Source organism: Methylophilus sp. DMC18 (assembly GCF_056314005.1).
In genome coordinates this window covers 1-88,517 of record NZ_JBQUZE010000007.1, presented here as the reverse complement: position 1 = coordinate 88,517, position 88,517 = coordinate 1, and the positions used below count along the sequence as shown (strand labels likewise).

The window sequence follows — 88,517 nt, the reverse complement described above, 5'->3', positions numbered from 1 at the left end:
ATAGACTGCCATGAAAACTTAAGCGCTGCACTGCAGCGTGAAATATAATTGACACCGCTCAAGCGGTTGTTGCTCTGTTGCTTCTCCCTCTTTTACATACATCTTAAAAAATACTCCGGCGTATGTCATTGACCCGTTCGGGCTACTACAGGCCGTAGACGTCAAACAAAACCCGCCCGACCCTGCCATTGCGCCATCTGTTACTTTGAATTTAAAAGGAATTTTGGTATAATCAAAATGATAGATGGGCGTTACGCCCATTTTTTGTTTTTGGACGTAACGTTTTGAATTAAGGGTGCGTATGCAAAATTTGCATTCGGTAGTTGAAAAGACAGTCACGCAGTTAGGATACGAGCTGGTTGATTTTGAAGCAGCCAATCGTGGCAAATTATTGCGCGTGTTCATCGACAAGCTGACACCCAAAGACAATAAGGACAGCGTTACGATTGATGATTGTGTTCTGGTGAGCAACCAGCTTGGCAACGTGCTGACGGTAGAACTGGATATCGATTATGACCGCCTGGAAGTCTCTTCTGCCGGTCTGGATCGTGTGTTGCGCAAGGAACGTGATTTTATGCGTTTTACTGGTGAGCGTGCACAAATCAAATTGCGAGTGGGAATTCCGGATGATGGCCCTAAAACAACGCCAACCACATTGCCCAGAAAGACTTTTTTGGGACAGTTGCAAGGCGTTGAAGAGGGGAAAGTGTTGATTGAGTGCGATGGCTGGGTTTATAGATTGTCGCTGGATAATATAGATAAGGCTCGATTGAGCCCGGTTTTTGATTAATTTGTTTTAGCTAATCCGTACGGTGAGTTGGAGATTACGATGAGTCGTGAATTATTGTTGTTGGTTGATGCCCTGGCCCATGAAAAAAACGTGGATAAAGAGGTAATCTTTACTGCCCTGGAACTGGCATTGGCTTCGGCGACGAAAAAGAACCATGAAGAAGGCGCAGATATTCGTGTCGAAATTGACCGTGAAACCGGAGATTACAAAACCTTTAGACGCTGGCAATATGTAGAATATGACCTGCTGGAAAGCTCGGCTTACCAGTTTGATGAAGAAGACGAACGTGCTGCTGGCAGACAAATTGGCGACTATTACGAAGAGCCATTAGAGTCGATCTCGTTTGGCCGCATTGGCGCACAGGCAGCAAAACAGGTGATTTTGCAGAAGGTGCGCGAAGCTGAGCGTGAGCAAATGATCCAGGACTTTTTGGCGCGTGGCGAAAGCCTGGTCACTGGCGTGATCAAGCGGATGGAAAAAGGCAATGCGATTATTGAAGTGGGCCGTATTGAGTGCCTGCTACCACGTGAAGCCATGATTCAAAAAGAAAACCTGCGCGTGGGTGACCGTGTGCGTGCTTATCTGTCACGCGTGGACCGTGGTGGCCGTGGGCCGCAACTGATCCTGTCGCGTGTCGCTCCCGAGTTCCTCAAGCGTTTGTTTGAGCTGGAAGTGCCTGAAATCGAAGAAGGCCTGCTGGAGATTCGTTCTGCGGCGCGTGATCCTGGCTTGCGTTCCAAAATTGCGGTTAAAACCAATGACCAGCGCCTGGATCCTGTGGGGACTTGCGTGGGCATGCGTGGCTCCCGTGTACAAGCGGTGACTTCTGAGCTCGGTGGCGAGCGCGTGGATATCGTATTGTGGAGCATGGATCCGGCACAGTTTGTCATTAATGCCTTGGCGCCAGCTGAAGTGACGTCGATTGTGGTCGATGAAGATGCACACAGCATGGATGTGGTGGTGAACGAAGAGCAATTGGCGGTAGCGATTGGGCGCAACGGTCAAAACGTGCGTCTGGCGTCGGAACTGACTGGCTGGAACCTGAATATCCTGACCGAAGAAGCGGCTGCGCAGAAGAGTCAGGACGAGTATGCCAAAATCAGCCAATTGTTTATCGAGAAGCTGGATGTGGACGAAGAAGTGGCGGATATCCTGGTGCAGGAAGGCTTTAGCACACTGGAAGAGATTGCCTACGTGCCTTTGGCAGAGATGGCTGAAATCGAGGCCTTTGATGAAGACACGATCAATGAGTTACGTTCACGCGCACGTGCTGCCTTGTTAACCGAGGCGATTGCCAAAGAAGAAAAAGTTGAAGAAGACACCAACGACCTGATGACGCTGGACGGTATGGATGCAGACACTGCCCATAAACTGGCAGCCAGCGAGATTCATACCAGCGAAGATCTGGCCGAACTGGCAGTCGATGAGCTGGTTGAGTTGACCGGAATAGATGAAGAGCGTGCGAAGTCATTGATTATGACGGCGCGAGCACCCTGGTTTAAGTAACCAGGCGTTTTAAATAACCTATGCGTTTAAAACATCATGCATACCTCTTAATTAAAAAATAAAGTAATTGAACTGGAGCAGTACATGGCACTTTCAACCGTCGCACAATTTGCCGCCGAGCTGGGTCTTCCAACGACTCTTCTTATCGAGCAACTGAAAAGCGCAGGCGTTCATAAAACGTCTGTGGATGATTTCCTGGAAGAGGGTGACAAGGCTGCCTTGCTGGATTACTTGCGTAAAGAGCATGGGGCAGGTAACGCGCCTAAAAACAAGATTACGCTGACCCGTAAGCAGAACACCGAAATCAAAAAGCTGGATAGCTCAGGTAAAGCCCGTACGATTCAGGTGGAAGTGCGTAAAAAACGCGTGCTGGAGCGCCCTGAGCTGGGTTATGAGCCGCCTGTGGATGCCGCTGCTTATGATGAAGCCGAGCCAGTACCAGCAGAAGTTCTGGAGAGCTTGCCCGTAGAGGTTGAGCCGGTCGTGGTGGAAGAACCTGTGATCGAAGAGATCGTTGAGGTCGTGGCTGAACCTGAGCCAGAGCCAGAGCCTGAGCCAGTAGTTGAGGCACCAGCACTTACACCAGTCGTAGAAGCCCCAGCCCCTGTGAAAAAAGGCGTGGTTCTGTCGGCGCAGGAGATTGCCTTACGTGAACAAGAAGCTTCGCGTGCGGCCAAGCTGGCTGCCTTGCAGGCAGAAGATATCAAGCGCAAGCAAGCGTTGACACAACGTCGCGCAGAAGAAGAAGCCAAGCGCCAGGCAGAGGCCGAGGCTGCGAAGAATAAACCCGCAGCCACCAAGTTGTCTGAAGGGACGCTACACAAGCCCGCTGCCAAAGCAACAGACAAGCCAGAAAATAAAGATAAAAAAGCCAAGACCGACAACCGCGACTGGAATGAAAACGAGAACAAAAAACGCGGCATTAAAACCCGTGGTGATGCACCTGCTGGCGGCGCTCAAGGCTGGCGCACCCCTAAGGGCAAGCATCACAAATCCAATAAAGATGATCAGCACGCCTTTAATGCACCAACCGAACCTATCATCAAAGAGGTGATGGTGCCGGAGACCATTTCGGTTGCGGATTTGGCGCACAAAATGTCTGTCAAAGCGGCGGAAGTGATCAAGGCCTTAATGAAAATGGGCATGATGGTGACCATCAACCAGGTGCTGGATCAGGACACTGCGATTATTCTGGTCGAAGAAATGGGTCACAAAGCGCAAGCCGCGGCTGCGAATGATCCTGAAAGCTTCCTGGAGGAAACCGAAGGCGTTGAAGCGATTCTGGAATCACGTCCACCGGTGGTCACGGTCATGGGTCACGTTGACCATGGTAAAACCTCCTTGCTGGACTATATCCGCCGCAGTCGCGTGGCTTCAGGTGAAGCAGGCGGCATTACTCAGCATATCGGTGCTTACCACGTGGAAACGCCACGCGGCATGGTGACCTTCCTGGATACCCCTGGCCACGAGGCTTTTACCGCTATGCGTGCCCGTGGTGCGAAGGCGACCGATATCGTGATTCTGGTGGTATCGGCTGATGATGGCGTGATGCCACAAACGATTGAAGCGATACACCATGCCAAGGCAGGTAATGTGCCTATCGTGGTGGCGATTAACAAGATTGATAAACCGGAAGCCCAGCCAGAGCGCGTGAAAAGCGAGCTGATCTCACATGAGGTGGTGCCAGAAGAGTACGGTGGCGATACCATGTTCCGTGAAGTGTCTGCCAAAACCGGTAAAGGCATTGATGAGTTGTTGGAAGCCGTGTTGCTGCAAGCGGAAGTGCTTGAGTTGAAAGCCCCGCTCAATACGCCAGCCAAAGGCCTGGTCATTGAAGGTCGTCTGGACAAAGGACGTGGTCCGGTGTCTACCGTTCTGGTGCAGTCAGGTATCCTGCGCCGCGGCGATATGCTGCTGGCAGGTACGGCTTATGGCCGTGTGCGTGCCATGCTTGACGAGAATGGCAACGACATTAAAGAAGCCGGCCCGTCTATTCCGGTAGAAGTTCTGGGCTTGTCTGATGTGCCAAGTGCTGGTGAAGAAACCATCGTCTTGAACGACGAGCGCAAGGCGCGTGAAATTGCCTTGTTCCGTCAGGGCAAGTTCCGCGATGTGAAACTGGCCAAGCAGCAGGCGGCCAAACTTGAAAACATGTTTGAGCAGATGGCTGAAGGCGAAGTACAAACCCTGAACCTGATTATCAAATCAGATGTACAGGGCTCTTACGAAGCCTTGACCACCAGCCTGCAAAAACTGTCTACCAGCGAAGTACGTGTGAATATTATTCACACCGGCGTGGGTGCCATCAGTGAGTCTGATGTGAACCTGGCCGCCGCTTCAAGTGCGGTACTGATCGGCTTTAACGTCCGGGCAGATGCCGGCGCACGTAAGCTGGTTGAGAATCTGGATGTCGACCTGCGTTACTACAACATCATTTACGAAGCTGTGGACGAGATCAAAGCGGCGTTGGGTGGCATGCTTGCACCAGAGCAGAAAGAGCAAATGATTGGTACGGTAGAAATCCGCGAGGTATACCGGATCTCCAAAGTGGGTGCAGTGGCCGGTTGTTATGTACAGGATGGCGTGGTTAAACGTAACTCCAAAGTCCGTTTGCTGCGTAACAATGTCATTATCCATACGGGTGAGCTCGACTCCCTCAAGCGCTTCAAAGATGACGTTAAAGAAGTTAAAAATAACTTTGAGTGCGGCTTGTCTCTCAAGAACTACAATGAGATTGAAGTCGGCGATATTCTTGAAGTTTATGAAGTCGTTGAAGTGGCCAGAACACTCTAATGGCTAAAGCATTTTCAAGAAATGACCGCATCTCTGAGCAAATGCGCCGTGAACTGGCGGATTTGCTCATGTTTGAGATCAAGGACCCGCGTGTGCAGATGGTCACCTTGACCGGGGTTGAGGTGGCGGGTGATATGGCACATGCCAAGGTCTTTTACACCGCGCAGAAGAATAGCAAAGGCCTGCAAGCCGGCCTGGAGAAAGCCGCCGGCTTTTTGCGTACGCAGCTGGGCAAGCGCATGATGATCCGTACTGTCCCGCAGTTGCATTTTGTCTATGATGAATCCATAGATCGTGGGATGCACATGGACAAGCTGATCAGCGACGCTTTGTCTGATACCCCTCCGCAAGAATAATTTTCACCTCCTTTCGCGCTATGCAAACCAAACGCATTAAACGTGCCGTCAGTGGCGTGTTGTTGCTGGACAAGCCCTATGGCTTTTCATCCAATCAGGCCCTGCAAAAGGTCAAATGGTTATATCAGGCCCAAAAAGCCGGACATACCGGGACCTTGGATCCTCTTGCAACTGGCGTGTTGCCGATCTGCTTGGGCGAAGCTACCAAATTTGCACAACACCTGACGGATGAAAACAAAACTTATGTGGCGACTGTCAAGTTTGGTGTGACCACCACCACCGGAGATAAAGAGGGTGACGTCGTCAGTGAGGTGGCTTGCCAGCTGTCGCGTGCAGAGATTGAGCGCGTGTTGCCGCAGTTTTTGGGGTCAATTACACAAGTGCCTCCCATGTATTCTGCGCTCAAGGTAAACGGTAAGCCTTTGTATGAATACGCGCGTAATGGTGTCGAGCTAGAACGTGCACCGCGTCAGGTAACCATTCATGCATTGCGTGTCTTGGCCTGTGCTGAGAATAGTGCAGAAATCGAAGTCTGTTGTAGCAAAGGCACTTATATCCGTACCTTAGGCGAGGATATTGGTAAAGCACTCAATGTGGGTGCGCACCTCACAGCTTTACGCCGTACGGCAACCGCCACTTATCAAATCGCCGAGACCGTGACGATAGAAGCTCTGGAGCAGATGTCTATTGAGCAGCGCGATGCGTTGCTGCTGCCTGTCGATAGTGCCATTCAAATCCTGCCTAAAGTCGAGCTGCATGAGGATGCCGCCTATTATTTCAAACAAGGCAATCCAGTCTGGCTGGCTGGCGTTATCCCAGCGGGCGATTTGCGTATTTACAGTGCTTCCGGTTTATTTCTTGGGGTCGGCCAGCAGCAGCGCGATGGCCGTATTGCCCCCAAACGCGTCGTTAATCTCTAGTTTTTCACTTGCTCGTCTCGCTAAAACGCATGGCTTTTGCATAAAAATGCAATAGAGTTGCATTCTGTGTGTAGGAATTTATGTTAGTATATTCAACATGTTAAAGCGCTTTTATGTGTATTTTCTATTGGCAGTGTTGTTTGCGATCACGCAGACAGGCCTTGTCACACATGAAATTACCCATCTCAAAGAGCTGACGCAACACTCGCAATCTGACAAACATCAAAGCAAAGACCAATGCAGGCTCTGTGTCGCCTACGCGCATCTCGTCGGGGTGATGACGCAGGCCCAGCAATGGAGCTTGCCAGAGCTTAGCTATCTTGCTGTCATCAGCGCCCTGGCGATTGCCATACAGCGCCCAACGCTCGCGGCCTATGCCGCACGCGCCCCTCCTGCCATTGTTTAACCCTTGACGATACATTCTCCAGGTCGCGCTTGCGGCTGGAGTGAGCTATTTATGCAGTGCGCACAGCACTGCCTGACCTTGTCTGGAAAAAACAATGAAAATGTTACAAAAGAGGATGTCTGCACGTGGGCAGCAAAAATCATTATGGCTGGCATTGATGGCGGCGTTGAGCTCGCCCATGCTGGTCTCGGCAGAAGACGCGAAAACCCTTGATATTGATAATGTGCCTGTCACGGGGAATCCCCTGGGCGTGGCATCGGATGATATGGTGGTGCCGGTCTCGGTATTGGGCGGACGTGAGCTCAGTTTGCGTCGTCAGGGGACTCTGGGCGAAACCCTGAATGGCATTCCGGGCGTGACGGCCACGCAGTTTGGTCCAAATGCTTCGCGTCCGATTATCCGTGGCCTGGACGGCGAGCGTGTGCGTATCATGCAAAACGGTGTCGGCATTCTGGATGCCTCGTCACTGAGTTTTGACCATGCAGTGGGCGTGGATCCATTGATTATTGAGCAAATTGATGTGGTGCGAGGCCCGGCAGCGTTGCTGTATGGCGGCAGTGCCATGGGCGGTGTCGTCAACGCCATTGACCACCGTATCCCTAAAGAATCCCTTAATGGCTATACCGGCCGCGCTGAAACCAGGTTTGGCGGGCCAGACAATACGCGCAATGGCGCTGCGGTGGTCGATGTGGGCAATGGCCTGTTTGCATTGCATGCCGATATCTACAGCCGTGAAACCAGCAATCTTGAGATTCCTGGCTATGCGCTTTCCAAGCGCAAGAGTTTGGCCGATGGTACTGCGCGCGATAGTCGCGGCAAGGACAAGCTCAATAATAGTTCTGCCCTGGCCAATGGCGGCGCATTGGGTGCTTCCTGGACCTTTGATACAGGCTATCTGGGGATTTCCTATGCGGACTCCAACAACCACTATGGCACCGTGGCGGAAGAGAATGTCAGAATCAATATGGAAAACAAACGTACGGAGTTGGCAGGTGAAGTGAGAGAACTCAAGGGACCTGTGCAAAAAATCAAGGTGAGAATGGCTTACACCGATTACCAGCACGTAGAAGTTGAGAGTGGGGTGGTTGGAACCACTTTTAAAAACCGTGGTTTACAGGGTAGCCTCGAAGCCACCCATGTCCCACTGGCGGGCTTGAATGGGGTGGTCGGCTATCAGTTCCAGAACACGCGTTTTCAGGCCTTAGGCGAAGAGGCATTTGTGCCTAGTGTTACCACCGTGGACCAAGGGGCTTATGTCTACGAAGAGTATGCAATCGATAAACACAAAGTCACCTTTGGCGGGCGGTTTGGCGATACCTCGATAGACTCCCATGTCGATGATAAATTCACCCAGGCGTTTAGCAAACACTTTAACCCCAATAGCTTTGCGCTGGGGGGGCTGTACACTATTGATGAATCCTGGAGTGTAACGACCAACTTGTCGCATAACGAGCGTGCACCTAGCTATTTTGAACTGTATGCGAATGGACCACATATTGCGACTGGGCAGGTGGAGGTCGGTAATACTAACCTCAGCAAAGAGCGCTCCAACGGTATTGATGCGCAGCTGAAATGGAAGTCAGGTGGTCACAGTGTGACGCTAGGCGCGTATGCCACCAAATTTAAAAACTTTATCGGCTTGTTTAATACAGGCATTGAGGTGCCGGTGGATGGCGAGCTGTTGCCTGAAGCACAGTTTAGAGCGGTTCCGGCCTTGTTCAAGGGCTTGGAGTTAGAAGGCAAGTTTGCCTTGAACGACGAGTGGACATTAAAAATGCGCGGTGACTACGTGCATGCCAAAGACACGCGTAATAATCAATACTTGCCAAGGATCTCGCCCTTGCGTTTGGGCGGTGGGTTAGATTATCGCCTGGGTAACTGGAATGCTCGCCTCGATGTGCTGCATGCCTTTCAGCAGAATAACGTGGCCGAGAACGAGCTCAAAACCGATGCCTATACCAATGTCAGTGCATTGGTTGCATACAAGTTGCCGGTGAAGTATAACGTGGAGTTGTTTGCCAAGGCGAATAACCTGCTCAATGAAGAGATCCGTGAGCACGCTTCTTTTCTGAAGGATATTGCCCCGTCAGGCGCGAGGGCGGTATTGGTGGGCGCCCGCGCTGACTTTTAAGCGGTGGAACTAACTGCGCCTCTGGACGCCGCATTACGCGGCGCAGGTGCGCAACAGAGCAAAGCAACAGGCTGACTTAGTCAGCCTGTTGTCATTTAATTGAATAAAATCAAGCCCCAGACTACCGTCAAGTTGATCAATGCCAACAACACGGCAGCACTGCCAATATCTTTGGCTCGCTTGGCCAGTGCATGCCGTTCAATCGACACGCGGTCTACCACCGCTTCAACCGCCGAATTCAGCAGCTCCACAATCATGACCAGCAACACACTGCCCACCATCAGGATGCGGTGCAGGGCTTCAGACTCCAGGTAAAATGCCAGAGGAATTAGCACCAGCGAGAGCCAGACCTCCTGACGGAAAGCATCTTCATGCTTGTAAGCGGCTTTGAAGCCATCCATGGAGTAGCCAAAGGCATTAATCAAGCGCCGGAGGCCGGTTTTGCCTTTGAATGGACTTTCCTGGTGACCTGAAGGGGTGTTGTTTTGCATGGCTTATCTCTAAAATTGCGAACATCAGATTTTAACATGCGCTATGATAGCGCTTTTAGCAGTGTAGTGAGGATCGAACATGGCAAGATTGGTGCAATGTGTGAAACTGGGCAAAGAGCTCGAAGGCATGGATTTTCCGCCTTATCCGGGAGAACTGGGTAAAAAGATTTATATGCATGTGTCTAAAGAAGCTTGGGCAGGCTGGTTAAAACAGCAGACCATGCTGGTCAATGAAAACCGCTTGAGCCTTGCGGACCCGAGTGCACGTAAATATCTATCCGAGCAAACCGAAAAGTACTTTTTTGGCGAAGGCGCAGATGTTGCCACTGGCTATGTGCCTCCTTCTGCCTAGTGAAAATGGTTAATGCGATGAGGCTTTAACCGTATCCCGGCCAACAAAAATAAAAAGCACTCCGAGGAGTGCTTTTTATTTGCGGTCTATTACGACTGTGTCTCGCGCTGAATATCTTCCAGGCTGGTATGACGGATATCTTTGCCTTTAACCATATAGACCACGTACTCAGAGATGTTCTTCGCATGGTCGCCAATGCGCTCGATGGCTTTTGCCACAAACAGTACTTCAAGTGACATCGAGATCGTACGTGGATCTTCGAGCATGAATGTGATCAACTGACGCATGGCGGCGCGGAATTGTTCATCCACCTGCTCATCCTGTCTGGCGACTTCCACGGTCTGGCTGACATCCAGGCGTGCAAATGAATCCAGCGATGTACGCAGCATTTCACGCACAATGCCAACCATGGTTTTGATCTCGTTGAACCGTGGTTTGTACATCCGGTCTTGCTCGTAGATGCGCTGGGCAGTCCGTGCAATTTTAGTGGCTTCATCACCAATCCGCTCCAGATCCGTGATGGTTTTCACCATCATCATGATCATGCGCAAATCACGTGCTGCAGGTTGTCTGCGGGCAATAATATGGCTGCAGTCTTCATCCACCTGCACCTCTAAAGCGTTGACACGCGCATCGCGCTCCATGACGTCTTTGGCTAGATTGACATCCGCGTTGGTCAGCGACTCCAGTGCATTGACGATTTGCTGCTCAACGACCCCGCCCATTTCCAGAACCTTGGCCCGGACGGACTCCAGTTCAACATCATATTGCTTAGAGGTGTGTTCAAATTGCATGACAAATTTTTCCTAATTATTGTGCCGGTGCAGATTACCAGCCCAATATGACAACTGTATGATAATTTTCAGTGTGCAGAAGTTGCAATTACTTGGTCAGGGTTTTAACGCCGTTTGGCGTGGCCAGCAGCAACACATTGGCCGGGCGTGCTGCGAACAAGCCGTTAGTCACCACCCCTACGATCTGGTTGATCTTGGCTTCCATTGCAATCGGGTCGCTAATGCTCAAGCCATGCACATCAAGGATCAAGTTGCCGTTGTCAGTCGTGAAGTCACGCAATTGGGGTTGACCACCCAGTTTTACCAGTTCACGTGCCACATGGCTGCGAGCCATTGGTAATACTTCTACTGGCAGGGGAAACTTGCCCAAGACGGGTACAAATTTGCTTTCGTCGCAGATACAGATGAAAGATTTGGCCACAGCTGCCACGATCTTTTCACGGGTCAATGCACCGCCGCCGCCTTTGAGCATATGCATGTGCTCGGTGATTTCATCGGCGCCATCCACATAAATATCCATGCTGTCGACGCTGTTCAAGTCAAAGACCTCGATACCGTGGTTACGCAGGCGTTGCGCGGTGGCTTCGGAGCTGGCGACTGCGCCGGTGATTTTATGTTTGACTTTGGCCAGTTCGTCGATAAAAAAGTTAGCGGTTGAGCCGGTGCCCACACCAATAATGCCATCCTTGACATAATTGACTGCTGCTTTTGCCACTTCGAGTTTCAATGCGTCTTGTTGTGCTTTATCCATCGCCATGTGCTTCAATCCTTGATTAATTCTTTATAATACAAACAATTCTCTATCATACACTGCAACCTTGCGGTTTTAAAATCTCCACGTATTTCATGACCATCAATTACCGCGAAAAAATCGAACACTCCCACGTCTATGCCGTTGCCAGACATACGCCGCTCGATGAATTGCCCAACTTGTCCTCGCGACTGAATAACCGGGTATTGCTCAAGCGCGAAGATATGCAGCCGGTATTTTCATTCAAGCTGCGCGGTGCCTATAACAAAATGGCCAACCTCTCGGCAGAGGCTTTGCAGCGTGGCGTGATTTGCGCCAGTGCCGGTAACCATGCGCAAGGCGTGGCCTTGAGTGCGCAAAAAATGGGCTGCCGTGCCGTCATTGTGATGCCGACCACCACGCCAGCGATCAAGGTCAATGCGGTGCGCTCACGCGGTGCCGAAGTAGTGTTGTTTGGCGACAGTTATTCCGATGCCTACTTGCACGCGCTCGATCTAGAGCAACGAGAAGGGTTGACCTTTGTGCATCCTTACGATGATCCGGATGTCATTGCCGGACAGGGCACGATTGCGCTGGAGTTGGTGCAGGATCATGCGGCGCCGATTGAAGCCGTGTTTTGTTGTGTTGGCGGCGGTGGCTTGCTGGCAGGCATGGCGGCCTATCTGAAAGCGGTCCGCCCCGAAATCAAAGTCATCGGCGTCGAAGCACAAGATGCCGAAGCCATGACCGAATCGCTGAAGCTCGGCCAACGTGTCATGTTGGAACAAGTGGGCCTGTTTGCAGATGGGGCTGCGGTCAAGCAAGTGGGCGAGCATACCTTTGCGCTCGTGCAGCAATATGTCGATGAAATGATCGTGGTTGATAACGATGCGATTTGCGCCGCTATCAAAGACGTGTTTGAGGATACGCGCAGCATTCTTGAGCCGGCCGGGGCGCTGGCCGTGGCTGGCTTGAAGGCCTACAGTCAGCGTGAACAGTGTCAAGGTAAAACCCTGGTCGCAGTGGCTTCAGGTGCCAACATGAACTTTGACCGCTTGCGCTTTATTGCCGAGCGCGCAGAGTTGGGGGAGCGCCGGGAGGCGGTCTTTGCCGTCACCATCCCTGAGACTCCCGGCGCGTTTAAGCGTTTTTGCCGCCTGTTAGGGCAGCGCAATATTACCGAATTCAATTACCGTTTTGCTGACACCGAGCAAGCGCATATTTTTGTCGGGTTGGCGGTGCATCACACAACCGAGGCCGATGTTATCGCGAGCAAATTGGCGGCGGCTGGCTTGCCCACCATTAATTTGAGCGACAACGAGATGGCCAAGTTACATTTGCGCCATCTGGTGGGCGGGCATGCGCCACAAGTCCAAAACGAGGTGGTTTACCGTTTCGAGTTTCCTGAAAAACCCGGCGCCTTAATGAACTTTCTCGAATCCATGGGTCACAACTGGAACATCAGTTTGTTTCACTACCGTAATCATGGGGCAGATTTTGGCCGGGTATTGGTGGGCATGCAGGTACCGCCCGAGGATCAGCTAGCCTTTACCCAGTTTTTACAGCAATTGGGTTACCCGTACTGGGATGAGAGCCATAATCCGGCGTATCGTTTATTTTTAGGCTGATAGCAGCCATGATGGTGGTTGTTTGCAGCCAGTGCCGTGGGTGATATCAGCTGAATGCGAGCCACGGCGCTGATTGGATGGCTGAGAACGATTCTTGCAGGGAATGCCTGCACTTTAGAGCGATGAGACTTAAATAATAATCAGGAGATAAATGCAAATGTTGAATTCATCATTGGCGCGTCGTGCGCGCACCAGCGTGTGGTTGCTGGCCTTGCTCGCTGGCGTTACCGCTTGTAACAAGCAAGAAGAGTCCGCACCAACCCCGGAAACGCCAGCGGCCACGAGCGCTGTTAGCGAAAGTTCTTCTGGTAAGGCGTTGGCTTATGTGTCCACCCAGGATGCCGGCGTCGACGTGATTGACTTGGCGACCATGCAAGTGACCAGCATGCTGGATGTGAAAGCCAAGGGCCCGCGTGGCCTGGCGCTGACAGACGATGGCAAGCAACTGGTGGTGGCGACGCGTGAAAATGGCAGTGTGTCCGTGATTGATACCGCCACAGGCGAAGTCGTCAAGCAGATTGAGGTCGGCAAAAACCCTGAGTTTGTGCGGGTGAGTGGTAATTATGCTTTTGTTTCGTCCGAGCCTAGCTCTAAAGCTGGTCCGCCACCCAAGCCGGGCAGCAAGCCAGAAGAAGACGATGACGACGATGAAGAAAAAGTCCCAGCCAAGATTGCGATTGTTGATCTGACCAAAGGTGAAAAAGTCCGCGAAATTACTGGCGGGCCAGAAACCGAAGGTCTGGAGTTTTCGGCCGATGGCAAACAGCTGGTGATTACGAACGAAGCTGACAATACCGTCACTGTACACAACATCGAAACTGGCGATCTGGTCAAAACCATTTCCACCCATCAATATGGAGATCGTCCGCGCGGCATCAAAGTCTCTCCGGATGGCAGTACCTATCTGGCCACGCTGGAGTTTGGTAACAAGTTTATGGTTATGGACAAAGACTTTAATGTGGTACGCACGGTAGACACGGCTGAAACCCCATACGGCATAGCCTACGACAGTAAGGGTGAGCGGATTTTTGTGGCCACCAACAAGGCAAAACTGTTGCAGGTGTTTGATGCCAAGACCTTTGAAAAAATCAAGGAAGTGCCGACCGGTAACCGTTGCTGGCATTTTAGTTTTACCCCGGACAACAAGCAGGTGCTGTTGGCTTGCGGCAAGTCTGATGCGGTATTCGTCATTGATGCAGATAAGCTTGAAGTCACGAACCAGATTGAAGTGAAAAACATGCCATGGGGCGTGGTGACCTTCCCTAAAGCCATGGGTAGTCTGGAAAACGCCAAATAACGTTATTTCCAATCGCGTTTCAATTGGTTGAACAAGCCCGCCTCATCGGCGGGCTTTTTTATTTAAATTTTTTTGAGCGCGCCCTAAAGTTTTGCGTGAAGCTGCCGAAATCATCTTTAGATAACAATGATTGCGTCTGGAGTGTGCAGATTGTCGGAAGCCATGCCGGCAAACTGCAAGTCAGGTTGAGTCCCTGAGTCGCCAGTGCGGCAATCGTTGTTTCGGCATGCAGACCACGTTAACCCACGGGTTAACGTCGTTCCTCACAGGGCTTCTTCGGAAGCCCTTTTTTTGCGCTGAAGCGGATGAATGGATGGTGGGTGCGGTTAGTGGCTGAGTGTCAGTCCGCGGGAGAGCGGTTTACTGGCTGCGCTTGCGTAGCCAGAAGGTAAAAACGCCTTCTGCCTCTTGCATCTCGATCAGGGTGTGACCGGTTTGGCGGCAAAAGGCATCAAAATCTTTCTTTGAGCCAGGATCCGTGGCCGTGATTTTGAGTACTTGGCTTGCTTGCAGCTCGTTCAGGGCCTTTTTGCAACGCAAAATGGGCAGGGGGCAGTTCAGGTGGCGGGCATCTACTTCTTTGTCGTATTGCATAAACAATCCTGAGTCTCTGAATTAAGCGGGCTCGATGGGCAAGCCGTGTTGAGCCCAAGCCAGAATGCCGCCCGCCAAATGCGAGACATCATGGCAGCCTTGCGCCAAGGCAAACTCACCTGCAGATATGGAGCGTACACCGCTACGGCAGTAAAACACGATTTTTTTGTCCTGCGGCAGTTGATCAAACATCGTCGCCAGATGTCCTAATGGCAAATGCATGGCACCAGGCAAGATACCGGAAACAAGCTCGTGATCATTGCGGATATCAATCAGCAACAATGAGGGATCATTGAGTAATGGCTGTAATTCATCCGGTGTTAAGTGTTTTAATGACATCAACAAACCCAGAAAAAGAAATGTGCCGAAAGGCAGGAGGAGTGGTGGCCAGAGGCAGAATCGAACTGCCGACACGAGGATTTTCAATCCTCTGCTCTACCGACTGAGCTATCTGGCCAACAGCAATTTGGGTGTGTCCCGAATCGCAAGACGCGCATTATAGCAAAGAACGCTAAGAATGCACACAAAAGTTAAAAAAAATCCTGATATGCTTGCGAGGCGGTATTTGAGGCCGCTGTTTTAAAAGGAATGGTTGATGTCTATTGTCGAGACACCGCCTGAAATGCAGGCGCCAGCGAAGCCTTCTGCACAGGCATTTTGGGCCTACTGGTTGCGCCTGGGCTGTATTAGTGTTGGTGGGCCTGCGGCACAAATTGCCTTGATGCACCAGGCGCTGGTGGTAGAAAAGCGCTGGATTTCAGAGGCCAGATTTTTGCATGCCTTGAACTATTGCATGTTATTGCCCGGCCCCGAGGCGCAGCAAATGGCGGTCTATATGGGCTGGCTATTGCATGGTGCCTGGGGTGGCATTGTGGCTGGCAGTTTGTTTGTGTTGCCTGCGTTTGGCTTGCTGGTCTCGCTGGCGTGGGGGTATATGCAGTGGGGCAGTCAGCCCGCCGTCGCGGCTTTGTTGTATGGGGTTAAGCCGCTGGTAGTCGCGCTGGTCTGCTGTGCCGCCTGGCGCCTGGCTAAAAAAGTGCTGATCGCCCGCTGGTTGTGGGGCGTGTTTTTGCTGGCCTTGGTCATGCAAACGGTCCATCTGCCATTCCCGGTGATTATTCTGCTGGCCGCGGTGTTGGGCGTTGCTGTGCAACAATATTGGCCGCAGTGGGTCGAAACGTCAGTTGGCCATGCAGCGGCAAGGGCCATGCAGACGGCGCCAAGTGTGATTGATGACAACACGGCGCTGGCCGGGCTGGCTGATTTGTGGCGGTGGACAGCGACAGTGCTGATCTGGGGGGCGCTATGTGGTTTAGGTGTCGCTGCGGCCTTAGTGCTTTATTATGGGCCGTCACATCTGTTCACCCGCATGGCAGCTTTTTTTAGCCAGGCTGCGTTTCTCACTTTTGGCGGCGCCTATGCCGTTTTGCCCTATGTGTTTGATGCCAGTGTGCAGCATTACCACTGGTTGACGACGGAGCAGATGCTGGATGGCCTGGCCTTGGGCGAAAGTACGCCGGGCCCGCTGATTATGGTGGTCACCTATATTGGCTTTGTTGCGGCCTGGCAGGCCGGGCTGGCCTTGCCTGATTGGCAGGCGGGGTTGATCGGGGCGACGATTGTGACCTGGTTTACGTTTGTGCCCAGTTTTGTCATGGTGTTTTTGGGGGCGCCCTGGATAGAGCGTACCCGCCAGCAATGGCGTTGGACTGCGCCGCTGCATGCCATCAGTGCGGCAGTGATCGCGGGCATGGTGGCGCTGGCCCTCACGTTGAGCCGGCATGTGGTCTGGCCCGATGCGCCAGATGTCGCCGCTGCCAGCATGGTAGTGCTGTCGCTGTGGTTGCTGGTCGGCAAGCGGATTTCAATTCTTTGGTTGTTGCCAGCGTGTATGGCAATTGGTTGGTTATTAAAGGCAGGATAAACAGATGTCAGATTCGATCATGATTTTGGGTGAGGTGCTGGGGGATGTGTTTCCCGAGCAAACGGTCATCGGCGGCGCACCTTATAATGTTGCCCGCCACTGTCACGCATTTGGCTTGCCCGTGCACTTTCTCACTGCCATCGGCCAGGATGCCCTGGGCGAACGTATTGTGACCGAAATGCAAGCGACTGGCCTGCCTACCGAAGGGGTGCAGCACTCTGAGCGTTTGCCGACCGGGCAAGTCAAGGTGCATCTGGGCCCCGATGGTCATCGCTTCGAGATTCTGGATCAGCAGGCCTATGATGACCTGCAATGGCCGCCTGTCGAGGCGCTCACCTTGAAACATCCCCCGAGGCTGGTGTATTTCGGGTCACTGGCTTTGCGCCATGCGCCCATGCAGGCGCTTGCCACGCAGTGGTTGGCGCTGTGCCAGCCCGCCACGGTGCTGTGCGACATCAACCTGCGTGCGCCATGGTATGACGTGGAGAGCGTACGCATGGCCTTGCAGGCCGCTGATATTCTCAAAATCAATCATGAAGAGTTGCCAGAAGTCTGTAAATTGCTTGGACTGCCGGGTGCGGCAGATGTGAATGAGCTGGCCCGGCGCTTGTTGATGGTGTGTGGCTTGACTGAAATGTTTGTCACCTGTGGTGAAGAGGGCAGTTTCTGGCTGGACCGGTTTGGTCAGGGCTTTCGCGTGCCGCCGGTGCGCTTGAGCACGGCATTTGTCGATAGTGTAGGTGCTGGCGATGCTTATACCTCGGTGGTGATTCGCGGCTTGCTGGCGGGCTGGTCACGCCCCATCATCCTGACCCGCGCGGCCAGTTTCGCCGCCTCCATTTGCGGCATTCGCGGGGCGGTACCAGCGGCTGCCGATTTTTATGATGACTTTTTATAGAGCCTTCAAAGAGCTGCGATATTTAAATTAATTCATAAAAACAGAAACTTAATGTGATAAAAACCTATGCAAGGCTGGCGCTTGCCGCTATAATGCGCGTTTCGTGTAAATTGAATGTCGGTGCGGTAGGCAAATGGGTTGTCTGGCTGCGACGATATTGACGCTAACTCAAGGAAAATAAAGATGGCGATTACCGCAGAACAATCCGCAAAAATCATTAAAGATTTTCAACGCAGTGCTAACGATACAGCGAGCCCAGAAGTACAAGTGGCTTTGTTGACATACCGTATCAGCTACCTGACCGAGCACTTCAAATCCAACAAAAAAGACAACCACTCCCGTCGTGGTCTGTTGGCGTTGGTCAGCCAGCGTCGTCGTTTGCTCGACTACCTCAAAGGTAAAGACGTTAGCCGCTATCAAACGCTGATCGAGCGCTTGAACCTGCGTAAATAATTTGGCTAAAAGTGACGTTTAATCCAGTTCACTTTTAACGAAATAAAAGCCGATGGCATGGTGACTGCCTCGGCTTTTTTGCTTTAAAAATCCTGAGATTGCTGATATTCGGGATTTTCATATCACCAACTGGGGTGGCTTCTGTGAGTGCGTTTTGTGCAGGGTTTGTACAAAAAGCGTGCTGATGGAAGTCACCGCAAATCGGGAAACCTGGCGTCAGTTGTCGCGCACAATGCTATGCATATGCGTGGAGTGCCGGCACTGTCAGTCTGGTTTTCATTGTTGAGATTGGCTATTAGGTAGTGAATAGCCATGGTAGATAAAGGAAAAACAATGTTTGAAATTACGAGAAAAAGCCTCCAGCTTGGTGCGCATACCCTGACCATTGAAACCGGGGAAGTCGCACGTCAGGCAGATGGCGCCGTCATGGTGAGCTATGGCGATACAGTAGTCCTGGTGGCTGCAACTGCAAAAACCGAAGTCAAAGAAGGTCAGGATTTCTTTCCATTGACTGTGGATTATCAGGAAAAAACCTATGCGGCTGGCCGCATTCCAGGCGGCTACTTCAAACGTGAAGGCCGTCCTAGCGAAAAAGAAACCCTGACGGCACGTTTGATCGACCGTCCTATGCGTCCACTGTTCCCGGATGCGTTTTATAACGAAGTGCAGATTGTGGCGACCGTGTTGTCCCTGGATCCGGAAATTGATGCTGACATCCCGGCCATGATTGGTGCGTCTGCTGCGGTAGCGCTGGCAGGTATCCCTTTCTACGGCCCAATGGGTGCGGTCAAAGTGGGTTATATCAACGGCGAATACGTCTTGAACCCAACGGCGACACAACTGAAAGAGTCCGCGCTGGACTTGGTCGTGGCTGCGACTGAAACCGCTGTGATGATGGTGGAATCCGAAGCCAAAGAATTGCCAGAAGACGTGATGCTGGGTGCGGTTGTGTTCGGTCACGAGCAAATGCAACCTGTGATCAAAATGATCAACGAACTGGCTGCTGAAGCCGGTAAAGATGCCTGGGACTGGACACCGCCAGAGCCAGACACTGCGCTGATTGCAAAAATTGAAGCGATTGCGGCTGAAGACATCAACGCTGCCTTCAAAATCAAATCCAAAGGCGAGCGCTCTGCCAAGCTGGACGAAATCAAGTCCCGCGTCATGAGTACCTTGATCACTGAAGAAACTTCTACTTTAGAAGCCAACAAGATTAAAGACGAGTTCTTTAAACTCGAAGCGAAAACCGTGCGTAGCCAGATTTTGAACGGCGAACCACGGATTGATGGCCGTGACACACGTACCGTGCGTCCAATCACCATCCGTTCCGGCGTATTGCCACGCACCCACGGTTCTGCGCTGTTTACCCGTGGTGAAACACAGGCTTTGGTCGTGACCACCTTGGGTACAGGCAAAGATGAGCAAATCATTGACGCACTGGCTGGCGAATACTACGAAAACTTCATGCTGCACTACAACATGCCTCCGTTCGCCACTGGCGAAACGGGTCGTGTCGGTTCACCAAAACGCCGCGAAATCGGCCACGGTAACCTGGCTAAGCGCGCATTAAAAGCCGTATTGCCTAAGAAAGAAGACTTCGACTACACCCTGCGTGTGGTGTCCGAGATCACTGAGTCTAACGGTTCCAGCTCCATGGCGTCTGTCTGTGGTGGCTGCCTCTCCATGCTGGACGCCGGTGTGCCATTGACTGCCCACGTGGCTGGTGTGGCCATGGGCCTCATCAAGGAAGGCAACCGCGTTGCGGTGCTGACCGACATTCTGGGTGACGAAGATCACCTGGGTGACATGGACTTTAAAGTGGCCGGTACCGACAAAGGTGTAACCGCCCTGCAAATGGACATCAAGATCACTGGTATTACGGCACAGATCATGCAAGTGGCCCTGGCACAAGCCAAAGAAGGCCGCGCGCATATTCTGGGCCTGATGAAACAAGCCGTGTCTGGCGTAAACACCGAAATGTCACAGTTTGCCCCACGTATCATCACCATGAAGATCAATCCGGACAAAATCCGTGACGTGATCGGTAAAGGTGGCGCCGTGATTCAGGCACTGACCAAAGAAACCAACACCAGCATCGACATCGAAGATGACGGTACCGTGAAGATCGCGTGCACCAATGCGGACGAAGGCGCTGAAGCCCAACGCCGTATCGCGCAGATCACTGCCGAGGTAGAAGTCGGCCAGATCTACGAAGGCCCAGTGGTCAAGATTCTGGACTTCGGTGCAGTGGTGACCTTGATGCCAGGTAAAGATGGTCTGGTACACATTTCACAAATTGCTCACGAGCGCGTGAAAGCGGTGAGCGACTACCTCAAAGAGGGTGACATTGTTAAAGTGAAAGTGGTTGAGTTGGACGACAAAGGCAAAGTGCGTTTGAGCATGAAAGCCCTGATCGATCCACCAGCAAGAGAAGAAGCGCCAGCAGCTGAATAAGTTGCCTGCTCTGATCTAAAAAAGCCCGCGCCAGCGGGCTTTTTTATTGGCGTCAGCGCACCGCGTCTTGCGTTAATTTACTTATAGGTTGTCACTCTGTTTTCGCGCATAATGCCGCCGTATGAAAAATAACAAAAAGATCATACGGCTAAGTCTCGGCCTGGTTGCGGCACTGTTATCCCGGTTGACTGTCGCCAGTGAGGCGCTCACGCTCGATGACGTGCCCGTGCGTGCGCATTATGACAACGCGGTCGGTTCGTCCGATGCCGCCAGCGAGGGGCGGGTGAATGCCAGCCTGATTCAAAACCGGCCCATTTCACGGGTGGGGGAGGTGTTAGAGTTTGTCCCCGGCATGATCGTCACCCAGCATAGCGGCAGTGGCAAGGCCAACCAGTACTTTTTGCGTGGCTTTAACCTCGATCACGGCACCGACTTTGCCACCTATGTGGACGAGATGCCGGTCAATATGCGCACCCATGCACACGGCCAAGGCTACACGGATTTGAATTTCCTGATCCCCGAGCTGGTCAGTCATATCCACTATAAAAAAGGCACTTATTCAGCAGAGGAGGGCGATTTTTCCTCCGCTGGTGCCGCCAGATTGCATCTGCTTAACGAATTGCCACAAGGCATCGCCAGCCTGACCGTGGGCAGTTACGATTACCAGCGCATGCTGCTGGCAAACTCAGCAGCCGTGGCAGACGGTCATTTACTCTATGCCCTGGATGTGAACCATTATGATGGGCCGTGGCAGGTGGCCGAAGGCGTGAGGAAATATAACGGCCTGTTGCGCTACAGCGAAGGCGATGCACACGATAGCACCACCTTTACTGCCATGGCGTACCACAACCGCTGGAACAGTACCGACCAGATTCCCCTGCGCGCTGTCCGTTCCGGGCAAATTGGCCGCTTTGATGCCATAGATCCTACCGATGGCGGCGATTCATCACGTTACAGCCTGTCATTTAACAAACAGCATCGTGATCAGCATGGCGGCTGGCAAATGAGCGCCTATGCCGTGCGTTCCGAGTTAGACCTCTACAGCAACTTCACTTACTTTCTCAATGATCCGGTCAATGGCGACCAGTTTAACCAAAGCGAAAAGCGCACCATGCTAGGCGTGAATCTTAGTAAATCGTGGCTGGGCGAGTTGGCGGGTTTGCCGATGGAAAACAAACTGGGCATACAAACCCGCTATGACAAACTCTCCCCGGTCGCGCTGTATAACACGGTGAACACACAACGCATTTCACTGATCCGTTCCGACAAGGTTGAGGAAAGCAGCGCAGGTCTGTATGCGGAGAATACCGTCTGGTGGCATGAAAAACTGCGTACCGTGGCTGGCGTGCGCTATGACCGCTACCAGTTTGATGTCAAAAGCAGCATCAATGGCAACTCTGGCAACAAAGGAGATGGCATTACCTCACCCAAGCTCTCTGTCATCTTCGGCCCATGGGCCAACACTGAGCTTTTTTACAATATCGGCAAAGGCTTTCACAGTAACGACGCCCGCGGCACCACGCAAACCGTGTTGCCTGGTGGTGGCATAGCCACGCCAGTGACGCCGCTGGTAAGTACCAGGGGCAGTGAAGTTGGCATCCGTAGCGAGTGGGTTCCCGGCCTGCAAAGTTCATTGGCCGTGTGGCAGCTGGATATTGATTCCGAGCTCCTGTTTGTGGGTGACGCCGGTGAAACCGAACCCAGCCGTGCCAGCCGTCGCTACGGCGTGGAATGGAACAACCATTACTTAGTGAACGACTGGTTGTTGCTGGACATGGATCTCGCGCTCTCAAGAGCTAGATTCACAGATAGAGATCCTGCCGGCCAATATATCCCCGGTGCCATCAATAAAGTCGCCTCAATTGGCGCCACCGTGACGCAATGGGGCAACTGGTTTGGCAGCGTGCAACTACGTTATTTTGGGCCAAGGCCACTTGTTGAAGATAACTCAGTACGCTCCAACTCGACCTTCCTCACCTATGCGCGTGTCGGCTACCGCTATAATCCCAAAACGACCCTGACACTGGATATTTTTAACCTGTTTAGCCGCAAAGCCAGTGATATCGACTACTACTACGAATCACAACTCAAAGGCGAGGCTGCACCGGTCAACGATATTCATTTTCACCCGGTGGAACCCAGGTCAGCAAGGCTAACCGTCACCTATAACTTTTAGTCAAACTGCCTCCAAATAAACCTCGCATAGTTGGCCAGCCCCCAAAAGCCGGGCGAGGTTTATTTTTACCTACCCCAGCTGCAACGCTCACAAAAGGTTTTTCGGTATATTAAAATGGCTAACGCCCAGTGCGATGGGCGACTGTTCAATTTATATCCAGAGACACTTTATGCGACGCATTACAATTTCGGTGGAAGATGACCTGGCCGATGCCTTTGACCAACTGGTCGCCGTGCGGGCCTACGTCAACCGCTCAGAAGCCTTTCGTGACCTCGTGCGTAAAGCACTCGATGAAGCGGTAATTGAAGATGCCGATCACGCGGAAGCTGAATGCGTCGCCTCGCTCAGTTATGTTTATGATCATCACGAACGCCAACTCGCCAGCCGGGTAAATCAACTACAACACGACCACCATGATGTGATTATCACTGCTCAACATGTGCATTTGGATCATGACAACTGCATGGAGACGGTGATCCTGAAAGGCAGGATTGCTGAGGTAGAGGCTTGTGTGAATGCGATCTCGTCACAGACAGGCGTGACGCATGCGAAAGTGCATATTATTCCTAGATAGTTGAGGTCGCTCACTTATTCAATCTGGCTTGCCCTTTCGAAGCGAACTAATCAAGCTGGGAAAGTAGGTGTTAGGACTAATTGGAGGGGTAAAATCATTGCTCAATATTCTATATCTTGGATACATAAAAGATGATCACTAATGCTTTATCAATATTGGGTAATTTAAAGCAGAAGTCATATCAATACAAAACACGATTTCAGCAAAAGCTGAGTACATTCACATCACACTTTGAGCATAAGGCACAAACTGTTACAGCAACTCTCAAGCAGAATTTAGAAGAAAAAAGATATCATTTTCATGAGTCTTTCAAACTTAGGCGTGCCTTAGGCTGGCGTAGCATCTACATCATGCGAAATTGGTTTCTAGTCAACCAACAAAGATATCAAACTAAGATCGTTTTGGTGGTACTAATAACGTCAGTGGTTGTAAGCTTTGCACTTGTTCCATTACTCCAAAAGCAACTAGGGCCATATATATCGGATTCAGACCGAGTCTCAGCAGTGAGAGATTTGTGTCTTAATCTTGGTAGTGCTTTGATTGGTGCGACTGCCATTGCATTTTCTCTCATCATGTTTGCAATGCAAGTGAATGTTGAACGGATGCCGCATGGCCTCTTCAGAAAGTTCAGCACAGATAGAAGACTTATTCTCACGTTTGTGGCGACATTCTCCTTGGCATCGCTGACTATAAGTTTGTCTTTAATTCCAGATGAATCTTGGGTTGCATTGGCCGCCGTCATCTCAGCATGGAGTTTGATTCTTATCTTATTGTTATTTGGAGTTGCATATCGCAGAGCACTTGATTTAATTAGTCCAACTAAGCAAATCGAATTGCTAGTTACTGATACGCAAAATAACTTCAATACTCTGGACAAAGCCTTCAGCCGTATCTCACCAATGTTTAACAAAGAGGCCGATAAAAATAATGCAAAAAATGAGCCCCCTAGCAAACATGATTTGAATCGCGTTATGTATTTTAGAACTCATACAAACTGGACAGTTTTAGCTGAACGAGCAATTTTATATTGCATAACCTTTTCTAGGCGGTATGCAGAACAAGGTGATCAGGAGGTTTCTAGAGTAGCGTTGTATGGGATAGTCGAAATCCACAAGGCATATATTAAAACCAAAGGAAAGACCTTTTATTCCAATAATTATTTATTTGATAACCCACTTGCCTCTGATAGCTTTTTAACGAATACCCTTGAGCATTTGCGGCAGAACGTTCAAATTGGAATCTCAAGAAGAGATGAACAGTTCATTGAGGAAAACCTCCACTGTCTGACTCAACTTACGCATTTATATCTGTTGATAGATTATGCAGAAGAACAGGCAACTCGATCCCATGCACATTTGGTAGCAGGTTATCTGGCAAGCTCAGTAGAAACGATTGTGCCACACGACATGGCAGACGTATTAATTGAAAGTATGACCTTGCTTGGAAGGGCTGCCCAGCTAATTCTCGATTACGACAAGCCAGAGCATATTGCGAATCTCTCGGAGAAAATAGCTGTTGTGGCATGCACAGGAAGTGTAAATAAGAAATACCAGCCAGTAACGCCCGTAGCAGTAAAACAGCTTGCACTGATCACCTACAGTTTACTTAGGTGCAAGAGTTCTAATATAAGGTTCGCTGTAAAAGAGGTTCGTGACGATATTAGATTAATTGCTGAATTGTATCTAAACACAAATGAAACACCTTTGGCGAAAATACATAGTAATAGCCTTGCCCCTTACTATTCGCCTACTTCGCAAGATTCATTATCTATATGGTTGTCAAACTTAACGAATGCAATTTTAGAAAAAGATGCCGATGACAAAGATGCCCAGCATGTTATTCGGAACATCGCTGAATGGTCTGATGGCATTTATGAAACTGAAAAAGAAATACTCTTAAAAGCAGTTGCTCAAAGGTCTCAATTCACATTTGATATTGTTTATTGGATAGTTCACGTAACAGAAATTCTTTTTGCAGTATCAGGATCTAGGGCTTGCAAGCCACATCTTACTGAAAAACTTAGAAGGTCAGCCATATGGCTTATCAGTGTCTTATCTTGGATTCCGGACGATAAAGTAACTATTGAATTTATGGAGCATTTCCAAATTGCCAATCATTTGTTTGAAGCATCGGTAGATGCACATAAACGAGATTGCTATGAAGAAGCGCTGGATATAAGAAAATTACTTATCGGATGGATGAAAAAAACAGGCAAGTATCAGACCGGATGGGGGTCTTTGGAAAAAGCTATTTGTGGGTTGGCTTGTTTGAATTTGATTGTTGGTTTAATTGATGATGTATTAATTAAGGAAGTCGATAGTTACGTTTCTTCTAAAGACGCACCAAGCCTTGAAATTCGATCAAGAACGGCATCGGATTTACGTGAAGAAGCTGAGAAGTACCGAGGAAATCATGGGCATGATGCCATCGATATTGCTATGGCTCACATGGATCAAAGTAGGTTAAAAGCTTTGCTACACAAACTCGCTGACCATTTGATACCCGAAGCTCTCAATCAAGGATCTTCAGAAACACCCGAATAAAACGGGCATTGGATAAAATAGAAATTCCTCTGGAAAGACACCGTTTACTGAAGTTATAAAAGGCTACAGGAACAAACGCAACATAATTTCTAAATCAAAGAAAGAATGAAAAGATGGCCGAAATTAAAGAGGGTTGGGTTAAAGCGGTTAATGAAAAATTACAGAAAGATCTCGAGTTGGTTGCCCAAGCTGCCTATGACAATGGTTGCGAACTATTAAATGATGCGCAGTTTCTTTATGAAGCGCATCGTTACTCCCGTGCAACAGCGTTATCAATACTAGCGGAAGAAGAGTTAAGTAAAGCCTTCACATTGAAATTGAGTGCAGCTAATAAACGATGGGACTCCAATCTATATTCTGCCTTGCGGAGTCATGCTAATAAACAAGGCTTGGCAGAAGCCTTGGTTGAATACATTATTTGGCTCAAGAAATCGATTGAATTAGTTGGTGGTTTGGCGTGGACATTCTCTGACGAAGAAAAATTCAAAGAGGTCGTCGCAAAAGCAAAAAAGCGTTTGCGCAAGCCGGTTAAAGATCACCTTAAACAAGATGCTTTATACGTTTCCCTTCATGAAAATGGAAAGCTTAAAAGTCGGCCAAAAGACATTACCAGAGCGGATGCCGAAAACAGCCTCCATTCCGCGGAGATATTTCAAATTATGGTTGCCTTATTGTTTGACGATGAAAGTGCATATGAAAGATTCCTCAGAATTTAAATCTAAGTCGGTGCTCTGATTTAATCTAGATAGCTCTTCTGTATGGAGATAATTTGTCATAGCGACTGGTTTTATGTATTTTTAAAGTAGCTTTGTCCCAAGTGGAACCTCATGTTCCGGCACGCATAAAGTGACTCTTCCTTCCGCATCATGAAAGCCCGTCACCAGGCATTCAGACATCAATGGCCCAATCTGTTTGGGCGGAAAATTAACGACGGCGACTACCAGTTTGCCGATCAGGTTTTCTGGTGTGTAGTGCGCAGTAATTTGGGCGCTGGATTTACGCATGCCGATCTCGGGGCCAAAGTCGATGTGTAGTTTGTAGGCTGGCTTGCGCGCTTCTGCAAATACTTCTGCCGAAATCACCCTGCCAACGCGTAACTCAACCTTGGTGAAGTCATTCCATTCGATTTGATTCATTAATAACCTCGTTTGCAAATGCTTATTCCCAGGTCAACACATAGTGCGCTGCCCGTTTAGATTCACCCGCTTTGGCCAGCACCCCTATGGAAACCAGCTCGGTAATGTCGCGTAAAGCGGTGTCAGTTGAACATTTGGTCAAAGTTGCCCATTTGCCAGTGGTGAGGTGGCCTTCAAAATTGTGCATGAGCTTATCAAGCATTTTGATTTGCCGCTCATTCAGCGCGCCGTTGAGAGTGCGTTGGCTGACTTGTGTCAAATATACGACACCTTTGAGGTCTTGATTGGCCTGTTGTATAGCACGAAGCAGGCAGCTTAAAAACCAGTGCAGCCAGTTTGTAATGTCCATGGTGCCTTTTTGTGCCATTTCCAGTTGCAAATAATAGTCTTCGCGCTCCAGTTGTATTTGCGTGGATAAACTATAAAAACGTTGCGTTGATTGGTCGGCTTTTGCCAAAGCCATATCGCCTATGGCACGGGCAATGCGGCCATTACCATCTTCAAATGGATGCAAACTGACAAACCACAGATGCGCCAGTCCTGCTTTGAGCAATGGATCTGTGTCTGGTGATTGGTTAAACCAGTCTAAAAACAACTGCATTTCGTCAGCGATGATTTTCGCGGGTGGCGCTTCATAATGTACGGTTTCGTGCCCTATACCGCCGGAGACCACCTGCATGGGGCCGTCTGCGTCGGTTCTATAGGCTGCGGTTGTAATTTTATGCATACCGCTATAACCGTTAGGAAAGAGTGCGGCATGCCAGCCAAACAGGCGTGCATGCGTCAGTGGTTGCACGTGATTTTGCGTGGCATCTAGTATCATTTCCACGACACCATCGACTTGTCTAGTCGATGGCAGCAGGCCACCAATATTCAGCCCTAGTTTTCTTGCAAGGGATGATCTCACCACTTCGTTGCTCAGATGTTCGCCTTCGATTTCGCTTGATTTAACCACGTCGTTGGTGAGCGTACGCAAACTGGTTTCTTCGGCGAGTGTAAATCCCAAGGTTTGGATGGCGCCCAGTAACTTGCCGCGCGCCAGGTTGGCCTCCGATAACAGCGGCATCAGGGTTGCAGACACAAATGTCCAGTGCGGCCAGTCTGCCGATTGCCAGAGATATTTTTGATGATCACCGCTAGTCATGCGGTGATCATGACATGGGGTGGAGCGAGCGTCAATCATTACCGCATATTTTGCGGTAATTAACGGCGCTAATTACCGCACGAGGGAATTTTTGCCAATCAATAAAATATGAGTGCGGTGATGTCTTACCGAATCAGTGCCGACACGGCCTTGAATTGTGCATGCGTGGCGCCTTGCATGGGCTCAAACAGCATGGATTCTGTATTTGTGATGATACAACCGGCATGACGCATTCTCTCGATGCCATTGTTGCGGTTGGCCTCATTGCGTGAGATGACGGCGTCTTCTACGATAAAGACTTGTTTGCCTGCGGCCAGTGCATCTAGGGCGGTTTGTTGCACGCAAATATGGGCCTCTAAGCCGAACAGCACGACTTGCGGGGCGACGCTAACGGAGGATTCCTGAAAGGCGGATTCGTGCCAGGCGGAGAAGGCGAGTTTTGCGGTGCGCGGGGTGTAGTCGGGCAAGAGGGTTTGCAGCGCGGGCAGGGTTGCGCCGAGTTTTTCCGGGTATTGTTCAGTCACCCAGAGCGGGATATTCAGGAGCTGGGCGCCTTGAATCAGGCGCTGGATGTTTTTGATGACGGCGGCCATGGGCTCAGGTTGCATCGCGTCACAGAGCCGGGTTTGTATATCAATCAGCATCCAAACGGCATCTGTGGTGGCAATGACTGGCTTCATGGGCTTATCTCTTGGCTAGTTGTTGGTCTATATCTTGCAGGTCGGCTTCGGAGACGATGCCGCTGGCGGTTTTGAGGCGAATGATATTCACCAGGTAGTTATAGCGGGCCTGCAATAAATCACGGTTGGCGCTGTAATATTGCTGCTGGGCGTTGAGTACATCTACGCTGGTGCGTATGCCGACTTCGTAACCGAGCTTGGTGGAGTCGAGCTGGCTTTGGCTGCTCTTGAGCGCTTGCTCAAGCGCTTTTACCTGCGCGATGCTGGTGTTCAGGTTGAGGTAGGCGCGTTGGGTTTCCAGAGTGGTCTGGCGCATGACGTTTTGCAAGTCATCTAGGGCTTTTTGCCGATTGTAAGCCGCCTGGCGCACGCGTGAATTCACGGCCCCACCTTGATAGAGCGGGACAGAGACTTCCACGCCTATACTGGCACTTTTCAGATCGGCACCAAACCCGTATTGGCCGCCATTGGCGTAGCTGTCCTGATAGTTGGCGACGGCATCTACGGTGGGGTAATGCCCGGCGCGCGCGATTTCGATATCTTTTTCATTCACCTGTACCGTTTCTTGCTGAATCTGGATATTCAGGTTGCTGGCATGGGCGACCTCTTGCCATTCTTGCATGGGCTTGAGGCTGGGGCTGATCTGGATATCTTCGCGCACACTGGCCAGGCGTTCTGGCAATTTGCCGGTGATCGCCTGCAGGCTGCGTTTGGCAATATCAATGTCATTGAGTGCGGCCAGCTCTTGCGCCACGATCAGGTCATAGCGCGCTTGCGCTTCATTGACGTCGGTAATGGTGGTGGTGCCCACCTCAAAATTGGCCTTTGCCTGTTGCAACTGGCGCTGAATGGCTTCTTTTTGCGCGGTGATCAGCACGTTGCGGTCTTGCGCCAGCAGCACCTCAAAATAGGCCTGCGTGGTGCGTAACATCAGGTTTTGTTGTGCCAGGTGATATTGCTTGTCAGCGATGCTCACCTGCACCTTGCTTTGGTCTATGCGCTCCAGCGCTTCTTTGCGGAAAAGCGGTTGTCTGGCTTGTAGCTGTGCCTGATAAGCTTCGTAGTTGTTGCGCCCGCCGGGGAAGGGCGCCTGGCTACCGACGATTTTTAAATCGGTGCGGTTGGCATTCGCGCCCGCCGTGAAATTCACTGAAGGACGGTAGCCAGCTTTGGCCTGTTCTATCACTTCTTGCGCAGCCTGATTGGCACTGCCCGCCGAGGCCAGCACCGGATCACTGGCGAGGGCTTCCTGATAAACGTCTACCAGGCTTTGCGCGGCAGCACTGGCGTCTGCCGACCACCACAGGCTGGCAATCAGCATCGCTACTTTCAAATAGGCAGGGCTAGACATAAGGCATTAAACAGACATGAGGTGTTAAAAAGTAAAGGCCAGGGCCTGGGGTGCGTTTTGCATTTCAGTCAGGCTGGTTTCAAACAGGACGTCTTGTTTGAAGCTGTGCTCGGCCAGACGTTGTACCAGCGTCGCCTGCATGACCGGGGCTTTGCCCAGCACGATGAGCATGCGGCCACCAATGCTCAACTGGTAGCGCACGCCTTCGGGCTCCACCGGGCTGGAGGCGGTAAACACGATGGCGTCATAAGGGGCTTTAGCTTCATAGCCATTGTGACCATCGGCCTCAATCAGCTGTACATTCTGGATGCCTTGTTTGGCCAGGTTTTTCGCGGTCAGCGCGCACAGCTCGGGGAAGATCTCCAGCGCAGTGACTTGTGCGCAGTGTTGCGCCATCAGTGCGGTCAGATGGCCGCTGCCAGCGCCGACCAGTAGCACTTTGTCTTTGGTTTGCAGTTGCAGCGCTTGCAAAAAACGCCCTTCGATTTTTGGGCTCAGCATGTGCTGACCCATGTCCAGCGGGATTTCAATATCGGCAAACGCCAGGCCACGGTAGGCGTCTGGCACAAATGCTTCACGCGGCGTGTTGCTCAGCGTGGCCAATACTTGCGGGTCCAGCACCTCCCAGGTGCGGATTTGTTGCTCAATCATGTTAAAACGTGCGGTTGCCTGGTCTGTCATTTTTGAATCCCACTATCCGGTTAAAGAGAAAAAACATTATAGGGCACTTCTATTCATTGAACTTTCGTTGCGATACTGCGTTGCGCATAAAAAATTGCGCCTTACCTATTTAATCTATGCGGCGTCGAAATTTTTTAATCGCGCCCTATCATTGATTGCGCCATGATTGCATGGTTCTGTCGGTCAAACGGGCCCAGAACGCGTATAGTGCCGGCACAAACAAAATGGTCAGCAAGGTGGCGGCGGCCAGCCCGCCCATAATCGCGACTGCCATCGGCCCGAAGAACACGCTGCGCGTCAGCGGAATCATGGCCAGAATGGCCGCAGCGGCCGTCAGTACAATCGGCCGGAAGCGGCGCACGGTTGATTGCACCACCGCTTGCTCCAGCGAGGCGCCCTCGGCAATGTCCTGATTGATCTGGTCGACCAGAATGACAGAGTTACGCATGATCATGCCGGAGAGCGCAATGCTGCCCAACATGGCGACAAAGCCAAACGGCATATTAAAAATCAGCAGGGCAAAGCTAATGCCTATCATGCCCAAGGGAGCGGTTAATACCACCAGAAAGACATTAGCCAAGCTGCGCAGTTGCAGCATCAGCAACGTGAATACGGCGGCCAAAAACAGCGGGACGCCTTTGACCACCGAGCTGGCGCCTTTGGCGGACTCTTCAATCGCGCCACCGGTTTCTACGGTGACGCCTGCCGGCAAGTGCTGCAAAATCGGGGCAATGGCTTGTTGCACCTGGCCGGAGACCACCGGTGCCTGCATCTTGCCGCGTAAATGCGCACGCACCGTGAGCGAAGGCACGCGGTTGCGGCGCCAGATCACGCCTTCTTCAAAGCCATATTCAATGGTGGCCACTTGCGCCAGCGGCACGCGTTCGCCATTCTGGCTCAATACTGTTAATTGGCCGATTTGCGACAGTTGCGCATGCTCATCGACCGGACTACGCATGACCAGGTCTATGCGCTCATTCGCCTCCCTGAACTCGCTGACCACCTGTTCGTAATACTGCGTGTTGAGTAACTGCGCGATGTCTGGCGAATGGATGCCGAGCAGGCGTGCCTTGTGCTGGTCCACTTCAATGTGGATCACTTTGCTCGGTTCTTCCCAGCCCAGTTGCACATTGATCAGGTGCGGGTTGGCGCGCATCGCGTCTGCAATCTGGTGCGCCACCTCACGGATCGCCTTCAGGTCTTTGCCGTCGACGCGGAACTGCACCGGAAAGCCGACGGGAGGCCCATTTTCCAGCCGCAATACCGAAGCGCGGAGTTGTGGAAAATCGTGTTGAAACAAGTTCAGCAGATCTGTGCGCAAGGCTTCACGCTGTGGCAGGTCTTTAGTCAAAATCACCAGTTGGGCAAAGGCGCGGTGTGGCAATTGCACGTCTAGCGGCAAGTAGTAGCGGGGGGCACCTGAGCCCAGGTAGGACACGACATTCTCCACCTTGCCATGTTTTGCTTGCCAATCGTTGAGCCAGCGCTCGAGTTTGGTCACGGCCGCTTCGGTGGACTGGTCGCTGGCATTTTCGGCCAGACGCAAATCAACTACAATTTCGAGGCGGGTCGAGTCGGGGAAAAACTGCTGCTGCACTTTGCCAAAACTCAGCATGGCCACCACAAACAAGGCAATGGTTGCCAGAATCACCAGGCCCTTATGCTGGACACACCAGCTGACCGTACCTTGCAGGCGCTGGTAAAACGGCGTGGCATACAGTGTCTCTTCATTGTGAGCGCTCGCTTCTTGATCATCGCTTTTAAAGCCTAATGTTTGCTTGAGCCGGCGCCAGAGTGAAGGTTGGGCATGTGCGGCGGCATCTGGCAGCAAGTGATAGCCTAAAAAGGGCACCACAATCACCGCGGCAATCCAGGACAGACTCAGTGCAATGGCCGAGACCTGGAAGATGGAGCGGGTATATTCGCCGGTTGAGGAGACCGCGGTGGCAATCGGCAGAAAGCCTGCCACTGTAACCAGGGTGCCGGTCAGCATGGGCATGGCGGTAGAGGTGAAGGCAAACGAGGCTGCTTGCATGCGCTCCCAGCCTTGTTCCATTTTGGCCGCCATCATTTCGACCGCAATAATCGCATCATCGACCAGCAAGCCTAGCGCTAAAATCAGTGCGCCCAGCGAAATTTTGTGCAGGCCAATCTGAAACCATTCCATGAGCAGAAATGTCCCCGCCAGCACAATCGGGATTGCGACGGCGACCACAATGCCGGTCCGCCAGCCCAGGGAGAGCAGGCTCACCGCCAGCACAATCAGCAAGGCTTCAATGAGGGAGCGGACAAAATCATGCACCGAGTGTTGCACGATCTCGGGCTGCGAGGTGACCAGATGCAATTGCACGCCGACCGGTAATTGTGTTTGCACGCTGCGTATGGTGCTTTGCATGGCCTTGCCCAAGGCAATGACGTCACCGCCGGCCTGCATGCTGACCCCGATCAGCAAGGTGGGCGTGCCATTGAAGTGAATGCGCTCTGCCGGCGGATTGGCATAGCCGCGTTTAATGGTGGCAATCTCGCCCAGCCTCAGGTTCTGATTCCCTGCCCGAATCGGAAACTGGCGTAAATTCTCTAGTGTTTGCAAGCGACCACTGACATCCAGGCGGATTCTTTCCGGGCCTGCATCAAAGGTCCCGGCACCAACGACACTGTTTTGCTGTTGCAGGATTTGCACCAGTTGTGCCGGCGTGATGCCCAGGGAAGTGAGTTTTTGATTGGAAATTTCGATGATGATTTTTTGTGGTTGCTCACCAAACAAATCAACTTTTTCCACATCGGGCAGTTTGAGCAGACGCGCTCTTACCCATTCGGCTTGTCTTTTCAGTTGTTGCGGGTTGAGGCCGTCGGCGGTGATGGCATACATGCTGCCATAGACGTCGCTGAACTCATCGTTAAAGGTCAGGCTTTGCAGGTCGCGTGGAAAGGTGTGGCGGATGTCGCCAATTTTTTTGCGTACCTGATACCAGAGCTCGGGGATTTTTTCGGAGAAGGTATTATCGCGAATGACAATAAACACCACCGACTCACCTGGGCGTGAATAGCTGCTGGTGTAATCGATGGAGGGGATTTCTTGCAGTTTTTCTTCAATTTTATCTGTGATCTGCTGCTCAACCTCTTGCGCAGAGGCGCCCGGCCAGCTGGCGCGCACCAGCATGACTTTAAAGGTAAAGGGCGGGTCTTCAGATTGCCCGAGGTGGGTATAGGCAAAGCTGCCGGCGAGCAAGGTCAGCAAAATGAAATACAGCACCAGGGCCTGGTTTTTGAGGGCCCAGGTCGAGAGGTTAAAACGCTGCGACAGCGAAGGGCTGTCGGCTTTATGCGCTGGGGTAGTGTGTTCGCTCATTAGCGCAATACCTCCGGGCCAGGAGTGACGGCTTGCACGCGCATGCCCTCTGTCAGGGTATGCACGCCGATGGTGGCAATGGTCTCGTTGGCTTGCAAGCCAGAGGTGATTTCTACGCCCGCTTCAGTGACGTTGCCGGTGGTCACCGCACGTCGATGCGCCTGCTGTTGCGCGTCGATCACCCAGACGCTGGGGTGGTCGGCAAATTGGGTGACCGCCGTGCTCGGGACCAAGATAGTTTGCCTGGCTGCACCTGATAAAAAGCGCACGTCTGCGGTCATGCCCAGTTTGACTTTGGCATCAGCATCCAGCAACTGGATGCGCAGATCGAAGGCGTGGGTCTGGCTATTGGCTGCCGGCGCAATTTCGCGAATACGGCCCTGATAGGCGTGGGGCAGGCCTTGCAGCGTTACGCTGGCCTGATCACCGGGGTGCAGGGTATCAATCACGGTTTCGGGGACGGCAATCTGGATTTCCAGCGTTTGCAAGTCGTAAATCCGGGCAATGGTTTGTCCGGCGGCCACCACCTGTCCCGGCTCGGCCTGTATCATGCCGATGGCACCGCTACGGTCTGCCAGCAGTTGGGTGTAGCCTGTTTGATGCTGGCTGACTGCGGCTTGCGATTTGGCCTGCTCTAGCCTGGCTGCACTGGTTTTCACTTGTGTCTCGTAGCTGTCCAGGGCCGATTTTGAAATAAATTGCTGGCGGTAAAGTTGCTGGCGTCTGGCCAGCTCAGTTTGCGCCAGCGCCAGGTTGGCCTGTGCGGTTTGCACTTCGGCGCTGGCCGATTGGGCATTCAAACGGGTATCGCTCGGATCCAGTTGCGCAATGAGTTGCCCTTTTTTAACCAGCTCACCGACATTGACAGCACGCGTAATGATTTTGCCACTAATTCTAAAGCCAATATTCGACTCATAGCGCGACTTCACTTCGCCGGTGTAACGGGCGGTGGTTGCGACTGCGCTGTCTGCGATGGTCATCACCCACACCGGGCGCGGCGCAGCTGGCGCCTCTGTCTCAGGTTGGCAGCCGCTCAATACGGTCATGAGGGCCAGGCTGTATAAATAAAGGCGAGCGTTATTCATGGGTAGGGGCTTTCAAAAAACCATTCGTCCACATCTGTACCATGGCCTGCATGCGCGATTCTAGAGGCCGCCAGTTGACCCAGGCGTCATGGCACATATTGATTTGTAAGGCGCAGAGACCATGCATGGCGGACCATACCGTCTGCGCAATCAGCACCGGGTCAGTCAGTGTCGGTCGGAAGATGCCCGCCTGCCAGGCGCTGGTCACCACTTCAATCAGCTGCGCGTAAGCATCCTGCTCCGGGTTGTGACGCTCGATGCTGGACAGTTCTGGGGCCAAAGGCGGATGAGGCGTCATGAACATCATGCGGTAATGATTGGGATACTTCAGTGCAAACTCGATGTAGTGTTGGCCAAATTGCAGAAATCGCTGCAAGGGGTCGCTGATTTCAAAGGTGCTTTTGAGTGCCTGCGCCAGTTTGAGGAAGTCGGCATCGACCACCGCCCGGATCAGGGCTTCTTTGTCACTGAAATACAGATAGAGGCTGGTGGCGGTATAGCCCACCCGTTGGGCGACCGCGCGCATGGTGACCGCTTCTATCCCCTGGTGAATAAACAGTTCGCGCGCAGCATCCATGATCAGCATCCTGATCGCTTGCTTCTCGACTTCTGTTTTAACCTTGGGGGGCATGGCTGACCACTGACATTAAATGTAACGTTGTTAAGTTAACATTGTAATTATTTGATGTCAATGGGTGCTGGTAATTCTGTGCTGAATGGTGCAGAGTAACAAATGTGATACACCGGTATTCGGTTTTGAGCTGCACCGCGGGTTAAGATTGCCGCAATGCACTGGCCGGTGTAATCATGGGGGCGGGCGACGCTTGCGCAATCCAAATAATGACAAGGAGCGATCAAGATGAATGTACGGCAACGGTGGATCAGTTTGTTGGGGCGTGTGTTGTTATCGTTGGTGTTTATTGTGAGTGGGGTGGGCAAGGTGCTGGATCCTGCGGGCACGCTGGCCTATATCGAAAGTGCGCATTTGCCGATGCCGCAGCTGGCTTATGCCGTAGCGCTGGTGGTTGAGCTTGGCTTGGGTTTTGCCTTGCTGCTGGGGTTTCGTGCACAGCTGGCTGCGGCTGGCATTGCGCTGTTTACCTTTGTCACTGCGCTGGTGTTTCACAGCAATATGGCCGACCCGCTGCAAGTCATTATGTTTCTTAAAAACATGACCATCGTCGGTGGTTTGCTGATTGTGATTGCCTTTGGTCCAGGCGGCTACAGTGTGGATGGCGGCAAGCGCATTATGTTGCCGCAGTGATCGCTGTCCCCGCAGGCGGTGCTTGCAGCCATTGACGCAAATGCTCAATCAAGGCCAGCGTGTTGGCTGAGACCTGTTTGTGATAAGGGTACATGGCGTAAATACCCCCCTGCGGCCGCCGGTAGTCGGCCAGCACTTCTACCAGGCGGCCTGCTTGCAGGTCGGCTGCCACATAAAACGCCGGCAGCCCGGTGATCCCGAGCCCGGCCAGGGCAGCATCACGCAAGACTTCGCCGTGGTTGGACTTGAGCCTGGGCTGGATGGGAATGCGGTGGATCTGGTCATGCTCGACAAACTGCCACTCGCTGGCGCGATGGGTAAGGCAAATATGCTTGGCCAGCGCATGCGGGGTCGATGGGATGCCATGCTGTGCAATATATGCTGGGCTGCAGCAATAGCACATCGCGGCGTCTTCCAGCTTGCGTGCCACCATGCCTTCCTCTGGCTGGTCAGTCACGCGTATCACCATATCATAGCCTTCGCTGACCATATCCACATGCCGGTTATCGGCATCCAGCCAGATTTCCAGTTGCGGGTGTTGCTGCATGAATGCGGTTAAAGCCGGCGCCAGGCGCAAGCTGGCGTAAGACAGTGGCACTGAAATTTTCAGCAGGCCGCGCAGATCGCCTGAGCGGTTACTGACCTCCAGCTCCGCTTCATGCAGTGCTTGCAGAATTGTTTGCGCCCGCTGAAAAAACACTTTGCCGGTTTCGGTGGCAGACAGTTTGCGGGTGGTGCGTTGCAGCAGTCGCATGCCCAATCTCGCTTCCAGCGCAATAATGCGCCGGCTCACCAGCTGTTTGGAAATCCCCAGCGATTGCGCCGCGGTGGTGAAATTGCCATGCTTCACCACTTCGACAAAGAAATGCAAATCTTCAAAAGAGGTCATCTATTGTCAACTTTAATGAGACAGTTTTACGCATTATAGGGTAATTATCATTTTTATGGCGCGGGCATACAATGCGTTTTGTCAGTGAGCCGGATGAACCCGACTTTTTTAATCAGATGCGTGCTGGCAGATTCCCCTGCACACGCTTTTAGGAGCCTATCCATGAATGCTTTGCAATCCGCCGCCAGTGTGACCGGCCGTATTTTGTTGTCACATATTTTTATCATCAGTGGCTTGAGCAAAGCTGCTAATCCCGCCGGAACCATCGGCTATATTCAAAGTGTCGGCGCGCCTATGCCTGAAGTGGCTTATGCGATTGCCTTGTTTGTCGAACTGGTACTGGGCATCGCCTTGCTGGTTGGCTATCAAACCCGTCTGGCCGCAGCGGGGATTGCCGTATTTACCGTGGCAACCGCGTTCATGTTTCACAACAATATGGCAGACCAAATCCAGCAGATCATGTTTTTGAAAAACCTGACCATCGTCGGTGGGTTGTTGATGGTTGTTGCGTTCGGGCCAGGGGCGTTGAGTGTTGATAATCGTCGCCGCTAGGTTGCGGTCAAGGCTGATATGAGCACTTTGTTTGTTTCGCATGGCGCGCCATCACTGGCGTTAGCGCCGGGCCTGACCGGGCAAATGCTGGCCGCGCTAGCTGCCAGTTTGCCCCGGCCTGAGGCGATCCTGGTGGTGTCTGCGCATTGGGATACGCGTGTGCCAACGGTGAGCCTGGCTAGCCAGCCAGAGACCATGCATGACTTTGCGGGCTTTCCCCCGGCCATGTACATGCAAACCTATCCGGCACCAGGCGCGCCTTGGTTGTCGGAGCAAGTGCTCGCTTTGCTGCAGGCGCATGATTTACCTGTACAAGTGCATCCTGACCGGGGGCTGGATCACGGCGCCTGGGTGCCTTTGATGCTCATGTATCCGCAAGCCGATATTCCGGTGACGCAGCTTTCAATCCAGAGCCGCAGCTCGCCTGCTGCCCAGTTTGCGCTGGGTCAGGCCTTGCAAGCGCTGCATGCGCAAAATATCCTGATCCTCGCCTCCGGCGCCATCACGCATAATTTGTCGGATTTTTTTAGCGCAGATCGCAATGCACTGCCGCTGGCTTATGTAGATGCATTTGCCGACTGGATGGCGGCACGCATCGCGCAACAGCAATGGGACTCGCTGTGCAATTACCGCAATGAATGTGCCTGGGCACGGCAAGCGCATGCCACCGAAGATCATTTGATGCCGCTGTTCGTCGCCGCAGGCAGTGTGTCGGGCACGGCACCTGGAAAGGTGTTTGGACCCGCGCAACGCTACACGCCCGAAACCACCTATGGCATTCTGGCCATGGATGCCTACTTGTGGACCGCTCAGGGTTGAGGATGGCCGATTAACGCAGGCCGTACTGGTTCAGTTTGTTCCACAGTGAGCGCTCGCTAATCTCTAACTGCTTGGCGGCTTTGGTTTTGTTGCCCTGGCAGGCTTCAAGTGCCTTGAGGATTAAGCGGCGTTCAATGGCTTCCGTGGCACGCGGAATCGAGAGGTCGTTTTCCACCGGAGTCGTGGGCATGTCAAGATTGGCGGTGGACGAAGCCGGGCCAAGGCCGGGCGATTGCGCAATGTCCGCCGGTAAGTGCTGGGGCTGTATGGTTTGGCTGCCTGCCAGAATCGCGGCGCGTTCAAGAATATTTTCCAGCTCACGGACATTGCCCGGCCAGCGATATTGATGCAAACACAGGCGTGCGCTTTCGCTGAGCTGGCCGTGGCGTTTAGCCAAAAAATACGCTGCCAGCAAGCCGACATCTTCCCCCCGCTCGCGCAATGGCGGCACTTGCAGTTGAATCACGTTGAGCCGGTAATACAAATCCTCGCGCAGTTTGCCTTCTTTGACGGCTTGCATGGGGTCGCGGTTGGTCGCCGCCACCACACGCACATCAAGCGCGATTTGGCGGTTGCCGCCCAGTTTTTCCACCACATTCTCCTGCAATACGCGCAGCAGTTTCGACTGCAGTTGAATCGGCATTTCGGTGATCTCATCGAGAAACAGCGTGCCGCCATTGGCCAGCTCAAACTTGCCAACGCGCTCTTTCACCGCCCCGGTAAATGCGCCTTTTTCATGACCAAATAATTCTGACTCAAGAATGTCTGCCGGGATCGCTGCGCAGTTCACCGCAACAAACAATTCGGTTTTTCTGGGCGAAGCATCATGCAGGGCTTTAGCGACCAGCTCTTTGCCGGTACCGGTTTCACCGACAATAAACACGGTGGCCCTTTCCGGCGCCACTTGCTGGATCATTTGTTTCAGCGACTGCATGGGCACGCTATCGCCGATGAGGCCGGTGACCGTGGGTTGTCTGCTCTCCTTGAAAAACGAGTTTTCCAGTTGAATCCGGTTGATTGCCAGTGCCTTCTGAATCGCGATTTCCAATGTTTCGAGCTCAAACGGACGCAAAATATAATCACTGGCGCCCAGCTTCATGGCTTCGACGGCGGTTTTGATTTCGCCCTGGGCGGTGACCATGATGAATGGCAGGCGCTCAAATTGCTTGCGCAAGGCCTCAAGCAACTGCAAACCGCTCATGCCCGGCATATGCAGGTCGCTCACGACCAGATCAATCTGCTGTTGCTGGACAAGCTCGAGCGCTTCGCGGCCGTTGCCTGCCGAAAGCGCTTTGTAGCCGGCTTGCCGCAAGCTGATTTCGAGCAGCCTGCGCATGTGGGGTTCATCGTCAACGGCTAAAATGGTGTGTTGTGGACTGGACATAATTAAGTGTTTGCGAGTGGCAAGGTCAGGTTAAACTGCGCCCCTTGCCAGGGGCTGGTTGAGTATTGGATTGTACCACCGTGGGTCTCCATGATTTGTTTGACCACCGCCAGGCCCAGCCCGACGCCGCCCGCGCGTTGCGTAAAAAAGGCTTCAAACAGATGGGTTTGTTGTGCAGGGGGCACCCCGGGACCGTCATCTGCGACCGAAATATGGGCATGTGTCGCATCTGACCATAAGCTGAGGGCGATGTGGCCCCCCTTGGGCAAAATCTGGATGGCGTTCATGAGCAGGTTGAGCAGGACCTGCGTCATCTGGTCCTGGTCCGCCTCCACCACCACGACCGCTGAGGCAGAGAGCGACAGGGTCAATTGTTTGGATTGTGCCTGCGCCTGCAGCAGGGCGATCACATGCTGCAAATGTGCTTGCAGGTCGAGCGGGATTTTACTGGGTGCGCGCGGACGGGCCGAGTCTATCAGCGTGCTGACCAGTTTGTTCAGGCGCTCGGTTTCAGAAATAATGAAGCCCAGCACTTCTCGGCCATCTTCTGAAAGATTCGGTTCGCGTAACAAGACATCTGCGGACGAACGCATGATACCCAAGGGGGTGCGGACTTCATGGCTCATGGCCGCTGCCATTTCACCGACCACCGCCAGCTTGGCCGCGCGTGTCAGTTGCTGCTCCGAGGCGGCGAGCTCTGCCACCATGTCGGTAAACGCCTGGTGCAAGGACTGCACCTCGACCGGCCCGCTGGACACCGGGGCAATGGCGTCGAGTTGGCGAAAGCGTTGTACATAACGGGTCAAGGCTTCCAGCGGTCGGCTGATGTTTTGCGCGATCGGGCGTACCAGCAGGATGGAGCAGACCAGCGTCACGCCCAGCACCACAATAAAAATCATGCCCAGCCTATGCACAGGCGCGACGGCTTCATCGTGATCTTTATTCAGATGTACCTGCCAGCCCTGTAACGGCAGACGGCTGATCAGCGGTGCCTGTGCATGCAGGCTATGCTGTTGATCGGACCAGTGGCTGGATTGAGCCAACAGGTTTAATTTTTGATCAAACAAGGCCAGCTCGGTGCTGTGTTGGGCTGCATGGTCGAGCAGATTTTCAATCACGCGCCAGTTAAAGGTGACGACCAGGGTGCCAAGCGGTTGCAGGGTATTCTGCGACAGGATGGGGGCCGAAATCATGAGCTGCTGATGATCCAGCCGGTAAAGCGTGATTACCTGATCATCATCCTGGAACCGAATCCACTCAGGCGGAATTGCCAGGGGCTGGCCAATATGTGCGGGCTCACTGGAAGCCGCGACATGCCCTTTGAGGTTAATGACATCCAGGCTGAGGTATTGCTCTGCGTAGCTTTTACGCGTCTCGGCCAAAAACATCGACAAGCGTTTATCAATGTCTTCTATCAGCAAGTCTTGCATGATGCCAAGCTGGCTCCAGCTGCGGACGTTCTGTACACGTTCGTTCAACACCCGGTCGACGTGCTCGGCAACCGCTTTACCGGTGGTTTGCAGGTCGTGCTTGATTTCTACGCGTAGCGCCTGCCTTGCCTGGTAAAAACTGATCAGGCTAACCATGAGTGCCGGCAACAGGCCCGCCAGCAAAAATACAATTAAAAGCATTTTGCGGATGGTGAGTGGCGTTTGCAAGCGCGGCAGATGTGAGAAAATACGCATCAAATGGTTTTAGCCGGGACGATCATCATGGGTCAGATATGTTAAACAGCTTTAGTCGGGTTGTGCTCAGTATTCGAGTCATGCTCAGTGTAATCAGCCTGAGTATGCTATGCAAGCCGGTGGCCGCCGAAGACCTGGATGCATTCTGGAATGCGTTTCATGTGGGGGGCTACACCAGTGCTGACATTCGCGTCCCTCGCACGCAATCCACCCAGTTTACGCTGAATCAAATCAGTATGATCACCACTTGGGACCAAGGGGGCCGCGTCAAGTTTTTTAGCGAGCTGGAGCTGGAAGACCCGCTTTCTTACGACCATCATCAGGGTGTCAATACCAAAAAAAGCTACGTTGACCTCGAGCGTTTTTATTTTGATTACAACCTAAATGACAAAGCCAATGTCAGGCTGGGACGTTTTCTAACCCCTGCCGGACGCTGGAACCAACTGCATGCGCCGCCGCTGGTATGGACCGCCAGCCGGCCCTTGGTCACGCGCCGCATGTTCCCTTATGGCATCAACGGTGCCATGTTGTTTGGCAGTTTGCCGGTCAAGCAAGTGGATCTTGAGTATCAGGTATATGCAGAAGCCCTCAAGGATCAGCATCAGGATGGCGACGAAATCATCTTTCGCGACGTCATGGGAGCCCGCGTCGCCTTCAACAATATTTTAGGCCTGACCGGCGCCAATGCTGGTTTAAATACTTTGGGCCTCAATGTGATGAGCTATCAGAAAAACTATGCGGGCTCACCCACGTATCATGTCTTTGGCCTGGATTTTTTGCTTGAACTCAACCGCTGGGAGTTTAGCGGTGAAGTGTATGAGCGCAGAACCACGGCGGGCGATGACGGTGGCAGCGGCGGCTACGTGCAGAGTGCCTATGCGCTAGGTCAGGAGTGGTTTTGGATCACCCGCCTGGAAACGCTGCATGAAGTGGAAAGCAAAAATGCAGACCGCTGGGTATTAGGCATGACCAAGCGCGTCAAACCCAACCAGTTGCTCAAGTTTGAGTTTATTGGGGGCAGCGGGGAGTACAGCGATGTGCCGCGCGGGTTTGTAACCTCTTTTGCGGTGATGTTTTAATGTTGTTACAGCAAAGACATCATCGCCTGCGTAGACTCGTCAGTCTGCTGAGCATGCTGATGCTCATGGCGGCAAGCGTACAGGCGGCAGACGACAACCGGCCTATTGCCGTGATTGTGCCTGCACAAGCGGGGCTGGCCCCCAGCATCCATGCCGATGAGCTGGGCCTGATTTTCTGGCGCAAGAAACTGTATGCCGAGCATGGGCAGGCGCTGCATCCTGTCAATCTGCACAGTGAGCACCCACTGCGGCTCAAGTTTTCACAATGGATATTGCATAGTACGCCGCGCTCACAAATCAACTATTGGAACGGGCTCTACTTCCACGGAGTGCAGCCGCCATACACGGTGCAATCCGAAGAAGCGATGATCCGTTACGTGGCTGAAACCGATGGCGCCGTCGGCTACATTGATGCCTGCCATGTGGATGAGCGTGTCAAACCCGTGTTGTGGCTGTCCTCCGGCAAAGTGAGCGCGGATGCGCCCACGATCAGGTGTGATACGAATTAGTTTGCCGGGATGGCAGCTTGCCCCGGTTGTGGGATCAGGTGCTTTCTTTGTTCCTCGATCAATTCACGGTTTTGTGCCAACCAGCTAAATTCGGCATGACACACTTCTGATTTCAGCTCGTAGGCGGTGAGCAGTGTGCAGAACACATCGTCGTGGCTGAGTGGATAGTTTTCATAAGGGGTCACTTGCGACAGCTGATAGTCAAAATGCTGCCCCAGCCACAAAATGGCCGGCACATGTGTTTGCTGCTGCGGCGCAATCATGTAGGGCGCCGCATGCAGGTAAATCCCGTGTTCGCCTAATGACTCACCATGGTCAGAGACATAGAGCATTGCTGTTTCACGCTGGTCGTCATATTTTTTCAGAAACTGAATCACTTCAGATAAGAAATAATCGGTGTATAAAATGGCATTGTCGTAAGAGTTGTCAATTTCTTCTTGTGTACATTCCGACAGGCGACCGGTTTTACACACGGGCGTAAACCGTTTGAATTCATCGGGATAGCGACGGTAATACTCCGGCCCGTGATTACCCATCTGATGCAGCACGATCAGAATATCCTTGTCTTTGTTTTTTGCGACAAAATTGTCCAGGCCGCTCAGCATGCCGATGTCACGGCACTCGTTGTCATTGCAGACCGGATTGTGTATCGGTGATTTGAAATCCTCATACGGTACGCGCAACGCCACCCCTTTTGAATCCGAGTTATTGTCACGCCAAAGTACGCTCACGCCATGCGCTTGCAGGACGTCCAGTGCATTTTCCATATGCAAGGCTTTCTCCTCGTCATATTGCTTGCGCGTCAGCAAAGAAAACATACACGGTACGGAAACCGCGGTGGACGTCCCGCAAGAGGTCACCTGCTTAAAGCTCAGTACGGTTTCCTTGCTCAGCCTGGGGTTGGTCAGCCTATGGTAGCCGTTCAATGAAAAGCGATCGAATCTGGCGGTTTCACCGACCACCATAATAATCAGTTCATGGTGACGCGGCTCCCCTACATTGACCGCATCTACCGCGGTTTTCTGCAAGCCGGTAATACTGCGGGTAAACACTTTTTTCGAGGCCCACTTCACCAGCGAGTAATGAAAGAAGGTGGGGTTGGCATACATGCGTACCATTTTGTGTTCGCGGATAAAGGTCGCGTAATCTGCGCTGCAGGGGATCACTACCAGGACCATGCCCAACATCAACAGGCCGATCTGTTTGAGGCGAATGCTAAGCGCATCCCGCACAAAAAAACGGGCAGGCACGGCTTTGATCAATACCAGTGCCGGTATCACACCCAGCAACAGCATTTTGATGAAAAAGCCCCACGATAAAAGCCCCATGACTTCACGTGCATCTGTTTTGACGGCGTTGTCCAGCATGACATGGTCAATAATCACGCCGAATTCATCCATATAAAACGCGGCCCAGGCGGCAGACAACACAATCACCGCCAACATCCAGCGGGCAGATTTGCCATGGCTCAACAGCATCAGCCACCAGGTAATACTAAAGGTGAAAAACAGGCTCAAGCTGATAATAAAGCCTGCATTTTCTGCATTCCAGGGGTAGAGATTCAGGATGTGGCTAAACAGCGCATGGTTGCTGGTCAGCATCAACCACAGGCTGACGGCCCAAATCAGACAGATTTGGGGGGTAAACAGTGCGTGCAAAGCACGCTTGAGATTTGCAAATAGTTTCATTCAATACGACTCTTGGTATAAGTAAGGACCAGCAATAGCCAACTGCACATCAGCCAAAGCGATGTCAGGGTATGCGATAAAAAGTGGGCACCTCTGACTTGTTGCGCCCAACCCAGCATTAAGCCGACGGCCAGGCCAGATAGCGCCACCAGCAGAGCTTTACGCGGGGCGTGCGGCAGCCACAACAAACAGAGCGCCGACAGCCAGACGCCACTGGTGGTATGTCCGGCTGGAAAGCAGTGTCCCTCTTCAATCCCGGCATGGCTGCTGAATGTAGGCGCCCACTGTAGCTCGCCGCCATAACGCACGACATCCCAGGGGCAAGCATGCGGCATTTGATGTTTGAGGCCAGAGACCAGCAGCGCATTGAGCAAGGCCAAAAAAAGAATCCAGCGTAATTTATAGCGCATGGAGGCTGTCAGCCGCTTGCCGACCCAGCGTTCAGGCACACTGCTGATCAACAACAGGGTGAGCCAGAGCAAGGTCAGCAGATGCTTGGCATATTCATGCATGATGGTTTCGTAAAAAAAAGCATGCTTTTGGCTAAAGGCCTGTTGAGCAAAGTCAAAGTGCTGATCGGCCAGATAGAGATCTATGCTTGTACCATTGGCCAGCCAGACAATCACCATGGCGGAGAGCAGCCACGCTTTCCACAGCATGGCCAAGGTCGGTTCAGGTAACCAGGGTTGCGTTATTGTTTGAGTATTCATCGCTCAGTGTGTATGCCTGTTTTTATCCATATTCGCACGATTAACAGGAGGTGCGTCTCTTGTTTTCAAAAACGTGGACATGAAATGCAAACCGTGTGCCACATTCCCGTACACGTCGTTAATACTAAGATAAACGACTGATTTGCATTGGGAAAACACTGTATCCTTGACAGGGCTGCGCCAGCTCATAGACGATCAGCCTCTGCAAAATATGCAGAAGCTGAATACACAGCCTTTAATAGTCTGCAAAATATGCAGGGGTTCGCGGGGTGGCTTTTGATTAAGATGATGATTTATAAGTATAAATTGATCTGGCATAAGGATTGCAAATGAAAGCCCAAGAGCATTCTTTGCGAGACGGTTGACATGTTACATTCAGAACCAAACACAGCATTTTATCACGCGGCCTCTGCCTATGAGCTGAGAGACTTTGCCCAGGCCAAGCGTTATCAGGTCAATGAAATTACCGGACACCTGGTCGAGCAGGGGGCCCCCTGCCGTCAGGAAGTGGAGGCCTTTATTGCTGCGGTGTTTAAACAGATTTATGGTGCAGAAGTCAGCCAGTTTATGCCGCAATTGGTGGCCTTGCGGGATGCCAGTGGTGTGCTGATGGCGGCCTTTGGTTTGCATCATGCCGCCCATGGCCGTCTGTTTCTCGAGCAGTATATTGATGAGCCGATTGAGCAGTTGATGTCGCGCCAGCTTGGCCGCGACATTGCACGTGATGAAATCACCTATTTTGGTAACCTGGCGGTGGCCAATCCGCGTAATGCCGGCGTGCTGATTGCGCATGTGATTCAACATAGCCTGAGTATGAATTTACCATGGGGCGTTGCGACCGCACATCACAGTTTGCAAAATGGCCTGATCAAGGGCGGGCGAGACTTATATCCATTAGCGGCGGCGAATCCTGATCGTCTGGACGCGCAAGAACGTGAAAAATGGGGCAGCTACTACAAACATATCCCGCAAATTGTGGCGATTCGCGGTGTGGCTGATCCTTTATAAGCCACGATCATGATACTGAACGAAATTCAAGCGCAGGCGGCTCAAGTTCCCGGGCAGATTGCCTTACAGGGCGCACAGACGCAACTGAGCTATGCTGCCCTTGCCAAAGAAATCACGCGCGTGTCTTCGGCGTTGATGACGTTGACACCGCAAGCCAGTGTCGCCTTGGCGCTTGATAATAGCCCGGCCTGGATCGTGCTGGATCTGGCGATACTGGCGGCGGGCTGGACCAATGTACCGGTGCCCGCCTTTTTCTCTGCGACGCAAAAGCAGCATGCCATTCTGGATGCGGGCGTCAGCCTGGTGTTGACTGATACGCCCGCAGTCTGGCTAGGCCTGTTCCCCGAGGCTGCGCTAGTTGCTGAATGGCAGGTGGCCGACAAGATGGTCACGCTGCTTCGCGTGCAGGCGCATGACAGGGCGGCGCCTGTGGCCAAAATTACTTATACCTCTGGCACGACCGGCGCGCCCAAAGGCGTTTGCCTGAGCGAAGACCACATGTGGCAAGTTGCCAGTTCGATTCGCACACAGGTCAAACCAGGCCACGATGACTGCCATTTTTGCGTGTTGCCACTGGCCACCTTGTTGGAAAATGTCGCCGGCGTTTATGCCAGCCTGATCTCTGGCACCGCCGTCGTGGTCTACAGCTGCGAGGCCGTTGGCTTTAGCGGTAGCCAGTTTGATATCTTCAAGCTCTACCGTGGCCTGCAAGCCAGCCAGGCCACCACGGCCATTTTGATTCCAGAGTTGTTGCGTGCGCTGGTGGCTTGCCTGCAAGCCGGTCAGTCGGCCCTGGCTCAGTTGCGCTTTGTCGCAGTGGGGGGCGCCAAGGTGGCGCCAGCGCTGCTGTTACAGGCACATGCACTGGGGTTGCCGGTATACGAAGGCTATGGCTTGTCCGAGTGTGCCTCGGTGGTCACACTGAATACCCCGCTGGCCAATCAGCACGGCAGTATTGGTCAGCCCTTGCCGCACGTGCAATTGCGCGTGGATAGCCACGGCGAGTTGTGGGTCAAAGGAGCCATTTACGCTGGGTATATGGCGGCAGATGGGACGATCACTGAACCAGCGCTTGATGTGGACGGTTACTTGCCGACCGGCGATTTGGCCTACCAGGATGCCGAAGGTCACTGGATCCTGTCTGGCCGCAAAAAAAATCTGTTTATTACTTCATTCGGGCGCAACGTGTCGCCAGAGTGGGTCGAAACGACATTGATTCAGCAGGCCGGATTGTTACAGGCTTGTGTGTTTGGAGAAGCGAGGCCGTATAACGTGGCGGTGGTGGTGCTTGCACCACAGGCAAGTCAGGCGCAAGTGGCGCAAGGCATTGCACGGGCGAATCAGGGCTTGCCTGATTATGCGCAAGTGGGCGATGTGATATATGCCAAGCAGCCCTTTACCCCACAAAACGGACAACTGACGGCCAATGGCCGTTTAAAACGCGATGTGATTGCTGCCGCGTATGCCGCAGAAATCAACGCCCTTTATGAAGGAATTTCCGCATGAGTTTTTATCAACAATTATTGAGCGCCACTGAGCAGGAACGCAACGCCTTAATGACTTTGCCCTTGATCCAACAAGGCGCACAGGGCAACATCACCCTGGAAACCTATCGTGCTTTCCTGACGCAAGCCTATCATCACGTCAAACACACCACGCCGTTACTGATGGCCTGCGGCGGCCGGTTGAGCGGCGAGTATGAATGGTTGCGGACCGCGATTGGTGAATATATCGAGGAAGAAATGGGGCATCAGGAATGGGTGCTGAATGATATTGAAGCCTGCGGTGGCGACAAAGAGTCTGTGCGTCACAGTGCAACCGAGCAAGATGCCGCTTGCCATGCAACCGAGGTGATGGTGGCTTATGCCTACGACATGATACACCGCGTGAATCCACTGGGCTTTTTTGGCATGGTGTTAGTGCTTGAAGGCACCAGCACGGCGGTGGCTACCCAGGCCGGCGAAAAAATCATGCAGGCCCTGCAGTTGCCTAAAAAAGCCTTCAGCTACCTGTTTTCGCATGGGTCGCTGGATATTAGCCATGTCACTTTCTACGAAAGTCTCATGAATCAAGTGACCAACGTAGAAGACCAGCAAGCGATCATTCATGCGGCCAAACGGTTTTACCGCTTGTATGGCGAGATCTTTAAACATGTCGCGGCACAAGCGGCGATCAATCACACGCTGCACCAGGCAGCTTAGGAGCCATCAGTCATGGAGTTGCGTAATTTACATGTGGTGTTGACCGGTGCAACCGGCGGCCTCGGTTCCGTGCTGGCGCTTGCGTTGAGTGCAAGAGGGGCCGTCGTCGGACTCGTTGGCCGAGATCCGGCCAAGCTGCATGCCTTGCAAAAAAGAATCACCAGCCAGGGCGGCAAGTCGCACATTATGGTTGCCGATCTGGCGCAGCCAAATATGGCCAGTCAACTGCTCACGCAGTCTTTGCGCGAGATGGGGCATGTCGATTTGCTGATGAACAATGCTGGCATCATCGAGTTCACCGAGTTTGCCAAGCAGGCCGAAGTGAACATTGACAACATGATTCATACCAATGTCACGGCGACCTTGGTATTAAGCCGTGAATTTGTCAGCTATTTTAGCCAGCGCGGCCGCGGGCATCTGGCATTTGTCGGCTCTATTTTTGGTTCGCTGGGGTTTCCGCATTTTGCCACCTACTGCGCCAGCAAATTTGCCATCCATGGCTTTAGCCAGGCCTTGCGACGCGAACTCATTGATAGCAACATCGGGGTCACCTATATCGCCCCACGCGCTATCGCCACGCCTATGAATGACGACCGCACCAATGCCATGTGGCAAGCGTCCGGCCAAGCCATTGATGAACCGCAATTTGTTGCGGATAAAATTATCCAGGCGCTGCTCAAAGACCAGCAAGAGCTGTATATCGGGCAACCGCAAAGCTTCTTTGCCTGGCTCAATGGTGTTGCGCCCAGGCTGGTGAATCTGGGCTTGAAGCAACAAGCGAGGCTGGCAAAGCGGTTTTTGTAGCCTGGCTTATTCCCATTCCAGTTGTGGGTAAACCACATTGACATTGCGCCGGTTGGCGATGTCGAACAATACCCAGTTGTCATGCTCAGAGGCGGCAGCGGTGTCCATGGTTTGTTCCATGCTGATGCCTTTTTTGATGCTGGTTCTGATATCGCTTAATAACAAGTTGAGATAGCGTAACTCGTTGCCAATGATGGTTTTCTGGTCGCTGCTCTCTAACCCATGGCCGGGGACAATGAGCGAGTATGGTTGCTGGTTGATTTGCTCCAGCACGGCGATCAAGCCTTTGAGGTCGCCTTCTACCACTGGCGTCCGTTGCGCAAACAGCAAATCGCCCGCAAACAGAGTGTTGGTTTGCGTGTCTAGAATAGTGAGGTCAGTATGGGTATGGGCCACCTTGCGCGCTTGTAGTTGCAGGATGCGTTGCCCCAGGTCCAGCGTCTGCTCAGCATGCACAAGGGTATCCGGGGGGATGGTGGGACTTGCCGCACCGTCAGCCCCCAGTAGGCGCGCATTCAGTTTTTCATATTGCTCCTTGCGCAGCAGCATGTTGGTGGCCAGTTTTTCGTGACCGACAAAGTGGGTAGTGCCATTTTGAAAAGCGGCGTTGCCATAGGTGTGGTCTGGATGGACATGGGTATTGATGACATATCGGATAGGCAAGGGGCTGATGCGGCGAATGGCGGCGAGTAATTGGTCACCGGTATGTTTGCTGCCGCCACTGTCAATCACGGCAATGGCCTCTTGGCCAATGATGACGCCGAGGTTGCAGATGTCGCCCTGATAGCCATCATCAATATCCAGATGCTTGCCATGGTGCACATAGATGCCGTCCGCCACCTGTTTAAATTCAAAGTCGTCGGCCCAGGCCTGGCTACACAGCGTTACAAATACGTATACAAGACGCACACCAAAGCGGTTGATTTTTGATAACATGACAGCTTACCCATGAATGATTCATGCATCATAAACAATTCATGCATGCAGTCATAGTGACCGCTGTCACAGGCTGGGCACATCCATCTACAAAGGAGATTCAATGAGTTCAACCCAGCGTTATACCAAGGTGGCGATTATTCTGCACTGGCTCATCGCACTGGTCATTATTGGCATGTTTGCCCTGGGCTGGTACATGGGCGAGTTGCCGAAAGACGGGCCAAAACAAACGGCCTTTGATCTGTTCGATCTGGGGATCGTCACCTGGCAGATGGACGAGCCGGCCACAGCCCGGACACTGTATTTTAATCTGCACAAGTCCATCGGCTTTACCTTGCTCTGGCTGGTGATTTTCCGTGTCTACTGGCGTGTGACACATACCCCGCCTGCCATGCTGGCCAGCTATTCAGCGCTGGAGCGTAAGTTGGCGACAGCCGTGCATCACATGCTGTATTTGCTGATGGTCTTGATCCCATTGAGCGGCGTACTCATGACGCTTTACAGCAAGTTCGGCTTGAAGTGGTTTGGGTTGGAGGTGTTCGGCGGGCTGGATAATGCCGATTTGCGTGATGTGTTTAAAGAGTCTCACGAATTGTTCGCCAACCTGATGCTGGCTGCATTTATCGTGCATGTGCTTGGGGCACTCAAACATCAATGGAAAGATAAAGACGAGACCATGTCGCGCATGTCTCTGAAGTAGAAAGAGGGTTGCCTGAAAAAAGCCTGCGATTGCAGGCTTTTTTATTTTCCTTTTTCGGCTGATGGTGCCCAAGTGCACTGCAAAAGAGCACTGCAAAAAGTGCACTTGGCCGGTTAAACGCATTTATAGCCCTGCAAAAAATGCACAGAGTAAATTGGTTTTGATTATAGGTGGTTGATTGTAAATGTGATTTTATTTGGCATACGCCTTGCTGGTGAGTGCTGGATGTCGGGAATTAACATGGCGCCTATCAGCGTGTGATGAATCCTGACTCGCCATTCAGTCGTTCATCAATCACAAGCGGATAGGCATGTCGCCAGTACAAATAAAACAAAACAGTCATTTGAGTCACTTCCTGTGGTTAGCGGTCACCCTGCTTTGGTTGGGCATAGCCGCCGTTTGTCGGCCACTTACTCTGCCGGATGAAGGCCGCTATGTCGGCATTGCCTGGGAGATGTTGACCTCTGGAAACTGGGCGATTCCTCATTTGGATGGCTTGCCATATTTTCATAAACCGCCTTTGTTTTACTGGATCACGGCGGCCAGTTTCAAGCTGTTTGGCCCTTCGCTGCTTGCTAGCAGGCTGGCCTCCTTGCTGGCTGCCTTATTGATGGCGATCGCGCTGTATTGGTTTACAGCCAGGCATCTGGACAAAAAAACTGCGGTACTGGCTTTTGTCGCCCTCGTGACGCAGCCATTCTTTTTTGCCAGTGCCCAGTTTGCCAATCTGGATATGTTGGTTGCCAGCATGATTGCCATGACGATCATGCTGGCAGCAGAATTTATCTGGAGTATTGAACAAGGCCAGCTGGAGCGAAAATATCTGTGTATGGCGATGGTGTTTGCTGCCGGAGGCGTTCTGGCCAAGGGCCTGATTGGCATGGTCTTGCCTGTGCTGGTCGTTGGTGGCTGGCTGCTGGTGAGTCGCCGTCTTGCGTCTCTCAAGTATTTCTTATGGTGGCCAGCGCTGGTATTGTTTTTTCTGATGGCCAGTCCCTGGTTTTTATGCATGGAATCGCAGTTTAAGGGTTTTCTGGAGTACTTTTTTATTCATCACCATGTGCAGCGCTTCACCGGCACGCACTTTAACAATCAGCAGCCGTTCTGGTTTTATCTGCCCGTGCTATTGGCGCTGACCTTACCCGCTTCTCTGTGGTTGACCCGCTTGCGCAAGCGAGAAGTCCAGCGCTGGAGTTCACGGCAGCAGGATGTGGCCTGGCTGATGGTATGTTGGCTGGCATTGATCCTACTATTTTTTTCGATCCCGGTTTCCAAACCACTGGGCTACATCATGCCAGTTTTGCCGGCAATGGCGGTCTTGACAGCCATGGGTATGCGGCAAGCCTGGCAGCACCGCTTCCCCAAGCGTTTGTGGGTCACATTTTTGGCGGCGGCCGTGACCTGTGTGATAGCCATGGGTATGGTGATTCAGCACGCGCAAAAAACAGCTTCTTTCCTGCTGGCAACCAAGGTCCAGCCCTTGGTTAGCAAACAGGATCAATTGATTCTGCTCAATAAATACCAGTTTGACTTGATGTTTTATCTGCGGTTATCGCATCCCGCCTGGATGGTGGCTGACTGGCGCACTGCTGAGTATGAGGTGTTGGACGACAGTTGGGAAAAAGAGCTGATAGAGGCCAAGCATTTTGACCCGCAAACAGCGGTAAACCAGTTGTTAACCGAAAGTGTGTTGACACAACACGTTTGCCAGCTAGGGCCGCGGCAGGCCGTTTGGGTGGCGGGCGACCCTGGTAACGCCAGCCATTTGCCTATGCTGGCCGGTATCGCGCCGATCGCCACTGTGCGAGATCACTATTTGTGGCGATTCAGTCCCGCGCAAGTCTCACGTTTTTGCCTCGCCCAAACAAGGCCTCGTGAGCTCATCACAGCACAGTCTGGCCGCAATAAGCTCGTGCGGTGACGGCGTTTACAGGTGATACTGTGGACTCAGCTTGCGCAGGGTTTCCAGCATGAAGGCCGCATGCTCCGGGGGTGTCCATTGCGTGATGCCATGGCCCAGGTTAAACACATGGCCGTGACCATGGCCGTAGCTGGCCAGAATCTGTGCGACTTCTTTTTCGATGGCGGCAGGAGAGCTCAACAGGATCGCCGGGTCCATATTGCCTTGCAACGCCACTTTGTCCCCCACGCGTGCCCGTGCCTGGCCGAGATCCACGCTCCAGTCTAATCCGAGGGCATCGGCACCGATGGCTGCCTGTGACTCCAGCCACAACCCGCCGCCTTTGGTAAACACGATGCTGGGCACTGGTTTGCCTTCTGCGGTTTTAGTGAGGCCAGCGACAATTTTCTGCATGTATTGCAGTGAAAACTCCTGATAGCCTTGATGCGATAAGGCACCCCCCCAAGAGTCAAAAATCATCACAGCCTGTGCACCGGCTGCAATCTGTGCATTGAGGTATTGCGTCACCGTTTGCGCCGTAATCTCCAGAATGCGGTGCAGTAATTCGGGTCTGGCATAGCCCATTTTTTTTGTATTCAAAAAGTCGGTGCCGCCTTTGCCTTCCACCATGTAGGTGGCCAGTGTCCATGGACTGCCTGAAAAACCGATCAAAGGAACACGGCCATTCAGTGCTTGACGGATGCTGCTGACAGCATCAAATACATATTGCAGTTTGGCCATATCAGGCACTTCCAGTTTGAGGATGTCTGCCTCTTCTTGTAAAGTCCGCTCAAACTTGGGGCCTTCCCCTTCTTCAAAATACAAGCCCAGTCCCATGGCATCAGGGACGGTCAATATGTCGCTGAACAGAATGGCCGCATCCAGTTGGGGATAGCGGTCCAGCGGTTGCAGGGTCACTTCGGTGGCAAAGGCCGGGCTCTGGCACAGTTGCATAAAGCTGCCAGCGGTTTTGCGGCTTTCGCGGTATTCAGGCAGGTAGCGGCCTGCCTGGCGCATCATCCACACCGGGGTATATTCAGTAGGCTGGCGCAACAGGGCGCGCAGAAAGGTGTCATTTTGAAGAGTGGTCATTTGCTATGGTTTCGGTTGCCTGTGCTGGTGTGGTCGTACGCACATCAGCTAAAAGCATGATTATAAAGGCCAAGCCGTTGTTTCACCTGAAAGAATGCGGTTTTTTTGCGATATGACAAATAAAAACGCCGATGAAAACCATCGGCGTTTTGCGGTTTCAAGGCAACCTGGACTAGCGTGGCAGAGTAGAGCTACCCATCAGGAACGCATCGACTTCGCGTGCGCACTGACGGCCTTCACGAATCGCCCAGACCACCAGGGACTGGCCGCGACGGATGTCACCGGCAGCAAAGACTTTGTCCTTACTGGTTTTATAACAGCCTTCGCCATCGGTCGTGGCTTTGGCATTGCCGCGGTTGTCTTTTTCCACGCCAAATGCTTCCAGCACTTTTTGTACCGGTGAGACAAAGCCCATGGCCAAAAACACCAGATCAGCAGGAATGGTGAACTCTGAACCTGGAATTTCAGACATTTTGCCGTCTTTCCATTCCACACGTGCACCTTTAAGGGCTTTAACCTTGCCGTTCTCGCCGATCAGCTCTTTGGTTGTGATCGACCAGTCACGGTTTGCGCCTTCTTCATGCGAGCTGGAGGTGCGCATTTTGAGTGGCCAGTTTGGCCACACCATAAATTTGTCTTCTTTTTCAGGCGGCTGAGGCATCAACTCGAACTGGGTGATGCTGGCTGCCCCATGGCGGTTGGAGGTGCCGACACAGTCAGAACCGGTATCGCCACCGCCGATGACCACCACATGTTTGCCGGTGGCTTTAATCTGGTTGGGCACGTTGTCACCGGCTACCATTTTGTTGTTAGGGGTCAGGAAGTCCATGGCGAAATGAACACCATCGAGTTCACGACCTGTCACGGGCAGATCACGTGGCTGTTCTGCGCCACCTGCCAGGATGACGGCATCAAAGTCACGCTCCAGATCTGCCGCGCTGACATTTTCACCGACATGCTGATTCACCTTGAAGGTCACGCCTTCGGCTTCCATCTGCGCCATCCGGCGGTCAATGTTTGCTTTATCCAGTTTGAAGTCAGGAATGCCATAGCGCAGCAAGCCGCCGATACGGTCATTTTTTTCAAACACGGTCACGGCATGGCCCGCGCGAGCAAGTTGTTGTGCTGCGGCCAGACCTGCGGGGCCAGACCCCACAATCGCCACTGTTTTGCCAGTTTTGTTCGGGTTGATTTGTGGTGTGACCCAACCGTTTTCCCAAGCTTTGTCGATGATGGCGTGCTCGATGGACTTAATCCCGACGGCGTCGTTATTAATGTTCAAGGTGCAGGCTGCCTCGCAAGGGGCGGGGCAGATACGGCCAGTAAAGTCCGGGAAGTTGTTGGTGGAATGCAACACGTCAATCGCGCTGCGCCAGTCCTGATGATAGACCAGGTCATTCCAGTCAGGAATGATGTTATTGATTGGACAGCCGGTGGTGCAAAATGGGATACCGCAATCCATGCAGCGTGCCCCTTGCTGTTTGGCCTGGTCGTCTGTCAAATGCAGGACGAACTCTTTGTAGTTCTTGACGCGATCCTGAACGGGCAGATTTTCTTCTGCCAGTCGGTCAAATTCCATAAAACCTGTGACTTTACCCATGTGAAATCATCTCTTCCCAGTTGCTCGTGACAGACACAACTTTAAACAGCCCCGCCAATCACGCGGGGCATTCAATTAACAAAAACGATTATGCGGCTTGCTTGGCGGAGGCTGCAGCCATTTCGGTCAGTGCGCGTTTGTATTCGTTCGGGAATACTTTAACAAATTTTGCACGCGCGGCTGACCAGTCGGCCAACAGTTCTTTTGCTCGAGGGCTGCCTGTCAACGCCAGGTGCTGCTCGATCAAGCCTTTAAGAATCACTTCGTCTGGCTGGCCTAGGTGTTGTACTTTGCCAACATCTGCTTCCGCCGCTTCGACTTTTTCCAGTGACACCATGCTCATATTGCAGCGTTTGGCAAACTGGCCGTCAATGTCGTAGACATAGGCAATGCCGCCACTCATCCCGGCAGCAAAGTTCTGGCCGGTCTGACCCAGTACCACCACGGTACCACCAGTCATGTATTCGCAACCATGGTTGCCTACGCCTTCAACCACGGCAGTTGCGCCTGAGTTACGCACGCAGAAGCGCTCACCCGCCACACCGCTCAAGAAGCTGCTGCCTGTGGTCGCACCGTACATCACGGTGTTACCAACGATGATGTTTTCATAGGACAAGCCACGGAATGTTGCCGGTGGTTTGATAATGATCTGACCACCACACAGGCCTTTACCCACGTAGTCGTTGCCTTCGCCTGTCAGCTCAAAGGTAATACCCTTGGACAGGAATGCTGCAAAGCTCTGACCGGAAGTGCCAGTGAATTTGACGTGAATGGTGCCATCAGGCAGTCCGGCGTTGCCATAACGGCTCGCCACTTCGTGTGACAGCATGGTACCTGCTGTACGGTTAGTGTTCACAATTGGCAACTCAAGCGTGACTTTTTCGCCTTTTTCCAACGCCGGTTTAGCCAATGCGATCAATTGGTTATCCAGTGCCTTGGCGATGCCGTGATCTTGCACGTCATTGTTTTTGCGTGCCACACTGGCTGGCATGTCAGGCAAGTGGAACACTTTGCTGAAGTCCAGGCCATTGATCTTCCAGTGCTCGATGCCGGCTTTCATGTCCAGCAAATCGGCACGGCCGATCAAGTCATCAAACTTGGCAATGCCCATGCTGGCCATCAGTTCACGCACTTCTTCAGCGACAAAGAAGAAGTAATTCACGACATGCTCAGGCTGGCCGGTAAACTTCTTACGCAGTTCTGGATCTTGGGTGGCAACACCGACCGGGCAAGTGTTCAAGTGACACTTACGCATCATGATACAGCCTTCAACCACCAGCGGTGCGGTGGCAAAGCCAAATTCGTCTGCACCCAGCAGGGCGCCAATCAGCACGTCACGGCCGGTTTTCATCTGGCCATCGACTTGCAGCACGACGCGACCACGCAACTGGTTGAGTACGAGGGTCTGCTGGGTTTCGGCCAGACCAAGCTCCCATGGCGTGCCTGCGTGTTTGATCGAAGAAATTGGTGAAGCGCCTGTCCCACCATCATGACCAGCGACCACGATGTGATCGGACTTGGCCTTGGCCACGCCCGCTGCCACGGTACCGATGCCGGTTTCTGACACGAGTTTGACCGAAATCGAGGCTTTTGGATTGGCGTTTTTCAGGTCATGAATCAGCTGTGCCAAATCTTCAATCGAGTAAATGTCGTGATGTGGTGGTGGAGAGATCAAGCCGACGCCAGGCACCGAGAAGCGCAATTTCGCAATGTAGGGCGACACTTTATGGCCAGGCAACTGACCGCCTTCCCCAGGCTTGGCACCTTGTGCCATTTTGATCTGGATCTGGTCAGCGCTGCTCAGGTATTCGGCGGTCACGCCAAAGCGGCCAGAGGCCACCTGCTTGATGCGTGAGCGCAAAGAGTCACCCGCTTGCATTGGCACATCTGCTTCAATCAAATCACTGCCCAATACGGTGGCCAGGCTGGATTCTGTTTGGACCGGAATAAAGCGTTTGACGTCTTCACCGCCTTCGCCAGTATTGGACTTGCCGCCAATCCGGTTCATGGCAATCGCCAAGGTGGCGTGCGCTTCGGTTGAAATGGAGCCCAAAGACATGGCGCCAGTGGCAAAGCGTTTAACAATCTCTTTGGCCGATTCCACCTGATCCAATGGGATCGCTTTACCCGCAGGTTTGATTTCAAACAGTCCGCGCAAGGTCATGTGGCGACGTGTCTGATCGTTGATCAGTGCGGCGTACTCTTTGTAAGTTTCGTATTTGCCAGTCCGGGTCGCGTTCTGCAATTTGCTGATCGACATCGGCGTCCACAAGTGCTCTTCACCGCGTACACGGAAGGCGTACTCACCGCCCGCTTCCAGCGCATTGGAGAGCACGGGGTCATTCCCAAATGCTTGCATGTGCATGCGTACAGTTTCTTCGGCAACTTGCTCCAGACCGATGCCTTCAATCTGGCTGACCGTGCCAGTGAAATAGTCATTCACAAACTGGCTATTGAGGCCGATCGCTTCAAAAATCTGTGCGCCGCAGTAAGACTGGTAGGTCGAGATGCCCATTTTGGACATGACTTTGTACAAGCCTTTGCCGATCGCCTTGACGAAGTTTTTGCCGGCTTTTTCAACATCGCCGGTCATGGTCTTGATGGTTTCGTACACCAGCCATGGGCAAACAGCTTCCGCACCATAGCCTGCCAGCAGGGCAAAATGGTGTACTTCACGGGCTGAGCCTGTATCAATCACCAGACCGGTGCTGGTACGCAAGCCGGCTTTGACCAGAAACTCATGCGTGGCCGAGCAGGCCAGCAGGGCTGGAATGGCAATGCGGTTCGCTGCGACGGCACGGTCCGAGAGGATCAGTACGTTATAGCCGTCATGCACGGCTTTTTCGGCTTGGTCGTGCAAGACGTCCAGGGCCTGTTTCATGCCGGTTTTACCTAAGGCGGCATCATAAGTCAGGTCAAGGACGATGGACTTGAACTGGCCTTTGGTCAAAGACTCAATCTGTTTGAGTTTTTCCAGGCCTTCCAGGCTCAACACTGGCTGGCCGCTTTCCAAACGCAATGGCGGATTGGTCTCATCAATCGCCAACAGATTGGGTTTAGGGCCGATAAATGTCACCAGTGACATCACCAGCTCTTCACGGATTGGGTCAATCGGCGGGTTGGTCACTTGTGCAAACAACTGTTTAAAGTAGTTGTACAGTGTCTTGGCTTTATTGGACAGCACGGGCAAGGCCGCGTCGTTCCCCATGGAGCCTGAGCCCTCTTCGCCGTTGTCTATCATGGGTTGCAAGACAAACTTCAAGTCTTCCTGAGAGTAACCAAAGGCTTGTTGGGTATCCAGCAAATCCGCGTTCAGGCTGGCTTCGCCAGTGCCTACGCCAGGCAAGTCGGTCAAATGGAAGCGGGTTTGTTCAATCCACTGGCGGTAAGGTTTGGCTTGTGCCAGTTCAGTTTTGACTTCTTCGTCGTCGATAATGCGGCCTTGCTCCATGTCGATCAGCAACATTTTGCCTGGCTGCAAACGCCATTTTTTAACGATTTTTTCTTGTGGGAAAGTGATCACACCCATTTCAGACGCCATCATGACGATGTCGTCTTCGGTCACCAGATAGCGGGCTGGGCGCAAGCCATTCCGGTCCAGCGTGGCACCAATCATTTTACCGTCAGTAAACGCGACTGCAGCCGGGCCGTCCCATGGCTCCATCAGTGCCGCGTGGTATTCATAGAACGCACGGCGGTCTTCGTCCATTAATGGGTTGCCTGCCCAGGCTTCCGGGATCAGCATCATCATGGCGTGTGGCAGGCTATAGCCACCAGCCACCAGCAGCTCAAGACAGTTATCAAAGCAGGCGGAGTCGGACTGGCCTTCTGCAATCAGTGGCCACAGTTTTTCCAGGTCTTCACCCAGCACCGCAGATTTCATGGTCTCATGACGGGCGGCCATCCAGTTTACGTTGCCTTGAACGGTATTGATTTCACCGTTGTGTGCAATCATGCGGAAGGGGTGGGCCAGATCCCAGGCTGGGAAGGTGTTGGTAGAAAAACGCTGGTGTACCAGAGCAAGCGCTGAAATCACGCGCTCATCTCTCAAATCTTTGTAGTACACGCCCACTTCATTAGCCAGCAGCATGCCTTTGTAGACGATGGTGCGCGAAGAGAAGGAAGGCATGTAAAACTGTGCCTTGTCTTGTAGGTTCAGTGCGCGAATCGCGTGTTCAATGCGTTTGCGGATCACAAAGCATTTGCGTTCAAAGGTGTTACTGTCGGTCACGGTGCTGGCAATAAACACCTGGCGCATCACAGGCTCAACCGCGCGGGCGGCGTCGGCAATATTGCTGTTGTCGACCGGCACATCACGCCAGCCTAGCAGGGTTTGATTTTCTTCTGCGATGATTTTGGCAAAGATGGCTTCGCATTGCGCGCGGTTGTCTGCGTTTTGTGGCAGAAATGCCTGACCGACGGCGTATTGTCCGGCTGCTGGCAAGGTCATGCCCAGCTTGGCAGCCTCTTCGCGCATAAAGGTGTCTGGCATCTGCATCAGCAAGCCCGCGCCGTCACCCAGTTTAGGGTCGTAACCGGTCGCGCCGCGATGGGTCAGGTTGTCCAGCAGTTGCAGGCCTTTAGCGACAATGTCGTGGCTTTTCTGGCCTTTAATATGGGCGACAAAGCCCACGCCACAGCTATCTTTCTCGTGGCGTCTGTCATATAAACCCTGGGATTGCGGAGCTAAACCGAATTGGTCGTCCCGGGCGGTTGCGGTATCTTGAGAAGCACTCATCAGGTTGTTGTCAGACTGCATGTCCATTGCCAGATTCTTCACTTACAAAACATTTGGAGGAACCTTCAATGATACCGTTAAAGTTTAGCAATTTCAATTGTTTAGCCTGCGTTAAATAACGGATAAAGGCATTTTATTTTTTAGTTGAGAATGGTTTTTATTTACCAATTAATTGCGCTTTAATTTACACAAATACCAGAGAGCTAGCAGGGTTTTAAAATGGTGGGCTCAGTTGAATCTGTCACGCTTGTGAGGCGGTTTATCCCTGAATAGAGCACTCCTTGCGAGTCCGTGGATCAGAGATTGCGATTGGATTGTCTTTATATAGACGGCCTGCCAGAAGGTGTCAGGCCGCTCAGGGGGGCGTTATCCGGGATGGTCAAGGATGTGGGGATTCGTTTGCGTGGCGAGCCTGAGTGGCAATCGCCACGCAAACGTCTGGCTTACAGGCTGGCAAAGGCTTGTTCGGCCGCCTGTACGGTTTGTGCGATATCGGCATCGGTATGTGCCGCCGAGACAAAGCCCGCCTCAAATGCAGATGGCCCCAGATAAATGCCGCTGTTCAGCATGCTGTGGAAGAAGTGATTAAAGGCATTTTTATCTGCCTGCATCATGTCGGCGTAGCTGGTGGGGTTGCTGGCGCTAAAATAGAGGCCAAACATGCCGCCTACGCTTTGTGCGCTAAAGGTGACGCCCGCTTTGTGTGCTGCCTGCTTCATGCCGTCCATTAACTGCGCTGTTTTTGCCGTCAGTGCCTCATAAAAGCCGGGTGCCTGGATTAGTTTGAGGGTGGTCAGCCCGGCGGTCACAGCCACGGGGTTGCCTGATAGGGTGCCGGCCTGGTAAACCGGCCCAAGTGGTGCCAGCACGCTCATGATGTCTTTGCGGCCACCAAAGGCGCCTACGGGCAGGCCGCCTCCAATGACTTTGCCCAGGGTCGTCATGTCCGGTCTAATGCCATACAGTGCCTGTGCACCGCCCAGTGCCACGCGGAAGCCGGTCATGACTTCATCAAAAATCAGTACCGTGCCATGTTGGCTGCACAGTTCACGCAAAGTGGTTAAGAATTCGCGGTGAGGCACAATCAGGTTCATGTTGCCGACTACCGGCTCCAGAATCACGCAGGCAATCTCGTCCCCCATGCTGGCAAAGGTGTCTTTGAGCATTTGCGAGTTGTTGTAATCGAGCGTCAGGGTGTGCGCAGCGACTTCTGGCGGGACACCGGCGGAGCTGGGTTCGCCAAAGGTGAGCAAGCCGGAGCCAGCCTTAACGAGCAAGGCATCGGCATGGCCGTGGTAACAGCCTTCAAATTTGATGATTTTATTGCGCTTGGTAAAGCCACGGGCCACGCGAATAGCGCTCATGGTCGCTTCGGTCCCGCTGCTGACCAGGCGTACTTGTTCCATGCTGGGCACAAGTTGATTAATTAATTCAGCCATTTCGAGCTCGAGGCCGGTTGGCGCGCCGAAACTCAGGCTGTTGGCGGCCGCTTGCTGCACGGCTGCAACAACTTCCGGATGGGCATGTCCCAAAATCATGGGGCCCCAGGAGTTGATGTAGTCAATGTATTCTTTACCATCCGCATCCCAGAGCTTGGAGCCGAGGCCCTTTTTGAAAAAGATGGGCGTGCCACCGACGCTACGAAACGCGCGTACCGGCGAGTTGACGCCGCCTGGAATCAGTTGCTGGGATTTTTCAAACAGTTGCTGGTTGCGAGAGGTCATGACGGAGCAATCGGATAAACATTAAAAACGCTATTCTAGCAGAGCCTCTGGGGTTGATCATGCGTACGCTTGGCCGGATGGCTTGTGGTCAGCGAGTGTGCCCAAGCTATTGAGTCTGGCTGGCGAGCTGTTGAAGGTGGCGCTCAGCCTCCGCCTGCAAGCTTGGCTGCGCGGATTGTTGAGCGAGCAAGGCCAGTCCTGACCAAGCCTCCAGATAGTTCGGCTCCAGTTTAGTGGCTTGTAAATAGGCTTGTTGGGCTGCGGCGAGGTGCCCTTGCCCATGTAGCGCACTGGCTAAATAAAAGTGTGCTTCTGCAGCCTCTGCTTGCTGGCTTAACCAAGTGCGCGCGATGTGCTCTACGGCCGGCCAGTCGCTGTTTTGGTAAGGAATCACCACTTGCATCCAGAACGGGCGCTCATTCAGCGGTAAGTCCCAAAAGGGAGTGGCGTCGGCCTGAATGCTGTTGCTGGCCTGTTTGCCAAGCAGCGTTTGTATCCATTCGACCGGCACACTATAAAAGTAGGCCTGTTTGCCGGGACTTTTAAACGTGCTTAAAGCAACCAGTTCGCCTGCCTGGTTAAAGGTCGGGCTGCCACTGGCGCCCATGATAAACGCGGCATCGGTGCGCACAATCAGGCTGTCATCATAGGGGTACAAGGCTTTCACATGGCCTGCGATGGTTTGTGGCTTGGGCGGTCCACCTGGAAAGCCGATGGAAAAGACGGCATCACCATAATGTAAGGCGGCGGTTGTGCCCAGCTTGACTGGCGGCAGTTCCAGATATTGAAATTTCAACAGGCAGATATCGTGTTTCCAGTCCGCGACCATGCCAACCGGGCTGACGCTATCACCGAATTTGGAAACGCTGACGCCAGTGCTGTTCGCCAGCACATGGCAATTGGTAGCCACTGTATCTTGTGCGACGACCACGCCGCTGCCGACGCCGTGACCGCCAGTTTGCGTCATGCTGTGCACTTTTACCACCGAGGCTTTCAGTCGATAAACCAGCTCATGGTCGAGCTCGGCATGGGCCACCAAAGCGCCCGTGCTGAAGAGCATGAAGCAAACAAGATTGAATGAGGGGCGCATACAAACTCCCATGGTTGGTGATGAAGGCAAGCTACCTCGACTTTGTCAGCCGGAATTGCAAAAAATTCTGCTTGCCCTGGCACAATATCTGTGAAAAGCCATGCAAACAGCGCTAGAATAGCCGGTATTTTTTGATTGTTTAAGGATTTATCATGCTGATTACGAGCGAAATCGTTGATTTGGACACCCCGACCGGGGTGATGCGTACTTATGTTCATCGTCCAAAACACGATGGCAAAGTGCCTGCGGTTTTGTTTTACTCTGAAATTTTTCAGCAGACCGGTCCGATTGAGCGCGCAGCGCGCTTTTTAGCAGGGCATGGTTATGCCGTGCTGGTGCCTGAAGTGTTCCATGAGTTGAATCCGATTGGCACGGTATTGGGCTATGACGATGCTGGCCGTGACAAAGGCAATGCGGACAAAATGGCCAAAGATGTGCAGGCCTACGACACGGATAACCGCGCCATGATTGACTATCTGAACAAGCAAGCCTGGTATGACGGCAATTTGGGTGCGGCCGGTTTTTGTATCGGTGGTCACCTGGCTTTCCGTGCAGCTTTGCAACCCGAAGTCAAAGCGACGGCCTGTTTCTATGCTACCGATTTGCACACCAACATTATCCCGAACCAGCCTGGTCAGCACAGCATGGACCGTGTCGGCGAAATCAAGGGCGAGTTGCTTATGATCTGGGGCAAGCAAGACCCTCATATCCCGGGAGATAAGCGTGCAGAGCTGTATAACCGCTTTGCCGCGGTGCCCGGACTGCATTACACCTGGCATGAATTTAATGGACAACATGCCTTCATGCGCGATGAAGGGGAACGTTACGATGCGCAGCTTGTCAACATTGGATATCAATTGACCTTGCAGATGTTCGGTAACGTACTCAAGTAACCTACTGGAACACTTGAGCGAAAGAAAACTAAGGTGCTGAAAATGTTATGCCAGTTGCGATTCTCAAAACAACTTGCATGGGATATTCAATACATACCCTAGTCCAAGCACAGGCCAAAAGCCTGTGCTTTTTTTTCAACTAAATTAACCATTGTTTAGAGAGAACTATGACTATAAAAAATGCGGATATTGGATTGGTAGGATTGGCAGTGATGGGCCAAAACCTGGCGCTTAACATTGCTGATCACGGCTATACCATTGCGGTCTATAACCGTGACCCGAAAAAAATGCTGAACTTCATCGAGGAGTGTAAAAAGAATGAGCCCTCACACGAACGTGTGGTGGGGCATGCTGATTTGGCCTCTTTTGTACTGAGCATCAAGCGTCCACGCAAAATTGTGTTGCTGGTGAAAGCCGGGAGCGCGACCGATGTGACCATTAACGCCCTGTTGCCTTTCCTGGAGCAAGGGGACATTATTATTGATGGCGGCAATGCGCTGTGGACGGACACCATCCGTCGCGAAAAAGAGCTTGCTGCCAAAGGCATTGAGTTTATTGGTTCCGGCGTGTCTGGTGGTGAAACCGGTGCCCGCTTTGGTCCATCGCTGATGCCTTCAGGTACACGCAAGGCCTGGGCTAGTCTGGAGCCCATCTGGCGCGATATTGCAGCCAAAGTGGATCCTGTGACCGGTGCCCCGTTAGAAGGTGGCGCACCTGGCAAACCAGTTCAGGGAGGGTTCTCTTGCGCGGAATATATCGGCCCGGACGGTGCAGGTCACTATGTAAAAATGGTGCACAACGGTATCGAGTACATCGATATGCAGTTGATTTGCGAAGCCTACTGGCTGATGAAAAACCTGCTGGGTATGCCCGCAGACGAGATCGGCAAAGTGTTTGCCGAGTGGAACAAGGGCGAGCTGTCCAGCTTCCTGATTGAAATTACGGCCGATATCCTGCAGCAAAAAGATCCCGCTGGCAAAGGCTTCCTGGTTGACCAGATTCTCGATACGGCAGGCCAAAAAGGCACCGGCCAGTGGACGGCGGCCAATGCGCTCGAACTGGGTGCCCCCGCCAATGCGATTGCAGCTGCCGTCTATGCGCGTGCATTATCCAGCCTGAAAGAGGAGCGTGTTGAAGCCAGCAAGATCCTCAAAGGTCCAGTGATTGTGCAAGAGAAAGACAAAGTTGCAACCATTGAGGCGATCAAGAATGCCTTGTATTGCTCCAAAATCTGCGCCTACGCACAAGGCTTCCAGCTGATTGATAAGGCACAAGTGGCTTACAACTGGAAACTCAACTTCGGTGAAATTGCCCAGATCTGGCGTGGCGGTTGTATCATCCGCGCGCGCTTCCTGCAAAAAATCACCGATGCTTATGCATTGAACTCACGCCTGAAAAACCTGATGCTGGATCCATACTTCACCAATGCGATGAACGAAGGTCAGGCAGGCTGGCGTAAAGTGATTGCGTTGGCCGTGACCAATGGCATTCCGGCACAAGGCTTCGCGGCGGCATTAGCTTACTATGATGGCTACAGAAGTGCGGACTTGCCAGCCAACCTGTTGCAAGGTCAGCGTGACTACTTTGGTGCGCATACCTATGAGCGCAAAGATCAGCCACGTGGTCAGTTCTTCCATCTGGATTGGCCAGAAGCTGGACGTCCACAGCTATCGGTTGAGTAATCTGCAGTTATCGCATGATAGCAGTGACCGCTCTTACAGGTAGTCGCTGCTTTTGAGTCAACCGCTGAAAATAAAAAAGATGGCGATAAAAGCCATCTTTTTTATTTGTCTCATCATTACCTCTACTTTAACGCAGGGACTTCGATATCGCAGTCGTTGCGCAATTTTTGGGTAAAGGGCGCCCGAAGTGAGTTTTCACATATTTCCGGCTAACCCAAGATTGGATTCAAGCATCCAACCTGAAAATCAGTGACCCGTTGCGGGGTCGGTTTGAAACGCCCTGCGTATTAAACGCAGTCGCAACTCGATTCTAAAAAGCGATGAAGCTCGTTGATTGCTTTCAGGTGTTGCTGTTCTTCGGCAAACGCTTTAGCGTTGGGAGCAGCATTGTTGAGGCTGGGGGCGTAAATTTCATCAATCAAAAAATGTTGTGATGAAACGGCTTGGTAGGATTCTACGATTTGCATTTTTACTCTTCCTTTTGGGATTCTCAATATTCATTACACAAAACAACGAATTGTGTTCGCCGTGCTTGTGGCGCCAAAATTAACAAAAAGTTCATTCTGCAGCAATGCGGAATTTGCCGTAGTGACCAAACTTGTCAAATTCTTCAGGCATATTTGTATCGCTACAACATTAAAGCAAACATGGTGCCATGTTCACGCTTAAAATAACGCATACTCCTCCAGGTTGGATGACACGTGTTGAAGATGGCTTGAAACCATGTGACGTAAAAACTGAAAGCCAAATCCGCTGATTTTTCGTAGAATATCGGCTTGTTTAATAAAACCTTTAAAAGCAGCATGCAAATTTTCGTCAATGGTAAAGCCATGCAACTTGCCGCAGAGGCCATGAGTGTGCAAGCGTTGGTCGAGCAGATGCAACTGACAGGTAAGCGCATTGCGATTGAGCGTAATGGCGATATTGTGCCGCGTAGCCAGTTTGCCCACGTGCAGTTGCACCCGGATGACAAGCTGGAAATCGTCGGTGCGGTCGGTGGCGGTTAAGCGCGATCTCATCAGCGTTATGCAGCTAAGAATGGAATAGAAAGTTTAATGATGAATGATGCTTTAGTGATTGCCGGTCAATCTTATCAATCCAGACTGTTGGTTGGCACCGGCAAATACCAGGACTTTACGCAGACACGCGCTGCGATAGACGCCAGTGGCGCTGAAATTATTACCGTGGCCATCCGCCGGACCAATATCGGTCAACATGCAAACGAACCTTCTTTGCTGGAGTATTTGCCGCCGAACGAATTTACTTATCTGCCGAATACCGCGGGTTGTTACAGTGCTGAAGAAGCTGTGCGCACCTTGCGTCTGGCGCGTGAGTTGCTGGATGGTCACCGCCTGGTCAAGCTGGAGGTATTGGGTGATCCGAATACCTTGTATCCTAACGTGACCGAAACCATTGCTGCGGCCAAAACGCTGGTCAAAGAAGGCTTTGAGGTCATGGTGTATACCTCGGATGACCCGATCATCGCCAAGCAGCTGGAAGACATTGGCTGTGTGGCAGTGATGCCGTTGGCTTCGCTGATTGGTTCCGGCATGGGGATTTTAAATCCATGGAATCTGCAAATTATCATCGAAAATGCCAAGATTCCGGTCTTGGTGGATGCTGGCGTAGGCTGTGCGTCTGATGCGGCGATTGCGATGGAGCTAGGTTGTGCCGGCGTGTTGATGAATACTGCGATTGCGGCTGCGCGTGACCCGGTATTGATGGCAGGCGCCATGAAAAAAGCCATTGAGGCTGGCCGGGAATCCTTTTTAGCCGGACGTATGGCGAAAAAGCTGTATTCTGCCAGCCCTAGTTCACCAACCACTGGCATGATAGGATAAATGTGACCGAACGCGCCCTCTATGCCTGTCAGGTGTCTGTCGAGACAGAGTACTTGCCTGATCAGTCTTCGCCGGAAACGGGGCAGTACATCTATGCCTATACGATTACGATCCGCAATACCGGGCAAACGCCTGCGCAACTGATCAGTCGACACTGGGTGATTACCGATGCTATGCAACAGGTGCGGGAAGTCAAAGGGCTGGGGGTGGTCGGCGAGCAGCCCTTGCTGGCGCCCGATGCAGAATACCGCTATACCAGTAGCGTCATGTTCAGTACACCCAGTGGGGAAATGTATGGCACTTATCAGATGGTGGCCGTCGATGGTCACTGGTTTGAAGTCGATATCCCGACGTTCTGGTTGCATCAGGCAGCCGGGCTGCATTAAACCGCACGCGCAAACATTTGCCTCGTCTGCTGTCTGCTGCATGAGGCCGCAGACCTATCAATGGTCTTTAAGTTGAAGTCACAAACGTGTTAACCATCAAAAACAGTTCTGTCATCCGTCTATGTCTTGTCCTCTCCAGTCTGCTATGGCTGGCAGGATGTCAAACGGTGCCAACGCCGGACACCTCGGGCAGAACATCGCCAGCTCCGAGCAAGCCTGCGGTTGAAAAGCCCGGTACGAGTGGCAGTGTCCCGCCTGTTACGCCATCACAAGCCTTTGCCTTGCTCCAGCCTGCGCAGTGGGCAGACCTGCCAGGGTTGGAAAAAGAAGACTGGATCGCCAGCTGGAAGGCATGGCTACAAGGATGTCAGGGGCTCAAAAACAAAGCGGACTGGAAAGCGGTTTGTGCTGCCGCGCTCTTGGTGCAGGCTGAGGATGTGTCTGCCATTCAGGCCTACTGGCAACAATATTTTAATGTGTATGCCACGCGGCAGGCGGATGGCGCCTCGCAGGGCTTGATCACCGGCTATTATCAGCCTGTGTTGCAAGGGGCTAGGCAAGCAAGTCCGCGTTACCGCGTCCCGCTTTATCAAGTGCCGTCGGATTTGATTACCGTGAATTTGTCGGCATTGTTTCCCGAGCTCAAGTATAAACGCGTGCGTGGCCGCTTGCAGGGCCAAACGCTGATTCCCTATTACACACGGGCAGAAATTGAGCAGCCGCAATCGCCGTTGAATGGCAGTGAGTTAATCTGGGTCAGCGATCCGGTAGAAGCATTTTTTCTGCAGGTACAGGGGTCGGGCATCATTGCGCTTGAAAACGGCGAGCGTGTTCCCGTAGGTTACGCCGACCAGAATGGGCACCCTTACCAGTCTATTGGCAAGATCCTGGTGGAGCGCGGAGAAATGACCGCCAGCGAGGCTTCCATGCAGGGAATCAAGGCTTGGGCACAGCAGCATCCCGAGCAGTTACGCGGTTTGCTGGATGCGAATCCCAGCTATGTGTTTTTCAAGTTGCTGCCACCGGGGTTGTCCGGCCCATTAGGCGCATTAGGGGTGCCGCTCACAGCTGAACGTAGTGTTGCGGTCGATCCGTTTTACATTCCCCTGGGCGCCCCTGTCTATCTGGCGACCACTTACCCCAATGATGTGGCACCTTTGCAGCAATTGATGCACGCTCAGGATACGGGGGGGGCGATCAAGGGCGGCGTGCGTGCCGATGTGTACTGGGGAGAAGGCGATGCTGCTGGCAAGCTGGCGGGGGCCATGCGCCAACAAGGGAAATTATGGGTGTGGTTGCCCAAAACGTTCCCGTTGCCACATTGACCGAGATGCGGCAGCTGAAGCAATCTTCTGAGCGGGCCTGGCAACGCGCTGTTGTTGGTCAAACCCCCTTCAGGTCCTGGTTGCAGGAAAGGGGTTCATTAACTGCCCGCCTGAAAAAACATTATCCGGCGTTTTCGGTGGAGCTGTTGGCACAAGCCTGGCGCAAGCCGCATGTAGACGAACAGGCCATGTTGCGCCTGCATGCGATGTCCCATGCATGGGTGCGAGAAGTCATGTTGCGCGGAAACGGCCAGCCGCGCGTGTTTGCGCATAGTGTCATCGCGCGTCAGGATTTGCGCGGACCATGGTGCCGCTTGCGTGCAATCGGGCGGGTGCCGCTCGGGGCAGCGCTGTTTGCCAATCCTAAAGTCACACGTGGGCCGTTGCAGTTCCGCAAATTGTACGCACAGCATCCCTTGCATCAGGCGGTATGCCGCTATCATCCGCAGTTGCAGCAACATCCCCTTTGGGCAAGACGCTCCTTGTTCCGTCTGCATCATCACCTTTTGCTGGTGACAGAAGTGTTTTTGCCTGCTTGTGTGGATCATCCCCATGATTAATTTTTTAATCGGAAAGCTTTTGTAATGCAGTCAACCATCAACTGGCATGCGTATTATCGCTTAACCCGCCTAGATAAGCCGGTCGGGATTTGGTTGCTACTCTGGCCCACATTGTGGGGGCTGTTGATTGCAGGCGCAGGGTACCCTGATCTATGGGTGGCAGCCGTGTTTGTGTTGGGTACGATACTGATGCGCTCAGCCGGCTGCGCATTGAATGACATTGCCGACCGGCACTGGGATGGCGCGGTGGCGCGCACCCAACGCCGGCCGTTGGCGACCGGGGAGATTTCTGTCAAAGAGGCTTATGCCGTGGCGGTAGCGCTAGCTTTGATAGCGTTTGTGCTGGTGTGTACGCTGGGCATGCAAGTGGTGCTGTGGTCCGTCCCAGCTTTGTTTCTGGCGGTTAGCTACCCGTACACCAAGCGCTTTTTTGCCATTCCACAGGCCTATTTGGGCATTGCGTTCGGCTTTGGTATCCCGATGGCATTTGTTGCCTTACAGGGGGCTGTGCCGGCAACTGCCTGGTGGTTGTTGCTGGCGAATGTCTCCTGGTCAGTGGCCTATGATACGGCTTATGCCATGGTGGACCGTGAGGATGACCTTAAGATCGGCATCCGTTCATCCGCGATTACCTTTGGTCACCGTGAGGTATTCGCGATTATGCTGTGCCTGATTGCCACGCTGGCCATGATGGCCTGGGTCGCCATTCAGCTCAGGCTGGGCTGGCCATTCTGGCTGGGTTGGGTGGCCGCTGCCTTACAGTTATTCAGGCAATATGGACTGATCCGTACGCGTCAGCGTGCGCAGTGTTTCAAGGCATTTTTGGAGAATATCTGGATAGGCGCGGCATTAACCGCAGGCATCGCTGGTGCCTATTGGTTAGGCTGATTTGCGTCCACCAGCGGGCTCAGCCAGCTCAAAGGTGAAGTCGGTCCAATACTGGAAGGGCGCTTGTTCTGCCGGAGCGAGGATATAGATGTCTTCAGAGAGTTGCTGCAACTCGCGCAAGTTACCATTGATGGACGTCTCTTCGTCCGGGGCTTTTGGCGCAGGGGGCATTGCAGGCAGGTTTTGTGTCTGGCAGGCAATTTCTTTCAATAGCATGAGGTCTTCAAAGACGCTACGCTCAAAACCCATACGCGGCACAAGGCGGGTGTTGTAAACCAGGTCGTCAATCAGCGCAATCACCTGCGGCGTGCCCCAGGCCTGCTGCAAGGCTTTCATCACGCGCGGGAAAGATTCGATGCCTTGTTGTTTGAGGTCTGGCGCGTGCTCTACATTCAAGTTGAAGTGCTTGCGGCACTCGCTGGCCATCATGTCAAACTCCTGGTGCTTGCCTTCTTTGGATAATAAATCCAGTAAATACAGCCACATCCAGGGGGAGCATTTCGGGTGTTTGGCCAGGTGTTGTTGCAAGTGCTCAATGGCCTGATTCACTCGACCATGTGTGAAGAGTCTGGAAGCATCTTGCATCACGGACTGCGTGCTTTTTTGTGAGCTGAGTTTTTGTGGAACCGCTTCGAGCCCGAGCACATCATCATTGGCGTGGATAGGAACCGACTTCAAGCGACTTCCGGTTCGTTGGGTATAGGGCGGTTGCGTCGCACCAGAGACTGGTTGTGCAGGACTTGGTGAGCTGGTGAGTGGCGACAAAGTGGTTGCGAATCGCTGGCTGGTTTGCGGCTGGGTCGCCGGACCGGTGGATTCTTCCGTGGCTGAGGCTGGTTGGCGGCCTTTGGCGCGCTTGGGTACTGCCGCATGCCGCCTGAGCCAGTCGGCAAAGAAAAAGCCGCTGGCGATCAAGGCCAGGCCTAGCGTCATCACCAGTGTGCGCAGCAGGTGGTTTTCATTCTGCACATGGACCAATTGCGATTTCAGAGAGGCGAGTAAATTCGTTTGCGCCAGTGAACTGGCATAAAGGGCATCGGATTTGCTTTGCAAGGTGTTAAATGCCTGCTGCAATTCATTGATTTGTTCCTGTAACTTGTCGTAGGCCTCCAGCGGGATGCCCTCCTGTACCGGTTGAGAGGGTGCCTGTGGGGTCGAGGTGGGCGCCTCTGCAGTAATTGGCTGGGTCGCTGTTTGCTGAGGCGCCTCTACTTCAAACGACACCTTCATGTCCGGGTGCAGGGTAAAGGTCTGCGCGGTGCGCTGGCATGTATCTGTTAGGGTGACTTTGACCGGGCTGCTCATTGCGCGGTCGGACCATAGCATGAGCATGCCTTGATCCGCGCTCAGTGTGGTGTATTCCAGATGCACAAAATCAGCCACAGATTGCTGCAGTTGAAAACAGCTGATGTCCGTACTGGATGTGGCATGTGTGATCGGCACTTGTGCCAACAGGGGTTGGCCAGGTTCAGACTCAAAGCGGAATGCGGATAAATCCGCGGCCTGCACGAGTGAGGTTGGCGCTAACAAAAGCAACAATGGCAACGCCATGCAGCGCAATGCTGTTGTAATCGTGGACTCTCGCGTCTGTGAATGGCCTGAGCGCATGAAAATATTATTTTTTAATCTCTGCGGTTGAAATGATTCAGTGCATCAAGTCGAAACTTGAGCTAATATAGCATCTGTTTGCAATTATTCCTGATAAAACAAAGATCTTTTGCTTAAAAAGCATACTTTACTTCAACTTATTTGCAAAATTGATGGCAAACAGCCCCAAATCTGCAGCCTGATAAAATCATCAAGGCTCGCGGCATTGGTCAGGGATTATTTTAGAATAATCCGTTGACAAGCTTTCTCAAGCTAGCATATAATCCGCCCTCTTAATTTATACGCTATAACTCGGTAGTTATAAAATGAAAACTTTTTCAGCAAAATCGCATGAAGTACAACGTGACTGGTTCGTGATTGACGCCACTGACTTGGTATTGGGTCGTCTGGCCAGCGCAATCGCTCATCGTCTGCGTGGTAAGCATAAAGCTATTTACACACCGCACGTGGATACAGGCGACTACATCATCGTAGTCAATGCGGACAAAATTAAAGTAACCGGTAACAAGGCTGGTGACAAGCTGTACCACCGTCACTCTGGTTATCCAGGCGGTATTACAACCACTTCATTCTCCAAAATGCAAGACCGTTTCCCAGGCCGTGCATTGGAAAAAGCAGTGAAAGGCATGTTGCCAAAAGGTCCTTTGGGCTATGCCATGATCAAAAAAATGAAAGTGTATGCGGGTGACAAGCACGAGCATACTGCGCAACAACCGCAACCATTAACCATCTAATTCAAGACGATTAGGATAAAACATGATCGGTAAATACAACTACGGCACAGGCCGCCGCAAAAGTTCAGTGGCACGTGTGTTCATCAAGTCCGGTAGCGGCAATATCGTTGTAAACGACAAGCCAGCTGACGTGTACTTCTCACGCGAGACTTCTCGCATGATTTTGCGTCAACCTCTGGAATTGACCAACAACACTGCGAGCTTTGACATTCTGGTCAATGTGCATGGTGGTGGTGAATCCGGTCAAGCTGGTGCAGTTCGTCACGGCATTACCCGTGCATTGATTGACTATGATGCTGCGCTGAAGAGCGCATTGTCCCACGCTGGTTTCGTAACACGTGATGCACGTGAAGTTGAGCGTAAGAAAGTCGGTCTGCGTAAAGCACGTCGTCGGAAACAGTTCTCCAAACGTTAATTTTTCAACGTTTGTTACAAACCTGTTGTGCAAAAAGGTCGCATTGGCGGCCTTTTTCATTTATATTAATTAACTTTTTACGCAGTGTGCGTTTTAACTCCTCAACTGGGTAAGGCAGATGGAAAAGATTAAGGTAGGCATCGTTGGCGGCACAGGGTATACCGGTGTAGAGTTATTGCGCTTGCTGGCGCGTCATCCAAATGTGCAATTGCAGGTCATTACTTCACGGGGTGAAGCGGGCCTGCCTGTGGCAGAGATGTTTCCCAGTTTGCGTGGCGTCGTTGAACTTGCCTTTAGTGACCCAGCGACCGTTGATCTGACCCAATGTGATGTGGTGTTCTTCGCCACGCCCCATGGGGTGGCCATGGCGCAAGCGCCTGGGCTGGTAGCTGCTGGCGTGAAGGTGATTGATCTGGCAGCAGATTTCCGGTTGCAGGATGCCGCTGTCTTTGAAAAATGGTACAAACTCCCCCATAGCTGTACCGATATTTTGCAAGATGCCGTCTACGGCTTGCCAGAGCTATATGGCGAAGAGGTGCAGCAGGCGCAAGTGATTGGTAATCCAGGGTGTTACCCCACCACCGTGTTGCTGGGGTTGGCGCCCTTACTTGAGCAAGGCTGGATTGATTTCTCTGTGCCGATTATCGCGGATGCGAAGTCGGGTGTCTCCGGCGCCGGCAGAAAAGCAGAAGTGTCTACGCTGTTCTCTGAAGCGAGTGATAACCTCAGAGCCTATGGTGTGGCCGGGCACAGGCATCATCCCGAGATTCTGGCACAACTCAAAAAACTGTCTGGCAATGAAGCTGTCCAGCTCATCTTTGTGCCGCATTTGATCCCGATGATACGTGGCATGCTCAGTACGCTCCATGTCAAACTTAATAGGCAAGCGCAGCGGGCATCCATTCAGCAGGTGTATGAGCAACGCTACCAGGGGTCGACTTTTGTCGATGTGATGCCGGCCGGTGCGCTTCCCGAGACACGCTCGGTCCGTGGATCGAATGTTTTAAGGATGGCGGTGTACCCACAGGCGGATGATTATGTCACAATCATTGTCGTGCAGGACAACCTGGTTAAAGGCGCCTCTGGTCAAGCGGTGCAGAACATGAACCTGATGTTCAATCTGGCCCCTGAGGCTGGTTTGCAAGTGTTGCCATTGTTGCCATAATGATCAGGCCTATCCGCAGAAGACTCAGGAATCACTTTGGCCTGACTGCCAAGCAGGTGGCCGTGCGCTCGCATCGTCCCTGGTACTTTCAGGGGATATTGGCGGTCTCCTATGTGGTGATTGGGTTTGCATTGGCCTACTGGGTGTTGCATGATGATGATAGTGAAAATATTCGGCATCGCCTGCGCCAGGTCACGACGGAAAATATAGAGTTGCAGAAGAAACTGATCGCTTCCCAGCGTGAGTTACAGGTGGAATTGGCAACGAGCAACAACCTGGCCAAAACACTGACTGCGCAGCAGGACGAAAATATCAAGCTCAAAGAGGAGCTGGTTTTTTACAAGAACATGACCAAGCATTGAGTCTGTGTGAGCAGCGCTGACGCAATCAGGATTGCCATTTAAGTAAATTCGGAACAGGAAGTCGCATGTTTTTCAAGAAAAGTGTTCAAATTGACAGTCACATTGATACCCTGATCGGGCATGAAACGCAGTTAAATGGCAATATGCAGTTTGCAGGTGGCTTAAGAGTAGATGGCTTGATCGTTGGTAATGTGATTGAAAAGCAAACCCATCCCAGTACACTGATTATCAGTGAAAACGGGGCGGTGACCGGCAGTGTAGAGGCTTCCAAAATTGTACTGAACGGCATGATACGCGGGCCGGTGCGGTCTTCCGTCTTTATCGAGTTGCAAAGCAAGGCGCGTATTATCGGCGACCTGTATTACAAATCGCTCGAAATGCACACCGGTGCAGTGATTGAAGGAAAACTGATTTATCTGGGTGAGCAGTCGGAAGCAAGCCCCACAGAAACATCAACGACAGAAGCCAGCTAAACGCGGCCACTTGAAATCCGGCGGATTACCGCCATATACTGAATACGAATTTTACAGGAGTCTATGATGACCACAGAAGCCACCCTTGAAATGCCTAGTCCTTTGGTATTTACCGATAATGCTGCCAAAAAGGTCAAAGAGCTGATTGATGAAGAAGGTACGCCAGAGCTGAAATTGCGTGTGTTTGTGAGCGGTGGTGGTTGTTCCGGCTTTCAGTATGGCTTCACCTTTGAAGAAGAAGTGAACGACGACGATACCCAAGTGGACAAGGACGGCGTGACCTTGTTGATTGACCCGATGAGCCTGCAGTATCTCATGGGCGCAGAAATCGACTATACCGATAGCCTGCAAGGCTCACAATTTGTCATTCGTAACCCGAATGCGACCACCACTTGTGGATGTGGTAGTTCATTCTCGGTTTAAAAACTAGCGTAACTCAAAATAAAAAAACGCCAGATGATGTCTGGCGTTTTTTTATTTCTTCACTATTTGCATCGCGAAACTAACGCTGATGCAAAGGCACGAATTCCCGACGCTCAGACCCCACATACAATTGCCGAGGACGGCCAATTTTCTGTTCGGGGTCGGCGTTCATCTCACACCATTGTGAAATCCAGCCTGCAGTGCGGGCCAGGGCAAAAATCGCCGTAAACATCGAATTGGGGATGCCCATGGCGCGCATGACGATGCCACTGTAGAAGTCCACGTTTGGATAGAGTTTGCGCGAAACGAAGTATTCGTCCTCAAGCGCAATTTTTTCCAGTTCCATCGCCAGTTTGAACATCGGGTCATCGTGCAGGCCCAGTTCATTGAGCACTTCATGGCAGGTTTTTCGCATGATAGAAGCGCGGGGGTCCATGTTGCGATAAACGCGGTGACCAAAGCCCATCAGGCGGAAGCTGTCGGTTTTGTCTTTGGCTCGTTTGATAAATTCGCCGATGCGGCTGACGTCGCCGATTTCTTCCAGCATGTTAAGTGTGGCTTCGTTGGCGCCACCGTGTGAGGGGCCCCATAGCGAGGCGATGCCGGCTGCGATGCAGGCAAACGGGTTGGCGCCGCTGGAGCCGACCAGACGCACGGTAGAGGTAGAAGCATTTTGCTCGTGATCTGCGTGCAGAATCAGAATCCGCTCAAACGCACGGGCCAGAATCGGGTTGGGCACATAGTCTTCACAGGGCGTGGCGAACATCATGTGCATAAAGTTTTCGGCGTAGCCCAATTTGTTTTTGGGATACATGAATGGCTGGCCGATGTTGTACTTATAGCTCCAGGCGGCAATGGTGGGAACTTTGGCCAGCAGACGCATGGCAGCCACTTTACGTGATTCCGGGTCGGACACATTGTTGTTGTCTGGATAGAAGGCCGCCATGGCGCCTACGACCGCGATCATGACCGCCATCGGGTGCGCATCGCGGCGGAACCCACGAAATACATTGCTCATCTGGTCGTGCAACATGGTGTGTTCGCTGATGGTGCTCACGAATTCTTCACGTTGATTGTTATCCGGCAGTTCGCCGTGCAGCAACAGGTGCGAGACCTCAAGGAAGTCACAGTTCTCGGCCAGTTGCTCAATCGGATAGCCACGGTAGTAAAGCAACCCTTTTTCACCATCAATAAAGGTAATGCCAGATGTACACGATGCGGTAGACATGAAGCCAGGATCAAACGTGAAATAACCATGTTTGCCCAGGCTGCGGATATCAATCACATCCGTGCCCAGTGAGCCTTTTAATACTGGTAGCTCAATTGCGCTACTATCGTTGTCAAATGTAATGGTCGCCTTGGTAGCCATAACGTACTCAGTCTTTAATCAAGTTGGTTAAATTATACGCAATCGTTTTGTTTTATCACCGCTTGTGCGGTGACTGTCGCGGAAAAGTTAAAAAAACAATCAAAAGCCTGCACCAGATGTAATCAAGTCACTGGTGCGTTTGCACTGCTTTTGGGAATCATTGCTACGCGTCGTTGCCGGTGCTTAGTTGGGGTAAACGGCACCCAGAATGCGTGGCCCCGCCGCGCCGGTGACAGCGGCCAAATTGCCTGGCAAATGATCTACACAGCGTTGCGCCAGCCAGGCAAAGGCGACCGCTTCCACCCAGTCCACGCCAACGCCCAATTGATCCGTCAGCTGTATGGACTGGCCAGACAGCGCCTGCAGTCTATTCAGCAAGGCCAGATTATGGGCACCACCCCCACAGACGTAGACTTCCTGAGCCCCTGGGCAGAATCGCGTCAGTGCATCGGTGATGCTCACTGCTGTTAACTCAAGCAAAGTACGCGCCACATTTTGTGCACTGTCGGGATACTGATGCAGCAGTTGCATTAACCAGGTGTCGTTAAACAGGTCACGTCCCGTACTTTTGGGCGCGGCCAGTGCAAAATAAGGATCGGCCAACATGGCATTGAGCAAGTCTGGATTAATTTTCCCGCCCGCTGCCCAGTGCCCGCCCGCATCATAGGGCTGGCCTGTGTGTTGCTGCGTCCAGGCATCCATGAGCAGGTTGCCGGGTCCCGAGTCAAAGCCTGTGACTTGTCCGTGTGCTGGCAGATCACTCAAGTTGGCAATGCCGCCGATATTAATGACGACGCGATGCCTGTCTGCACTCGTAAACACCGCCTGGTGAAAGGCCGGCACTAACGGTGCACCTTGGCCGCCAGCGGCAATATCGCGACTTCTGAAGTCGCCAATGACCGTGATCCCTGTTAATTCTGCCAAGCGGGCATGGTTGCCCAATTGTATGGTGTATGCCATGCCCTCTGCCAGTGTCGGACAGTGCCGGATGGTCTGGCCATGGCAACCGATGGCTGTCACGGCCTCGGCACGGATGTCGGCGAGCTTAAGCAGTTGCTTGACGGCTTGCGCGTAGAGTTCTGCGAGCTGGTTAGCAACCACTGCGGCCTCGTGTAACTCGTTATTGGCGGGCGTGTGCAAGGCCAGTAGGCGCTGTTTAAGCGCGTCAGGGTAGGGCAGAAAATAGGTGGCCGTTTGTGTCAGTTGCTCGCCCCGTTGCGAGGTGAGCACGGCATCCACCCCGTCCAGGCTGGTACCGGACATCAGTCCAATAAACAAACGTGGCTGGGAGCGATCGGCAGAAACTTGCATGGGTGTCATTTTAACACTGCTCCAGCCGCGCTTACAGAAATGCATGGGATTACGTTAAAATAGCTGTTTTACTTATTTGAGACGGTGCCATCAGTGCGCATCGTTGTATTTGACGGATACCCGCATGACCGATACCAAACAACCCTCATCTGAAGTGCCAGCATTGAGCCCAGAAATTGCCAAGGCGTTGGCCATTATCAAGCGTGGCGCAGATGAGTTACTGATCGAGCAGGAGCTGGTCGAGAAACTGAAAACAGGCAAGCCGTTACGTGTGAAAGCAGGCTTTGACCCTACCGCGCCCGACTTGCACCTGGGTCATACCGTCCTCATTAATAAATTGCGCCAGTTGCAGGATCTGGGCCATCAGATTTTATTCCTGATCGGTGACTTTACCGGCATGATTGGTGACCCGACTGGCAAAAGCGCCACCCGTCCACCCTTAACCGTGGAGCAGGTCAAGGCCAACGCCGATACCTATGCCGCACAAGTCTTCAAGATTCTTGATCCTGCCAAAACCGAAATTGTCTTTAACTCCAACTGGTTAAGTGAACTTGGCGCGGCGGGGATGATTAAACTGGCTGCCAGCCATACCGTGGCCCGCATGCTGGAGCGCGATGACTTCTCCAAACGCTTCAAGGGTAATCAACCGATTGCGATTCACGAGTTTCTGTACCCGTTACTGCAAGGATATGATTCGGTCGCCCTGCAAGCGGATCTTGAGCTCGGTGGTACCGACCAGAAGTTTAACCTGCTCATGGGGCGTGAGTTGCAAAAGCAGGCCGGCCAGTCGCAGCAATGTGTGCTGATGATGCCGCTGCTGGAAGGGTTGGATGGCGTCAATAAAATGTCTAAATCACTCGGTAACTACATTGGCATTAGCGAGGCGCCAGAGACTATTTTTGCCAAGATCATGTCGATTTCAGATGAACTGATGTGGCGCTATATTGATTTGCTGTCTTTTGCGACGCTGGAAACCATTGCCGAATGGAAGGCGCAAGTCGCCAGCGGTGAAAATCCCCGCAATATCAAGGTCGGCTTTGCCCAAGAAATTGTGGCGCGTTTCCATGGTCAAGCCGCGGCTGAAAAAGCCTTGCAGGACTTCCAGACCCGTGCCAAAGGCGGCATCCCGGATGACGTGCCCGAAGTTGAAGTGACCATTGAAGGCGAGAGCATCGGCATTAGCCAATTGTTAAAACAGGCGGGCTTGGTTGAAAGCACCAGTGAAGCCATGCGCGCAGTGCAGCAAGGCGGCGTCAAGCTCGACAGCGTCAAGGTGGATGATAAGAATCTGCCTTTGACTAAAGGTGTGACAGTGATCGCCCAGGTGGGTAAACGTAAATTTGCCAAGATCACAATCAGGTGATTTGAGCTGAGAAACAAAAAAGGCCGCATCTGCGGCCTTTTTTGTTTAGAGCGTTTTGCGCAAGTTCGCGGGCGGAATATTCAGGGACTCGCGATATTTGGCTATGGTACGGCGGGCAACGACGATACCTTGTTGTGCCAGTGTGTCGGTGATCTGGTTGTCCGACAAAGGCTTTTTCGGGTTTTCTTCGGCCACCATTTGCTTGATCAAGGCGCGGATAGCGGTGGCAGAGCAGGAGCCGCCTGCATCTGTGGCCACCGAGCTGCCAAAGAAGTATTTGAGTTCATAGACGCCACGCGGTGTGAGCATATACTTATGTGTGGTGACGCGGGAAACTGTGCTTTCATGCAAGTCGAGTTCTTCGGCGATTTCACGCAGCACCAGTGGCCGCATGGCAATTTCACCATGTTCAAAGAAGTTGCGCTGGCGATCTACAATGGCTTGTGACACGCGCAAAATGGTCGAGAAGCGCTGCTGGATATTTTTAATCATCCACTTGGCTTCCTGCATCTGGCTTTGCAGGTATTGGCCTGAACTCTCGCGGTTGCGCTTGAGGATGTCCGCATACATCTGGTTGATGCGCAGTTTGGGGATCACGCCATCATTTAAGGAGGCGACCCAAATGCCCTTGATTTTTTTAACCACCACATCGTGCTGGATAAAGTGATCGTGACTAAAGCTGGAAAACTCGCTGCCGGGTCTGGGGTTTTGCTGGCGGATCAGGTGCTGCGCCGCCTTGAGTACCGCTTCATCGCAACCAAGCACCTTGCGCAGTTTGACAAAGTCTTTGTTGGCCAGCAGCGCCAGGTGGTCTTTGGCAATGGCAATGGCAGTTTGCAAGTGTGGCGTTTCTTGCGGCAAACGCGTCAGTTGCAAGAGCAGGCACTCGCGTAAATCGCGCGCACCAACGCCTACAGGGTCCAGATTCTGGATCAGCTTGAGGGCGGTTTCCAGTTCCAGCAGCTCGACCTCAAGTTCGAGCGGCAAGTGCTCTACAATCTCCTGCAGATCTTGCTCCAGATAGCCATCATCAGTGATGCTATCCAGTAGCAGTTTGACCAGGCTCATGTCTCGTTGCGACAAATGTGCCAGTTGTATCTGGTCAATCAGATGCTCGCGCAAACTGATGCTGGTGGTTTCCTGTCTGGAAAAGTCACTGTCTTCGTCTTCCTGATGATTGCGTCCGGCTTCGTCCCAGTTGCTGGTGCTGCCAAACTCTTCATAATCATCTTCAAACTCTGGCGGCGTGAATTCCTCGTTTAAATTGGGCAGGTCGCTCTCGCTCCCGCCCAGCTCATCGTGCAAGTCTTCACGCAGACTTTCTGCCGGTGCGGTGATCTCTTGCTGTGTTGCCATGTCAAACGAGCTGGCATCTGTCGGCTCAGCTTCTACAGTGGGGGGAGGCGGTGTGTTATCTTCAAACTCGCCTTCTTCACCGTCTGACATTTCCAGTAACGGGTTTTCCTGCAGGATGGTTTCCAGTTCCTGGTTCAGTTCCAGCGTGGAAAGTTGCAGCAAACGGATCGATTGCTGCAGCTGCGGCGTCAGCGCCAGATTTTGCGAAATACGTAATTGCAGGTTCTGTTTCATGACGGATTACAGCCTAAAATTCTTGCCCAGATACACTTCACGCACACCTTCGTTCTGAATGATTTCATCGGGCGTGCCTGCTGCAAACACAGCGCCTTCATTGACAATATAAGCGCGGTCACAGATATCCAGCGTTTCGCGCACATTGTGGTCGGTGATTAAAATACCAATATTCTGACTGCTCAGGTAGCGGATGATTTTCTGGATTTCGATCACCGCAATCGGATCAATCCCGGCGAACGGTTCATCCAGCAAAATAAATTTAGGGTCAGTGGCCAGGCAGCGCGCAATTTCAACGCGTCGACGTTCGCCACCAGACAAGCTGACGGCCTGACTGTTGCGGATGTGCTGGATATGCAATTGATCCAGCAAGGACTCAAGCCTCGCCTCACGCTGCTCTTCCGTATAGGGACGGGTTTCAAGAATGGCGAGGATGTTGTCGGTTACGCTGAGCTTGCGAAAAATGGATGCTTCTTGGGGCAGATAAGCCAGGCCCATGCGCGCGCGCTCATGCATGGGCGCGCGGCTCACGTCGGCGCCATTCAGCGTAATGTTGCCTTCATCCAGCGCAACCAACCCGACAATCATGTAAAAGCTGGTGGTTTTGCCTGCCCCGTTGGGACCCAGCAAGCCGATCACTTCGCCACTGCGTAACTCAAGCGTCGTGTTTTTGACGACGGTACGGCCCTGATAGGTTTTTTTCAGGCGGTTGACCTGCAAATGGTTCTGATCTGCTGCCATGGTTTCCATCTTTATGCTTACTCTTTGCCTTGCTCACCAGTGTTTTCGGCAGGGGCAGGTTCGACCTTGAGTTGCAAGGAGCGATTCATCCGTAACCCCTGTTGAGAGGTTGGCTTGTTGTCAATGACAGGCGGTGTGGTTTTATTTTTAGGCTGTATGGTGGCCTTGACGCGGCTGCCAGCCGTTCCGTTCGGGTTGGCTTTTGTGCCGCCAATCACCTCGGCATACTCGGCGTTGGCGTCGTAGCTAATGTAGTCCCCGGTCACGATGTCTTCACCACGTTTAACCCAGGCATTGGTATACAGTTGCACTTTATCCATGCGGGCGTTGTATTCGATACGTTGACCACTGCCTTGCATCCACTCGTCTTTACCGGTGCGTTTTTGCTTGAATGTGGTGGGGTTGCCGGTACAGGTGCTATGTTGAAAGCCGTCCTGATCCTCGCGTACGATCATTTTGTCCGCCTTGATTTGCAAGGTGCCCTGATTAAGAATCACGTTGCCCGTGTAGATACTGATTTTTTTAGCATCGTTCACGGTCACGGTATCCGCCTCAAGCTCTATTGGTTGATCTCGGTCGGATTCTTCGGCCAGCACACTCAGCGGCATGGACAATAGCGCCCATACGCTCATGCAGATCGCTAAAAATAAGGGCTTGTGCGTGTTCAACTCATTTCTCCATAATCAACGGTCATTGGCGTTCTGTGTTTGACGCCTGGGCCGGGCTTGCCAAATTGCTGGCGACGGGTGGACGCTCATAATGCACATGCACCCGGTTAAACAATTGCATGGTATCAGCCCGGTTATCAAAACGCATGCCCGTGCCTGTAATCACTGTCGCAGGTTTTTGGCGGATGACCACCGGCTGGTCTGTGTGTGCCACCTCGGTGTCCGGCTCCAGCCAAAGCCGCTCGGTTTGCATTTGTGTTTCTGGCTTGGTGGCAGAGGCTTGGCGGATCACCTTGACCTGTTTGCTAAACTCCACCAGTTTACCATTGGCGGAAACACGTCCTTGCTGACCATAAATTTGCGTGTAAGGCTTGTTCAGGCCAAACTGGGTAAAGCGTGGCCGCTGCAATTCTGTATAGTCATTGGCAGGAAAGTGGCGCATTTTTGCGGCCGCCAGTACATATTTGGTATTACCGGACGCATCCGTGCGGGTACTCACAAAGTTGTACAACATGTAGTCCGGCGCTTGGCGATTAAGTATGTTCATTTTGAGTGCTTGCTCTTGTACATTCTGGTTAATCCAGAAGGTCAGCAGCGCCAGCAACAGCATTAACGCAATCGGCAACAAAATGGGGTGTTTAAGCATGCCTGAATTCTAATGCCTGTTTAAGCTAAACGACTTTGGCTTTCAATAAGTCATGCATATTGAATGCCCCTACCAACTGCCCTTGGGCATCTACTGCCAAAAAGCCATTTATTTTGTGGTGCTCCATCATGTTAACTGCTTCAACCGCCATCTGATTCGTCTCCAGCAAATACGGCTGTTTGTTCATCACGGTATCAATGGATGCCTGTGGATTGTTCTTGCCCTGCATAAACAAGCGGCGCAAATCGCCATCGGTAAAAATGCCTATTGGGCGTTGCGCGTGGTCCACAATAGCCGTGAAGCCCATGCCCTTGAGTGAAATTTGCGTGATGGCTTCCTGAATGGAGGCGTGTTGATCAATTTGGGGCACGGCCTCGCCGGTACGCATGACATCCTTGATGCGCACCAGTAGCCGTCTGCCCAAGCTGCCACCGGGATGCGAACGGGCGAAATCTTCGGCAGTGAACTCACGCAAATCCAGCACACAAAGTGCTAAGGCATCGCCAAGGGCCAAGGCCGCTGTCGTGCTGGCTGTGGGAGCCAAGCCGAGTGGGCAAGCCTCATGGCTCACGGCAGCACTCAAATGCACTTCCGACTCACGTGACAAGGTGGAGTCTTCGCTGCCCGTGATGCTCAACACCCGAGCACCGATGCGGCGGATCGCCGGCAAAATATTAATAATTTCATCACTCTCGCCAGAGTTGGACAGCGCGATCACCACATCTTCTGCCGTAATCATGCCCAAGTCGCCGTGACTGGCCTCGGCCGGGTGCATGAAAAACGCTGGTGTGCCGGTACTGGCCAAGGTGGCCGCAATTTTGCCGCCGATATGGCCGGATTTGCCCATGCCCGTGACCACCACCCGGCCCTTGCAGGCCAGAATCATATGGACGGCGGCCTCAAAAGCCGAGCCAATGCGGTCTGCCAGATGCCTGATTTCATCGGCTTCGTGCAACAACACCCCTCGTGCGCGCGACACGATATCGGGTGTTTTAACAAGATGGATGCCGGAATTTGCTGTCATCATGGCGGGTAAGTATAACAAGCGAGTTGCCTGACAATAAAGTAAAACACCCTTTTTTTACGGTTTTTTTATTCTCAGGCACATTTTTTGCATAAAACAAAGTTTTGTGGCACGATGCATCATCCTGAAACAATTGCGTTTCATAATAGACCTTGACCCTTCAGCGCTGGCTGATGGCGATCAAACCCCTGTTTGACCGGCTTGGTATAAATGCGTTAGAGCTTTGCATGTTTGATTCCCTGATACATCTTTTATTACTGCTGACCAGCTCGGTCTTCGCCGTGGGCTTGTTCCGCATCCTCGGCTTGCCTGCCATGCTGGCCTATTTTGTCATCGGCATCGTGCTGGGCCCGCACGCCCTGGGCTTGCTGGAGGACGAAGAATCCGGTCGCCAGGTGGCCGAGTTTGGTATCGTGTTTTTGATGTTTAGCATCGGTCTCGAGTTTAGTCTGCCTAAGCTGTATGCCATGCGAAAAACGCTGTTCGGGCTAGGGGGCGGACAGGTCGTGCTGACCTTGCTGGCCAGTCTGGTGCTGGGCAAAGTGGCCGGGCTCAGCCTGACTTCTGCTTTTATCATTGGTGCGGCCATCACCATGTCCTCGACCGCGATTGTGTCCAAAATTCTGATGGAGCGTGTAGACCTGAACTCCAGACATGGTCGTCTCAGTATCGGCGTGCTGCTATTCCAGGATCTGGCCGTGATTCCAATTCTGGTATTGATCCAGACGCTAGGCTCGCACAGCGACAATTGGCTGGATGTGCTGGGGCTGACGCTGTTCAAGTCGTCTGTGCTGCTGTTTTTACTGTTCAAGTTCGGGAAAAACATCCTTAACTTCTGGTTTGAGCTGGTCGCCAAACAGCGCTCACGCGAGTTGTTTGTGCTCAATGTGCTGATGGTGACCCTGCTGATGGCGGCAGCCACCAACTATGTCGGCTTGTCCTTTGCGCTGGGGGCCTTTGTGGCCGGGATGCTGATTTCCGAGACCAAATACCGTTATCAGGTTGAATCAGATATTGCGCCTTTCCGCGATATCTTGCTGGGTCTGTTTTTTATCAGCGTCGGCATGCTGCTCGACGTTTCCGTATTGATCAATCATATTGTATTGATTGTTTTCCTGTTAGCCCTGTTCCTGGTGTTCAAGATTGGCCTGATTGCCTTTTTAACCAAGTTGTATGGCTTTGAGATGGGCGTCGGTGTCCGTACCGGCATTATTCTTGGCCAGGCGGGGGAGTTCAGTTTTGTGGTGCTGGCCCTGGGCTTGCAAACGCATTTGATCGACGGCGAGTCCCTACAGCTTGTGCTGTCCGTGGCCGTGCTTTCTATGCTGGTGGCGCCGTTCATTATTCAATATAACGGCAGGATTGCGCGCAAACTGGTCAAGAGTTATACGCGTAATAGCTACAAGGTGGTGGAGACTATTCAGGAGCACAGCCTCGATTTGCGCGACCATGTCATCATCTGCGGCTATGGCCGCAGTGGTCAGTATCTGGGCCGCTTTTTGCGCGAAGAAAATATCCCCTATGTGGCCCTGGATATGGATGCCAGCCGCGTTCAGGAAGCCGCCGCCGCCGGTGAAAATGTGATTTACGGCGATGCAGGCCGCCGCTCTGTGCTTGAGGCGGCCGGGCTGGCCAGGGCCAAAGCGGTGATTGTCAGCTATGCCGAAACGCGTGGCACCATGAAGGTGCTGCATGTGATCCAGGAGAAATATCCAACCCTGCCCGTGATTGTGCGTACCCATGATGACAGTGAAATGGATTTGCTGCGAGATGCCGGGGCGGCAGAAGTGGTGCCGGAAATTCTGGAGGGTAGCCTCATGCTGGCCTCGCATGCACTGGTCACGCTGGGGATTCCGCTTAACCGCGTGGTCAAACGTATCCGTCTGTTCCGCGAAGAGCGGTACAAAATGTTCAAAGGTTACTTCCGTGGCGTGAGCGATGCGGATACGACCACCGCCGCCCTGCCACAACTGCACTCGGTCGAGATGTATAAAAACTTTTATGCGCATGGTTTGCGCCTGGACCATATCCCGTTTGAGGATTTTGCGGTCGAGGTCAAACAGCTCCGGCGTACCAATATGCCAGAACCGATTGCACCCAGACCGGATATTATTCTCAACGAAGGCGATATTCTGGTCCTGCTCGGCAGCAATGCCGCCCTGATCGCCATGGAAGTCTATTTGATTTCTGGCCGTAAACCGTAAGACAATAGAGGCCTGAGGCCCTGACTGTTGCAGCTCGGGGCCTCAGGCTTTTTCATTTTAAATACCGGGTCTTATGGCAAATACTTCAGTGGTCGTGGTCGGCGGTGGCATCGTAGGCTGCCTCACTGCCATGCAGTTAAAGAAACAAGGGCACACCGTCACGCTGGTTGAGCGCAATATCGTCGCTGCGCAAACGTCAGGGGAGTCTTCGTGGGCTGGGGCGGGCATCGCTTTTCCGCTGTTGCCCTGGTTTTATCAGGAGATTGTCAACGAGCTGGCGCTGGCTGGTGCGCGCGCCTATCCAGCCGTCAGTGCAGAGCTCTTTGCCGAAACCGGTATAGACCCCGAATGCACCCGTAGCGGCATGCTGATCCAGCCCCCGTTTGACCAGCAAGCAGCCCTCGACTGGTGCCAGCGCTATGGACTGCAAGCAGAGTTGCAAGGGGATAGCCTGCTGATTCCAGAAGTGGTGCAAATCCGTAACCCGCGCCTGCTACAATCGCTCAAAGCGTGGTTGATCAAGCATGGCGTCACTCTGCGCGAACAAACACAACTCATGCCTTTGCAAGAAGGTGCTTCCAGCATCCACACCTGGCAAACCACAACGGGTGACACCTTGTCGGCCGACCATTTTGTCGTCACCTCCGGCGCCTGGAGTTTTGAGCTACTCAAACAAACCGCGCTGAGTCTGGAGATCAAACCCATGCGCGGGCAAATGCTGTTGTATCAGATGTCCCCTGGCCTGCTACCGCATATTCTTTACCGTGAAGGTTTTTACATGCTGCAACGCCGCGATGGGCACTTGCTAGCCGGCAGTAGTCTGGAAGATGTCGGTTTTGATACCGGGGTGACTGAAAGCATGCGTCAGGAAATGCTGCAAAAAGCCGAGGCGATTCTGCCAGCCTTGCGAGGGCAATCAGTGATCAAACACTGGAGTGGCTTGCGCCCCGGCACGCCGCACAATATCCCGACTATAGGCCGTCATCCAAATATTGAAAATCTGTATTTGAATACCGGGCATTTTCGCTATGGTGTAACGATGGCACCAGAATGTGCGCGGCGGATTGCGGCATTGTTGGCTTAAGTAAAGAAGGTAATTCTTTAACTTTTTGGTAACAATGGCTTTGCTTCGGCATACTAAGCAACTTTCCTTTTCGCCTTTAGGCGAGTTACTTTTCTTTGCTTGCACTGTATAGACCGGAGACATAGGTGACACATGTACTAGGACATGGTTGACA

The 88,517-nt window shown here is 52.5% G+C and carries 79 protein-coding genes and 1 tRNA gene; 46 read left to right on the top strand and 34 right to left on the bottom strand.

The window, feature by feature from the left end:
- The first annotated feature begins 301 nt into the window (after positions 1–301).
- The 7 genes from rimP to ACT53G_RS14415 all read left to right on the top strand — a co-directional run bounded on the left by rimP (position 302) and on the right by ACT53G_RS14415 (position 8,902).
- Positions 302–790, top strand: a complete 489-nt coding sequence (gene rimP / locus ACT53G_RS14445; RefSeq protein ID WP_476169739.1) for a ribosome maturation factor RimP — start codon at positions 302–304, stop codon at positions 788–790.
- A 39-nt stretch (positions 791–829) separates the two neighbouring features.
- Positions 830–2,296, top strand: a complete 1,467-nt coding sequence (gene nusA / locus ACT53G_RS14440) for a transcription termination factor NusA (RefSeq protein ID WP_194749775.1) — start codon at positions 830–832, stop codon at positions 2,294–2,296.
- An 84-nt stretch (positions 2,297–2,380) separates the two neighbouring features.
- Positions 2,381–5,089 (top strand): translation initiation factor IF-2, encoded by a 2,709-nt coding sequence (gene infB / locus ACT53G_RS14435; protein WP_194749774.1) that lies wholly within the window; start codon positions 2,381–2,383, stop codon positions 5,087–5,089.
- A complete protein-coding gene (rbfA, locus tag ACT53G_RS14430) occupies positions 5,089–5,445 on the top strand; it encodes a 30S ribosome-binding factor RbfA (protein ID WP_194749773.1) in 357 nt (118 codons plus the stop codon). Before infB ends, rbfA begins: the two co-directional genes overlap by 1 nt.
- A 20-nt stretch (positions 5,446–5,465) precedes the next feature.
- Positions 5,466–6,365, top strand: coding sequence for a tRNA pseudouridine(55) synthase TruB (gene truB, locus ACT53G_RS14425; protein ID WP_275356405.1), 900 nt, complete (start codon positions 5,466–5,468; stop codon positions 6,363–6,365).
- Positions 6,366–6,462: 97 nt separating this feature from the next.
- A complete protein-coding gene (locus ACT53G_RS14420; protein ID WP_194749771.1) occupies positions 6,463–6,771 on the top strand; it encodes a hypothetical protein in 309 nt (102 codons plus the stop codon).
- Positions 6,772–6,871: 100 nt separating this feature from the next.
- Entirely contained in the window at positions 6,872–8,902 is a 2,031-nt protein-coding gene (locus tag ACT53G_RS14415; protein WP_476169744.1) for a TonB-dependent receptor, read from the top strand.
- A gap of 95 nt (positions 8,903–8,997) precedes the next feature.
- Here the strand turns inward: ACT53G_RS14415 and ACT53G_RS14410 are convergent, their stop codons facing one another.
- Complete coding sequence (locus ACT53G_RS14410; protein ID WP_275356407.1) at positions 8,998–9,393, bottom strand: diacylglycerol kinase; 396 nt, start codon at positions 9,391–9,393, stop codon at positions 8,998–9,000.
- Positions 9,394–9,472: 79 nt separating this feature from the next.
- On the opposite strand from ACT53G_RS14410, the gene ACT53G_RS14405 reads away from it, so the two are divergent.
- Positions 9,473–9,745, top strand: a complete 273-nt coding sequence (locus ACT53G_RS14405; protein WP_194749769.1) for an oxidative damage protection protein — start codon at positions 9,473–9,475, stop codon at positions 9,743–9,745.
- A gap of 89 nt (positions 9,746–9,834) precedes the next feature.
- Here the strand turns inward: ACT53G_RS14405 and phoU are convergent, their stop codons facing one another.
- Complete coding sequence (gene phoU, locus ACT53G_RS14400) at positions 9,835–10,539, bottom strand: phosphate signaling complex protein PhoU (protein ID WP_275356408.1); 705 nt, start codon at positions 10,537–10,539, stop codon at positions 9,835–9,837.
- Positions 10,540–10,627: 88 nt separating this feature from the next.
- Positions 10,628–11,290 (bottom strand): ribose-5-phosphate isomerase RpiA, encoded by a 663-nt coding sequence (gene rpiA / locus ACT53G_RS14395; RefSeq protein ID WP_476169743.1) that lies wholly within the window; start codon positions 11,288–11,290, stop codon positions 10,628–10,630.
- Positions 11,291–11,385: 95 nt separating this feature from the next.
- On the opposite strand from rpiA, the gene ilvA reads away from it, so the two are divergent.
- Both ilvA and ACT53G_RS14385 read left to right on the top strand, forming a co-directional pair.
- Positions 11,386–12,897, top strand: coding sequence for a threonine ammonia-lyase, biosynthetic (gene ilvA / locus ACT53G_RS14390; RefSeq protein ID WP_476169738.1), 1,512 nt, complete (start codon positions 11,386–11,388; stop codon positions 12,895–12,897).
- A 151-nt stretch (positions 12,898–13,048) separates the two neighbouring features.
- Positions 13,049–14,194 carry a YVTN family beta-propeller repeat protein gene (locus ACT53G_RS14385; RefSeq protein WP_476169737.1) on the top strand — a complete coding sequence of 382 codons (1,146 nt, stop codon included), beginning with the start codon at positions 13,049–13,051 and terminating at the stop codon, positions 14,192–14,194.
- 360 nt (positions 14,195–14,554) lie between these two features.
- On the opposite strand, the gene ACT53G_RS14380 is transcribed toward ACT53G_RS14385, so the two are convergent.
- The 3 genes from ACT53G_RS14380 to ACT53G_RS14370 form a co-directional block, all read right to left on the bottom strand.
- Positions 14,555–14,788, bottom strand: a complete 234-nt coding sequence (locus ACT53G_RS14380) for a sulfurtransferase TusA family protein (protein WP_194749765.1) — start codon at positions 14,786–14,788, stop codon at positions 14,555–14,557.
- 21 nt (positions 14,789–14,809) lie between these two features.
- Positions 14,810–15,127 carry a rhodanese-like domain-containing protein gene (locus ACT53G_RS14375; RefSeq protein WP_275356412.1) on the bottom strand — a complete coding sequence of 106 codons (318 nt, stop codon included), beginning with the start codon at positions 15,125–15,127 and terminating at the stop codon, positions 14,810–14,812.
- Between the two features lie 42 nt (positions 15,128–15,169).
- A tRNA-Phe gene (locus tag ACT53G_RS14370) sits at positions 15,170–15,245 on the bottom strand.
- Positions 15,246–15,383: 138 nt separating this feature from the next.
- Here ACT53G_RS14370 and chrA point away from each other — a divergent pair.
- From chrA to ACT53G_RS14330, 8 genes are all read left to right on the top strand, one after another.
- Positions 15,384–16,712, top strand: coding sequence for a chromate efflux transporter (chrA, locus tag ACT53G_RS14365; RefSeq protein ID WP_476169736.1), 1,329 nt, complete (start codon positions 15,384–15,386; stop codon positions 16,710–16,712).
- A 4-nt stretch (positions 16,713–16,716) separates the two neighbouring features.
- The gene (locus ACT53G_RS14360) at positions 16,717–17,610 is read left to right on the top strand and encodes a PfkB family carbohydrate kinase (RefSeq protein WP_476169735.1); all 894 of its coding nucleotides are present in this window, start codon (positions 16,717–16,719) and stop codon (positions 17,608–17,610) included.
- Positions 17,611–17,793: 183 nt separating this feature from the next.
- Positions 17,794–18,063, top strand: coding sequence for a 30S ribosomal protein S15 (rpsO, locus tag ACT53G_RS14355; protein ID WP_194749762.1), 270 nt, complete (start codon positions 17,794–17,796; stop codon positions 18,061–18,063).
- Positions 18,064–18,396: 333 nt separating this feature from the next.
- On the top strand, positions 18,397–20,517 hold the full coding sequence (gene pnp, locus ACT53G_RS14350) for a polyribonucleotide nucleotidyltransferase (RefSeq protein WP_194749761.1): 2,121 nt from the start codon (positions 18,397–18,399) through the stop codon (positions 20,515–20,517).
- A 121-nt stretch (positions 20,518–20,638) separates the two neighbouring features.
- Positions 20,639–22,693: a TonB-dependent receptor gene (locus ACT53G_RS14345; RefSeq protein ID WP_476169734.1), complete on the top strand. Its 2,055-nt coding sequence runs from the start codon at positions 20,639–20,641 to the stop codon at positions 22,691–22,693.
- A gap of 169 nt (positions 22,694–22,862) precedes the next feature.
- Entirely contained in the window at positions 22,863–23,267 is a 405-nt protein-coding gene (nikR, locus tag ACT53G_RS14340) for a nickel-responsive transcriptional regulator NikR (RefSeq protein WP_476169733.1), read from the top strand.
- Positions 23,268–23,398: 131 nt separating this feature from the next.
- Entirely contained in the window at positions 23,399–25,810 is a 2,412-nt protein-coding gene (locus ACT53G_RS14335; RefSeq protein WP_412011023.1) for an MFS transporter, read from the top strand.
- A gap of 113 nt (positions 25,811–25,923) precedes the next feature.
- On the top strand, positions 25,924–26,526 hold the full coding sequence (locus ACT53G_RS14330) for an AbiV family abortive infection protein (protein WP_412011022.1): 603 nt from the start codon (positions 25,924–25,926) through the stop codon (positions 26,524–26,526).
- 81 nt (positions 26,527–26,607) lie between these two features.
- Here the strand turns inward: ACT53G_RS14330 and ACT53G_RS14325 are convergent, their stop codons facing one another.
- The 8 genes from ACT53G_RS14325 to ACT53G_RS14290 all read right to left on the bottom strand — a co-directional run bounded on the left by ACT53G_RS14325 (position 26,608) and on the right by ACT53G_RS14290 (position 35,867).
- Positions 26,608–26,946: a tRNA-binding protein gene (locus tag ACT53G_RS14325; protein ID WP_476169732.1), complete on the bottom strand. Its 339-nt coding sequence runs from the start codon at positions 26,944–26,946 to the stop codon at positions 26,608–26,610.
- Between the two features lie 22 nt (positions 26,947–26,968).
- Entirely contained in the window at positions 26,969–28,090 is a 1,122-nt protein-coding gene (locus ACT53G_RS14320) for a Fic family protein (protein WP_476169731.1), read from the bottom strand.
- 125 nt (positions 28,091–28,215) lie between these two features.
- Positions 28,216–28,770: an isochorismatase family protein gene (locus ACT53G_RS14315; protein ID WP_476169730.1), complete on the bottom strand. Its 555-nt coding sequence runs from the start codon at positions 28,768–28,770 to the stop codon at positions 28,216–28,218.
- A gap of 4 nt (positions 28,771–28,774) precedes the next feature.
- Complete coding sequence (locus tag ACT53G_RS14310) at positions 28,775–30,091, bottom strand: TolC family outer membrane protein (protein WP_476169742.1); 1,317 nt, start codon at positions 30,089–30,091, stop codon at positions 28,775–28,777.
- A 54-nt stretch (positions 30,092–30,145) separates the two neighbouring features.
- The gene (locus tag ACT53G_RS14305; protein WP_476169729.1) at positions 30,146–30,802 is read right to left on the bottom strand and encodes a protein-L-isoaspartate O-methyltransferase family protein; all 657 of its coding nucleotides are present in this window, start codon (positions 30,800–30,802) and stop codon (positions 30,146–30,148) included.
- Between the two features lie 148 nt (positions 30,803–30,950).
- Positions 30,951–34,151: an efflux RND transporter permease subunit gene (locus tag ACT53G_RS14300; protein ID WP_476169728.1), complete on the bottom strand. Its 3,201-nt coding sequence runs from the start codon at positions 34,149–34,151 to the stop codon at positions 30,951–30,953.
- Positions 34,151–35,236 (bottom strand): efflux RND transporter periplasmic adaptor subunit, encoded by a 1,086-nt coding sequence (locus tag ACT53G_RS14295; RefSeq protein ID WP_379073345.1) that lies wholly within the window; start codon positions 35,234–35,236, stop codon positions 34,151–34,153. Before ACT53G_RS14295 ends, ACT53G_RS14300 begins: the two co-directional genes overlap by 1 nt.
- Positions 35,229–35,867 carry a TetR/AcrR family transcriptional regulator gene (locus tag ACT53G_RS14290; protein WP_476145347.1) on the bottom strand — a complete coding sequence of 213 codons (639 nt, stop codon included), beginning with the start codon at positions 35,865–35,867 and terminating at the stop codon, positions 35,229–35,231. The genes ACT53G_RS14295 and ACT53G_RS14290 overlap by 8 nt, the downstream gene beginning before the upstream one ends.
- Positions 35,868–36,095: 228 nt before the next feature.
- On the opposite strand from ACT53G_RS14290, the gene ACT53G_RS14285 reads away from it, so the two are divergent.
- Complete coding sequence (locus tag ACT53G_RS14285; protein WP_338656148.1) at positions 36,096–36,500, top strand: DoxX family protein; 405 nt, start codon at positions 36,096–36,098, stop codon at positions 36,498–36,500.
- Here ACT53G_RS14285 and ACT53G_RS14280 read toward each other — a convergent pair.
- Positions 36,484–37,389: a LysR family transcriptional regulator gene (locus ACT53G_RS14280; RefSeq protein ID WP_476169727.1), complete on the bottom strand. Its 906-nt coding sequence runs from the start codon at positions 37,387–37,389 to the stop codon at positions 36,484–36,486. The genes ACT53G_RS14285 and ACT53G_RS14280 overlap by 17 nt on opposite strands.
- A 162-nt stretch (positions 37,390–37,551) precedes the next feature.
- Between ACT53G_RS14280 and ACT53G_RS14275 the strand changes: the two genes are divergently transcribed.
- Both ACT53G_RS14275 and ACT53G_RS14270 read left to right on the top strand, forming a co-directional pair.
- Entirely contained in the window at positions 37,552–37,941 is a 390-nt protein-coding gene (locus ACT53G_RS14275) for a DoxX family protein (RefSeq protein WP_313986185.1), read from the top strand.
- An 18-nt stretch (positions 37,942–37,959) separates the two neighbouring features.
- Positions 37,960–38,760, top strand: coding sequence for a dioxygenase family protein (locus tag ACT53G_RS14270; RefSeq protein WP_476169726.1), 801 nt, complete (start codon positions 37,960–37,962; stop codon positions 38,758–38,760).
- A 10-nt stretch (positions 38,761–38,770) separates the two neighbouring features.
- Here ACT53G_RS14270 and ACT53G_RS14265 read toward each other — a convergent pair whose 3' ends face one another.
- Both ACT53G_RS14265 and ACT53G_RS14260 read right to left on the bottom strand, forming a co-directional pair.
- Positions 38,771–40,144 (bottom strand): sigma-54-dependent transcriptional regulator, encoded by a 1,374-nt coding sequence (locus tag ACT53G_RS14265; RefSeq protein WP_476169725.1) that lies wholly within the window; start codon positions 40,142–40,144, stop codon positions 38,771–38,773.
- Positions 40,145–40,146: 2 nt separating this feature from the next.
- Entirely contained in the window at positions 40,147–41,829 is a 1,683-nt protein-coding gene (locus ACT53G_RS14260) for a sensor histidine kinase (protein WP_476169724.1), read from the bottom strand.
- Between the two features lie 38 nt (positions 41,830–41,867).
- On the opposite strand from ACT53G_RS14260, the gene ACT53G_RS14255 reads away from it, so the two are divergent.
- Positions 41,868–42,908, top strand: a complete 1,041-nt coding sequence (locus ACT53G_RS14255; protein WP_476156336.1) for a hypothetical protein — start codon at positions 41,868–41,870, stop codon at positions 42,906–42,908.
- The gene (locus tag ACT53G_RS14250; RefSeq protein WP_476156338.1) at positions 42,908–43,417 is read left to right on the top strand and encodes a hypothetical protein; all 510 of its coding nucleotides are present in this window, start codon (positions 42,908–42,910) and stop codon (positions 43,415–43,417) included. Before ACT53G_RS14255 ends, ACT53G_RS14250 begins: the two co-directional genes overlap by 1 nt.
- Here the strand turns inward: ACT53G_RS14250 and ACT53G_RS14245 are convergent.
- Both ACT53G_RS14245 and ACT53G_RS14240 read right to left on the bottom strand, forming a co-directional pair.
- A complete protein-coding gene (locus ACT53G_RS14245; protein WP_476169723.1) occupies positions 43,414–45,105 on the bottom strand; it encodes a phosphoethanolamine transferase in 1,692 nt (563 codons plus the stop codon). The two genes, ACT53G_RS14250 and ACT53G_RS14245, sit on opposite strands and share 4 nt — an antisense overlap.
- Positions 45,102–45,815: a phosphatase PAP2 family protein gene (locus ACT53G_RS14240; RefSeq protein WP_194749742.1), complete on the bottom strand. Its 714-nt coding sequence runs from the start codon at positions 45,813–45,815 to the stop codon at positions 45,102–45,104. Before ACT53G_RS14240 ends, ACT53G_RS14245 begins: the two co-directional genes overlap by 4 nt.
- Before the next feature lie 366 nt (positions 45,816–46,181).
- On the opposite strand from ACT53G_RS14240, the gene ACT53G_RS14235 reads away from it, so the two are divergent.
- The 4 genes from ACT53G_RS14235 to ACT53G_RS14220 are packed head-to-tail and all read left to right on the top strand — an operon-like array spanning position 46,182 to position 49,828.
- Positions 46,182–46,823: a thermostable hemolysin gene (locus ACT53G_RS14235; protein WP_476169722.1), complete on the top strand. Its 642-nt coding sequence runs from the start codon at positions 46,182–46,184 to the stop codon at positions 46,821–46,823.
- A 9-nt stretch (positions 46,824–46,832) separates the two neighbouring features.
- Positions 46,833–48,329, top strand: a complete 1,497-nt coding sequence (locus ACT53G_RS14230) for an AMP-binding protein (RefSeq protein ID WP_476169721.1) — start codon at positions 46,833–46,835, stop codon at positions 48,327–48,329.
- The gene (locus ACT53G_RS14225; RefSeq protein WP_194749739.1) at positions 48,326–49,024 is read left to right on the top strand and encodes a TenA family transcriptional regulator; all 699 of its coding nucleotides are present in this window, start codon (positions 48,326–48,328) and stop codon (positions 49,022–49,024) included. The genes ACT53G_RS14230 and ACT53G_RS14225 overlap by 4 nt, the downstream gene beginning before the upstream one ends.
- 12 nt (positions 49,025–49,036) lie before the next feature.
- Complete coding sequence (locus tag ACT53G_RS14220) at positions 49,037–49,828, top strand: SDR family oxidoreductase (RefSeq protein ID WP_313986205.1); 792 nt, start codon at positions 49,037–49,039, stop codon at positions 49,826–49,828.
- 6 nt (positions 49,829–49,834) lie between these two features.
- Here the strand turns inward: ACT53G_RS14220 and ACT53G_RS14215 are convergent, their stop codons facing one another.
- A complete protein-coding gene (locus tag ACT53G_RS14215; protein ID WP_476169720.1) occupies positions 49,835–50,764 on the bottom strand; it encodes a quinoprotein relay system zinc metallohydrolase 2 in 930 nt (309 codons plus the stop codon).
- Positions 50,765–50,867: 103 nt separating this feature from the next.
- On the opposite strand from ACT53G_RS14215, the gene ACT53G_RS14210 reads away from it, so the two are divergent.
- Positions 50,868–51,464 carry a cytochrome b gene (locus ACT53G_RS14210; RefSeq protein WP_194749732.1) on the top strand — a complete coding sequence of 199 codons (597 nt, stop codon included), beginning with the start codon at positions 50,868–50,870 and terminating at the stop codon, positions 51,462–51,464.
- 310 nt (positions 51,465–51,774) lie between these two features.
- Complete coding sequence (locus ACT53G_RS14205) at positions 51,775–53,385, top strand: ArnT family glycosyltransferase (protein ID WP_476169719.1); 1,611 nt, start codon at positions 51,775–51,777, stop codon at positions 53,383–53,385.
- A 6-nt stretch (positions 53,386–53,391) separates the two neighbouring features.
- Here the strand turns inward: ACT53G_RS14205 and hemE are convergent, their stop codons facing one another.
- The 5 genes from hemE to ACT53G_RS14180 form a co-directional block, all read right to left on the bottom strand.
- A complete protein-coding gene (gene hemE / locus ACT53G_RS14200; RefSeq protein WP_476169718.1) occupies positions 53,392–54,456 on the bottom strand; it encodes a uroporphyrinogen decarboxylase in 1,065 nt (354 codons plus the stop codon).
- 172 nt (positions 54,457–54,628) lie between these two features.
- Positions 54,629–56,056, bottom strand: coding sequence for a glutamate synthase subunit beta (locus tag ACT53G_RS14195; RefSeq protein WP_194749729.1), 1,428 nt, complete (start codon positions 56,054–56,056; stop codon positions 54,629–54,631).
- Positions 56,057–56,144: 88 nt separating this feature from the next.
- Positions 56,145–60,815 carry a glutamate synthase-related protein gene (locus ACT53G_RS14190; RefSeq protein ID WP_476169717.1) on the bottom strand — a complete coding sequence of 1,557 codons (4,671 nt, stop codon included), beginning with the start codon at positions 60,813–60,815 and terminating at the stop codon, positions 56,145–56,147.
- 422 nt (positions 60,816–61,237) lie between these two features.
- Positions 61,238–62,518 (bottom strand): glutamate-1-semialdehyde 2,1-aminomutase, encoded by a 1,281-nt coding sequence (gene hemL, locus ACT53G_RS14185; protein ID WP_476169716.1) that lies wholly within the window; start codon positions 62,516–62,518, stop codon positions 61,238–61,240.
- Positions 62,519–62,624: 106 nt separating this feature from the next.
- A complete protein-coding gene (locus ACT53G_RS14180; RefSeq protein WP_476169715.1) occupies positions 62,625–63,578 on the bottom strand; it encodes a S1 family peptidase in 954 nt (317 codons plus the stop codon).
- 182 nt (positions 63,579–63,760) lie between these two features.
- Between ACT53G_RS14180 and ACT53G_RS14175 the strand changes: the two genes are divergently transcribed.
- A complete protein-coding gene (locus ACT53G_RS14175) occupies positions 63,761–64,501 on the top strand; it encodes a dienelactone hydrolase family protein (RefSeq protein ID WP_194749726.1) in 741 nt (246 codons plus the stop codon).
- Between the two features lie 167 nt (positions 64,502–64,668).
- Positions 64,669–66,183, top strand: a complete 1,515-nt coding sequence (gene gndA / locus ACT53G_RS14170) for an NADP-dependent phosphogluconate dehydrogenase (RefSeq protein ID WP_194749725.1) — start codon at positions 64,669–64,671, stop codon at positions 66,181–66,183.
- A 287-nt stretch (positions 66,184–66,470) separates the two neighbouring features.
- On the opposite strand, the gene ACT53G_RS14165 is transcribed toward gndA, so the two are convergent.
- A complete protein-coding gene (locus ACT53G_RS14165; RefSeq protein WP_194749724.1) occupies positions 66,471–66,650 on the bottom strand; it encodes a hypothetical protein in 180 nt (59 codons plus the stop codon).
- A 336-nt stretch (positions 66,651–66,986) separates the two neighbouring features.
- On the opposite strand from ACT53G_RS14165, the gene thiS reads away from it, so the two are divergent.
- The 6 genes from thiS to ubiA all read left to right on the top strand — a co-directional run bounded on the left by thiS (position 66,987) and on the right by ubiA (position 71,183).
- Positions 66,987–67,190: a sulfur carrier protein ThiS gene (thiS, locus tag ACT53G_RS14160; protein WP_476169714.1), complete on the top strand. Its 204-nt coding sequence runs from the start codon at positions 66,987–66,989 to the stop codon at positions 67,188–67,190.
- A gap of 51 nt (positions 67,191–67,241) precedes the next feature.
- Positions 67,242–68,024 carry a thiazole synthase gene (locus ACT53G_RS14155; protein WP_476169741.1) on the top strand — a complete coding sequence of 261 codons (783 nt, stop codon included), beginning with the start codon at positions 67,242–67,244 and terminating at the stop codon, positions 68,022–68,024.
- Positions 68,025–68,026: 2 nt separating this feature from the next.
- Entirely contained in the window at positions 68,027–68,410 is a 384-nt protein-coding gene (gene apaG / locus ACT53G_RS14150) for a Co2+/Mg2+ efflux protein ApaG (protein WP_275356445.1), read from the top strand.
- A gap of 86 nt (positions 68,411–68,496) precedes the next feature.
- On the top strand, positions 68,497–69,735 hold the full coding sequence (gene mltA, locus ACT53G_RS14145; protein ID WP_476169713.1) for a murein transglycosylase A: 1,239 nt from the start codon (positions 68,497–68,499) through the stop codon (positions 69,733–69,735).
- Positions 69,696–70,295: a chorismate--pyruvate lyase family protein gene (locus ACT53G_RS14140; protein ID WP_476169712.1), complete on the top strand. Its 600-nt coding sequence runs from the start codon at positions 69,696–69,698 to the stop codon at positions 70,293–70,295. The genes mltA and ACT53G_RS14140 overlap by 40 nt, the downstream gene beginning before the upstream one ends.
- Positions 70,296–70,319: 24 nt before the next feature.
- Positions 70,320–71,183, top strand: a complete 864-nt coding sequence (gene ubiA, locus ACT53G_RS14135; protein WP_476169711.1) for a 4-hydroxybenzoate octaprenyltransferase — start codon at positions 70,320–70,322, stop codon at positions 71,181–71,183.
- Here the strand turns inward: ubiA and ACT53G_RS14130 are convergent.
- Positions 71,175–72,734, bottom strand: a complete 1,560-nt coding sequence (locus ACT53G_RS14130) for a type IV pilus assembly protein FimV (RefSeq protein ID WP_476169710.1) — start codon at positions 72,732–72,734, stop codon at positions 71,175–71,177. The genes ubiA and ACT53G_RS14130 overlap by 9 nt on opposite strands.
- Before the next feature lie 362 nt (positions 72,735–73,096).
- Between ACT53G_RS14130 and rplM the strand changes: the two genes are divergently transcribed.
- The 6 genes from rplM (at position 73,097) to erpA (ending at position 76,363) form a co-directional block, all read left to right on the top strand.
- On the top strand, positions 73,097–73,525 hold the full coding sequence (rplM, locus tag ACT53G_RS14125) for a 50S ribosomal protein L13 (protein ID WP_194749720.1): 429 nt from the start codon (positions 73,097–73,099) through the stop codon (positions 73,523–73,525).
- A 22-nt stretch (positions 73,526–73,547) separates the two neighbouring features.
- On the top strand, positions 73,548–73,940 hold the full coding sequence (rpsI, locus tag ACT53G_RS14120) for a 30S ribosomal protein S9 (protein WP_049639496.1): 393 nt from the start codon (positions 73,548–73,550) through the stop codon (positions 73,938–73,940).
- Between the two features lie 118 nt (positions 73,941–74,058).
- Positions 74,059–75,105, top strand: a complete 1,047-nt coding sequence (gene argC, locus ACT53G_RS14115) for an N-acetyl-gamma-glutamyl-phosphate reductase (RefSeq protein WP_476169709.1) — start codon at positions 74,059–74,061, stop codon at positions 75,103–75,105.
- Positions 75,105–75,467, top strand: a complete 363-nt coding sequence (locus tag ACT53G_RS14110) for a hypothetical protein (RefSeq protein ID WP_194749718.1) — start codon at positions 75,105–75,107, stop codon at positions 75,465–75,467. The genes argC and ACT53G_RS14110 overlap by 1 nt, the downstream gene beginning before the upstream one ends.
- Before the next feature lie 65 nt (positions 75,468–75,532).
- A complete protein-coding gene (locus ACT53G_RS14105) occupies positions 75,533–75,940 on the top strand; it encodes a bactofilin family protein (protein ID WP_275356451.1) in 408 nt (135 codons plus the stop codon).
- Positions 75,941–76,006: 66 nt separating this feature from the next.
- Positions 76,007–76,363 carry an iron-sulfur cluster insertion protein ErpA gene (erpA, locus tag ACT53G_RS14100; RefSeq protein WP_194749778.1) on the top strand — a complete coding sequence of 119 codons (357 nt, stop codon included), beginning with the start codon at positions 76,007–76,009 and terminating at the stop codon, positions 76,361–76,363.
- 79 nt (positions 76,364–76,442) lie between these two features.
- On the opposite strand, the gene gltA is transcribed toward erpA, so the two are convergent.
- The gene (gene gltA, locus ACT53G_RS14095; protein WP_275356458.1) at positions 76,443–77,732 is read right to left on the bottom strand and encodes a citrate synthase; all 1,290 of its coding nucleotides are present in this window, start codon (positions 77,730–77,732) and stop codon (positions 76,443–76,445) included.
- Positions 77,733–77,915: 183 nt separating this feature from the next.
- Entirely contained in the window at positions 77,916–79,043 is a 1,128-nt protein-coding gene (locus tag ACT53G_RS14090) for an anhydro-N-acetylmuramic acid kinase (RefSeq protein WP_338657565.1), read from the bottom strand.
- Between the two features lie 124 nt (positions 79,044–79,167).
- Here ACT53G_RS14090 and tyrS point away from each other — a divergent pair, with 124 nt between their 5' ends.
- Positions 79,168–80,406 (top strand): tyrosine--tRNA ligase, encoded by a 1,239-nt coding sequence (gene tyrS / locus ACT53G_RS14085; protein WP_476169708.1) that lies wholly within the window; start codon positions 79,168–79,170, stop codon positions 80,404–80,406.
- A gap of 45 nt (positions 80,407–80,451) precedes the next feature.
- Here the strand turns inward: tyrS and ACT53G_RS14080 are convergent, their stop codons facing one another.
- Genes ACT53G_RS14080 through ACT53G_RS14060 form a run of 5 tightly spaced genes read right to left on the bottom strand, consistent with a single transcriptional unit; the run spans position 80,452 to position 85,078 of the window.
- On the bottom strand, positions 80,452–81,996 hold the full coding sequence (locus ACT53G_RS14080; RefSeq protein WP_275356460.1) for an RNA polymerase factor sigma-54: 1,545 nt from the start codon (positions 81,994–81,996) through the stop codon (positions 80,452–80,454).
- Positions 81,997–82,002: 6 nt separating this feature from the next.
- Positions 82,003–82,746 carry an LPS export ABC transporter ATP-binding protein gene (gene lptB, locus ACT53G_RS14075; protein WP_194749713.1) on the bottom strand — a complete coding sequence of 248 codons (744 nt, stop codon included), beginning with the start codon at positions 82,744–82,746 and terminating at the stop codon, positions 82,003–82,005.
- 8 nt (positions 82,747–82,754) lie between these two features.
- Positions 82,755–83,369, bottom strand: a complete 615-nt coding sequence (lptA, locus tag ACT53G_RS14070) for a lipopolysaccharide transport periplasmic protein LptA (RefSeq protein WP_275356461.1) — start codon at positions 83,367–83,369, stop codon at positions 82,755–82,757.
- Positions 83,370–83,427: 58 nt separating this feature from the next.
- On the bottom strand, positions 83,428–84,051 hold the full coding sequence (gene lptC / locus ACT53G_RS14065; protein ID WP_194749711.1) for an LPS export ABC transporter periplasmic protein LptC: 624 nt from the start codon (positions 84,049–84,051) through the stop codon (positions 83,428–83,430).
- Positions 84,052–84,076: 25 nt separating this feature from the next.
- The gene (locus ACT53G_RS14060; RefSeq protein WP_476169740.1) at positions 84,077–85,078 is read right to left on the bottom strand and encodes a KpsF/GutQ family sugar-phosphate isomerase; all 1,002 of its coding nucleotides are present in this window, start codon (positions 85,076–85,078) and stop codon (positions 84,077–84,079) included.
- 224 nt (positions 85,079–85,302) lie between these two features.
- Between ACT53G_RS14060 and ACT53G_RS14055 the strand changes: the two genes are divergently transcribed.
- Positions 85,303–87,279: a cation:proton antiporter gene (locus tag ACT53G_RS14055; RefSeq protein WP_194749709.1), complete on the top strand. Its 1,977-nt coding sequence runs from the start codon at positions 85,303–85,305 to the stop codon at positions 87,277–87,279.
- Between the two features lie 73 nt (positions 87,280–87,352).
- Entirely contained in the window at positions 87,353–88,363 is a 1,011-nt protein-coding gene (locus ACT53G_RS14050) for an NAD(P)/FAD-dependent oxidoreductase (RefSeq protein WP_379073373.1), read from the top strand.
- Positions 88,364–88,517 lie beyond the last annotated feature (154 nt).

Excerpts from the sequence above, each read along its gene's own strand:
- ACT53G_RS14305 (WP_476169729.1), bottom strand. The coding sequence starts at position 30,802 with ATGACAGACCAGGCAACCGCACGTTTTAACATGATTGAGCAACAAATC.
- ACT53G_RS14165 (WP_194749724.1), bottom strand. The coding sequence starts at position 66,650 with ATGCAAATCGTAGAATCCTACCAAGCCGTTTCATCACAACATTTTTTG.
- truB (WP_275356405.1), top strand. The coding sequence starts at position 5,466 with ATGCAAACCAAACGCATTAAACGTGCCGTCAGTGGCGTGTTGTTGCTG.
- ACT53G_RS14290 (WP_476145347.1), bottom strand. The coding sequence starts at position 35,867 with ATGCCCCCCAAGGTTAAAACAGAAGTCGAGAAGCAAGCGATCAGGATG.
- ACT53G_RS14330 (WP_412011022.1), top strand. The coding sequence starts at position 25,924 with ATGGCCGAAATTAAAGAGGGTTGGGTTAAAGCGGTTAATGAAAAATTA.
- ACT53G_RS14240 (WP_194749742.1), bottom strand. The coding sequence starts at position 45,815 with ATGAATACTCAAACAATAACGCAACCCTGGTTACCTGAACCGACCTTG.
- ACT53G_RS14270 (WP_476169726.1), top strand. The coding sequence starts at position 37,960 with ATGAGCACTTTGTTTGTTTCGCATGGCGCGCCATCACTGGCGTTAGCG.
- infB (WP_194749774.1), top strand. The coding sequence starts at position 2,381 with ATGGCACTTTCAACCGTCGCACAATTTGCCGCCGAGCTGGGTCTTCCA.
- lptB (WP_194749713.1), bottom strand. The coding sequence starts at position 82,746 with ATGGAAACCATGGCAGCAGATCAGAACCATTTGCAGGTCAACCGCCTG.
- erpA (WP_194749778.1), top strand. The coding sequence starts at position 76,007 with ATGACCACAGAAGCCACCCTTGAAATGCCTAGTCCTTTGGTATTTACC.
- ACT53G_RS14220 (WP_313986205.1), top strand. The coding sequence starts at position 49,037 with ATGGAGTTGCGTAATTTACATGTGGTGTTGACCGGTGCAACCGGCGGC.
- ACT53G_RS14385 (WP_476169737.1), top strand. The coding sequence starts at position 13,049 with ATGCAAATGTTGAATTCATCATTGGCGCGTCGTGCGCGCACCAGCGTG.
- ACT53G_RS14175 (WP_194749726.1), top strand. The coding sequence starts at position 63,761 with ATGCTGATTACGAGCGAAATCGTTGATTTGGACACCCCGACCGGGGTG.
- ACT53G_RS14280 (WP_476169727.1), bottom strand. The coding sequence starts at position 37,389 with ATGACCTCTTTTGAAGATTTGCATTTCTTTGTCGAAGTGGTGAAGCAT.
- chrA (WP_476169736.1), top strand. The coding sequence starts at position 15,384 with ATGTCTATTGTCGAGACACCGCCTGAAATGCAGGCGCCAGCGAAGCCT.
- rpsO (WP_194749762.1), top strand. The coding sequence starts at position 17,794 with ATGGCGATTACCGCAGAACAATCCGCAAAAATCATTAAAGATTTTCAA.
- ACT53G_RS14315 (WP_476169730.1), bottom strand. The coding sequence starts at position 28,770 with ATGAAGCCAGTCATTGCCACCACAGATGCCGTTTGGATGCTGATTGAT.
- ACT53G_RS14260 (WP_476169724.1), bottom strand. The coding sequence starts at position 41,829 with ATGCGTATTTTCTCACATCTGCCGCGCTTGCAAACGCCACTCACCATC.
- ACT53G_RS14415 (WP_476169744.1), top strand. The coding sequence starts at position 6,872 with ATGTTACAAAAGAGGATGTCTGCACGTGGGCAGCAAAAATCATTATGG.
- ACT53G_RS14335 (WP_412011023.1), top strand. The coding sequence starts at position 23,399 with ATGATCACTAATGCTTTATCAATATTGGGTAATTTAAAGCAGAAGTCA.
- ACT53G_RS14380 (WP_194749765.1), bottom strand. The coding sequence starts at position 14,788 with ATGCAATACGACAAAGAAGTAGATGCCCGCCACCTGAACTGCCCCCTG.
- ACT53G_RS14360 (WP_476169735.1), top strand. The coding sequence starts at position 16,717 with ATGTCAGATTCGATCATGATTTTGGGTGAGGTGCTGGGGGATGTGTTT.
- ACT53G_RS14405 (WP_194749769.1), top strand. The coding sequence starts at position 9,473 with ATGGCAAGATTGGTGCAATGTGTGAAACTGGGCAAAGAGCTCGAAGGC.
- gndA (WP_194749725.1), top strand. The coding sequence starts at position 64,669 with ATGACTATAAAAAATGCGGATATTGGATTGGTAGGATTGGCAGTGATG.
- ACT53G_RS14320 (WP_476169731.1), bottom strand. The coding sequence starts at position 28,090 with ATGACTAGCGGTGATCATCAAAAATATCTCTGGCAATCGGCAGACTGG.
- pnp (WP_194749761.1), top strand. The coding sequence starts at position 18,397 with ATGTTTGAAATTACGAGAAAAAGCCTCCAGCTTGGTGCGCATACCCTG.
- ACT53G_RS14255 (WP_476156336.1), top strand. The coding sequence starts at position 41,868 with ATGTTAAACAGCTTTAGTCGGGTTGTGCTCAGTATTCGAGTCATGCTC.
- ubiA (WP_476169711.1), top strand. The coding sequence starts at position 70,320 with ATGCAGTCAACCATCAACTGGCATGCGTATTATCGCTTAACCCGCCTA.
- nikR (WP_476169733.1), top strand. The coding sequence starts at position 22,863 with ATGCGACGCATTACAATTTCGGTGGAAGATGACCTGGCCGATGCCTTT.
- ACT53G_RS14105 (WP_275356451.1), top strand. The coding sequence starts at position 75,533 with ATGTTTTTCAAGAAAAGTGTTCAAATTGACAGTCACATTGATACCCTG.
- ACT53G_RS14410 (WP_275356407.1), bottom strand. The coding sequence starts at position 9,393 with ATGCAAAACAACACCCCTTCAGGTCACCAGGAAAGTCCATTCAAAGGC.
- ACT53G_RS14080 (WP_275356460.1), bottom strand. The coding sequence starts at position 81,996 with ATGAAACAGAACCTGCAATTACGTATTTCGCAAAATCTGGCGCTGACG.
- ACT53G_RS14295 (WP_379073345.1), bottom strand. The coding sequence starts at position 35,236 with ATGAATAACGCTCGCCTTTATTTATACAGCCTGGCCCTCATGACCGTA.
- ACT53G_RS14190 (WP_476169717.1), bottom strand. The coding sequence starts at position 60,815 with ATGCAGTCTGACAACAACCTGATGAGTGCTTCTCAAGATACCGCAACC.
- nusA (WP_194749775.1), top strand. The coding sequence starts at position 830 with ATGAGTCGTGAATTATTGTTGTTGGTTGATGCCCTGGCCCATGAAAAA.
- ACT53G_RS14110 (WP_194749718.1), top strand. The coding sequence starts at position 75,105 with ATGATCAGGCCTATCCGCAGAAGACTCAGGAATCACTTTGGCCTGACT.
- ACT53G_RS14195 (WP_194749729.1), bottom strand. The coding sequence starts at position 56,056 with ATGGGTAAAGTCACAGGTTTTATGGAATTTGACCGACTGGCAGAAGAA.
- ACT53G_RS14215 (WP_476169720.1), bottom strand. The coding sequence starts at position 50,764 with ATGTTATCAAAAATCAACCGCTTTGGTGTGCGTCTTGTATACGTATTT.
- ACT53G_RS14325 (WP_476169732.1), bottom strand. The coding sequence starts at position 26,946 with ATGAATCAAATCGAATGGAATGACTTCACCAAGGTTGAGTTACGCGTT.
- ACT53G_RS14275 (WP_313986185.1), top strand. The coding sequence starts at position 37,552 with ATGAATGCTTTGCAATCCGCCGCCAGTGTGACCGGCCGTATTTTGTTG.
- ACT53G_RS14375 (WP_275356412.1), bottom strand. The coding sequence starts at position 15,127 with ATGTCATTAAAACACTTAACACCGGATGAATTACAGCCATTACTCAAT.
- ACT53G_RS14090 (WP_338657565.1), bottom strand. The coding sequence starts at position 79,043 with ATGCAAGTTTCTGCCGATCGCTCCCAGCCACGTTTGTTTATTGGACTG.
- ACT53G_RS14235 (WP_476169722.1), top strand. The coding sequence starts at position 46,182 with ATGTTACATTCAGAACCAAACACAGCATTTTATCACGCGGCCTCTGCC.
- rplM (WP_194749720.1), top strand. The coding sequence starts at position 73,097 with ATGAAAACTTTTTCAGCAAAATCGCATGAAGTACAACGTGACTGGTTC.
- ilvA (WP_476169738.1), top strand. The coding sequence starts at position 11,386 with ATGACCATCAATTACCGCGAAAAAATCGAACACTCCCACGTCTATGCC.
- rpiA (WP_476169743.1), bottom strand. The coding sequence starts at position 11,290 with ATGGATAAAGCACAACAAGACGCATTGAAACTCGAAGTGGCAAAAGCA.
- rbfA (WP_194749773.1), top strand. The coding sequence starts at position 5,089 with ATGGCTAAAGCATTTTCAAGAAATGACCGCATCTCTGAGCAAATGCGC.
- ACT53G_RS14205 (WP_476169719.1), top strand. The coding sequence starts at position 51,775 with ATGTCGCCAGTACAAATAAAACAAAACAGTCATTTGAGTCACTTCCTG.
- ACT53G_RS14250 (WP_476156338.1), top strand. The coding sequence starts at position 42,908 with ATGTTGTTACAGCAAAGACATCATCGCCTGCGTAGACTCGTCAGTCTG.
- ACT53G_RS14245 (WP_476169723.1), bottom strand. The coding sequence starts at position 45,105 with ATGAAACTATTTGCAAATCTCAAGCGTGCTTTGCACGCACTGTTTACC.
- ACT53G_RS14140 (WP_476169712.1), top strand. The coding sequence starts at position 69,696 with ATGGGTGTGGTTGCCCAAAACGTTCCCGTTGCCACATTGACCGAGATG.
- ACT53G_RS14055 (WP_194749709.1), top strand. The coding sequence starts at position 85,303 with ATGTTTGATTCCCTGATACATCTTTTATTACTGCTGACCAGCTCGGTC.
- ACT53G_RS14130 (WP_476169710.1), bottom strand. The coding sequence starts at position 72,734 with ATGGCGTTGCCATTGTTGCTTTTGTTAGCGCCAACCTCACTCGTGCAG.
- ACT53G_RS14210 (WP_194749732.1), top strand. The coding sequence starts at position 50,868 with ATGAGTTCAACCCAGCGTTATACCAAGGTGGCGATTATTCTGCACTGG.
- rimP (WP_476169739.1), top strand. The coding sequence starts at position 302 with ATGCAAAATTTGCATTCGGTAGTTGAAAAGACAGTCACGCAGTTAGGA.
- ACT53G_RS14180 (WP_476169715.1), bottom strand. The coding sequence starts at position 63,578 with ATGCTCTTCAGCACGGGCGCTTTGGTGGCCCATGCCGAGCTCGACCAT.
- gltA (WP_275356458.1), bottom strand. The coding sequence starts at position 77,732 with ATGGCTACCAAGGCGACCATTACATTTGACAACGATAGTAGCGCAATT.
- ACT53G_RS14230 (WP_476169721.1), top strand. The coding sequence starts at position 46,833 with ATGATACTGAACGAAATTCAAGCGCAGGCGGCTCAAGTTCCCGGGCAG.
- ACT53G_RS14060 (WP_476169740.1), bottom strand. The coding sequence starts at position 85,078 with ATGATGACAGCAAATTCCGGCATCCATCTTGTTAAAACACCCGATATC.
- ACT53G_RS14420 (WP_194749771.1), top strand. The coding sequence starts at position 6,463 with ATGTTAAAGCGCTTTTATGTGTATTTTCTATTGGCAGTGTTGTTTGCG.
- ACT53G_RS14050 (WP_379073373.1), top strand. The coding sequence starts at position 87,353 with ATGGCAAATACTTCAGTGGTCGTGGTCGGCGGTGGCATCGTAGGCTGC.
- argC (WP_476169709.1), top strand. The coding sequence starts at position 74,059 with ATGGAAAAGATTAAGGTAGGCATCGTTGGCGGCACAGGGTATACCGGT.
- hemE (WP_476169718.1), bottom strand. The coding sequence starts at position 54,456 with ATGACCACTCTTCAAAATGACACCTTTCTGCGCGCCCTGTTGCGCCAG.
- ACT53G_RS14285 (WP_338656148.1), top strand. The coding sequence starts at position 36,096 with ATGAATGTACGGCAACGGTGGATCAGTTTGTTGGGGCGTGTGTTGTTA.
- phoU (WP_275356408.1), bottom strand. The coding sequence starts at position 10,539 with ATGCAATTTGAACACACCTCTAAGCAATATGATGTTGAACTGGAGTCC.
- ACT53G_RS14265 (WP_476169725.1), bottom strand. The coding sequence starts at position 40,144 with ATGTCCAGTCCACAACACACCATTTTAGCCGTTGACGATGAACCCCAC.
- ACT53G_RS14300 (WP_476169728.1), bottom strand. The coding sequence starts at position 34,151 with ATGAGCGAACACACTACCCCAGCGCATAAAGCCGACAGCCCTTCGCTG.
- tyrS (WP_476169708.1), top strand. The coding sequence starts at position 79,168 with ATGACCGATACCAAACAACCCTCATCTGAAGTGCCAGCATTGAGCCCA.
- lptC (WP_194749711.1), bottom strand. The coding sequence starts at position 84,051 with ATGCTTAAACACCCCATTTTGTTGCCGATTGCGTTAATGCTGTTGCTG.
- thiS (WP_476169714.1), top strand. The coding sequence starts at position 66,987 with ATGCAAATTTTCGTCAATGGTAAAGCCATGCAACTTGCCGCAGAGGCC.
- hemL (WP_476169716.1), bottom strand. The coding sequence starts at position 62,518 with ATGACCTCTCGCAACCAGCAACTGTTTGAAAAATCCCAGCAACTGATT.
- ACT53G_RS14155 (WP_476169741.1), top strand. The coding sequence starts at position 67,242 with ATGAATGATGCTTTAGTGATTGCCGGTCAATCTTATCAATCCAGACTG.
- lptA (WP_275356461.1), bottom strand. The coding sequence starts at position 83,369 with ATGAGCGTATGGGCGCTATTGTCCATGCCGCTGAGTGTGCTGGCCGAA.
- ACT53G_RS14310 (WP_476169742.1), bottom strand. The coding sequence starts at position 30,091 with ATGCTGATTGCCAGCCTGTGGTGGTCGGCAGACGCCAGTGCTGCCGCG.
- ACT53G_RS14345 (WP_476169734.1), top strand. The coding sequence starts at position 20,639 with ATGAAAAATAACAAAAAGATCATACGGCTAAGTCTCGGCCTGGTTGCG.
- ACT53G_RS14225 (WP_194749739.1), top strand. The coding sequence starts at position 48,326 with ATGAGTTTTTATCAACAATTATTGAGCGCCACTGAGCAGGAACGCAAC.
- rpsI (WP_049639496.1), top strand. The coding sequence starts at position 73,548 with ATGATCGGTAAATACAACTACGGCACAGGCCGCCGCAAAAGTTCAGTG.